The sequence below is a fragment of the Bacilliculturomica massiliensis genome, from assembly GCF_900605495.1.
GTDB classification, from domain to species: Bacteria; Bacillota; Clostridia; order Peptostreptococcales; family Anaerovoracaceae; genus Bacilliculturomica; species Bacilliculturomica massiliensis.
On sequence record NZ_LR027603.1, the window covers coordinates 230,685 to 346,027 of the forward strand.

At 52.6% G+C, this 115,343-nt stretch carries 99 protein-coding genes and 1 riboswitch (2 of these 100 cut by a window edge); of the genes, 44 read left to right on the top strand and 55 right to left on the bottom strand.

Features of this window, described 5'->3' with window-relative positions; genetic code table 11:
- The 17 genes from E0E37_RS10720 to yabP all read right to left on the bottom strand — a co-directional run.
- Positions 1-547, bottom strand: partial view of a sugar ABC transporter ATP-binding protein gene (locus E0E37_RS10720; protein WP_330548574.1) — the 5' end (the start) only. The gene continues 953 nt to the left of window position 1, outside the view; the window shows 547 of its 1,500 coding nt (coding positions 1-547); its start codon is at positions 545-547; the stop codon falls past the left edge of the window.
- A gap of 14 nt (positions 548-561) precedes the next feature.
- Positions 562-981 (bottom strand): D-ribose pyranase, encoded by a 420-nt coding sequence (gene rbsD, locus E0E37_RS10725; protein ID WP_130863046.1) that lies wholly within the window; start codon positions 979-981, stop codon positions 562-564.
- 60 nt (positions 982-1,041) lie between these two features.
- Complete coding sequence (gene rbsK, locus E0E37_RS10730) at positions 1,042-1,962, bottom strand: ribokinase (protein ID WP_130863047.1); 921 nt, start codon at positions 1,960-1,962, stop codon at positions 1,042-1,044.
- Between the two features lie 18 nt (positions 1,963-1,980).
- Positions 1,981-3,009 carry a LacI family DNA-binding transcriptional regulator gene (locus tag E0E37_RS10735; RefSeq protein WP_130863048.1) on the bottom strand — a complete coding sequence of 343 codons (1,029 nt, stop codon included), beginning with the start codon at positions 3,007-3,009 and terminating at the stop codon, positions 1,981-1,983.
- A gap of 265 nt (positions 3,010-3,274) precedes the next feature.
- Positions 3,275-5,593 (bottom strand): FtsX-like permease family protein, encoded by a 2,319-nt coding sequence (locus E0E37_RS10740; RefSeq protein WP_130863049.1) that lies wholly within the window; start codon positions 5,591-5,593, stop codon positions 3,275-3,277.
- Positions 5,583-6,350 carry an ABC transporter ATP-binding protein gene (locus tag E0E37_RS10745; RefSeq protein WP_130863050.1) on the bottom strand — a complete coding sequence of 256 codons (768 nt, stop codon included), beginning with the start codon at positions 6,348-6,350 and terminating at the stop codon, positions 5,583-5,585. The genes E0E37_RS10740 and E0E37_RS10745 overlap by 11 nt, the downstream gene beginning before the upstream one ends.
- A 323-nt stretch (positions 6,351-6,673) precedes the next feature.
- A complete protein-coding gene (locus E0E37_RS10750; protein ID WP_130863051.1) occupies positions 6,674-7,600 on the bottom strand; it encodes a glycyl-radical enzyme activating protein in 927 nt (308 codons plus the stop codon).
- Between the two features lie 26 nt (positions 7,601-7,626).
- Positions 7,627-10,059 carry a glycyl radical protein gene (locus tag E0E37_RS10755; protein WP_130863052.1) on the bottom strand — a complete coding sequence of 811 codons (2,433 nt, stop codon included), beginning with the start codon at positions 10,057-10,059 and terminating at the stop codon, positions 7,627-7,629.
- A gap of 66 nt (positions 10,060-10,125) precedes the next feature.
- Positions 10,126-10,509, bottom strand: a complete 384-nt coding sequence (locus E0E37_RS10760) for a hypothetical protein (protein ID WP_130863053.1) — start codon at positions 10,507-10,509, stop codon at positions 10,126-10,128.
- A 79-nt stretch (positions 10,510-10,588) separates the two neighbouring features.
- Positions 10,589-11,983: a citrate/2-methylcitrate synthase gene (locus E0E37_RS10765; RefSeq protein WP_246019700.1), complete on the bottom strand. Its 1,395-nt coding sequence runs from the start codon at positions 11,981-11,983 to the stop codon at positions 10,589-10,591.
- Between the two features lie 47 nt (positions 11,984-12,030).
- Positions 12,031-12,408, bottom strand: a complete 378-nt coding sequence (locus tag E0E37_RS10770; RefSeq protein ID WP_130863054.1) for a RidA family protein — start codon at positions 12,406-12,408, stop codon at positions 12,031-12,033.
- A gap of 91 nt (positions 12,409-12,499) precedes the next feature.
- The gene (locus E0E37_RS10775; RefSeq protein WP_130863055.1) at positions 12,500-14,545 is read right to left on the bottom strand and encodes an LTA synthase family protein; all 2,046 of its coding nucleotides are present in this window, start codon (positions 14,543-14,545) and stop codon (positions 12,500-12,502) included.
- Between the two features lie 45 nt (positions 14,546-14,590).
- Positions 14,591-15,487: a 16S rRNA (adenine(1518)-N(6)/adenine(1519)-N(6))-dimethyltransferase RsmA gene (gene rsmA, locus E0E37_RS10780; protein ID WP_130863056.1), complete on the bottom strand. Its 897-nt coding sequence runs from the start codon at positions 15,485-15,487 to the stop codon at positions 14,591-14,593.
- Entirely contained in the window at positions 15,448-16,002 is a 555-nt protein-coding gene (gene rnmV, locus E0E37_RS10785) for a ribonuclease M5 (RefSeq protein ID WP_130863057.1), read from the bottom strand. The genes rsmA and rnmV overlap by 40 nt, the downstream gene beginning before the upstream one ends.
- A gap of 75 nt (positions 16,003-16,077) precedes the next feature.
- Positions 16,078-16,686 carry an FtsB family cell division protein gene (locus E0E37_RS10790; RefSeq protein WP_130863058.1) on the bottom strand — a complete coding sequence of 203 codons (609 nt, stop codon included), beginning with the start codon at positions 16,684-16,686 and terminating at the stop codon, positions 16,078-16,080.
- Positions 16,655-17,050, bottom strand: coding sequence for a spore cortex biosynthesis protein YabQ (gene yabQ / locus E0E37_RS10795; protein WP_130863059.1), 396 nt, complete (start codon positions 17,048-17,050; stop codon positions 16,655-16,657). Before yabQ ends, E0E37_RS10790 begins: the two co-directional genes overlap by 32 nt.
- Positions 17,047-17,331, bottom strand: coding sequence for a sporulation protein YabP (gene yabP / locus E0E37_RS10800; protein ID WP_130863060.1), 285 nt, complete (start codon positions 17,329-17,331; stop codon positions 17,047-17,049). The genes yabQ and yabP overlap by 4 nt, the downstream gene beginning before the upstream one ends.
- Positions 17,332-17,618: 287 nt before the next feature.
- Between yabP and E0E37_RS10805 the strand changes: the two genes are divergently transcribed.
- Complete coding sequence (locus E0E37_RS10805) at positions 17,619-19,295, top strand: formate--tetrahydrofolate ligase (protein ID WP_207302955.1); 1,677 nt, start codon at positions 17,619-17,621, stop codon at positions 19,293-19,295.
- Positions 19,296-19,577: 282 nt separating this feature from the next.
- Here E0E37_RS10805 and E0E37_RS10810 read toward each other — a convergent pair whose 3' ends face one another.
- Both E0E37_RS10810 and E0E37_RS10815 read right to left on the bottom strand, forming a co-directional pair.
- Entirely contained in the window at positions 19,578-21,407 is a 1,830-nt protein-coding gene (locus E0E37_RS10810) for a sensor histidine kinase (RefSeq protein ID WP_130863061.1), read from the bottom strand.
- A gap of 3 nt (positions 21,408-21,410) precedes the next feature.
- On the bottom strand, positions 21,411-22,109 hold the full coding sequence (locus E0E37_RS10815; RefSeq protein ID WP_130863062.1) for a winged helix-turn-helix domain-containing protein: 699 nt from the start codon (positions 22,107-22,109) through the stop codon (positions 21,411-21,413).
- Positions 22,110-22,471: 362 nt separating this feature from the next.
- On the opposite strand from E0E37_RS10815, the gene E0E37_RS10820 reads away from it, so the two are divergent.
- Positions 22,472-23,662 (top strand): S8 family peptidase, encoded by a 1,191-nt coding sequence (locus E0E37_RS10820; protein WP_130863063.1) that lies wholly within the window; start codon positions 22,472-22,474, stop codon positions 23,660-23,662.
- A gap of 186 nt (positions 23,663-23,848) precedes the next feature.
- On the opposite strand, the gene E0E37_RS10825 is transcribed toward E0E37_RS10820, so the two are convergent.
- From E0E37_RS10825 to E0E37_RS10885, 13 genes are all read right to left on the bottom strand, one after another.
- Positions 23,849-26,767 carry a peptidoglycan DD-metalloendopeptidase family protein gene (locus E0E37_RS10825; protein ID WP_130863064.1) on the bottom strand — a complete coding sequence of 973 codons (2,919 nt, stop codon included), beginning with the start codon at positions 26,765-26,767 and terminating at the stop codon, positions 23,849-23,851.
- 48 nt (positions 26,768-26,815) lie between these two features.
- Complete coding sequence (locus E0E37_RS10830; RefSeq protein ID WP_130863065.1) at positions 26,816-28,093, bottom strand: DnaD domain protein; 1,278 nt, start codon at positions 28,091-28,093, stop codon at positions 26,816-26,818.
- Between the two features lie 84 nt (positions 28,094-28,177).
- The gene (locus E0E37_RS10835; RefSeq protein ID WP_130863066.1) at positions 28,178-29,461 is read right to left on the bottom strand and encodes an adenylosuccinate synthase; all 1,284 of its coding nucleotides are present in this window, start codon (positions 29,459-29,461) and stop codon (positions 28,178-28,180) included.
- A 72-nt stretch (positions 29,462-29,533) separates the two neighbouring features.
- Positions 29,534-29,749: a DUF1858 domain-containing protein gene (locus E0E37_RS10840; protein ID WP_130863067.1), complete on the bottom strand. Its 216-nt coding sequence runs from the start codon at positions 29,747-29,749 to the stop codon at positions 29,534-29,536.
- Between the two features lie 13 nt (positions 29,750-29,762).
- Positions 29,763-31,097 carry a replicative DNA helicase gene (dnaB, locus tag E0E37_RS10845; RefSeq protein WP_130863068.1) on the bottom strand — a complete coding sequence of 445 codons (1,335 nt, stop codon included), beginning with the start codon at positions 31,095-31,097 and terminating at the stop codon, positions 29,763-29,765.
- A 9-nt stretch (positions 31,098-31,106) separates the two neighbouring features.
- Positions 31,107-31,550: a 50S ribosomal protein L9 gene (rplI, locus tag E0E37_RS10850; protein WP_130863069.1), complete on the bottom strand. Its 444-nt coding sequence runs from the start codon at positions 31,548-31,550 to the stop codon at positions 31,107-31,109.
- A gap of 27 nt (positions 31,551-31,577) precedes the next feature.
- Positions 31,578-33,545: a DHH family phosphoesterase gene (locus tag E0E37_RS10855; protein WP_130863070.1), complete on the bottom strand. Its 1,968-nt coding sequence runs from the start codon at positions 33,543-33,545 to the stop codon at positions 31,578-31,580.
- Between the two features lie 263 nt (positions 33,546-33,808).
- Entirely contained in the window at positions 33,809-34,048 is a 240-nt protein-coding gene (gene rpsR / locus E0E37_RS10860; RefSeq protein ID WP_130863071.1) for a 30S ribosomal protein S18, read from the bottom strand.
- Between the two features lie 29 nt (positions 34,049-34,077).
- On the bottom strand, positions 34,078-34,494 hold the full coding sequence (locus E0E37_RS10865; RefSeq protein WP_130863072.1) for a single-stranded DNA-binding protein: 417 nt from the start codon (positions 34,492-34,494) through the stop codon (positions 34,078-34,080).
- A 14-nt stretch (positions 34,495-34,508) separates the two neighbouring features.
- The gene (rpsF, locus tag E0E37_RS10870) at positions 34,509-34,796 is read right to left on the bottom strand and encodes a 30S ribosomal protein S6 (protein WP_130863073.1); all 288 of its coding nucleotides are present in this window, start codon (positions 34,794-34,796) and stop codon (positions 34,509-34,511) included.
- Between the two features lie 133 nt (positions 34,797-34,929).
- Positions 34,930-36,168, bottom strand: coding sequence for a tyrosine-type recombinase/integrase (locus tag E0E37_RS10875; RefSeq protein ID WP_130863074.1), 1,239 nt, complete (start codon positions 36,166-36,168; stop codon positions 34,930-34,932).
- 1,154 nt (positions 36,169-37,322) lie between these two features.
- Entirely contained in the window at positions 37,323-38,291 is a 969-nt protein-coding gene (locus tag E0E37_RS10880) for a sugar phosphate nucleotidyltransferase (RefSeq protein ID WP_130863075.1), read from the bottom strand.
- A 210-nt stretch (positions 38,292-38,501) separates the two neighbouring features.
- Positions 38,502-39,254 carry a lysophospholipid acyltransferase family protein gene (locus E0E37_RS10885; RefSeq protein ID WP_130863076.1) on the bottom strand — a complete coding sequence of 251 codons (753 nt, stop codon included), beginning with the start codon at positions 39,252-39,254 and terminating at the stop codon, positions 38,502-38,504.
- A 303-nt stretch (positions 39,255-39,557) separates the two neighbouring features.
- On the opposite strand from E0E37_RS10885, the gene E0E37_RS10890 reads away from it, so the two are divergent.
- Positions 39,558-40,241 (top strand): phosphatase PAP2 family protein, encoded by a 684-nt coding sequence (locus tag E0E37_RS10890; protein WP_130863077.1) that lies wholly within the window; start codon positions 39,558-39,560, stop codon positions 40,239-40,241.
- 107 nt (positions 40,242-40,348) lie between these two features.
- Here E0E37_RS10890 and E0E37_RS10895 read toward each other — a convergent pair whose 3' ends face one another.
- The 12 genes from E0E37_RS10895 to gyrB form a co-directional block, all read right to left on the bottom strand.
- Positions 40,349-40,915, bottom strand: a complete 567-nt coding sequence (locus E0E37_RS10895; protein WP_130863078.1) for a ferredoxin domain-containing protein — start codon at positions 40,913-40,915, stop codon at positions 40,349-40,351.
- A 127-nt stretch (positions 40,916-41,042) separates the two neighbouring features.
- A complete protein-coding gene (gene ribH / locus E0E37_RS10900; protein ID WP_130863079.1) occupies positions 41,043-41,507 on the bottom strand; it encodes a 6,7-dimethyl-8-ribityllumazine synthase in 465 nt (154 codons plus the stop codon).
- A 61-nt stretch (positions 41,508-41,568) separates the two neighbouring features.
- Positions 41,569-42,798, bottom strand: coding sequence for a bifunctional 3,4-dihydroxy-2-butanone-4-phosphate synthase/GTP cyclohydrolase II (locus E0E37_RS10905; RefSeq protein WP_456298053.1), 1,230 nt, complete (start codon positions 42,796-42,798; stop codon positions 41,569-41,571).
- Between the two features lie 174 nt (positions 42,799-42,972).
- On the bottom strand, positions 42,973-43,725 hold the full coding sequence (locus E0E37_RS10910) for a riboflavin synthase (RefSeq protein WP_130863081.1): 753 nt from the start codon (positions 43,723-43,725) through the stop codon (positions 42,973-42,975).
- On the bottom strand, positions 43,707-45,083 hold the full coding sequence (gene ribD / locus E0E37_RS18895) for a bifunctional diaminohydroxyphosphoribosylaminopyrimidine deaminase/5-amino-6-(5-phosphoribosylamino)uracil reductase RibD (protein WP_246019701.1): 1,377 nt from the start codon (positions 45,081-45,083) through the stop codon (positions 43,707-43,709). Before ribD ends, E0E37_RS10910 begins: the two co-directional genes overlap by 19 nt.
- Before the next feature lie 348 nt (positions 45,084-45,431).
- A riboswitch (FMN riboswitch) is annotated at positions 45,432-45,545 on the bottom strand.
- Between the two features lie 110 nt (positions 45,546-45,655).
- Positions 45,656-46,639, bottom strand: coding sequence for a tryptophan--tRNA ligase (gene trpS / locus E0E37_RS10925; RefSeq protein ID WP_130863082.1), 984 nt, complete (start codon positions 46,637-46,639; stop codon positions 45,656-45,658).
- Positions 46,640-46,715: 76 nt separating this feature from the next.
- Complete coding sequence (locus tag E0E37_RS10930; RefSeq protein WP_130863083.1) at positions 46,716-48,005, bottom strand: ATP-binding protein; 1,290 nt, start codon at positions 48,003-48,005, stop codon at positions 46,716-46,718.
- A gap of 219 nt (positions 48,006-48,224) precedes the next feature.
- Complete coding sequence (locus E0E37_RS10935; RefSeq protein ID WP_130863084.1) at positions 48,225-48,977, bottom strand: SigB/SigF/SigG family RNA polymerase sigma factor; 753 nt, start codon at positions 48,975-48,977, stop codon at positions 48,225-48,227.
- 9 nt (positions 48,978-48,986) lie between these two features.
- Positions 48,987-49,391: an ATP-binding protein gene (locus tag E0E37_RS10940; RefSeq protein WP_130863085.1), complete on the bottom strand. Its 405-nt coding sequence runs from the start codon at positions 49,389-49,391 to the stop codon at positions 48,987-48,989.
- A 58-nt stretch (positions 49,392-49,449) separates the two neighbouring features.
- Positions 49,450-49,776 carry an STAS domain-containing protein gene (locus tag E0E37_RS10945; protein WP_130863086.1) on the bottom strand — a complete coding sequence of 109 codons (327 nt, stop codon included), beginning with the start codon at positions 49,774-49,776 and terminating at the stop codon, positions 49,450-49,452.
- A gap of 196 nt (positions 49,777-49,972) precedes the next feature.
- Entirely contained in the window at positions 49,973-52,486 is a 2,514-nt protein-coding gene (gene gyrA, locus E0E37_RS10950) for a DNA gyrase subunit A (RefSeq protein ID WP_130863087.1), read from the bottom strand.
- An 18-nt stretch (positions 52,487-52,504) separates the two neighbouring features.
- Positions 52,505-54,433 carry a DNA topoisomerase (ATP-hydrolyzing) subunit B gene (gyrB, locus tag E0E37_RS10955; protein ID WP_207302956.1) on the bottom strand — a complete coding sequence of 643 codons (1,929 nt, stop codon included), beginning with the start codon at positions 54,431-54,433 and terminating at the stop codon, positions 52,505-52,507.
- Between the two features lie 608 nt (positions 54,434-55,041).
- On the opposite strand from gyrB, the gene dnaA reads away from it, so the two are divergent.
- From dnaA to rlmH, 24 genes are all read left to right on the top strand, one after another.
- Positions 55,042-56,373, top strand: a complete 1,332-nt coding sequence (gene dnaA / locus E0E37_RS10960) for a chromosomal replication initiator protein DnaA (RefSeq protein ID WP_130863088.1) — start codon at positions 55,042-55,044, stop codon at positions 56,371-56,373.
- Between the two features lie 151 nt (positions 56,374-56,524).
- Positions 56,525-57,634 carry a DNA polymerase III subunit beta gene (dnaN, locus tag E0E37_RS10965; RefSeq protein ID WP_130863089.1) on the top strand — a complete coding sequence of 370 codons (1,110 nt, stop codon included), beginning with the start codon at positions 56,525-56,527 and terminating at the stop codon, positions 57,632-57,634.
- Positions 57,635-57,694: 60 nt separating this feature from the next.
- Positions 57,695-58,321, top strand: coding sequence for an NAD(P)H-dependent oxidoreductase (locus E0E37_RS10970; RefSeq protein ID WP_130863090.1), 627 nt, complete (start codon positions 57,695-57,697; stop codon positions 58,319-58,321).
- Complete coding sequence (gene recF, locus E0E37_RS10975; RefSeq protein WP_130863091.1) at positions 58,312-59,424, top strand: DNA replication/repair protein RecF; 1,113 nt, start codon at positions 58,312-58,314, stop codon at positions 59,422-59,424. The genes E0E37_RS10970 and recF overlap by 10 nt, the downstream gene beginning before the upstream one ends.
- A 72-nt stretch (positions 59,425-59,496) precedes the next feature.
- The gene (gene rpmH / locus E0E37_RS10980) at positions 59,497-59,631 is read left to right on the top strand and encodes a 50S ribosomal protein L34 (RefSeq protein WP_130863092.1); all 135 of its coding nucleotides are present in this window, start codon (positions 59,497-59,499) and stop codon (positions 59,629-59,631) included.
- A gap of 54 nt (positions 59,632-59,685) precedes the next feature.
- Positions 59,686-60,072 carry a ribonuclease P protein component gene (gene rnpA / locus E0E37_RS10985; RefSeq protein WP_130863093.1) on the top strand — a complete coding sequence of 129 codons (387 nt, stop codon included), beginning with the start codon at positions 59,686-59,688 and terminating at the stop codon, positions 60,070-60,072.
- Entirely contained in the window at positions 60,069-60,284 is a 216-nt protein-coding gene (yidD, locus tag E0E37_RS10990) for a membrane protein insertion efficiency factor YidD (protein ID WP_207302957.1), read from the top strand. Before rnpA ends, yidD begins: the two co-directional genes overlap by 4 nt.
- 80 nt (positions 60,285-60,364) lie before the next feature.
- Positions 60,365-61,084: a YidC/Oxa1 family membrane protein insertase gene (locus E0E37_RS10995; RefSeq protein WP_246019702.1), complete on the top strand. Its 720-nt coding sequence runs from the start codon at positions 60,365-60,367 to the stop codon at positions 61,082-61,084.
- Between the two features lie 42 nt (positions 61,085-61,126).
- Entirely contained in the window at positions 61,127-62,023 is an 897-nt protein-coding gene (gene jag / locus E0E37_RS11000) for an RNA-binding cell elongation regulator Jag/EloR (protein ID WP_130863094.1), read from the top strand.
- 103 nt (positions 62,024-62,126) lie between these two features.
- Complete coding sequence (gene mnmE, locus E0E37_RS11005) at positions 62,127-63,566, top strand: tRNA uridine-5-carboxymethylaminomethyl(34) synthesis GTPase MnmE (RefSeq protein ID WP_130863095.1); 1,440 nt, start codon at positions 62,127-62,129, stop codon at positions 63,564-63,566.
- A 49-nt stretch (positions 63,567-63,615) separates the two neighbouring features.
- Positions 63,616-65,532, top strand: a complete 1,917-nt coding sequence (mnmG, locus tag E0E37_RS11010) for a tRNA uridine-5-carboxymethylaminomethyl(34) synthesis enzyme MnmG (RefSeq protein ID WP_130863096.1) — start codon at positions 63,616-63,618, stop codon at positions 65,530-65,532.
- Positions 65,529-66,254, top strand: coding sequence for a 16S rRNA (guanine(527)-N(7))-methyltransferase RsmG (rsmG, locus tag E0E37_RS11015; RefSeq protein ID WP_246019703.1), 726 nt, complete (start codon positions 65,529-65,531; stop codon positions 66,252-66,254). The genes mnmG and rsmG overlap by 4 nt, the downstream gene beginning before the upstream one ends.
- 85 nt (positions 66,255-66,339) lie before the next feature.
- On the top strand, positions 66,340-67,152 hold the full coding sequence (locus E0E37_RS11020; protein ID WP_130863097.1) for a ParB/RepB/Spo0J family partition protein: 813 nt from the start codon (positions 66,340-66,342) through the stop codon (positions 67,150-67,152).
- Positions 67,153-67,658: 506 nt separating this feature from the next.
- Positions 67,659-68,432 (top strand): ParA family protein, encoded by a 774-nt coding sequence (locus E0E37_RS11025; RefSeq protein ID WP_130863098.1) that lies wholly within the window; start codon positions 67,659-67,661, stop codon positions 68,430-68,432.
- Positions 68,433-68,434: 2 nt separating this feature from the next.
- The gene (locus E0E37_RS11030) at positions 68,435-69,361 is read left to right on the top strand and encodes a ParB/RepB/Spo0J family partition protein (RefSeq protein ID WP_130863099.1); all 927 of its coding nucleotides are present in this window, start codon (positions 68,435-68,437) and stop codon (positions 69,359-69,361) included.
- A 431-nt stretch (positions 69,362-69,792) separates the two neighbouring features.
- On the top strand, positions 69,793-70,989 hold the full coding sequence (locus E0E37_RS11035; RefSeq protein WP_130863100.1) for an aminotransferase class V-fold PLP-dependent enzyme: 1,197 nt from the start codon (positions 69,793-69,795) through the stop codon (positions 70,987-70,989).
- Between the two features lie 42 nt (positions 70,990-71,031).
- A complete protein-coding gene (locus E0E37_RS11040) occupies positions 71,032-72,135 on the top strand; it encodes a PP2C family protein-serine/threonine phosphatase (RefSeq protein WP_130863101.1) in 1,104 nt (367 codons plus the stop codon).
- Between the two features lie 224 nt (positions 72,136-72,359).
- Complete coding sequence (locus E0E37_RS11045; protein ID WP_130863102.1) at positions 72,360-72,911, top strand: hypothetical protein; 552 nt, start codon at positions 72,360-72,362, stop codon at positions 72,909-72,911.
- Between the two features lie 13 nt (positions 72,912-72,924).
- Entirely contained in the window at positions 72,925-74,487 is a 1,563-nt protein-coding gene (gene yycH / locus E0E37_RS11050; RefSeq protein WP_130863103.1) for a two-component system activity regulator YycH, read from the top strand.
- A 2-nt stretch (positions 74,488-74,489) separates the two neighbouring features.
- Positions 74,490-75,260, top strand: a complete 771-nt coding sequence (yycI, locus tag E0E37_RS11055) for a two-component system regulatory protein YycI (RefSeq protein ID WP_130863104.1) — start codon at positions 74,490-74,492, stop codon at positions 75,258-75,260.
- Between the two features lie 400 nt (positions 75,261-75,660).
- The gene (locus tag E0E37_RS11060) at positions 75,661-76,455 is read left to right on the top strand and encodes an MBL fold metallo-hydrolase (protein WP_130863105.1); all 795 of its coding nucleotides are present in this window, start codon (positions 75,661-75,663) and stop codon (positions 76,453-76,455) included.
- A 27-nt stretch (positions 76,456-76,482) separates the two neighbouring features.
- On the top strand, positions 76,483-78,090 hold the full coding sequence (locus E0E37_RS11065) for a S1C family serine protease (protein ID WP_130863106.1): 1,608 nt from the start codon (positions 76,483-76,485) through the stop codon (positions 78,088-78,090).
- Between the two features lie 409 nt (positions 78,091-78,499).
- Positions 78,500-78,781: a hypothetical protein gene (locus E0E37_RS11070; RefSeq protein WP_130863107.1), complete on the top strand. Its 282-nt coding sequence runs from the start codon at positions 78,500-78,502 to the stop codon at positions 78,779-78,781.
- 313 nt (positions 78,782-79,094) lie between these two features.
- Positions 79,095-79,574 (top strand): 23S rRNA (pseudouridine(1915)-N(3))-methyltransferase RlmH, encoded by a 480-nt coding sequence (rlmH, locus tag E0E37_RS11075; RefSeq protein WP_130863108.1) that lies wholly within the window; start codon positions 79,095-79,097, stop codon positions 79,572-79,574.
- Between the two features lie 149 nt (positions 79,575-79,723).
- Here the strand turns inward: rlmH and E0E37_RS11080 are convergent, their stop codons facing one another.
- On the bottom strand, positions 79,724-81,865 hold the full coding sequence (locus tag E0E37_RS11080) for a sensor histidine kinase (protein ID WP_130863109.1): 2,142 nt from the start codon (positions 81,863-81,865) through the stop codon (positions 79,724-79,726).
- 114 nt (positions 81,866-81,979) lie between these two features.
- Entirely contained in the window at positions 81,980-83,719 is a 1,740-nt protein-coding gene (locus E0E37_RS11085; RefSeq protein WP_130863110.1) for a hypothetical protein, read from the bottom strand.
- A 245-nt stretch (positions 83,720-83,964) separates the two neighbouring features.
- Here E0E37_RS11085 and E0E37_RS11090 point away from each other — a divergent pair, with 245 nt between their 5' ends.
- The 7 genes from E0E37_RS11090 (at position 83,965) to E0E37_RS11115 (ending at position 94,534) form a co-directional block, all read left to right on the top strand.
- Positions 83,965-84,702, top strand: a complete 738-nt coding sequence (locus E0E37_RS11090; protein ID WP_130863111.1) for a LytR/AlgR family response regulator transcription factor — start codon at positions 83,965-83,967, stop codon at positions 84,700-84,702.
- Positions 84,703-85,205: 503 nt separating this feature from the next.
- Positions 85,206-86,480: a tyrosine-type recombinase/integrase gene (locus tag E0E37_RS11095; RefSeq protein ID WP_130863112.1), complete on the top strand. Its 1,275-nt coding sequence runs from the start codon at positions 85,206-85,208 to the stop codon at positions 86,478-86,480.
- Between the two features lie 269 nt (positions 86,481-86,749).
- A complete protein-coding gene (locus E0E37_RS11100; RefSeq protein WP_130863113.1) occupies positions 86,750-90,031 on the top strand; it encodes a PLAT/LH2 domain-containing protein in 3,282 nt (1,093 codons plus the stop codon).
- A 15-nt stretch (positions 90,032-90,046) separates the two neighbouring features.
- A complete protein-coding gene (locus tag E0E37_RS11105; protein ID WP_130863114.1) occupies positions 90,047-91,375 on the top strand; it encodes a metallopeptidase domain-containing protein in 1,329 nt (442 codons plus the stop codon).
- 275 nt (positions 91,376-91,650) lie between these two features.
- Complete coding sequence (locus E0E37_RS18565) at positions 91,651-91,788, top strand: hypothetical protein (RefSeq protein ID WP_165445322.1); 138 nt, start codon at positions 91,651-91,653, stop codon at positions 91,786-91,788.
- A 73-nt stretch (positions 91,789-91,861) separates the two neighbouring features.
- A complete protein-coding gene (locus tag E0E37_RS11110; RefSeq protein ID WP_130863115.1) occupies positions 91,862-92,731 on the top strand; it encodes a DUF6602 domain-containing protein in 870 nt (289 codons plus the stop codon).
- Between the two features lie 195 nt (positions 92,732-92,926).
- Positions 92,927-94,534, top strand: a complete 1,608-nt coding sequence (locus tag E0E37_RS11115; protein ID WP_130863116.1) for a gamma-glutamyltransferase family protein — start codon at positions 92,927-92,929, stop codon at positions 94,532-94,534.
- Between the two features lie 46 nt (positions 94,535-94,580).
- Here E0E37_RS11115 and E0E37_RS11120 read toward each other — a convergent pair whose 3' ends face one another.
- The 8 genes from E0E37_RS11120 to E0E37_RS19305 all read right to left on the bottom strand — a co-directional run bounded on the left by E0E37_RS11120 (position 94,581) and on the right by E0E37_RS19305 (position 104,287).
- Positions 94,581-96,320, bottom strand: coding sequence for an NERD domain-containing protein (locus E0E37_RS11120; RefSeq protein ID WP_130863117.1), 1,740 nt, complete (start codon positions 96,318-96,320; stop codon positions 94,581-94,583).
- A complete protein-coding gene (locus E0E37_RS11125) occupies positions 96,320-99,904 on the bottom strand; it encodes a DEAD/DEAH box helicase (RefSeq protein ID WP_130863118.1) in 3,585 nt (1,194 codons plus the stop codon). Before E0E37_RS11125 ends, E0E37_RS11120 begins: the two co-directional genes overlap by 1 nt.
- Positions 99,905-99,935: 31 nt before the next feature.
- On the bottom strand, positions 99,936-100,391 hold the full coding sequence (locus E0E37_RS11130) for a MerR family transcriptional regulator (RefSeq protein WP_130863119.1): 456 nt from the start codon (positions 100,389-100,391) through the stop codon (positions 99,936-99,938).
- A gap of 316 nt (positions 100,392-100,707) precedes the next feature.
- Positions 100,708-102,420 carry an FtsX-like permease family protein gene (locus tag E0E37_RS11135; protein ID WP_165445323.1) on the bottom strand — a complete coding sequence of 571 codons (1,713 nt, stop codon included), beginning with the start codon at positions 102,418-102,420 and terminating at the stop codon, positions 100,708-100,710.
- Between the two features lie 5 nt (positions 102,421-102,425).
- Positions 102,426-103,121 carry an ABC transporter ATP-binding protein gene (locus tag E0E37_RS11140; protein ID WP_130863121.1) on the bottom strand — a complete coding sequence of 232 codons (696 nt, stop codon included), beginning with the start codon at positions 103,119-103,121 and terminating at the stop codon, positions 102,426-102,428.
- A gap of 8 nt (positions 103,122-103,129) precedes the next feature.
- Entirely contained in the window at positions 103,130-103,534 is a 405-nt protein-coding gene (locus E0E37_RS11145) for a DUF3021 family protein (protein WP_130863122.1), read from the bottom strand.
- Complete coding sequence (locus E0E37_RS11150; RefSeq protein WP_246019704.1) at positions 103,531-103,983, bottom strand: LytTR family DNA-binding domain-containing protein; 453 nt, start codon at positions 103,981-103,983, stop codon at positions 103,531-103,533. The genes E0E37_RS11145 and E0E37_RS11150 overlap by 4 nt, the downstream gene beginning before the upstream one ends.
- Before the next feature lie 100 nt (positions 103,984-104,083).
- Positions 104,084-104,287: a helix-turn-helix domain-containing protein gene (locus E0E37_RS19305; protein ID WP_456298051.1), complete on the bottom strand. Its 204-nt coding sequence runs from the start codon at positions 104,285-104,287 to the stop codon at positions 104,084-104,086.
- Between the two features lie 499 nt (positions 104,288-104,786).
- Here E0E37_RS19305 and E0E37_RS11160 point away from each other — a divergent pair, with 499 nt between their 5' ends.
- From E0E37_RS11160 to E0E37_RS11170, 3 genes are all read left to right on the top strand, one after another.
- The gene (locus E0E37_RS11160; protein WP_165445324.1) at positions 104,787-105,497 is read left to right on the top strand and encodes a TraX family protein; all 711 of its coding nucleotides are present in this window, start codon (positions 104,787-104,789) and stop codon (positions 105,495-105,497) included.
- Between the two features lie 91 nt (positions 105,498-105,588).
- On the top strand, positions 105,589-106,482 hold the full coding sequence (locus E0E37_RS11165; protein WP_130863124.1) for a restriction endonuclease: 894 nt from the start codon (positions 105,589-105,591) through the stop codon (positions 106,480-106,482).
- 40 nt (positions 106,483-106,522) lie between these two features.
- On the top strand, positions 106,523-106,888 hold the full coding sequence (locus tag E0E37_RS11170; protein ID WP_130863125.1) for an MmcQ/YjbR family DNA-binding protein: 366 nt from the start codon (positions 106,523-106,525) through the stop codon (positions 106,886-106,888).
- A 160-nt stretch (positions 106,889-107,048) separates the two neighbouring features.
- Here E0E37_RS11170 and hdhA read toward each other — a convergent pair whose 3' ends face one another.
- Entirely contained in the window at positions 107,049-107,852 is an 804-nt protein-coding gene (hdhA, locus tag E0E37_RS11175; RefSeq protein WP_130863126.1) for a 7alpha-hydroxysteroid dehydrogenase, read from the bottom strand.
- Between the two features lie 232 nt (positions 107,853-108,084).
- Here hdhA and ahpC point away from each other — a divergent pair, with 232 nt between their 5' ends.
- The 7 genes from ahpC to E0E37_RS11210 form a co-directional block, all read left to right on the top strand.
- Positions 108,085-108,648 (top strand): alkyl hydroperoxide reductase subunit C, encoded by a 564-nt coding sequence (gene ahpC, locus E0E37_RS11180; protein WP_130863127.1) that lies wholly within the window; start codon positions 108,085-108,087, stop codon positions 108,646-108,648.
- Positions 108,649-108,768: 120 nt separating this feature from the next.
- A complete protein-coding gene (gene trxB / locus E0E37_RS11185; RefSeq protein WP_246019706.1) occupies positions 108,769-110,514 on the top strand; it encodes a thioredoxin-disulfide reductase in 1,746 nt (581 codons plus the stop codon).
- 2 nt (positions 110,515-110,516) lie between these two features.
- Complete coding sequence (locus E0E37_RS11190; RefSeq protein WP_130863128.1) at positions 110,517-111,782, top strand: MFS transporter; 1,266 nt, start codon at positions 110,517-110,519, stop codon at positions 111,780-111,782.
- Between the two features lie 154 nt (positions 111,783-111,936).
- Entirely contained in the window at positions 111,937-112,749 is an 813-nt protein-coding gene (gene pdaA, locus E0E37_RS11195) for a delta-lactam-biosynthetic de-N-acetylase (RefSeq protein WP_130863129.1), read from the top strand.
- 223 nt (positions 112,750-112,972) lie between these two features.
- Positions 112,973-113,422, top strand: coding sequence for an acyl-CoA thioesterase (locus E0E37_RS11200; protein WP_130863130.1), 450 nt, complete (start codon positions 112,973-112,975; stop codon positions 113,420-113,422).
- Entirely contained in the window at positions 113,419-113,928 is a 510-nt protein-coding gene (locus E0E37_RS11205) for a metallophosphoesterase family protein (protein ID WP_246019707.1), read from the top strand. The genes E0E37_RS11200 and E0E37_RS11205 overlap by 4 nt, the downstream gene beginning before the upstream one ends.
- A gap of 63 nt (positions 113,929-113,991) precedes the next feature.
- Positions 113,992-115,343, top strand: the 5' portion of a protein-coding gene (locus E0E37_RS11210; protein WP_130863131.1) for a translation factor GTPase family protein. It continues 1,504 nt past the right edge of the window; 1,352 of the gene's 2,856 nt are visible here — the first part of the coding sequence; the start codon lies at positions 113,992-113,994; the stop codon falls past the right edge of the window.

Here is a 115,343-nt window from a genome sequence, read left to right on the forward strand (position 1 = left end):
CGAAAAGCTTCTCCGTCTCGCTGACGGTCAGCGCGCCGGTGGGCTCATCCATGATGATCACTTTTGCATCGAGAGACAGGGCCTTGGCGATCTCCACCAACTGCTGCTTCCCCACGCTGATGTCCCGAACCAGCGTCCTGGGATTCTCGTGAAGGCCCAGCTTTTCCAGCCACTGTTCCGCCTCTCTGTATAGCCTTTTCCAGTTTATGTTCCCCGCCGCACTGACCGGCTCCCGCCCCAGAAAAATGTTTTCACCGATGGACAGATCCCCCACCAGGTTCAGCTCCTGATGAATGATAGCGATCCCCTGCTCCTGAGAGTCGCTGATACTTTGAAAATTCACGGGCTTGCCGGACAGCAGAACCTCCCCTGAGGTCCTTGTATAAACGCCGGTCAATATTTTCATTAGGGTGGATTTCCCCGCGCCGTTTTCACCGATCAGCGCCATGATCTTTCCCTCATAGATATGGAAATTGACGTCTTTGAGAACGGTTACTCCGGAAAACTCCTTTGTTATGTTCTTCATCGCAACGATGGGTTCCGTCAATGAACTCACCTCCTTTAAAACACAACTCCTGACACGAGAATGATATTGGCATAGGACGTAAACTCCCCGGTCCGCACCGCGCCCGCGCATTCCTTCGTCTGTTCCTTGAACTGAACGTGGGGAATATATTCGATTTCCACCTGTATCTGCTCTTCCTCCTCCATGCGGGAGATCACGGAGAGAATTTCAGCGTGAAGCCCGGGACTGGCCTGCCGGATCTCCTCCCCCAGCACCGCCTTTTCCACCCGCAGTTCCGACAGAACCGCTTTCAGCACGCTGATGAAGGATGGAACCCCCGCGCTGACGGCCAGATCTGCCTTCTCCACGCCTGGGGGAACGGGAAGCCCCGCATCCCCGATCACCAGGCTGTCCTTGTGCCCCATCCCCGCGATCATCCGGGATACTTCAGAATTTAAAAGCACTGTCTTTTTCATATTCCGCCTCCAAGCTGCGGGCAAAGTATCCCGCATCTATCTCTTTACCCGCCCGTATCGTTACTGCGAACAGAGCCACTGTTCAAATGCCTCGACCTCCGCGAGAGCGGGCAGCGATGTCTGCGCGCCTTCTTTCGTCACTGTCATTGCGCCCACCTTCATGGCGAAGGCGATCGCGTCTTCCACGGACATACCCCGGTCCAGACAGACGGCCAGCGCGCCGTTGAAGCTGTCCCCCGCCGCCGTGGTGTCCACGGCCGTTACCTCATAGGCCGGATAGTGTCTCGCCCCATCCCGCGTAATATGCATACACCCGCTGCCACCCAGGGTGACGATCAGCTCCCCCACCCCCGCGAAGATCAGCTTCCTGCCGGCCTCCCGGATATTCTCCTCCGTGTCCGCCGGACATCCGCTGAGAATCTCAAGCTCTGTTTCATTGGGAGTGAGGATATCCGTACATTTCATGATTTCGACGCTCAGCGCTGAAGCGGGGGCCGGGTTTAAGATCGTCATGTTTCCCGCCTCCTTTGCAAACCTCAGCGCCTTTTCCACTGCCTGCATAGGGATTTCCAGCTGTGTCAGCAGTACATCCGCTTCCGCGATCAGCCCCCGGCTGGCTTCTATATCTCCCGCCGTCAGGGAATAATTCGCGCCCGGCGCAACGGTAATGGAATTGTCCCCCGAATCTCCCACGGCAATGGCCGCGATGCCCGTGGACGTCCCGGATACTTCCCGAACTGTCCTCACATCCACGCCGTCCCGCTCCAGAGATGCCTTCAGGACCCTGCCCATGTCGTCCTCACCGACGCAGCCGATCATTTTTACATCGCCCCCCAGCTTGGCGGCGGCCGCCGCCTGGTTGCCGCCCTTCCCGCCGGGAACCTGTTTGAAATCCCGGCCCATCACCGTCTCTCCCGGCCTGGGAATGTTCGGCGTGCTCACGACCAGATCCATGTTCAGACTTCCAACTACCGCAATCATACCGCGCCTCCTCCTAATCTATCTGGTGGATTGTCTCACAATCAGTTCAGTATCCAATATCAGACTGACGCCGCATTCCGCGGCCCCCGCGCCTTTCTTCTTTCCCTCTCCGCTCTCAATGGCGTCGATCAGGATCTTCGCAGCCTGATATCCCATATCGTAGATAGGCTGTCTCACCGTGGTCAGCGGCGGCGTAGCCGTGCCCGCCAGGTAAATGTCGTCGAAACCCATCACGCCCATATCCTCCGGCACTCTTTTTCCCATCTCCCGGAGCGCTCTCATGGCTCCGATGGCAATCAGGTCGTTTCCGCAGAACACCGCTTCATAGGAAGCTCCCTCATCCCTAAGCTCCTTTACGGCCTCATAGCCCCACTGGCTGCGGTAATCTCCCTTTTTCACCAGAGCCGGATCCCAGTCCAGATTTCCGGCGGCCAGCGCGTCCCGGTAGCCCTCAAGGCGCTCCCTAGCCGTAACCGTTGTCATAGAGCCGGCAATATACGCAATTCTGCGGTAACCCCTCTGAATGAGGTAGCTGACTCCCGAAAACGCCGCCTTTCTGTTGTCCACCAGCACCCTGCCCGCCAGGCTGGACGCTCCGGAATCCCGGTCTATGAGCACGATCGGAACGCGGCATGCGGAAAATTCCATGTCGGCCCGATCAGCCGAGTGCGCAAAAATGATGCCGTCCACGGTCTTTTCCGTCAAAATCTCAATATAGGTATCCTCCCGTATCAGCTTATCGTCCGTGTTGCAGAAAATGACGCTGTAGCCCGCCGTACTGGCCATGTCCTCCGCTCCCCGGGCGATCTCCGGAAAAAAGGGGTTGGTAATATCGGGGATGATCAGTCCAATGATTCTTGTCTTCCGGGTTTTCAGGCTCCGCGCCATCATGTTGGGTACATAGCCCCGTCTCGATGCGATTTCCCGTACCTTTTCCCTGGTGGGATCGCTGATATTTTTGTCCTTCTGATTCATGATCATGGAAACCGTTGCGATGGAAACGCCTGCCTCTTTTGCTATATCCTTAATCGTTACCTGTCGACCCATGATGCCCTCCGCTTATGTTATTCATGATTCGTATGAGGATTGCGGTAAATCCAAAATCGGGTACTGCCGCCCTGAACGCCGGTGCGTGTCCAGACCCAGTTCAGTGTGATAGCTGAAGATAAATTTGAATATTCAGTCAGTTAAACGTTTAACCAAGTTCTTGTACAATTATAATACTACACTTTCATGGGGATTTCAACCACAAAAAACCTCAATGGCTGGCCATCCCATAAGACGCCCAGCCATTGAGGAGTTGAGATCCGGTTTATTTTCCGATCTTTTTCTTCGAAATCACCTCAAGAACCATCCGCCGGCTGCTAAGATAGGTTCCCACAAAATAGGAGCCGTACAAAGCCAGCATGATCCCGCCGGAGAGGTATACGTATTTTAATTGCTCCGCCAGTGAAAGATTTGTTACGGCATTCATGGTGTGAAAGATCATGACCCCGGCATGCAGCAGCGCTAAAAAGAATGGAAGGGCAAAATAAACGACGACCTGTGTCCGCATGGCTTTCAGCATCATACGTTTTTTTGTTCCCAGCTTTTGCAGAAGAAGAAACCGCTGTTGATTGTCCGCTGCCTGAGAAAGCTGCTGCAGAGCCAAAACCGCCCCTGCAGTAATGATAAAGCAGATTCCAAGATACAGACCTACATAGGACAGAAGGATATTTGCCATAGTAACCTCTACAAAGGTATCCTGTCTGGTTGTCCATATCAGGTTGGTATTCATGGAACGTACAGCCTCTACGAATTTTGCATGCCCCCCGTCCTCATCCCTGAAATTGCCGTTCAGCATGGTGCGGTTTGCAGCAAGACCGGACACCACCTTCTGGGGCACGACCACAGTGCCATTGTTCATCAACACATTTTCAATTCCCAGCGTCCGCACATAGACGGCGCCTTCCTTTAAATTCAGCTCATATCCATTGATGCGCAGCGGCTCCTTGTGATTCTCCGCATAATACCCGTAAATATTTCTGTATTCATCCATATTATATGTAATGGCAAACTCGTCCTCCCCAAGGGAAATCTTTTCTTTCTTCTGAAGCTCCATCATTCGATTGTATTCCTCCACTCCAACAATGCCAATGGAAAAATCACCAAAGCCTTTCTCGTTATCCTTCTTTGGATAACCCTCCACTAAAAACGCCCGTTCCTTTAAGCCGTCGGAAAAATATATGGTCAGCTCTCCGTACTCTCCAAAGATATCAGAAAGGGGAAATCCCAGTCTCTGGAGATTTTCTGTCAAAGAACCTTCCCACAGGGCGCTGTTTTCAAACGGTTCACCGCCGCCGGCAGCGCCCCATTGCTGGTCAACGTCCTCCTCCCCATTCTGATTCCAGGAACCATCGTCATCCCAGCCGTCCTGACCGTCCCAGGAACCATCGTCATCCCAGCCGTCCTGACCGTCCCAGGAATCTCCATGATCCCAGCCGTCGTTATACTTTTCCGGATCATTCTGATCCCAGGAATCCGCATAACCCCAAGGATCATTTTCGCCCCCCTGGACCTGATCACTCTCCTGGTAAGTTCTTACCAGCTCAGCATCATAGGGCATAGATTTATCCGTGCCTTTCACACTGGATTCTCCCAGGATCGGTCCCGCCGCCATGGATGCAGTGGACAAAAAAAGCAGAATGCAGATGACTGCCATAGACAGCCCGGAGCTCTTGATCCTGCTGCTAAGCTGCCGCAGTACGAACATGTTCAGTCCCCTGTAATAATAGCCTTTTATGCTTCCAAAAATTTTCAGCAAAATGGTGGAAACGGAAAAAAAGAAAAGTATCGTTCCTGCGGAAATCAAAAGGATTCCAAGAACCAATGCGCTCATCATATTCTGAAGTGGATCATAAAATAGAACGTAATAACCTGCCACCATGATGAAAATGCACAGGAGAAACGATACGATTGATACAATCCCATTGGAATTAATGGCTTCATTCTGTTTTTCTGCTTTCAGCAGTTCAATCAGCTTTAATTTCCGTATTTCTTTCTTGTTGAAAAGATGTACGATGAAAAAAAGCACGAAAAAAAATAAAATGCTGCCTGCAATAGACTCCTGGGAGATGAACAGCTTTGTGTGATTCATGGGCATATCAAGCATTTGTGCGCTGAAGACCATAAGTCCCTGGGACACGAGGATTCCAATGGGTATGCCTGCCGCTAAAGCAAATATGCCGATCAGCAGCGTTTCCAGCATCAAAAGGCCGGAAATATCCCGCTCGCTCATGCCAAGCGTCATGTAAATACCGATCTCTTTTTTGCGCCGCTTTAGCAAAAAACGGTTGGCATAGACGATCAGGAACCCAATAATCACACAGACAAAAACCGATATCACTGCCATAGAAGCAACAGTAAAGGATATAAAGCTCATGGTATCTGCGATCTCCAGAACGGAAAACTGCTTTCCAATGGAATTGAAAGCGTAAAACATCGCCACTCCTAAAGCAAGGGTAAAGAAATAGATCAGGTAATCCCGGGCGCTCTTGCGCACATTCTTGAACGCCATAACGAAAAAGACAGGACCCAGGCTGCTTTTTCTTGACTTTCTGATATCCTGTGACGTTGTTTTCTTAAAGGACATGATCGTTGTCACCTCCCATATCAGATACCACCTTCATGATTTTCTGGAAAAATGCTTTTCTGTCGCTGTCTCCACGGTACAGCTCGTAAAAGATCCTTCCGTCCTGAATGAACAGGATGCGGCCGCAGTGGCTGGCCGTGAATGCATCGTGGGTCACCATTACAATGGTCGCCCCTTTTTGATCGTTCAGGTATTCTAAATTATCCAGCAGCATGAACGCTGACTTGGAATCCAGAGCGCCTGTTGGCTCATCCGCCAAAATCAGCGACGGTTCTGTTACAATGGCCCTTGCGCAAGCTACGCGCTGCTTTTGTCCGCCCGAAATCTCATACGGATATTTTTTAAGGATTTGGGTAATACCCAGCTCATTGGCGATCTCGTTCACCTTTTTGGAGATCAGTCTCGGTTTTTCTCCAAGGATAGATAGAGCCAATGCAATGTTATCCTTACAATTTAAGGTATCCAACAGATTGAAATCCTGAAAAATAAAGCCTAACTGCTCTCTCCGAAAGGCAGAGAGCTGATTCTCGCTGATCGTGGTAATATCCTTTCCGGCAATGTAAATATTGCCGGAGGTCACCTGATCAATGGTGGCAATGCAGTTCAAAAGGGTGCTCTTTCCACTGCCGGACGCCCCCATGATGCCCACATACTCCCCGCGGCAAACATCAAAACTGATTCCGTTCAATGCATTTGTGATATGACCCTTAGTGACGTATTGTTTTACTAAATCTTTTGCAATCAGTACTTTTTCCATGTTTCTTCTCCTTTTTCCTGCCGCCGCGTAATGCACCTTCTTTTTTAATAAATAAATCAAGTCAGCTTTTAATATATCTTTTTTGTAGTAATTTCCCGTCTTTTTTCCGCACTCCTACAGGAGACGGGAAGCGCACGCACGAAAAAGAACTGCCTGCGGTGACAGTTCTTTTTCTTTTAAGGAGTGTGCTATTATATGAAAAAGCATCTATTCATCAACACCGGTGCTGCCGATGGAGTTGTCGTTCACACCTTTTCCATGTATAAGAGTCTATACCCCTTTTATGATGATTTCTTGAAGGTATTTTGTAGTTTTCGTATATTCTACCGGTAGCGGACCACCCGGATCCCCTGTCCCCGGAAGAACTCCTCCGCCTGCTCCATAGACCGGCCGGAGGGAATGGAAAAGAAATGATCGCCTCCGATCCGCAGCGCTTCGTACTTTTCCTCCCCGTAAGCGTGATACGGAAGGAGCTCCAGCTCCGCCCCGGGGGTGTATTCCAGAATAAAGGACGCGGCTGCTCTGAGGTTTTCAGCGGTGAGATTCACCTCCGGGACCGCCGGTATGCGCAGCGTCACAGGTATGCCCGTTTCGTAGACGCGGCGGCAGTTTTCCAGGATCAATTCGTTTCCCTGCCCCGTCATCCGCCGATGGATCTGCGTATCCATGTGCTTCAGATCGAAAAAAATATGATCCAGCCGCAGCAGGATGTCCCGCACATTCTCAAAGGGAAAAAAACCGCACGTCTCAAGCCACATGCTGATGCCTCTGTCGCAGAAGGCCTCCGTCAGCTCCCGCAGAAATCCCTCCTGCACGGTGGCTTCGCCGCCGGAAAACGTCACCCCTCCCCCTGAGGGCCCGAAAAAGATGCTGTCCCGTTCCACCTTTTTCACGATCTCCTCCGCTGTCATGGCTGTTCCCAGCACGCGGAGCGCGCCCTGAGGGCAGCGTTCGGCGCAGAGACCGCAGGCTGTGCAGCCGGGATCCTGTCCGCCGCAAGTCCCGGCCCCTGGCTGTTCCCGCCCGCCGTCCCGGGGCAGTCCTCTCAGAAGTCCCCGGGGACATACGGAAGCGCAGAGACCGCAGCCAACGCATTTGCCGGCGAAAAAAGCCAGTTTCGGCTCCATCGTCCAGCTCTCCGGGTTGGCGCACCATCTGCAGCGCAGCGGACAGCCGGAAAAAAATATGACAGTCCGTATCCCGTCCCCGTCGTGGACGGAAAAATCCTGGACCTGAATGATATTTCCCATGGATATGCCTCCCGCTCTGCCATACCTCAATACGCCTTGTGGGCCGTCCTGGCAATGATGGCCTCCTGCATCTCCGGCGACAGATTGACAAACTGCGTGCTGTAGCCCGCTACCCGCACCAGCAGATCCCGGTAATCCTCCGGATGGGCCTGAGCCCGGCGCAGCACTTCGGTGGAGATCGTGTTGAACTGCACGTGAAACGCGCCCAGGGAGAAATACGTCCGGATCATGGCCCCCAGGTTGCTGCGTCCCCTGGGCGTATTGACCAGACTTTCATCCAGCCGCAGATTCAGAAGCGTCCCGCCTGAGTGAACGTCCTGATTCAATTTGGCCGCGGAGCGCATGGCCGACAGCGGACTGCGCACATCGCTTCCCGCGTAGGGCGACACGCCCTCAGTCAGCGGCGTTCCGGCCTTTCTGCCGCAGGGGGTAGCTCCGATGACGCGCCCCGTGGGGATGTAGTTTGAGATCCCCATAAACGCCGAATTGAACGGCGATCCGAAGATATCCTTATAGCTGTGCACCGTGCGGTAATAGAAATTGGCGATCTCCACCGCGATGCCGTCCACATAATCATCGTCGTTTCCGTATTTGGGGACCTGAAGCGCCAGACGTCTCAGTTCCTCATAGCCTTCCCAGTCGGCGGCCATAGCCCGGTCCAGTTCCTCAAGAGTGGCGACCCTGTCCTCGAAGACCAGTTTCCGGATGACCGCCAGTCCGTTGGCTGAGAGAGCCAGGCCGATGCCAGTGAGAACGGGACCGATATTATAATGAGCGCCGCCCCTGGACAGATCCAGACCCTTTTCCATACAATCCTCCACGCAGAGCGACAAATAGGGACGGGGCACGATCTGCGCGTGCAGCCGCTGGGCGGTGAGCGTGGAGATCACGGAATGCCGCACCAGATCCGCCAGCTGTTTCAGATAAGCCTGCTTTACTTCCTCAAAACTGCCGTACTCCGCCGGCGGGACCGCCGGCAGCCCCATGGTCTCCCCTGTCATGCGGCTCTTTCCCCGATTTAGAGCATACTCCAGAGCCGCGGCGAAGTTCACGTTTACCGCTGAGGTCCACTGCCCGGTCTTTCGGAAATGGGGCACCACGCAGCCGCAGTTGTTCCAGTCTCTGGCGTCCTCCGGTTCGTAGCCGGCTCCCAGAAGCATCTGCGTGCCGGCGGCGTCCCCATGGATGGCGGGAAAACCGGTGCCCTTGCTCACCAGATCGCACACGGCCGCCAGAAAGTCCGGGGGACAATCCGCGTGGATGCGCACGGACAGCCCGGGCTGGTGGGTCCTTACGCTGTCCGTCGCCCGCAGGCACAGATAGCTCAGTTCATTGACGGCGTCCAGACCGTCTCTGGTCTTTCCGCCCACCGTCAGGTTCTGAAACTGATTGTAGCCTGCAAAGAACCCCGCCGTGTTGGACGAGATGGTCCATACCCACTCGGAAAATTTGATCCAGAGAGCCTCCACCAGTTCCTGGGCCCGCTCCTCCGTAATGACTCCCTTTTCCAGATCCGCCTTATAATACGGGTACATATACTGGTCGAACCGTCCCGGATTCAGGGCCAGGGGATTCTCCGATATGATCCCGCCCAGCTGGGTAAACCATACGAACTGCACGGCCTCATGGAAGCTTGAAGGGGGATTTTCCGGCACGGTCTCACAGACCCGGGCGATCTCCAGAAGCTCTTTCCGCCGTTCCTCCAGAGCCGGACCGCCGCCGTAGATTCTGCGCTCCTCACCGGCGGTCCCGGCGCCGCAGCCGGCCTCCAGCTCCTCCGCCAGCCGCCGGGCCGCCTGCCCACAGCGCCGGGCATATGTAATGATGGCGTCCGCGGCCAGGATCTCAGAGCGGTAAAACTCGCTTTTATCCAGGTCCGACGGAAGGGAGAGATCCAACGCGGCAAGACGCTCCTCCGCCTCTCTCTTCAATCCCCCGAAGCCCTTGACAAACAGCACGTCCTGGTAATCCGGCGTGATCTCCCCCACCGCCTGCCGCCACTTGGAATCATTGTCTATGATCCCCGTATCCACAGCGATGCGAGCCGTCTGGGGCGGCAGCTGCGTCAGGAAGTGCTCCTCCAGCGACTGGCCCTTCCAATAGGGGAAGATCTCTTCCCGCACCTGTCTTCTCTGCTCCTCTGTCATCTGATAGGGATCCTGCGGACGTTTGTCGAAGGTATCCATTTCCCTGTCCACCCACTGCCAGGAATACTCAGGCGTCAAGATGGCCGTGCGGCGAAATTTTCCCGCCGTGCCCACGATCAGTTCCTCGGGAAAGATACGGATGTCAAACTGGCTGCAAAAATCGTGAAAAGCCTGCGCCCTGCGGACAGCCACGGCCTGCCCTTCCGTTTTTTTGTGTGATTCTGTAAAAATACGGGCCCGCTCGATGCAGATCGAGGGTTTTGTATTGATATAATTCTGCCTCAGATGTTCTATTCTCTCCGTAATGCTCATTGGAAACCTCCCTGACGCCATAATGCGTTCATTTATGCCCCTGCTCTCCCTTCCACCGTACCGCCGCTACCGGAAGGCCAGCGCCGTAAAGACCCCGGTCAGCGTCCAGGACAGATAGGTGAACTGGGACAGGTATTTGACGATCCAGCCGATCAGCGGCAGCGACGGCACCAGCCAGAACAGCAGCTGAGTCACGCCGATGATGACAAAGATCAGAATAGGAAACAGACAGAGAAACTTGTTTTTCGGCTTCGTAAACCGGGACGTGACCATGCTTCCCAGCGTCACGCCGATGATAAAATATACGATGTACATGGCGATAGACGCGAGAAACTTCAGATTTCCCGAGGCCGCCGCGTAGATGTTGATCTGTATGGCTAGCCAGGAGCCCGCCACCATCAAGAGAACGATGAGCAGAGTCCTGAGGATAAATTTCATGGTATTGGACATTGGTTCCTCCATTTTGCAAAAAACCGGAACGGTCAGGCCTGCGCCCGTCCTGCTCCGGTTTCCGTTTATCGTAACTGTTTTACTGCTGTTCCCCGCGCTGATCCAGGGGTACGTATTCCGTCCTGGGGCACACGTTCATATATGCGGGGCGGATGATCTTGCCCACGTTGATCAGCTCTTCGATCCGGTGCGCGCTCCATCCGGAAATACGGGCGATGGCGAAGATCGGCGTATAGAGCTCCAGCGGCAGGTCCAGCATGCTGTACACAAATCCGCTGTAAAAGTCGATATTCGCGCTGACGCCCTTGTAGATCTTGCGTTCGTCCGCGATGACCTCCTTGGCGATACGCTCCACCTTGGAATAAAGCTCGAACTCGTCCATGCGGTTCTTTTCCCTGGCCAGGCTCTCCACAAACTGACGGAAGATATTGGCCCTGGGATCGGAAACGGAGTAGATCGCGTGACCCATGCCGTAGATCAGACCTGCGCGGTCGAAGGCCTCTTTGTGCAGCAGCGCCCGCAGATACGCCTCGATCTGTCTCTCGTCCGTCCAGTCCGGAAGCACTTTTTTCATGTCGTTGAACATCTGCACCACCTTGATGTTGGCGCCTCCGTGCTTCGGCCCCTTCAGAGACCCCAGCGACGCGGCGATGGTGGAGTATGTGTCGGTTCCGGAGGAAGAAATGACGTGAGTCGTGAAGGTGGAGTTGTTTCCTCCGCCGTGCTCCGCGTGCAGCACCAGAGCGATATCCAGAATACGCGCTTCCAGCTCCGTATAGTTGGAGTCGGGACGCAGCAGGTGAAGAATGTTTTCCGCCGTGGAAAGTTCCGGCTTCGGCGTGTGGATGAACAGACTGTCGCCCTCAAAGTAGTGTCTGTAGGTCTGATACCCGTATACAGAGAGTACCGGGAACAGCGACGTCAGCAGCATGCACTGCCGGAGCACGTTGGGTATGGATATATCGTTGGCCTTGGAGTCATAAGCGTAAAGGGTCAGCACGCTTCTGGCCAGCGTATTCATCATATCAGAGCTGGGCGCTTTCATGATGATATCCCGCACAAAGCTGGTGGGCAGCGTCCGGTAATTGGACAGCATCACCCGGAAATCGGCCAGCTGCTTCTTCGAGGGCAGGCTGCCGAAAATCAGAAGATACGTGACCTCCTCAAAGCCGAAACGCTTTTCCCTCACAAACCCCCTCACGATATCGTCGATGCTGATCCCGCGGTAAAACAGACGGCCCTCACAGGGCACTTTCTTCCCATCCACTATCTTGGCGGCCTCGATCTCCGAGATCTCCGTGAGACCGGTGAGAACGCCGTTTCCGTTCAGATCGCGCAGTCCCCTGTTTACCTTGTGCTTCTGAAACAACTCCTCGTCGATCCGGTCTCTGCTCCGGCACAGATCGGCCAGCTCGATCAGCTCCGGCGTGATCTGAGCATAGGATTCATCCAATGTGTCAAATGCCTTGTACAATTCCGTCCCCCCTTTGCCCGCGGCCTGCCCGCCTGTGCGGCAGCCGCCTAAACCTCCGCAATAACTTCGATCTCAACGAGCGCATCCTTGGGCAGACGGGCAACCTCCACCGCGGAGCGGGAGGGATATGCGCCTTCCTTAAAGAAAGAACCGTACACTTCGTTCATCGCTGCAAAATCGTTCATATCCTTCAGGAATACCGTGGTCTTTACCACCTTGTCCATGCTGCTTCCCGCAGCTTCCAGGATGGCTTTCGCGTTGGTCAGAGACTGTCTGGTCTGCGCTTCGATCCCCTCGGGGAATTTGCCGGTAGCCGGATCCAGCGGGATCTGTCCGGACGCAAAGATCAGTCCGCCCACGATGTTTCCCTGAGCATAAGGGCCGATAGCGGCAGGTGCGTTAGTCGTCGCAATAGGTTTTTTCATTTTCATTTCCTCCTTGATATCATATAGCTTAATTTAACATGTATAGATGCGGGGATGATCCCCCTCATTATCAGCAGCGGCCCTTCTGTGCCTATTCCGTAACGGAAAGCACGGCCTTGTTCTTCTCCACCTGACTGATCTTCAGCTTTGACAGGTCGGAAATATCCGTCCCGTCAGGCACTCTCAGGGTGGAGGAATCGAGAAATACCGTATTCAGGATCTCTCCGTCGATGGTGATCTTGCTGTAGGGTGTGAAGTTCTGTCCTTTCACGTAGGTGTGACCGTCCAGTTCAAAGGCTCCCGTCACTTTAATATCCAGAATTCCCATCTTCATATCGGTAGGTTTATAGGGGGACACGCCGCCGTATACGTATTCTTTGCCGTACAGCATATCGTACTGCAGCGCCTGCAGGTTGGACAGATAGTCCGGTTTTCCCTGCTGGGTCTCGTGGAACTTGGTGAGGATGCCCTCCTCGATGCCAAGCCGGCCCATGAGCGTGGCGCTGAGCTGGTACGCCCGCAGATCCGTGTCTACCTTTCGCATGCGGAAATTGCTCCAGATCACATACTCCGTCTGATAAATATCGCCGCATACCACATCGCTGTTTTCCAGTCCAAGACTGGGCAGATGATCGCCGTAGAAGACCACCACCGTGTCCTCGTCGAAATTTTCCAGCGTGTCTGTGAGCTCGCCCACAAACTCATCCATCTCATTGATCTGATTCACGTAATATTCCCATGCGTACTCCTGACTTTTCGTCTCAATGCCGCCCACGGTGATCTTGGGCACACTGTAGACCTTTTTCGTCGGATATTTGCCGTGTCCCTGAACGGAGATGGTGAACACCAGGTCCTTCTGATCTTTCGTGGAATTCAGAGCCAGCATGATCTCCTCCGTGAGCACGTCGTCCTTCGCCCACTTTCTGGGGTTCATCTTGGCGTGCACCATGTACTCCAGCGAAGTAAACGTATCGTAGCCCAGGTTCTTGTAGACCTGATTTCTCCCGTAGAACACGCCTCTGTGATTGTGCACCGCGTGGGTGCCGTAACCCAGATTTTTCAGATTGTAGGCCACGCTCTCCACCGTGTGGTCCGTCAGCACCGTCTTGAAGGGATACTCACCCGGCCCGAAGAAACGGGACCGCATGCCGGTCATCACCTCAAACTCCGTGTTGGCCGTACCCGCGCCGATCACCGGCACCGCCAGATACCCGCTGCTGTAGTTTTCCTTCAGCCTGCGGAAGTTGGGCACCGGGTCCTCCGAACACTCCAGCCAGGGCACCGTCTCGGGATCGAAGAAGGACTCCAGCTGCACGAAGACGATATTGGGCGTCCGCTTCTGCGGAGAGAGCAGACCGCCCACGTTGGCGTCCGTGCTCTGCCGGATATCCGTGGTGATCCTCTTCATCATTTCCTCTGAGTAGCCTGTGGGCTGACGCACTCCTGTATTCAGCCAGGTGTTGATAAAGCAGTATGGAAAACCGTAGTCCTTGTACGCGTAGCCCAGATTGCCGAACACGGTAGAAAGCCAGTTCTGGCTCAGACCGTACTGAGTGGCTCCTGTCAGCGCCAGCGCGATGATAACTACGGAGATCACGCTCTTTTTAAAACTGTATTTTTTACACTTCGGCCCGAAGGCAAAGATCAGGACCAGCGCGATGATCAGCGCCACCACGCCCACGCCGATCAGGGCGATCTGGCTGTTGGACAGATAGTTGGGCAGAACGCCCAGACCCGTCTCAAGCAGCGTCAGGTCCGCCGTGGTGAAAGGCGTCGTCCGAAAGGACAAAATAACGCCGTTGGCCGTTCCAAGGATCAGCCAGACAGCCGAAATGATAAAGTAGACAAACAGCCGCCGCTTAAACAGCAGTCCCACGGAAAGCGTAGCCAGCAGGATCAGCCCGTCGTACAGAAAGATCTGCGGCGAATCCGCGATAAAATCCAGGCATCCTGAGATTCCGCCCCGGTTCAGGGACTCGATGATCACGTCAAGGACCAAGGCCAGCCAGATGATATTTACCACCGGATAATTCAGATATTTATTGTAAAAGCCGGTCACCGGCGAGAGAGGCGCAGCCATTTTGCCCCATGCTTTCGCAAGGGGTTTTCCCACCTGATTTCTGAAAAACTCTTTCATTTATGTTTTTTCCTCCGTTTAACCTCCGCGACCTTTCGGTCCTCCTCAATTCCCCTCTGCAGAAACCCCGCTCCGGCCTGCGATCGCATTTGCCAGATCGGCGAATTCCTGTATGGACAATGTCTCCGCTCTCCGCCGCGGATCGATCCCGGCCTGTTTAAGCGCTTCCCCTATTTCCTCCTTCGTCCTGCCCATGACTCCTGTCAGGGAATTCAAAAGAGTTTTTCTGCGCTGGCCGAAACCTCCCCTGACCGTGGCGAAAAATGCTTCCTCACTGATGAGCTCCACCGGTTTTTCTTTCCTCAGATCCAGACGGATCACCGCCGAATCCACCTTGGGCTGCGGCACGAATACCTCTTTCGGCACCTTTGCCACCAGGCTCACCGTGCAGTAATACTGCACCGCCACCGAGAGCGCGCCGTAGATCTTTGTGCCCGGTCCCGCCAGAATGCGGTCGGCCACCTCCTTCTGGAGCATGATGGTGAGGCTGTCCGCCTTCACGCCGTCCTCCAGTATCTTCATGATGATCGGAGTGGTGATGTAATACGGCAGATTGCCGATGATCTTCACCCCGGTCCTCTCGGCTCCGTTGATCTTCTCATAGTTTCCGATCACCTCCGTGAGATCCGTTTTCAGGATATCCCGGTTGATGATCTCCACATTGTCGTATTCTTTCAGTGTCTCCGCCAGCACCGGGATCAGATTGCGGTCGATCTCCACCGCCACTACCTGTCCCGCCGCAGCGGCGGCCGCCGCCGTCAGTACGCCGATACCCGGCCCGATCTCGATGATCAGGTCCGTGGGTCCCGCGGCAGCGCTTTCCACGATTTTATCAACAATATTGCCGTCTGTCAAAAAGTTTTGTCCCAGGCTCTTGGTCAGACGAAAGTTGTGACGGTCTTTTATCTGTCTGATCGTAGCCGGTGAATACAGCTTGTCCATGCGGTCTCAAATTCCTCTCTGGTTATTCCGTAATGATTCAGCCGGGCCAGAAACGTCTTTCCGTTGGCATATCCGATGCCCAGCGCGGCCCCCATGGCCGCCCGCCTCTCCGAAGCGCAGGGATGGCCCGTAAGACCGTATTCCTGCATGTCGTCCGCGGTGAACTCCCGCCGCGCCTCCTCCGCCGTACAGCGGGCTTTTTCCAGAGCGGCGCGGATATCCTCCGGCGAGGCGTTCTCAATGCCGATATCGCCGTCCTTTTCCGCTTCCCGTCTGGTGAGGTACGCGTGCTTCGCCTCCGGACAGATCCCGGAGATCCTCTTTCGTATCTGCTCCCCCGCAAAATCCGGATCGGTAAAAACGATGATTCCCTTCTCCTCATATGCTTTGCGGATCAGCTCTATGGTACTCTTTCTGATTCCATATCCGTGAGTGGCGATCGTTGCCGCGTCCACCGCCCGGCGGACCGCGCTCTCATCGTCTCTGCCCTCCACGACGATCACTTCTTTTATCATATGCAGCGCTTCCATGTTCTTATATCCCTATATTATAATAGAAAAAACGGGCTGAGCCCCTTTCTTTTTTTCTTATTATTTTCTTACTAAATCCTTAATTTGCTCAACGACGGCGCTCCAGGTATCTTTCAGTCCGGCGACCATAGAGCCGACCCAGTCATCTTCTTCCCCAAAGCCGTCCAGAGCTGATACTGTCACCTGCAGCGCTCCGTTTGACGCGGTTTTCAGGCCGGCCTCGGACACCGCCGGCGCTCCCTCTCCATCGTCGCCGGGCAGCACGTAGATCTTTTCTCCCTGGCGGATCATGTGGAGATCCCCCCGGGCCTTCTCCTCGATGTACTCGTCCGAATCCACCAGCGAGTACTCCTTTTCCATCTGTTCCTTCTGCTTCTCAAGAAGGGCCACCGCTTCCGCGGTCTCCGCCCGCTTCGCCTGCAGCGTGACGATATTGTAAACGGAATAGCCGATCACACAGACGAAAACGAGAAACACCGCACAGTAGATCAGCCGTCTTCTGACTTTCTTCCCCGTTCGACGCGGCGAAGAGGGAACTTCCGTTTCCTGACGGCTCTTTTTCTTTTCCGTGAGCTGTTTTCGCTTTTCCCTTCTTCTCTGCCGCTCCTCCTCGAAGTCGATCACCTGTTTGTTTTCTTTAAATGCGCGGCTTCTTCTTTTTTTCCCCATGCCTGCGTCCCTCTGTTACCCCTTTTCTAAAAAGTGCTTTATGTTTTATTATAGCACAAAAGGGGCCGTTTGACTGTGAAAATTTTTTCACAAAGCAAGTCTCCCACAGAGCGGCGCCAATGCAGAATGCGCCCAGCGAGTGGAAAGTGACCGACCCGTAGGCGCAGTAGTATAAAAATGAGGAAGCCAGCAGGGCCGCGAAGACCCAGAATAACAGATCTTGTACGAAGGCCACGGCCGCCGACGGCTTTCTCTTTCTCTGGTAGAGTCCCAGCAGATCGTGAAAGATCATCACGGTCATTCCGGCAGCGCACATGACGGCGATATCCCGGGACTGCGCTACGATGATCTCGCTCATCTTCATTTGAGCAGTCTCCCCAGCAGACTCTTCGACTGCTTATCTTTTTTCTCCGTGTAGACGGCGGACTGCACGAAACCGGTGATCACCACCTTGCCTTCCTCCAGATCCAGCCTCTGGATGTGCAGATTCTGCCCCTTGATGACAAGCCCTCCCTTGTCAATGGTCAGCAGAATGGTCTCCTCCGTAAAGGTGTCCACGTCGGCCACGTCTGTGACCACCATGCGGTTTCTGCTCTCTATGTATACGCTGTGAGGTCCATTTTTCTTTGTTTTTGTCTCGTCCATGCTCTTTCCTCCCGCTCTCCTGCGGCGTTTGCCGCTTTTTGCAGCGCGCAGCCGGCGCCGCGGCCTCCCGCTTGTCTGCGGATCGCCGTCCGGGGCCTGCTTTCCCCCGTTTTTAAAGATATGTGCGGCGGCGCGAAAATATGAGAACAAAAAGTGTCATAGGGTTGACAAGGACAGTGCCCTCTATGGTATTTTTAATAGGTAACCTTCCGTTCCGCCTGGACGGAGACGGTCAAGAAGACACCACAGGTCCGCAGAATCACAACTTGGATTGAAAAGGAGCAGATATGAGTATAAAAAGCGACATACAGATCGCGCAGGAGGCGGAGCTTCTCCCCATCGGCCGGATCGCGGAGACCGCAGGCATCGGAGAACGTTATCTGGAAACTTACGGCAAATATAAAGCCAAGATACACTACGATATTCTGGAAGAAAAAAAGGACAGGCCAAACGGCAGGCTGATCCTGGTGACAGCTATCACGCCCACGCCGGCCGGCGAGGGAAAGACCACCACCACGGTGGGCCTGGCCGACGGCATGAAGCGCCTGGGAAAAGACGTGCTGGTGGCGCTGCGCGAGCCCTCCCTGGGCCCTGTCTTCGGCCTGAAGGGCGGCGCCGCAGGGGGAGGACGCGCCCAAGTCGTGCCCATGGAGGAGATCAATCTCCACTTTACCGGCGACATTCACGCCATCAGCGCGGCAAACAACCTGCTGGCCGCCATGCTGGACAACCACATCTATCAGGGCAACAAGCTGGATCTGGATGTGCGGCGGATCACCTGGCGCCGTTGCGTGGACATGAACGACCGCCAGCTCAGGTCCATCGTCACCGGTCTTGGAGGCCGGACCAAAGGCGTGCCCCGGGAAGATTCCTTCGACATCACTGCCGCCAGCGAGATCATGGCCATCCTGTGCCTGGCCAGCGATATGGCGGATCTGAAGACGCGGCTGGGACGCATCATCGTGGGCTACACTACCGACAATGAACCGGTCACCGCCTCTCAGCTGCACGCCCAGGGCGCTATGGCGGCCCTGCTGGCCGACGCGCTGAAACCCAATCTGGTCCAGACCCTGGAGCACACGCCGGCCTTCATCCACGGCGGTCCCTTCGCCAACATCGCCCACGGATGCAATTCCATCATGGCCACGAAGATGGCCCTGAAGCTCTCGGATTATACCATCACCGAAGCCGGTTTCGGCGCGGATCTGGGCGCTGAAAAGTTTCTTGACATCAAGTGCCGCATGGCGGGACTGGCGCCTGACGCCTGCGTCATCGTAGCCACGGTGCGGGCTCTGAAACACCATGGAGGAGCCGCGCGGGAAATGCTGGACGAGGAGGATCTGGACGCGCTGAAGAGGGGGCTGCCCAATCTTCTGCGCCACGTGGAAAATATCACGCAGGTCTACGGACTGCCCGCGGTAGTAGCCGTCAACCGCTTCCCCGCAGACACGGAGGCGGAGCTGGCTCTCATCGAAGAGGAGTGCCGGAAGCTGGGCGTCAATGTGGCCCTCAGCGAGGTCTGGGGCAAAGGCGGCGAAGGCGGGATCGCCCTGGCCCGTGAAGTGGTCCGGCTCTGCGAGACGCCCTCCCGCTTCACCTTCTGTTACGACGATGATCTGCCCATTGTGGAAAAGATCCGCACGGTGGCAAAACGGATCTACCGGGCCGACGACGTGATCCTCTCACCCGCAGCCGAAAAAAAAGCATATCAGCTGGAAAATCTGGGATTTGGCCGTCTTCCCGTCTGCGTGGCGAAGACGCAGTACAGCTTTTCCGATAATCCCAAACTGGCCGGCGCCCCGGACCATTTCACCATCACGGTGCAGAATCTGAAAGTCTCCGCCGGAGCAGGGTTCATCGTGGTGCTCACAGGCGATATCATGACCATGCCCGGTCTTCCGCCTGTGCCGGCCGCAGAGCGCATCGACATCGACGAGAGAGGCCGGATCAGCGGTCTGTTTTAGGTTCCCCGCCGCCTTTCAGACCGCCTTTCAGACCGCCTTTTGGACCGTCCTTCAGGCGGCCTAGCCGCTGATGGGAGGAACGCGGACAAAAATAGACAGCTGCAGAATGGAAATTCAACAGGATGCGCGCCCTTCGGCGGCCCGCTCATTCTGTGAATCGACCATTTTGCAGCTGTCCTTTTTATTGCATATTTACATACGGCCGGCCCCCGGTCAGCCATAAGACCCGTCAAGCGCCCGGCGCGCAGGCTCTGTCCACAGCCTTCGTCGGTCCGCGCCGCCCTACTCGATATTGCTGATCCCCCGGCGCACGGCCAGAGGCAGCGAGATAAAGGCCTTGGTGCCCTTTCCCTCCTGGCTCTCGATCTCGATGGTCCCGCCGTGCTCCTCCACGATCTGCTTGGCGATGGCCAGTCCCAGCCCCGTTCCGCCCATGGCCCTGGAACGGGCTCTGTCCACCCGGTAAAACCGCTCGAAGATCCGTGGGATCTCGGACTCGGCCATGCCGATGCCGTTGTCCGCGACGATGATCCGGGCCAGACCGTCCTTTTCCACCACGTCGATGTCGATCCGGCCGCCTTCATTGGTATATTTGATAGAATTGCTCAAAATATTCAATATGACCTGTTCGATCCTGTCTTTGTCGATCATCACCATGACCCGTGATTCCGGATCAAACAGACAGTTCAGGTGCTGCTGTTTTTGACGGGCGGTCATCTCCACCTTGGTCACCGTCAGCTTCAGAAGGCTGATGAGATTGCTCTCCTTCATATGCCACTTCTCCTGCTGATGGTCGATCCGGGACAACTGCAGCAGATCCTTAACCAGCCGGTTCATGCGGTCCGCTTCCGAGTCCACGATGGAGAGAAAGTTTCTGGATATCTCCGCATCTTCAAGAGCGCCGTCCAGCAGCGTCTCCGTGTAGCTCTTGATCGTCGTCAGCGGCGTTTTCAGCTCGTGGGACACATTGGCCACAAAGTCCGTCTGCATATTCTCCAGCTTCTGCCGCTCTGTAATGTCCTGGATGATCATGATAATGCCCACATCCTCGTCGTCTTCATCCTTGAAGCGGTCGTAGCGGATGGCAAAGATAGAATTTCCGTGGTCAAAAATATCCTGTCCGCCTTCCTGAAGGCAGTTTTCCTTGATGGTATCCAGCTCCAGATTTTTCTTATTGCCCAGGATCTCCTGATAATTTTTAGATTCCACGTCCTCCGGCCGCAGGTTCAGCATGGCCAGCGCCGCCGGATTGGCGTGTATGATCGTCCCTTCCAGGTCGATGGCGATCAGTCCGTCGGCCATGTATTTCAGGATCGTCTCCAGTTTGCTCTTCTCATTGGAGATCTCCGACAGCGTAAAATCCAGCTTCTCTCTGAGAAGATTGAACATCTCCGCCAGCCGGCCGATCTCATCGTCAGACTTGACGCTGACCTCCTGGCTGAAATCTCCCTGAGACATGCGTTCAGCCTTCTCCGTCACATCGTTGATCGGCACGGTGATGCTGCGGGCGATGAGAAATCCCAGTACTACCGTGACGAGCAGCGCCAGCACCATAGCCCGCACAAAGATCGACTTGGCCTGTCCAAGAAAATCGTAGATAGAGTCAAGATCCGCACGAATATAGACCACGCCCGTAACGTCGTCTCCCTCTCCGATGGGGTAGGCCAGATTCTTTACGGGGATGTTCCCGGTAATGACGCCGTCCTTTTCCTCCATTTTATTTCCGCCCAGGGCTCCGGTGATAATGCCTACCTCAAGTCCGGCTCTTCCCGCAGACTGTCCGATAATATTGTCGATGGTGGAAGCCACCACGATCAGATCCTTGTCGACGATGGAGAGCTCCTCCCGGAAGCTCCGGTCCCAGCCGTCGTCGATGCTCTTCTGTATCTCTGCCTGATGTTCCATCAGATTGTCGTATTCTGCGAAGGACGTCAGCATGCCCGTGTCGTTCACCGTCTTCGTCAGATTATCTCTGGTCGAATTCAGCTGGTAAGCCTCCAGCTGATTGACGATGAATACGGAAACGATGGTCAGAGCGATGAATACCAGCAGGAAATAGATCAGCACGATCCTCCACCGCATGCTTCCAGTCCACTTTTTTTTCGCCAGCATGCGTTATGGCCTCCTGAAATAATATCCGATCCCTCTTTTTGTCATGATATACTTCGGTTCGCTGGAATCGTCCTCCAGCTTTTCTCTGAGACGCCGCACCGTCACGTCGACCGTTCGGATATCGCCGTAGTACTCGTAGCCCCAGACCTCCTCCAGCAGCTGCTCTCTGGAAAACACCTTGTTTTCCCTCTCCGCCAGATATTTCAACAGTTCAAACTCCCGAAGCGTCAGCTCCAGCGGTTTTTCGTCCTTTCTCACCTCGTAGCGGTTCATGTCGATGGCCAGATTGCCGAATTCCTTCACGTTGGAGGGCGCGTCCTGCATGCTGGACATGAGCTCCGTTCTGCGGATGTTGGCCTTGATCCGCGCCACCAGCTCTCTCATACCGAAGGGCTTTGTGATATAGTCGTCCGCCCCCAGCTCCAGACCCAGAACTTTGTCTACTTCCTCTTCCTTCGCCGTCAGCATGAGGATGGGCACCGCGCTGGTCTCCCGGACCTTTTTGCACACGGCGAAACCGTCCAGAATGGGCAGCATGACGTCGAGAAGGATCAGGTCGGGCTCCACGGACAGCGCCTTGTCCAGTCCTTCCTGTCCGTCGTAGGCCGTCTCCACAGAGAAGCCTTCTTTCACCAGGTTAAATTTAATAATATCCGATATAGACTTTTCATCTTCGATGATCAGTACCTTTTTCTGTTCCATTACTCTCCTCCTAAAATACCCGAAACCCCGACCGGCGGCTGCAGCCCGGTTCCCCACATCCCGCGTCCCGCATCCGTGCCTGAAAAGCATCCGGATCGGCGCGATCCCTCCCTTTCCCGCGCCTTCAGCCGGTCTATATTTAATTAGTATACCAAAAAATGCGCAAAAGGTCAAAGAAACTGAATCATTAATGGCGGGAAGGGTTTTTTTATCCCGCCTTCGGTCCCCACAGAGAGCCGCTCTCCCATAGGACGGCTCCGGAACCATGGACTGGAAAAACGCATATACTGTATCAGCTCTTTTCGCCCGGACCGATACCGGCGGAACCATGGAGTGAAATCTTATCAGGAGTTGATACTTATATGCAAATTGATCCCAATCTCACCGCCAAACTTTCTTACGTCAAAAAAGAAACGGTACCGGTGATCCTATATTCCAGGCAGACCATTGCCGATATCCGCGGCTGCATCAGCGAAAACTACGGACAGATCAAATACGAGCTTCCCTTCATCAACGCCGTAGCTGTGGAACTGTCCAAAGAGAAACTGCATTCTGTCTCCGGTCACCGCATGATCCAGATGATCAGCGACGACGCGCTGGTGACAAAGGTGGGCCGCTCCGGCCCGCCAAAGGACGGGGCCGGAGCGGCCCGGCCAGGCGCCCGGACCGCGGGCTACGACGTCCAGTGTCCTGCCCGGCAGGACAGGGAGCTGGACCGATGCCGCGGCATGGGCACCGGCATCGCCTTCATCGACACCGGTATCGCCCCTCACTACGATCTGATCTATCCGGAAAACCGCATCATCGCTTTCCGCGATTTCATCAACGGCAGATCCATGCCCTACGACGACGATGGTCACGGGACCCACGTGGCGGGTATCGCCGCAGGCAACGGCTTCTGCTCCGGCCGTTACGCAGGCACCGCTCCCTGCGCCAGTCTCATCGGCGTCAAAGCCCTGGATGATAAGGGAAACGGCACCACCTCCGACATCCTGGCCGCCCTTCAGTGGATCATCGACAACCGCCGGCGTTACAACATCCGTGTGGTAAATCTATCTCTGGGAGTCCCCACCGACCTCTCCTACGGCGAAGATCCGCTGATCAAGGGAGCCAACGCCGCCGTGGCCTGCGGCCTGACAGTGGTGGCCGCGGCGGGAAACAGCGGTCCGGGGCGCGGCACCATCAACTCGCCCGGCACCAGCCCTTATGTGATCACCGTGGGAGCCGCCGACGCGGCGGACGCCTCCGTGGCCGATTTCTCCAGCCGCGGTCCCACCTCCAGAGGCTTCCTCAAACCGGATCTGCTGGCCCCTGGCGTGGACATCGTCTCGCTGGACTATCGGAATCCCCGGGGCTACGCGGTGGAATCCGGCACTTCCATGGCCACTCCCTGCGTGGCCGGAGCGGCGGCCTGTCTCTATTCCATGCGGCCCTCTCTCACCCCCGCCCTGATCAAGCGCATCCTGCTGCAGTCCACCATCCCTCTGCACATGGAACCTTACAACGCTCAGGGCCGGGGCGTGCTGAACTACGAAACGTTTTTCGCCCTCTGACCGCCGTTGAAAGTAAAACATGATCCTGCCCTGCCGGCGGCCCTTCCCCCCAATGAAAAGGGTGCTGCAAATTAAATTTTTGCAGCACCCCCCGCCCGGTCCGCGGTCCGCGGGCCGCGCTGTGTCTCTTCTCTCCGGCGGTCTGCCCGAAAGTTTGCAGACATCCGTCGTTCTTCATTATCAATATTACAGATAGTTCAGGGGATTTTTGGGCACGCCGTTGACGTGTACCTCGAAATGCACGTGGGGTCCGGTGCTGTTGCCGGTGCTTCCCACCTTTGCAATGGCTTGTCCCTTATACACTTTCGCCCCTCTGCTCACCAGCAGCTTGCTGCAGTGAGCGTAATAGGTCTCCATGCCGTTGCCGTGATTGATGATGACCAGATAGCCATAAGAGCCCTTATATCCGGCAAAAGTGACGGTGCCGCCGTCGGCTGCCGAGATCGTAGTACCCTTGGCGATAGCCAGGTCGATGCCCTGGTGTTTCCGGCCCCAGCGAGCCCCGAACCGACTGGACAGCCTGGCTCCCCGCACCGGATAGGAGAAAGTTCCTGTGGCCACGGTCCTGGGCTTTTCCTTGGTTCCGACCAGAACGATCTGATTCGTGGGCTCCGACAGCACCTCTGATTTCAGTTCCGTGCGGCTGACCTCCGCCCCGTTGTTTCGGACGATCTCCGCCACCACCTGGCGCTGGCCGTTGACTCCCTTCAGCTTCACATTTTTTTCGCCTTTGTAATATGCGCTGGTATCCTCATAGACCACTTCAAATGGGATTTCTTCATTATAGGTTGCCACCTCTGTGGTCTGCACCGTCAGAACGGGCGAATCCTGGGTCAGGATCAGCTCCTGATCGATCTTCAGCTTATCCGGGTTTACGCCGGGATTGGAAGCCTGCAGCTCGGAAGGTTTCAGACCGTAGCTTTTGGCGATAGCGTTGAACGTTTGGCCCTTCTGCACCACGTGGACCTTTTTTTCCACCGCTCCAGTGAGCAGATACTCTCTCACCTCATCCACGTTTTGGATATTCCCCAGCTCCGTGTCGATCTCTTCTACCTTCACATCCTGGGCAAAGCCGACGCTTTTGTACTCCACGCCCTCTTTCTGCTGAGAAAACCGCTCAGTTATCTCATCCAGCAGTTCATCTGCCAGCTGACGGCTCTGCAGAACGCCGGTGCGCTTGCCGTCCGCCATAATAGCGTAGCCCTTGGCCTTCAGCGTCTTCATATAGGTCAAGCTGTTGAGCACGTCGTCCTTGCTGTCGATGACGTGTCCAAATCCGATCACCTTGCGGAAGGAAATGTCCTTCTCTTTATCGATCTCGATGTCGGCTTCCAGAGATTCGGATAGTTTTCCCCCGATAACGTCGATGGTTTTGTATACGACTTCCTGATCCCGCACCATCCCCAGGACCCTGCCGTTGTACATATATTCATAAGCGGTCAGATGGCCGATCACAAGCCCGGCGACCAGCGCGCAGGCCACTGCACCGGAGAAGCAGGCAAACATCTTCATCTTGTGCTTCTCCGCGTAGACCAGCATGCGGAGCCCCCGGATATAGCCGCGCTCCGCCAGGACCTTCGCTCTGGCAAAGATCAGGCTCTTCCTCACGCCCACGTCGGCCGCCCTCTCTCCGCACCAGGCGGAAAACTGCGCCTGCCTGATCCTCATCCAGTCTCCCAGGATCTGAAGCCGGCAGGTCAGCGGCCGCAGATGGGCGGCCCAGACGGCCCGGTAACGGGCCATGCGTTTCTCATGAGTCAGGTGATTTTCACCTTCCATGCCTTTGCGGGTATGATGCAGCTCTTTCGTCAGGCGGCCGGCCTCTGCAAAAAAGCCGCCCGTACTCCTGAAGAGAGCGTCCACCGCCTCATCCACCGCCCTGCTGGGCTGGTCGGCGTCTGCCGGTCGGTCTGCAGGTCCGCCGGGCGATATTTGATCGGGTCCGCCCCGGTTCGACTCTTCCTTGCCGGAGGCGCCTCCGGCCGGCTCTCCCTGGGGCCCTCCGTCGCCGGAAGCGCCATCCCCTCCCGGGGTCCCTCCGGGGCCTTTCCCGCCGCCCCGTTCCTTCTTCTTCCCTTTTTTAGAGAAAGCGGAAGCCAGCCCGCCCACAAAGGCGGACAGCTTCTGGCCAAACGTCTCGTTCTCCCCTTCCTCCGCGGCGATCTGTTCCGCCGTATCGAAGAAGCGATCTACCGCCTTGGCCACCCGCTCATCCTCCGTGGTCTGTTTCGGCTCCGGTTTGTTTTCAGCCGAAGGAGCCTTTGACGTCTCCCGCGTTTCTCCCGCGCCGGACCGCTCTCCCGGACCTTCCGCCTTCGCAGGCTGTGATGGTTCCCCGGATGTTTCCTGCGGGCTCTGCCCGGCGGCCATGACTTTCTCAGCCGTCCGCGCCGCCTCCGCCTGCGCGGCGGCTTCCTGTTCCTGCGCGATCCTGCTCTTTGCCGCCTCCGCCTCCGCTACCGCCTGGGCGGCCAGCTGTGCGATGGAGACCTTCTTTTCTTTCTTATCCTTTTTCGGCCGCTTTTCCTCCTGAGGCTCTTCCTCCCCTGCCGGGCCAGTGACCGCCTCTTTTTCCTTTTCCAGCTCCTCCCGCGTTGGGTAGATCGAAGAACGCTTCTTTGGTTTCCACGGTTTCGGCGCCGGCTTCGTCTCGCCGGCGTCCTCCGGCGAACCATGTTCTCTCCTCTGTCCCTGGTCCGTCTCAGGCTTTTTCGGGATCTCCGGCTCTCCGACGGACGCTTTCTGTTCCGCCTGCGCCCCGGAGGATAGTTCTCTGTCCTCCGCGTCCTCTTTCTTTCCTCTGGAAACAGTCCCCTTTTCAGGGACATCTTCCCTCTCCGGCTCTTTTGCGTGTTCCCGCCGGCCCGCATCTTTCTGCCGCTTCTGTCTCCGTGTGCTCCTGCTTTGTTCCAGCGCTTCCTTTTCTTTTCTGCGAAGCTCCTGGATCTCCTCCAGATGACGTTCCATCTCTTCGTCAAAGCTCTTGTTTTTCAGCTGAGAAAGCTTTTCGTCCACCTTCTTCGTGATGGCCTCCAACGTTTTTTCCTGGGAAATACGTTCGCCTTCTCTGTCGCCGTTTCCATTCTGTTTTGGGTCCATTGTCATAAAACAACCTCCGAGAAGCCCTGCAGTCCGGCGGCGGAATGATCCGCCCTATAGCTCCGCCAGTTTTCTGGCAAAACAGCCGCACCGTTCTCCCGTATCCAGCACGCCTGTGTCTCTGCACAATGCGCAGGTGTAAACAGGGTCCATGTAATCTATCTTAAAATTGTTTTCCGTCATGAGAAACGCCTTCTCTTCATTGAGACGGTCAATCCGTTTTTTCATCTCTCTTATCTTCGACTTGGCGTCGCTTCTGCCCGACAGCATGACCTTAGAGATCTGAAATCCCAGCTCCCGGACCTCCTCGTCGATCTCCCTGATCTGCGGCACGCTGCCGTACACTTCCGCACGCCTCTTCTCCACAATGGCCTCGTTTTTGGCCCGGTCTTCATCATAGGAGCGCATGACCCGGTTGATCCTGCCTCCTGCGCCGGCGGAGGAAGCTTTTTCGCTCCCGCTCCGGCCGCCCCCGCTGCCGGTGTCGCCTTTGCTCCAGGCGATCAGCACGCTGTTCACATAGTTGATATTGGGACTGGATATGCCGCTGGTCTTTGCACAGGCCTCCAGGACCTTTTCGATCCCGAAGCCCAGCCCGTCAAACCAGCTGTCCATAATACGCTTCTCCTGAGCGGTGGGATTTCTCATAAATCCCAACTCCTTCAGCACGCGCTTGTAGAGATAGTGACGGCTGTCGTTCTCCCGCAGGTAGGCTTCCGCTTCCTCCACGGTCTTCAGACCTTTTTCCGCCCACTCCTTCACCACCGCGCTCACGTATTTGTACTTGCTGTTGCCGCGGTTGGAAGTACAGTAGCTGTAGGCGTAGACCACCAGCGCCGGGCTGACGCCGTAATCCTCGATCCACGACAGAATACCCGCCGGCTCCTGACCTCCCAGCAGCCTTCCCGTGACCTCCTCGATCTGTTGATACATCTCGCTGATGGTATCGTCCTCCATGAGGTTTTTCAGGGCTTCCGGCACCTTTGCCTCACTCTTTTTCCGCCCCGTCTTCTTTCCGTAGACCAGCTCCCTCAGATTCAGAAACTCCACCTGATAATTGAACTTATCCCGCGAGTCCCTGTAGTGCTTTTTGATCAGTCCCTGCTCCTCCCAGTAGGTCCAGGCCATCAGGACCTCCTCGTCCGCCATGGAAAGCTGCTTGGCAATAATGTCGTTTTCCAGGGGTACATTAATATCCGCGTACATCAGAGCCAGCAGATAGACCTTCACATAATTCCCCGGCGCCTGGACCATGTACTCGTTGATAAACATATTCTCCACGCGGGTGTCGTGCAGATAATAGTCCTTAATGTTCTGCCTTTTAAACTTCATTCCCGAATACCCTCCGCAGCCTCCGGGGCACGGCGAAGCCGCCCGCCGCCGCGTTCCCTCTCCGTCCCCTGCCGCTGCATTCCTCTAAAAAATCGTCTCTCTCATTATGGTCTGTTCTCTCCTGGCTCCCACGGATATGCTCTTCACGGGTACGCCCGTCACCTCCTCGATGGCGGCGACATAATCCTTCGCTTCGGCAGGAAGCTCTTCCCACGTCCGGCAGCCGCTGATATCGCATTTCCAGCCGGGAAGCTCCCTGTAGACCGGCCTGCACTCCTCCAGAATATCCAGCCTGGCGGGAAAGTCGCAGACAGTCTTTCCCCTGTGGTCGTAGGCCACGCACAGCTTGACCGTGTCAAAATCGCCCAGCACGTCCAGCAGCATCAGAGCGATGCCCGTCATACCGTTGACCCGGGCGGAATACTTCACCACCACGCCGTCAAACCAGCCGCACCGTCTTGCCCGGCCTGTGGTCACCCCGTACTCGTGGCCCAGCTCTCTGATCCTGTCGCCGGTAGCGTCGGACAGCTCTGTCACGAAGGGCCCCTTGCCCACGCGGGTGGTGTAGGCCTTGGTAATGCCCAGCACCTCCTGAATGGCCCCCGCGCCTACGCCGGAGCCCGCCGTAAACCCGCCGCTGGTGGGGTGGGAACTGGTCACATAGGGATACGTTCCCAGATCAATGTCCAGCATGGTTCCCTGAGCGCCCTCAAAGAGCACCTTTTTCCCGCTCCTGACCGCTTCGTAGACCATAACGCTGGTGTCTCTGATATAGGGGGCCAGTCTCTTGGCGTATTCCACGTACTCGCTGACGACGGCCTCCCGGTCCAGAGGTTCGCCGCCGAACAGCCTGACGATGATCTCGTTCTTGTTGTCGATCTGTGCGGAAAGCTTCTCCCGGAAGCTGTCCGGATCTTCCATATCGCAGACGCGCAGTCCGCTTCTCTCGATCTTGTCCATGTAGCAGGGACCGATCCCTTTTTTCGTCGTTCCGATATCCGCCTGTCCCCTGTTCTCTTCATACAGGCTGTCCAGCACCTTGTGATAGGGCAGGACCAGATGGGCTCTGTCGCTGACATAGATCTTGTCCACATTGGCCCCGTCCTTTTTCAGGGCCTCCAGCTCCCGGAAAAATCCCGGAGCGTCAAATACCACGCCGTTTCCGATAATATTGACCGCAGTATCGTTCAGTACTCCCGAAGGGATCAGATGGAGCGCGTACTTTTTATCGCCGATGACCACGGTGTGGCCGGCGTTGCTGCCTCCCTGGCTGCGGACTACCATATCCGCTCTCATCGCCAGATAATCGATCATCTTTCCTTTTCCTTCGTCTCCCCACTGGGAGCCTACTACCGCTAACGTTGGCATGGTTATCACATCCTTTTTTATTGTATTGTATCGGACGGCAGACGGCCGAGCGCCGCGCCGCCGGATCACTCTCTATTCTTCCTCTTTTTTCATTTCCAGATACGCATTCAGATCGGAAAGCAGTTTCTCCAGATCCGCGCCGTGTCCCTCGGCGGCCTCAGCCAGGCTCTCGCTGGCCGCTCCGGGGCAGCCCAGACAGTTCAGGCCGTTTTTCTCAAACACCTCCGTAATGTCCTCATCCAGGTCAAGAATCTCGTCAATCAGCATGGTTTCATTGATCTTCCGCATGGCTAAGCCCTCCCTATTCGGAAATGCGGCTCTTGTCGGCAAACCTGGTGTACTTGCCCAGCCAGGTCAACTCTACAGTTCCTGTGGAGCCGCTTCTCTGCTTGGCGATGATGACATCGCAGACGTTTGGCCGGTCTGTGGTGTCCGGGTTGTAGTACTCGTCCCGGTACAAAAATATTACAATATCGGCGTCCTGCTCGATGGAGCCGGATTCGCGCAGGTCGGAAAGCTGAGGCGTTTTCGGCGTTCTGCTCTCAACGGCCCGGGACAGCTGGGACAGAACGATGACGGGACAGTCCATTTCCCTGGCCAGCAGTTTCAGAAAACGGGATATGGTGGAAACTTCCTGCTGCCTGCTCTCGGAACGTCCGTCGGAGGCCATGAGCTGCAGGTAGTCGATGACCACCAGATCAAGCCCTTTTTCCGCCTTCAGCCTGCGGCATTTGTTGCGGATCTCCATGACGGAGACGCCGGGCGTATCGTCGATAAAAATATTGGCCTGGGAAAGCTTGTCCAGAGCCAGATGGATGCTGTCCCAATCCTTCCGGTCCACGTTCCCCGTCTTCAGTTTCTGCATCTCCACTCTGGATTCCATGGAGAGCATACGCTGACCCAGCTGCTCTCTGGACATCTCCAGACTGAATATCAATACGGTGGCCCCTCCCTTTACCGCCGCCTGTTCCGCCACGTTCAGGGCAAAGGCCGTCTTCCCCATGGCGGGTCTGGCGGCCAGAATGATCAGATCGGATTTCTGCAGACCCGCCGTCTTCTCGTCCAGATCCATAAAGCCCGTGGTCAGTCCCGTCAGATTTCCTTCCTTCTGGGCCATCTCGTCGATCATCTGTATGTTTTTCCAGAGAACGTTTTTCAGCGGCTCAAAATCCTTCGTCTGCCGCGCCTGAGCGATCTCAAAAATGCTTTTTTCCGCCTGATCCAGAACCTCCTCCGGCTCCATTTTTTCCTGATAGCTCTTTTCGATAATATCGGAGGACGTGCTGATCAGACGGCGCAAAATGGCTTTCTCGGAAATGATCTTCGCGTACTGCCCGGCGTTGGCCGTACTGGGCACCGCGGTGGAAAGAAAGGCGATATACGCTCTGCCGCCCACCATCTCCAAGGACTTTCTCTTCCGCAGTTCCTCTGTGACGGTGAGCGTATCCACCGGCTCGTTGCGCCGGAAAATATCGGAGACGGTGGCGAAGATCTCTTTATGGGCTTCGCTGTAAAAATCGTCCTCCTTCAAAAGCTCCATCACGTCGAACAGCGCTTCTTTGTCCAGAAGGACGGCCCCCAGCACCGATTTTTCCGCATCGTCGCTGTGGGGCGGAATTCGTTCCATCTGACTCATATCAGTCTCCTAAACGATAATATTTACTTTGCACTTGGCCGTCACTTCGCTGAACAGCTTGATCTCCACTTCCATCTCGCCCACCTGCTTGATGGGACTGTCCAGAACAAACTTTTTCTTGTCCACCTCAAATCCGTACTGCTCCTGCAAAGCCTCGGACAGGTCCTTGGATGTGATGGCGCCGAACAGGCGGCCGCCCTCGCCGGCCTTGGTCTTGATGGTCACAGTGACCTTCTCTATCTTCTCAGCCATGGCTTTGGCGCTGGCCAGATCCTCTGCTCTTCTGGCCCGCAGTTCTTCCTGCTTCTTTTCCAGTTCCTTTATATTGCCGGGAGTCGCCTCCTTCGCCAGACCTCTGGGGAGAAGCATATTTCTGGCGTAGCCGTCGCTGACTTTGGCCACAGTTCCGGCCTTTCCCACTCCTTTAACGTCCTGCAATAATATTACCTGCATGTCTGTATCCTCCTTTTATTCTTTCCTCTATTTTTCTTTTGTCCTCTCGTCCATGATCTGACGGATCTGTTCGATGGCCTCCTCCGGCGGCACGTCCACCTGAGCGCCCGCGGTGGTCAGATGACCGCCGCCTCCCATCTTTTCCAGCACCGTCTGCACATTGATCTCTCCCAGGGAACGGCCGCTGATGACCGTGATGCCCTCCTTATTCAATCCCGCCACAAAGCTGACCTTGATCCCCTCGATGTCCAGAAGGGAATCCGCCGTCTGAGCGGCCAGGATCTGCATGTTTGGATCGGAATCATCCGTCCAGGAGTAGGCCGCTCCGTCTCCGCTCGTCTGAGCCGAAGCGATGAGAGCCGCCCGTTTGCGGTAAAAATCGATATCGGTCTGAAACAGCTGGCGTACGTTGGCGGTATCCGCCCCCATCCTCCGCAGCCACGTGGCGGCCTCGAAGGTCCGCACTCCGGTCTTCACCGAGAAATTCTTCGTGTCTACCGTGATCCCGGCCAGCAAAGCCTCCGCCTCCAGCTTATCGATGTCCTTTTTCTCCCCGATGTACTGAAGGATCTCCGTCACCAGCTCCGAGGTGGACGAGGCGTAAGACTCCATATAGGTCAGCGTAGGATTTTCTATGCAGTCCTCCGAACGCCGGTGGTGGTCGATGACCACGATCTTATCCGTTTTGTACAGCAGATCGGGACACTCTGTCAGCCCGGGTCTGTGGGTGTCCACCACGATGAGCACCGTCTCTTTTTCGATCATGCTCAGAGCGCCGTCGCTGCCTGCGAATTTATAGCTGCCGCTCTGCACGGCCCGGTCATAGATCTTCTGCAGCGATTCGTGGAAGGAATTGATGACGATCACCGCTTCCTTGTTTCTGTTTCTTGCGATGTGATACACTCCCAGAGCCGCGCCGAAACAGTCCATATCCGGCCCCTTATGGCCCATGATGATCACGTTGGACGCGTTGTCGATGAGCTGGCGCAGAGCGTGAGCCATGATCCTGGACTTGCCCTTGTTGCGCTTTTCCACCGTCTGCAGCGTTCCGCCGTAATACTCTACCTTGCCGACTTTTTTCACCACGGCCTGATCGCCGCCCCGGCCAAGGGCCAGGTCCAGCGCCGCGCCCGCGTATTCATCCGACTGCATGGGGTTCTTTCCCCCGGCGCCCACGCCGATGGAAAGAGACACCGGAAAGTCCGCGTCCGTCTCGATCCCGTGAACGTCGTTGAGCACGGGGAATTTATTGGCTTCCAGCCGTTCCAGCTGTTTGACTTCGAGTATCATAATATATTTGCTCTTGCTGATCTGCGTGATGGAAATACTGTTCTTCTGTCCCCACTGGCGGATGGTCCTGTCGATCTCCGCCGCGATGCTGGATTTGCGCTCCGGCGGAGAACTGGCCAGCAGATCGTCGTAATTGTCCACGTTGATATAACCCAGACAGATCCGCTCGTCCTTGTAAAGGGTCTTCAGCGTTTCCAGGCTGGTCACGTCCAGCCAGTAGAGCATGGTGTTTCCGCCGTCGTCCAGCATGGAGGACATGACGCGGAAGGTCTTTCCCCCATGGGTGACCAGAATGTGCTTTTCCACATCCTCCTCGCAGAGAAACTCCGTATGTTTCACATTGGTCACCTGCTTGATATTCGTGCTGAACATCTCCACGTCGTCAAAGATCTCCGCAAATTTCTTGTTGATCCAGAGAATTTCTCCGCTCTGATCGATCATGCACAGGGGCAGGGGATTTTTCGTGATAAAGTGACGCGTGGTGTCGTCCATCTCCTCCGTGATGCTCTTGGCGTATTCGCCCAGAGCCTTGCTCCGGTTCCCCTCCATCTTCTTGTAATACAGAGCCAGCCCGCCGACGACAGCAAAGGCGGCCAGTCCCGCGGGACGGCTGAAAAACAGCAGCGCCAGCGAAAACAGGAGAAGCACGGCCATGTTGATCCGGAGATATGGACCGATTAAACTTTTAATAAATTTTGTACCCATTTATTACTTCCCTCTCAGGCTTTTCCCGGTTTTATCGTACCTTTAATTATATCATAGACCGCGCTCTCAATTGTAGTATTTTTTGCCGTACTATATATTAATATATGTATTAGATGTATAAATTACCCTAATCATTAAATTATTCTTTACTGAATTCACTCATCTAGTGGGCTCCGCGGTTCCCCCCACAAAATCCTGTGGCCCAAACCCGAAACCCCGGGAATTTAAAAAGAAGCGAGAAAACCCCGCTTCTTTTAATTTTCTTAGTCGGCTGTGTAAGGCAGCAGAGCAACGATTCTCGCTCTCTTGATCGCCTTTGTGACTTCTCTCTGATGAACGGCACAGGTGCCCGTGATTCTCTTGGGCAGGATCTTGCCTCTCTCTGTCACATACTTCTTCAGCTTCTCGACATCTTTATAGTCGATGGTCTCTGTTTTATCGGCGCAGAACTGGCAGACTTTCTTTCTGCGCATTCCGCCGCCGCGTCTCTTATCCATCACCATGGTTTATCCTCCTTCTTTACGATATGGGTTTAGAATGGCATGTCGTCGTCCGTCAGGGCTTCAAAACCCTCCGGGATCATATCGTCGCGGTCATCGGCGCGTCCGCCGCCCATTCCGGACCCGGAACCGCCTCTGTCGCCCCATTCTAAAAACTCGACTCTGTCAGCAACAATGTCAGTGGTGTATCTCGTTTCACCGGCCTGCGTTTTGTAGCTCCCCGTCTGGATCCGCCCCTGAACGCCCACCAGGCGTCCCTTGGAGAGAAACCGCTCGCAGTTTTCCGCCTGCTTGCCGAATACTACAATGCGCAGAAAGTCGGCCACCTTTTCTTTGGAAAAGGGGCGGTCAACAGCGATGGTAAAGGTCGCGACCGCATTCTGAGTGCCCGAGGTGTAGCGCACCTCCGGATCTCTGGTCAATCTTCCGATCAAAACTACTGAATTCATAATGTCACCAACCCTTATTTCTCGTCCTTGTTGATAATGATGTGTCTCATCACGTTGTCAGAAATCCTGAGTCTTCTGTCGAGTTCCTTCGGCAGCTCTGTTTTCGCGGCAAATTCGATCACCACGTAGTATCCTTCGTTCTTCTTCTGGATCGGATACGCCAGCTTCCTCATTCCCCATACGTCTACCTTTCCGACTTCACCGTCAGCGGCAATGATCTCCTTTACGGTCTCGATCGTCGCTTCCTTTTTTTCGTCTTCCAGAATAGGATCGATGATGAACATGATCTCATACTGATTCATTTTTTTCACCTCCCTGTGGACTGAATGGCTCCGGCCGTCTGCCGGAGCAGAGAGCATTTTTCTGCACAGCAACGCTGTCTTTGCAAATCATGCCTTATTAGTATACCATAATGAATTAAGATTGCAAGAATTTTTATATCACATTGCACACATTTTCTTCGACCGAACTGCATTTTGCGGCCCCCATGCTTTCCAGCACCTGCTCCGCCATGAGGAACTCAAGCCGGTTGATGCAGCTTCTCTTGTGCTCAGAAAACGAATGCGTGTAGACCTTAAGGGTGATCACGCCGCTGCTGTGGCCCAGGCATTCACTCAGGCTCTGTACGTCCATATTGCTCTCGATGCAGCGGGTGGCGAAGGTATGCCGCAACGCATGAAAATTCGCCTCCTCCACCTGAGCGGCTTCCAGGATCCTTCCGAAGCGTTTCTGAAAGACCCGGGGCTCGATATAGCCCCCTTCCGCAGTAGAAAACACCGGGGAATCCGGCTGTCTCTGGAGCTCCGGCAGGCTGTTCCTGTACAAACTCAGCCAGGTCATCAGCTCGTCTTTCACCGGGAAGCTCCGGATCGAGCTGTTGCTTTTTGGGGGGCCCAGCTGCAGCATGGTCTTCTTCTTCGCTCCCCGGGGCGCGTCCACCCGTTGCAGCGTCCGCCGCACGAATATCCTGGATCCGCCCATATCCACGTCCTTCCACTGCAGGCCGGACAGTTCCCCCACCCGCAGACCGGTGTACAGTGCAAATAAAATGCCCAGACAGGTGCTCCTGGCGTTTTCCCTCTTCGCCCCTCTGAACAGCGTTTCCTCGATACGGCTCTGTTCTTCTGTGGAAAACACCCGTATATTTCTGGAATCCCCGTGACTGGACCGTTTCATTTTTCTCTTCGGGATCTCAAGTATGTAATGCTCTTCCAGAGCGAACTGCAGCATACTGTAGATCAGAAACATGAGAGAATCCACCGTCACCGGCGACAATCCCCCGCCCCCGTCGAGCCTGCCGTCTTTTAACTTCTGCCAGCGAAATTGATCCAGGGACTGGGCGGTGATCATATGCACCTTGCAGCTTCCCAGCAGCGGCAGGATGTGCTTTTCAACATTGCGGTCATACAGATTGAGCGTGGAAGGATGCAGATTGGGATCTGTCTTTTTCCAGCGCATCCACTCCATAAAACACCCAGCCACCGTCAATTTCTGCTTCCTGAGCTTTCCCTTGCCCTTCTCCACCTTCTGTTTGATCCGTTTCGCCTCGGTATAGCTGGACGCGTAAACGTAGCCGTACTGGATCTTTCCCGATAGAGTATCGTACCCGGATATATAACGGCCCTCCCACCGTCCGTCCAGGCGTTGATAAATATTCTCACCTTTTCTCGCCATAATAAAAACTCCTTTTCTGCCGGATGGGAGAAAACCGTATAACCGGTTTTTTTGGTGGACGATTCACGCACACAAAAAACAAAAAAACAAAACAAAGGCCGACTGCGCGCTGACCGCACGGAACACATGGCTCCGTCGGTCTTTTTGCAGGCTGCATCCCTGTTCTGTCTGTTTTCTGAACAACAAAAAGACTATCACACCCACAATGTGATCTTCCTTATGAAAAATGGCCACAATCTTGTCCTCCCACACTGAACAATCTCCGGCATGCACTTGCGTCCCCGGTTCCCCGGTTCCGCATTTTTAATATTTCATTCCCACTTCTATAGTATAATTCAACTCTGCCAGATCCTACAAGCTAAAATTTACAAAAATCTTCCCGTATCGAACTTTTCTGTACATAGATCCCGTGTTCTGCATTATTTACATAACCTACAGCAACGGCGTCTCTCCTGCATGGCTTACGCCGTGGCGGTACCGGATACTGCTATCCAGCAGGCGGAGAAACAGCATCTTTCCTGCGCGGGGCTTACGCGGCCTGCCGGGATCCTCCGGATCGTCTGGTTGTCTGGGCAGCCAGGAGTCTCATCCCGGCCATCTGATCTGTTCCGGCCGCCGGGATCCTTCCCCGGGCCGTCTGCTTTGTTCCGGCCGCCGGGATCCTTCCCCGGGCCGTCTGATCTGTTCCGGCCGCTGGGATCCTCCGATGGGTTCCTCCGGGCCGATCAATTCACGCGGGACCGCCTCATTTCCCGCTCCGCAAAATCAAAATAGGCGAAATCGCTCTTTTTTTCTTATTCTCACCTAATTCCTCATGGAAAATGGGTGAAAACAGTGAAAAAAAGAAAATTTCACCTATCAGCTTGTCTTTTTGTTCCCATTATGCACTTTTTTCGAGCCAAAATAGGTGATTATTCATTTTTTTCTGGATTTTCACCTATATCATTTATGCCAGGCGCCGCCCAGCGGCGGACCGAAGCAAAACCTCATCTCGGACACGGAATTTATGTGATCTGCCGGAACTTCCACAGCCCGCCGGAACTTCCGCGGTCCTGCCAGGTCTTGCAGCTGACCGCAGAAACTTCGCAGTCCCCCGGACTTCTGCGGTCCCCTTGACATGCAGGTCCGGCAGGGCTTGCGGCAGCCAGCCAGCGTTACGCCCAGAGATCGAAGGGATATCTGCCCTGCGCTTTCATCTCTGCCAGCGCTCTCATAACGGAATCTCTGTCCTCTCTGTAGGTCACTCCATGCCATTTGTCCGACGAAGTCAGCACCTTCACGGAAGCTCCGCCTTCCCGTATCAGCTCGTCGACCACAAAGGGCAGAAAGAATTCGCCTTTCAGAGGATTTTCCGGAAGCGTGCGGTCCAGGAAAGCCGGAAAGCGCAGGGACAATTCCTCCATCATGCCCTCGGTAAAGCCCCACAGATTCATGGAGACCAGCGTCCCCTCGGCGATATCCGTCCACCGGCCGCCCTGCAGATCGCCCTTCCAATCGCCCTTCGAATCGGTCTGCAGAGCGTCGTCTTCTTCGAAATACTGTATTTTTCCCTGATTTCTCTGGATCTTTGTCCTCTCTATGATCTCTCGCAGGAAACCGTTTTCATCAGCCGTGCACACGCCCCTGGCCACGGACCCATTTTCTGTCAGCGTATTTTCAATACGGTATCCCACCATGCAAAAACGGCGTTTTTCATCGTCCGAAGCGCTGCGCAGAAAATCATAGATATTTTGAAACGCCTCTGCCCCGTAAAAATCGTCCGCGTTGATCACAGCGAAAGGCTGGTCCACCGCCGCTCTGGCGGCCAGCACCGCGTGGCCTGTGCCCCAGGGCTTGACCCGGTCCGCGGGAACCTGATATCCCGCCGGCAGGTCCGCAAGATCCTGAAACGCGTATTCCACCTGGAGCTTTCTGCCGGCTCCCCTGTCAATAATAGCCCGGAAATCCGCCTCCATCTCCCTTTTTATCACAAAGATGACTTTCTCGAATCCCGCTTTCCATGCGTCGTAGAGAGAAAAGTCAATGATCAGCTCGCCGTTGGTCCCCACAGGGTCCATCTGTTTCAGTCCGCCGTACCGGCTGCCCATACCGGCGGCCATGACGATCAAAATCGGTTTATTCATCTTTCTGTTCCTTCCTGTTATTTCGACCCTGAGGTTCGTCGTGCTCCGCTGCGATCCCGCGGCCGCATATTTTCCCCGCTCCCCCGCTCCGTCGTTTCGCGGCTGTTTCCACCCGGACCTGCGGATCAGGCTTCTTTGGACTTCCCGGCAGCTCCGCTCTTTCCCCGCCGCTGTTCTTCCCCTTGTCTCCGGTCCTTCCGGCGGCTCCGTTTACTCGGTCTCCTGCTTTTCCTGCAGCTCCAGAAGTTTATCTCTGACGATCTTTTCCACTACCCCGGCCAGTTCCGCCGCTTCTTTCTTTTCCATTCCCGCCGTCTCGATCGCCGGGTGGATGAATACATCCACGGTGGCTGCGGTAGGCGTTCCCGGACCCTCAAAGCATTTATAACTGCCGCAGATCGTCACCGGTACCACGGGAATTCCGGGCTTTGTGGCAAGGCGCAGACTCCCGCGTTTAAATTCCCCCATCTTCGGGCCCTTGCTTCTGGTGCCCTCCGGAAAGATACCCAGCGAAAAGCCCTGCTTCAGCAGTCCGATCCCCTCCTCGATAGCCCGCAGCGACGCTCTGGCGTCATCCCGCTTGATAAATACGCTGCGCACGTCGGCGATCCATTGGCCGAACAGGGGCAGCTTGTGGAGATCTTCCTTAGCTACAAAACCCAGCTGACGATCGGATATCACATAGGTGAGGATCGCGATGTCCGTGTAGCTCTGATGATTGGCTACAATCAGCACAGGACCCTCCGGAATATTTTCTTTGCCGGTGAAACGAATGGTGACCCCCACCTTCTCGACCAGGTGACGGCTCCATGTGGTCTCTGCCTGGCAGATCTCTTTCCGCTCGGCTTCCAGATCCCCTTCCGCCCTGTATTTTCTGATCATTTTCTGGTTCCCCCGTATGGTCCGCAGATCCCAGTACATAAATATTCCAAAACCGATATTTCTCAAAAGGTGTCTTGCCATTTAAGCCCCTTTCCTTCTAATCGCGTTCTCTTTCGCCCCGCGCCGCCGGCTCCGCCTCCGCGGATACAGACCGCAGACCGCAAATCATAAAAATAGTACCATATCCCGCTTTCTTTTTCCACTGAAAACAGCGGAAAATGTTAATTTGATTACAGTATTAATACGGTTTCGTGAATTGATTGTAAATCCCGTTCAGGCGTAATAAAATAGCCTTGGAGCACTCTTTTCCGGCAGGCTTTATCGTCTGAAAAGGGACGCTTTATTGAAAGCAAAACAGAAAGAAAATACATAAAGGGTGCATGTATGATAAATACAAATATTTTAAAAGGACTGCTGACTGTCCTCTGCGCCGGCGGTTTTGCCGTGCTGGCGTACTTTGTCACGCAGGGCGCCGTGCCGGCCTTCGACACCGCTGTTCAAAGCGCGGTGTTCTCGCTGCGAAACGACTGGCTTACCGCTCTGCTGAAACCGCTGACTCTCTCCGGCAACTGGCAGCCGGTGACCGTCCTCTGCGCCGTGCTTTTGGCTGCGCCGCAGACGAGGAAGCATTACGGACTTCCCCTCTCCGCTGCAGCTCTGTCATCTGTCTTGTTCTACGAGACGCTGAAATTTGTATTTCAGCGCTCCAGGCCGGATCCTGCCTTCTACCTCATCAACGAAAGCGGATTCAGTTTTCCCAGCGGACACGCGCTGACCAGTCTTGTTCTCTGGGGCACGCTGATCATGCTGATCCGGGCGTATGCCCGGGTCCCGCGGCTGTCTTCCGAAGACGAATACGATTTCCCGCGTCTCACAAAACCTTCGGCGGTCAACCTTCTGACAGGACTTTTGTGCGTCTATATTATTCTTATGGCTTTTTCCCGGATTTATGTGGGCGTCCACTATCCCACCGACGTTCTCGGCTCCTGGTGCCTGGGCGGCTGCATGCTCATCGCTATCCACAGTTCCCTGGTCCCGGCGCTGACGCACCGGGGGAAAGACGCCTGAACAGAAAGAAATTATTTTCTGCATAATGAACAAAGCCGGCCAAAAACACCTTCTGCTCTGTGCGGATGTTTTCGGTCCGGCTTTCTTTTTTACGATCTTCAGATGATCTACTTTTTCGGCCGTTCGATGCATTTGTTGTCCCCGGAGTCCCTGTCGAAGAACGGGCTCTTTGACGAGACCGACAGCGGGATCCCGTACGCTACCCGAACTTTTTCCGAGAACAGTCCTGTCTCCACGGCCACTCTTCCGGCGGAATATATGACGCGATTGTCGATCCTGTGATCTGCCGCCACAGAAACCGCGGAACCCACGGCGATGCCCAGATCTGTGATGTTGAACGCGCAGTTGCCGCCGTTCTTCATACATGCTCCGCAATTTTTAAATCCGCACATGCCGCAGTCGGCGATGAGCATAGGATCGTTCACCGCTCCCAAAAGCAGCAGCACCGGCGAAGCGTCCACATTGCCCGCGTCCCTGACGATAAAATCGATCTGCTTTTCTCTTCCGTATGTCCGCATGGATTCAGCCAGACGGTCCTTTTCCTCCCCTGTAAGCGCGAAGGCCTCCAGATGATCGCTTCCGCAGGCCTTAGGCGCTGTCCGGGCCGCCGCAAGCATCAGATCCGCCGCCGCCATCACCGCCCTCAGTTCTGCGGCGCCACTGTCAATCTTCATATGCAATATCCTCCTTTTCCGCGTGTTCTGCATGGCGGGAATACCCTTGCCCGCCTCCCTCTGCATCCCATTATACCTTCGCGGCGAAGATTCCACAACCCAGCCGAAAAAGACGCTGATCTGGCCCCTACCCGATCTCTCTCATGAGATTTACCATCTCAATTGCGGATAAAGCCACATCGTATCCCTTATTTCCGCCCTTTGTACCGGCCCGCTCGATGGCCTGCTCGATGGTGTCCGTGGTCAGCACGCCGAAAAGCACGGGGACGCTGCTGTTCAGCGCCGTCTGCGCTACCCCTTTTGATACCTCGGCGCAGACGTAGTCGTAGTGCGACGTTGCTCCCCTGATCACCGCTCCCACGCAGATGACGGCGTCATATTTTCTCGACGCCGCCATGCGCTGAGCCACCAGGGGGATCTCAAAAGCGCCCGGCACCCACGCCGCCGTGATATCATCCTCTTCCACACCGTGTCTCACCAGTCCGTCCACGGCCCCTGCCAACAGCTTACTGACGATAAATTCATTGAATCGTGAGGCCACGATGCCTACCTTCATCCCCTGAGCTACGACTTTACCTTCCAATACTTTCATGTTCATTTTCCGCAGATCTCTCCGCGTTCTCCTTTCTTATTTTCACTGATATCCGCTTTTCTTACAGACTGGCCGTCCTGCCGGGCTCCTCTTCATGGGTGAACAGATGACCCATCTTTTCTTCTTTCGTCTTCAGATAAAAGGCGTCGTGCTCCTCCGGCCGGATCTCGATGGATACCCGCTCTTTGATCTCCACGCCGAAACCGTCCAGACCGTATATTTTGTCGGGGTTGTTGGTCAGCAGACGCAGCTCCCTGGCCCCCAGATCCTGCAGGATCTGCGCTCCGATCCAGTATTCCCTCAGGTCCGGGGCGAAACCCAGCTTCACATTGGCCTCCACCGTGTCAAAGCCCTGTTCCTGCAGCTCATACGCCTTCAGTTTGTTGATGAGCCCGATCCCCCGTCCCTCCTGACGCATATAGAGCAGTACGCCTCTGCCTTCCCTCTCGATCTGTTCCATGGCTCTGGCGAACTGCTGACCGCAGTCGCAGCGGAGAGACCCGAACACATCGCCGGTCAGACACTCGGAATGGACCCGGCAGAGCAGATTTTTTCCGTCTCCGATCTCGCCCTTTACCAGAGCTACGTGGTGTTCGCCGGTGAGATCGTTAACATAGCCGTACACTTTGAATTCCCCGTATTTGGTGGGCATATCAGCCACCGCCTCGCAGTTTACATGCTTTTCGTGACGACGGCAGTAATTCTGAAGATCCCGGATGGTTATAAATTTGATCCCGTGCTGCCGGGCCAGCTCCCACAGCTGCGGCGTGCGCATCATGGTCCCGTCCTCGGACATGATCTCACAGCACAGACCGCATTCCTTCAGTCCGGCCAGCCGCATCAGGTCCACCGTGGCCTCCGTGTGTCCGTTGCGCGCCAGTACGCCGCCTGTGCGCGCCACCAGCGGAAACATGTGACCTGGCCGGCGAAAATCCTCAGGCCTGGAAGTTTCGTCCACGCATTTCAGCGCTGTGATGGAACGCTCCGCGGCTGAGATCCCTGTGGCAGTATCCACGTGGTCTATGGAGACCGTGAAAGCCGTACAGTGGTTATCCGTGTTTTCACTGACCATCTGCGGCAGATTCAGCTTTTTCGCATAGTCCGCGCTCATGGGCATGCAGATCAGCCCCTTGCCGTGGATCGCCATAAAATTAATGTTTTCGCAGGTGGCAAACTCCGCGGCGCAGATAAAATCTCCCTCGTTTTCCCGATCCGGATCATCTGTCGCCATGATGATCTTTCCTGCCCGCAGATCCGCAAGCGCCTCCTCGATGGTATTGTAGTTCATAATTCCCCTCCATTTCCTTCCGGCCGTTTCTCTTTCAGATCTCCCGCTGAAAGATCCGCCTCCATTTCCGCTGACTGCCGTCTCGATGATGCTTTTTTATCATCTGTGATCCCTGGCTCTATGTCAGACCAATGTGAATATTCCATGTAAACATCTTATGTGGACGCCTGAGATCATTTAAAATCCGTGGATCCGCAGAAACTCTTCGGTCAGTCCCGACCTTTCTCCCCCAGGGCAGCCTTCTGCACGGCCTCCGGCGCTGTCTTTGGATCCGCGCTCCCTTTCCCCTGCATTGCTCCCGGCGGATGCATCTGCGGAGATGGTTCCGCCGCCGCTTCTGGCATAGACGCCCGTCAGTTTTTTTACGTACTTTGCTATCATATCGTTTTCCAGATTGACCACTTTCCCCGGCTTTCCGGAAAGCAGCGTGGTCTCCGCTCCCGTATGGGGAATGACGGACACCTGAAACGCGTCGTCACCGGCGCAAGCTACCGTAAGGCTGATCCCGTCGATGGCCACGGAACCCTTTTCCACGATCAGTTCCAGTATGGCGGGCGGCGCTTCCACCGTGACCCAGACCGCGTTTCCCTCCCGCCTGAGTTCCCTGATCGTCCCGGTCCCGTCGATATGTCCGGATACCATATGACCTCCAAACCGGCCGTCGGCGGCCATGGCCCGTTCCAGGTTCACCGGGTCTCCGCTCTGCAGCCTGCCCAGATTAGTACGGCGCATGGTCTCTGCCATCACGTCTGCCGTGAAACTGTCCCGGGTCTTCGACGTCACCGTCAGGCAGACGCCGTTGACAGCGATGCTGTCCCCGATCTTCGTATTTTCCAGAACTTTAGCCGCTCTGACGGTCAGGCTTCCCCACTGACTTCCCAACGAAGCCCGGCCCACCGTGCCCTTTTCCTCTACGATTCCTGTAAACAATCTTTCATCCCCCTTATCACCTCGTATTCGAGGAGCAGATCGCTTCCGAAACTGTGGATCCTGGGATCCGACAGTAAGACCGCCTGATCCGGATACTCCACTCCCTCTCCTTCCACCGGCGTCTTCGCCGTCTTTCCCCCGAACAATTTAGGCGCCACGTACACGTATACTTTATTGGCCAGCCCCTCTTTCAGCACGCTGTAATTCAGCGCGCCGCCGCCCTCCAGAAGAACGCTGTCGATATTCCGCGCGCCCAGCTCCCTCATGAGAGCTTTCAGATCCACGCCGCCGCCCGCTGCCTCCGGCAGCTCCAGCACGGTGACGCCCAAAGCTTCCAGACGGCTTTTCTTTGACGCTCGTTGGGCAGCGCCTCTTTCATCTGCTTTTATAACTGCTTTTTCATCCACTCTTTCATCTGTTTTTTCGGCAGCTCCTTCGCTCATCCCTCCATCCGTCTCATGGCTCCAGGCGGACCGGCAGGCGCCCCACGGCTCAGCTGCGCCGGAAACGGCCGCCGCTCTGGGGATCGCGGACTCACCGTTCGCACTGTTTATGCGATCCCAACTGTTCCAACCGCAAACGGCCGCCGCCACGATGGTGGGAACCTCTCCCGCTGTGCGGCATATTCTGCTGTCCTCCGGTATGCGCAGGCGGCTGTCGCAGATGATACGGACGGGATTTCTGCCCCCCTCCATACGGCAGGTCAGCAGGGGATCATCCCGCAGTACCGTACCGATCCCCGCCATGATGGCCGAATATTTATTTCGCAGCCGCTGTACATCCGCCCTCGCTTCCTCCCCTGTGATCCACTTTGACTGGCCGGATGAAGCCGCGATCTTTCCGTCCGCCGTCATAGCGTATTTCAGCGCCACATAGGGAGTCTCCGCAGTTATAAAGTGGAAAAACACCGGGTTCAGCTGGTCGCATTCCTCCCGCAGAAAATCCTGTACTACGGTGATTCCCGCCTTTTTCAAAATCTCCGCTCCCTGGCCCGCTACTCTGGGGTTTGGGTCCCGGGAACCGATCACCACTTTGCCGATGCCCGCCTCCAGGATCGCCTCCGTACAGGGCGGCGTCTTCCCGGTGTGGCAACAGGGTTCCAGGGTCACGTACATGACGGCGCCGGAGAGCAGCCCGTCCGCTTCCTCCCGGGTCCGGCCCTCCCTGACCGCCCGGACTGCCGCCAGCGCGTTTCTCTCCGCGTGAGGTCCTCCCCACACTTCATGATACCCTTCGCCCACGATCCTGCCGTCCTTGACGATGACCGCGCCCACCAGCGGGTTGGGGGAGGTCCTCCCCTCTCCCCGGCCCGCCAGTTCAATGGCCCTTCTCATATATTTTTCTTCTTCCCTGTCCATACGTCTCTTCCTCCGCATCCACAATTCAAAGATCTATCTTAATGATGGCGTCCCGCTCTGGATCGTTTCACACCTTTCACCGTTCTGTCATCTCTGCCCTGAAAACGCAGCTTTGGACATAGCGCAGATAAAAAACGCCCTGCAAAAAACATTGTTTCCTGCAGGGCGTTGTCAGATCGCGGTCTTCTCTTTTCTCTTTGCCATCCCCTCGGCCCCTGCATCGGAGCAGGCGGCCGCGGACAGATCCGCGTTCCGCCGGTTTGGCAAAGTCTTCGGAGGGATCTCCGAAAACAAAAACTCTGAAATGATAAATCATTTCAGAGCAAAAATACATAACAAAAACCGTATCGCATTCTTCTTTCATCCAGACTATACTGTCGGCTTCGGAGTTTCACCGAATCAGCCTTTCGGCTCGCGGGCTTTACCGCCGGTAGGGACTTTCACCCTGCCCTGAAGAATCTCTTATTTAATTGTTTGGACGATTTCCTGAATTGGTTACAAGTATAAACACTTTTCTCCGCGTTGTAAAGAGGAATTTATAAATTCTCTCCAACAGGTCCTTTTCTCTTCCGTTAACAGGCTCCGAATCCGATCATGTCCTTCACCCGTTTCACGGTCTTTTCGGAGATGGCGCCTGCCCGTTCCGCGCCGTCTTTCAGAATGTCCAGCAGTTCCTGGGACTGACGGATCTCTTCGTATTTCTGCTGGATGGGCGTCACGGCGTCCACGGTGATCTCCACCAGGTCCTTCTTGAAGGCGCCGTATCCGCTGCCGGCATACTGGGCGGCGATGTCCTCCACGTCCCGTCCGGAGAAGGCGCTGTAAATGTTCAGAAGATTGCTGACTCCCGGTTTGTTTTCAATGTCGAAGCGCACCTCGCCCTCGGAATCGGTGGTGGCCTTCATGATAGACTTTTTGATCTTTTCCGGCGTATCCAGAAGGGAGATACGGCTGAAAGCGTTGGGCGCGCTCTTGCTCATCTTGCTGGTGGGATCGTCCAGAGCCATGACGCGGGCTCCGCTTTTCAGGAATCTGCCGTCTGGCACCACGAACATATTTCCATACTTGCCGTTCATGCGGACCGCCAGATCCCTGGTCAGCTCGATATGCTGTTTCTGATCGTTGCCCACAGGAACCACATCCGTATCGTAGAGCAGAATGTCTGCCGCCATGAGCACCGGATAACAGAACAGGCCCGCGGGGGCGGACTCCTTATCCTTGCTCTTCTGCTTAAACTGCGTCATGCGGGACAGTTCTCCGGTGTAGGCGTTGCAGGTGAGGATCCAGGAGAGCTCCGCGTGGCCGGGCACGTCGGACTGTACGAATACGATGGATCTCTTCGGGTCGATGCCGATGGAGAGATACAGCGCCGCCACGTCCAGTATATGCTGCTTCAGTTCCTTCGGATCCTGGGGCATGGTGATGGAATGCATATCCACGATACAGTAGATACAATCGTGGTCCTCCTGCAGCTCCACGAACTGCTTCAGCGCTCCCAGATAATTTCCAATATGGATGTTTCCCGTAGGCTGTACGCCGGAAAATACTCGTTTCATAATCTGACCTCCATTTCTCGCAGTCCGAAAAGGGACCGCCGTCTTCTCATATCGATTTATGTCATATCAACCAAAGTCAAATGGTCTCCACCGCGTAAAGCGGCAGGTTCAGCAGCCATTCTTCCATTTTATAATCCGCCATGGAGGTCCGGATCGAAAGCCTGGGCGCGAACTTTTCTCTGTAAACCTTCAGGCTTTTCGCCTGGAGATTGATCTCTGCCTTGACTTCAACGGGGATTATCTCCTGGCCGTTATCCACCACAAAATCCACCTCTGCAGTTCCCCTGTCACTGGACCAGTAATAGACCTTCCGATCCTTCTTTGACTTCAACTGCTGCAAGACGTACTGCTCGGTCAACGCCCCCTTGAACTCTTTAAACAATTCATTTCCATCCAGAAGGGTCTCCTGCCGAAGTCCTGCCAGACAGCTGAGCAGACCAACATCCACAAAGAAAAGCTTAAACGCCTTCAGGTCCTCATAAGCAGCCAGAGGCAATCCCGGTGTTTTCACACGATTTACCTTGTGAACGAGCCCGCAGTCTGTAAGCCAGAGCAACGCCATCTCATATTCCTTTGCCCTGGCCCCTTCCCGCATCAGGCCGTAGACAAATTTCTTGTTTTCTTTCGCCAGCTGCCCGGGTATGCTGTTCCAGAGCATACGAATGCGTGGCACCACATCGTAGGGCGCGTGTTTGGAAAAATCCTGCTCATAGGCTTCAAGGATCCGCTTCTGGATCTCCCTCGCCTCATTGAAATCCCGATCTTCCGCAAAGCTCTGCACCACCTCCGGCATCCCGCCCACATAATAATAATACTTGAGGATATCCACATAATCCTGTCGAAAGGCGGCAGCCATGCTGAAATCTCCCTTTTTGAGAAGCTCTACGTGCTGCTGCTTTCCCATAGCAACAGCGAATTCAAAATAGGACAGCGGAAAAAGGTCCAGAAACTCTACTTTCCCCACTGGAAAGGAAGTCCCCTGATGGAGCGCGACTCCCAGCTGACTTCCCGCGCAGATGATCTGATATTGTGGAGCGTCCTCGTCAAAGTATTTCAGGCTTGCCAGCGCACGGGGAGCCTCCTGCACCTCGTCAAAGATCAGCAGCGTCCGCTGCGGATCAATTTTGTGTCCAGCGTACAGTTCCAGTCCGATTAAAATGCGTTCCACCTGCAGATCGCTTTCAAACAGGCTTCTCATCCGCTCATCGTTGTCGAAATTGATGTAGACCGTCTCGTCATAGGCCGTTCTGCCGAACTCCTTCATCAGCCAGGTTTTACCGACCTGCCGCGCACCCCGGATGATGAGAGGCTTTCGGCGGCTCTTTTTCTTCCATTCTATCAGCTGCTCCATAGCCGTTCGATACATAGGCCCACCGCCTCTCAAAAGTTATAAGGATAGTATGCCACTTTTGCACAAAAAGTCAAACGACTTTTTGCAGTAATGTCAGATAAAGCTCAGACCTCTAAAGTCAGGGCTCCGGCTGAATGGGATCACTGCTCTATATTAGATCTCAAATTCAGTTGAAAATGCAAACGCAAAAACTCAAAATGCGGACACGGGATCTTTCCCTGTCCGCTGATTCTCTTATGCTATATATGCAGCCCTGAACTTATCTTTCAGCCGCTTCTCGATGCGCGAGACCGTCATCTGCGAGATATCAAAGGCTTTCGCGATCTCCTGCTGCGTCTTGTTCTGAAGAAAGCGCATCTGAAAGATCTCCCGCTCCTGGGGAGACAGCTCTTTCATCACGCTCTGGATCAGGTCCGCGTTTTCAAAACTTTCGAAGGCTGTATCTTCTTTGCTGGCATATTTTTCATAGACGGAGCCCTCCCCGTCGTCGCCGCCCTCGTCAAAGGTCTGCTGCAGGGAATAGGTGCCGTAGGATTTCCCGCTCTCCATGGCCTCCAGTATCTGTTCTGCCGGCTCCCCCAGATATTCCGAGAGTTCTGAGATCGTAGGCGCTCTGTGAAGGCTGTGAGTCAGTTCTTCCTTTGCCTTGGGAAGTTTGGCTGAGATCTCCTTCAGCCGTCTGGGGACTTTTACCGCCCAGCCTTTATCCCTGAAATATCGTTTGATCTCACCGATGATCGTGGGTGTGGCGAAGCTGGTAAATTCATATCCCTTGGAAGCGTCGAAACGCTCGACGGCGAAAACCAGGGCCATGGAACCTACCTGATAGAGATCCTCGTACTCGACTCCCTTATTCATATATTTGCGAACCAGTATATCTACCATATACAAGTAATGCTCGACGATTTGATTGCGCAGCCCCACATCCTTTGTACGGCTGTATTCCTCAAAAAGGTCTTTTATATCGCTTTGCTTGGTTGAGGACATATTCTTCTCCTACCGGTGCGTATACTTCACCATCTGAATTCTCGTTCCACTTCCAATCTCTGAGAAAATATCCACTTCGTCCATGAGAGCCCGAATGATAAAAATACCCAGACCTCCCTCCTTGGGATGATCCGGTTCCGGCATTTTATACCCGGCCACGTCATAGCCGCCCGCGTGGTCGATGACGCAGATCACCAGTCTGTCGTCCCCCAGCTCGCAGGAAACCTCATAGCCGTTCAGCTCCTCCACGCCGTGGCGCACCACGTTGGTGCAGGCTTCCGACACGGCGACCTTGATGTCCTCAATGGCTTCGATGTCAAAACCGGCGCTGTTTGCCAGTGCGGATACGGTCATGCGCACGGTACTCACATATTCCGGTTTTCCGGGAACCGAAATTTTTAAAAAGTCTGCCATTTAAATCTCCTCGTTTCGTTGCATACTTGTAAAGTCGTTATCCTGCCGGATACAGGCGTTACTCCGTCTGTTCCGCCGCGCAGAATATCCTGTCAAGGCTGGTGATACGCAGAAGCTTCGCAATGTTTTCCCGCGGATGCTCAACGCGAATCCCGTGTCCGCTCTCCTGCATCCTGCCGTAAGCGCCGATGAGGACGCCCAGCCCTGTGCTGTCGATATAAGACAGATCACTCATATCCAGCACGATATCCGACTGCTTCTCCTGAAACAGATCCGCCAGCAGACCGCGAAGTCCGCCGGCCGTAGCTACGTCCACTTCTCCGCTCACTCTTACCTTCCATACTCCCGCCTCCTGGCTGAAGTCGTGTTTCATCTGCAATGCCATCTCTCGTATCCTCCGTTGACTGCGATAAAATCTGTATACCCCTCTGCAGAGATTTTAAACACATGAGGAGCCGCCCGCCGGCCGGCCGGGCGGAATCCATGACCCGCCGGCCGAAGTTACGGGCCCGGTCCCTCCGCGGGAAGCCCCTCTGTGGTTTTTATTGTCTCTGGATCCTTCCGCTGTGCCTGATGTGGCTCTACTCTACGTCGAAGGTGATCTGTCCCGCATCGTTTTTGTTTCCGCCGTCGTCCCCGCCGGAAAGATCGCCGTCTTCTACGTCTTCTTCCCGGATCAGCTTAGCCATAGCGATGATGTTGGCGTCTTCTTCGACCCGCATGATCTTGACGCCCTGGGTCGCTCTTCCCAGACGGGATACTTCCCCGGCCTTGATGCGGATGATGATGCCGTCGGAATTGATCAGCATTACTTCGTCGGACTCGGCGACCACCATGGCTCCGATCAGCACGCCCGTCTTGCTGAATTTGGTCTTGTCGTAAGTCAGCAGACCCTTGCCGCCTCTGGCCTGGATCTTATAATCCTTCACCGACGTTCTCTTTCCATAGCCCGCTGAAGTGACTACCAGCAGTTCCTCGTTCTTTTCAGCCAGTTCCATGGCTACCACTTCGTCGTCTTTTTCCAGGGTGATGGCACGCACGCCGCCGGCCAGACGGCCCATAGGCCGCACATCCTCTTCGCTGAAGCAGATGCACTTGCCGTATTTGGTTACGATGATCACATTGCTGGTTCCGGTGGTCTCCTTTATGCCGATCAGCTCGTCGCCGTCCTTGAGATTGATGGCGATGAGACCCGTCTTCCGGTTGGTGTTAAACTGGCTCAGATCCATCTTCTTGATGGTTCCCTTCTTCGTGACGGCGATGAGATAGCGTTCCTCCTCAAAACTGGAGATGGGGATGACCGCGGTGATCCGCTCACGCTGCATGAGATTCAGGAAGTTTACGGCAGGGGTCCCCTTGGCCGTTCTCTGCGCCTCCGGGATCTCGTATGCCTTGATCCTGTGGGCCTTTCCCAGACTGGTAAAGAACATGAGATAATCGTGAGTCGAAGTAATGATCATGTTCTTCACGAAGTCGTTGTCCCTGGTAGTCAAGCCTGTTATCCCTTTTCCGCCTCTCTTCTGGGTCTTGTAAGTGTCCGCAGAAACGCGCTTCAGGTAGCCCAGGTGGGTCAGCGTTACCGCCACGTTCTGCTCCTGGATCAGGTCCTCTTCGTCGATCTCATCCACGTCGGCCACGATCTGTGTCCGGCGCTCGTCGCCGTATTTTTGCTTGATCTCAAGAAGCTCGTCTTTTATGACTCCCATCAGCATTTTTTCGTCCGCCAGCAGCTGTTTGTAGTAGGCGATGCGCTGCATGAGCTCGGCGTACTCTGCCTCGATCTTCTCCCGTTCCAGACCCTGCAGTCTGGCCAGTCTCATATCGAGGATAGCCTGAGCCTGTATCTCGGAAAGGCCGAAGCTCTCCATCAGTTTTTCTTTGGCGTCGTTGTAGCTGCTTCTGATGATGCGGATGATCTCGTCGATATTGTCCAGGGCGATGCGCAGACCTTCCAATATGTGGGCTCTGGCTTCGGCCTTTTTTAAATCAAACTGTGTCCGTCTGGTGACGACGTCCTTCTGATGCTTCAGATACTCGGTGAGGATCTCCTTGATATTGAGGACCCGGGGCTCGCCGTTCACCAGAGCCAGCATGATCATGCTGTAGCTCTCCTGAAGCTGGGTATGCTTGTACAGCCGGTTCAGCGTGATCTGCGGATTGGCGTCCCGTTTCAGCTCAATGACGATACGCATGCCGTGCCGGTTGGATTCGTCGCGGATGTCGGAGATCCCGTCGATCCGCTTGTCCTTTACCAGCTCCGCGATCTTTTCGATCAGACGCGCCTTGTTGACCTGATAGGGGATCTCCGTGACGACGATCTGCTGTCTGCCCTTGTTGGTCTCCTCGATCTCCGCCTTTGAGCGGACCAGCACCTTGCCCATTCCCGTACGGTAGGCTTCTCTGGCGCTGTTTTTTCCCATGATGATGGCTCCCGTGGGAAAGTCCGGCGCTTTTATGATCCGGATCAGATCCTCCACCGTGGCTTCCTCATCGTCGATGAGCTTCACCGCGCCGTCGATGACTTCTCCCAGATTGTGGGGAGGAATGGAGGTGGCCATGCCGACGGCGATACCGTTCGAACCGTTTACCAGAAGCTGTGGAAAACGGGCGGGCAGCACCGTGGGTTCTTTTTCTTCTCCGTCGTAGTTGGGGATGAAATCCACCGTCTCCTTATCGATGTCCCGCAGCATCTGCAGGGCAAAGGGCGCCATTCTGGCCTCTGTGTAACGCTGGGCCGCCGCGCCGTCGCCGTCCACAGATCCAAAGTTTCCGTGACCGTCAACCAGGGGATAGCGGATGGAAAAAGGCTGGGCCATACGCACCATGGCGTCGTAGATCGAACTGTCGCCGTGGGGGTGGAACTTACCCATAACTTCTCCCACGATACGGGCTGATTTTTTATACGGCTTGTCCGGGGTCACTCCCAGTTCGCTCATGCCGTAAAGGATCCTCCTGTGTACGGGCTTCAGTCCGTCCCGCACGTCCGGAAGGGCACGTCCTACGATCACGCTCATGGCGTAGTCGATGTAGGAATTTTTCATCTCGTCGTGTATCTCGTGCTGTATGATCTTTGTGTCTTCAATTAAATTACTCATGGTTCCGCCCCTCCTTCCTTAAATATCCAGCAGCGCGTCTTTGGCGTGCTCTTCGATAAACTTCTTGCGGGGCGGTACTTTATCTCCCATGAGAGTGGTAAAGATCTCGTCCGCAGCGGCTACATCCTCTATTGTGATCTGGACCAGGGTGCGATTGCTGGGATCCATGGTGGTCTCCCAGAGCTGAATGGCGTCCATTTCTCCCAGACCCTTGTATCTCTGGATATCTACCTTGCCCGGCTTATCCGCCAGACTGGCAAGCAGCTTTTCCTGCTCTCTGTCCGAGTAAGTGTAATATATGTCTTTTCCCTTTTTCACCTGGAACAGAGGCGGCTGAGCCGCGTAGACATAACCTCCCTCGATGAGAGGCGTCATGTAGCGGTAGAAGAAGGTCAGGAGCAGCGTCCGGATATGGGCGCCGTCCACGTCCGCATCGGTCATGATGATGATCTTGTGATATCTGAGTTTCTCGATGTTGAAATCAGACCCGATATTGCAGCCGAAGGCCGTGATCATGTTCTTGATCTCGTCGGAATTGAGGATGCGGTCCAGACGGGCCTTCTCCACATTGAGGATCTTTCCGCGCAGAGGAAGGATCGCCTGCCGCATGCGGTCTCTTCCCTCCTTGGCGGAGCCGCCGGCGGAATCTCCCTCCACGAGGAATATCTCCGAGACGGACGGATCTTTTTCCGAACAGTCCGCCAGTTTTCCGGGTAGGGACGTGCTGTCAAGTACGCTCTTTCTTCTCGTCAGCTCTCTGGCCTTTCTCGCCGCTTCTCTGGCCCGGGAAGCCTGAAGGCATTTTTCCAGAATGATCTTTGCCTGCTGGGGATTTTCCTCGAGAAACGCGGTCAGGTTCTCGTTGGTGGCTGTTTCAACAAATCCTCTCATCTCGCTGTTTCCCAGTTTTGTCTTGGTCTGCCCTTCAAACTGGGGTTCCGTCAGCTTTACGGAGATGATGGCCGTCAGCCCTTCCCGCACGTCCTCTCCCGCAAGTCCGTCCTCATTTTCCTTGATGAACTTGTTCTTTCTGGCATAATCGTTGAACACGCGCGTCAGGGCCGAACGGAATCCCACCATGTGAGAACCGCCCTCCGTGGTGTTGATATTGTTGGCGTAGGAGAGCACCGTCTCGTTGTAGCTGCTGGTGTACTGCATGGCGATCTCCACTTCCTGCTCCTTTTTCTGGACCTCGAAGTAGATGATATCCTGATGGATGCTTTCCTTATTCTTATTCTGATGTTTTACAAATTCCTTGATCCCGCCTTCATAATGGAAGACTTCGTTTCTCTTCTTGCCTTCCCTCTCGTCCTTGATGCTGATCTTGATCCCCTTGTTCAGGAATGCCATCTCTCTCAGACGGTGCTCCAGTTTGTCGAATACGAATTCCGTTTCCTCAAATATCTCAGGATCGGGGCGGAAAATAGTACGCGATCCTGTCTTTTTGCCGCACTCGCCGATCACAGTCAATTCGCTGGTCACTTTTCCTCTCGAGTAAGTCTGGCGATAGATCTTTCCGTCCCGCTTGATCTCTACTTCCATGGATTCGGAAAGAGCGTTTACGACAGAAGCGCCTACGCCGTGCAGACCTCCGGAAACCTTATATCCTCCTCCGCCGAACTTTCCGCCGGCGTGCAGAACTGTGTGGATCACTTCCACCGCAGGTTTTTTCAGTTTGGGATGGAGATCCACGGGCATTCCCCGGCCGTCGTCTTCCACCATGATGGAATTATCAGGCAGGATCGCCACGCTGATGGACTTGCAGTATCCGGCCAGCGCCTCGTCGATACTGTTGTCCACGATCTCATAGACCAGATGATGCAATCCGTTGGGTCCGGTCGTACCAATGTACATTCCAGGCCGCTTTCGGACAGGTTCCAGTCCCTCCAGCACCTGGATCTGTTCCGCATTATAATCCTGCTGCTGCTTCACTTCTTCAAATGACATTTGCTCCTCCGTTTCTCGGTCGTTTTATCGAGCGTTCTTTTCCCGGTCCGGAAACTTCTGATCCGTCCCTTTCCGGCTTTGATCTTATTATTATATGTACTCTTCTGTCGGGGCTTAATTTTGCCATAGTCCATTCTACCCTAGATTCACGTTTTTTTCAATCTTTTTACCGAAAAGATTATAAAATGCAGAACATGCGATTTTCGCTCTTTAAACCGGCGATTTTCGCTCCTGACAAGGACGTAAATTTCAGACATATATACTATGTTTGACTTCTTTTTATTTTTCTATATCCCCTGCTGTTTTCCATCCTTCGACCTCTTCCGCAGATATTCCTGCGTATTCTCTTTTTTCTGCAATATTTTTTAAGGATTTTCTTTTCCTCTCGCTCTGCTTCTCCACAACATATATGGGTTGTGAACATTTTTAATAAAGTTACCCACAAATTGTGCATAACTTTTCTTTCCGGCCACCGTATGGTATTTTTTCGATATTTATTTTTTGCTCTTCCTGTGGATAACTTTTTTTGTTATGATAAGACATACGGGGAATAGCGGTATGCTATTTCCTTTGTTCTGAATCTGATTTTAGTTAGAAGGTATCTATTGATGAACACACAAGAATTGAAGAGTCTCTGGGACGAGGTTCTGGAACTTCTGCAGCCGGAACTGACTCCCATCAGCTATGAGACGTGGATCGCGCCCCTGTCTCCTACGGGAATGGACGAGCGTGAGGGAAAACTTTATCTTTCCTCATATAATGATTTTTCCAGATCGATCCTCACCAACCGATATAAGCCGGTGATCGAGAACGCCGTCCGCACCGCTTTCGGCAAGGATGTAAAGGTGGCTTTTATCGCACCGGAGGAGATCCCCGCCGACGGCAGCGATCCCGGTCCTTTTACGGACGAGCTCTATCTGAATCCGAAGTACATTTTCGATACGTTTGTAGTGGGCGGCAACAACCGCTTTGCCCACGCCGCGTCCCTGGCCGTGGCGGAGGCGCCGGCCAAAGCCTACAATCCGCTTTTTATCTACGGCGGAGCCGGGCTGGGGAAAACTCATCTGATGCACGCCATCGGACACTACATCCTTCGCGGAAATCCTTCCTCCAAAGTGCTCTACGTTTCCTCCGAAATGTTTACCAACGAGCTGATCAAGGCCATCCGGGAAAAGCAGACGGTGGAATTTCGAAATAAATACCGCAATATCGACGTTCTCATGATCGACGATATTCAGTTTATCGAGAAAAAAGAGAGTACGCAGGAAGAAATCTTCCACACCTTTAATACACTGTACGAGGCGAATAAGCAGATCATTATCTCCAGCGACCGGCCTCCCAAGGAGATCGCCACGCTGGAAGAACGTCTGCGCTCCCGCTTCGAATGGGGATTGGTGGCGGACATTCAGGCTCCCGACTACGAGACCAGAGTGGCCATCCTCATTAAGAAAGCGGAGCTGGACGACGTGGAGATCAGCGACAGTCTCATGGACGTCATCTCTGTCATCGCGGAAAAGATCCAGTCCAATATCCGTGAGCTGGAAGGCGCGTTCAACCGTGTAGTGGCTTACGCAAACCTGACCAACGCCAAGATAAACAAAGATCTGGCCAGGGAAGTTCTTCTGGACGTTTTTTCCTCGAAAGACAGGGAGGTGACGCCAGCCCTGATCAAGAAACACGTTTGCAAATACTTCAACATCAAACTGACGGACATTGAATCTTCCAAGAGATCCCGCAATCTGGCCTATCCCCGGCAGATCGCCATGTACATATGCAGAAATCTCACCGACCTGTCCCTGCCCAAGATCGGCGAACACTTCGGCAACAGAGACCATACGACGGTGCTTCACGCCTGCGATAAGATCTCGGCCGAACTTCCCGGCAACGGGGACCTCAAAAACATAATCGAGACCATTGAAAATGAGATAAAAGAAGATTAATGCACAAAACCACGGATAAGTTTTCTGAGTTATCCACAAGTTATACACAGGCTCAAAGCCTGTAAACAGCTTGTTTAGAGAAGTTATTCACAAATTCACAGACCCTAATACTACTGTTACTAATTTGTTATAAAAAGAAGGAGGCAGTCCCATGAAGTTCACCTGTTCTCAGCAGAGCTTATCGAAAGCCCTGAACACTGTTTCAAAGGCTGTTACCACGAGAACAACGATTCCCATACTCAAAGGTATATTACTCGAGACAGAAGGAAGCCAGCTGAAGCTGGCCGCTTCCGATCTGGATCTCAGTATTGAAAAAAGGATCGACGTCGAGGTACAGGAGGAAGGATCCCTGGTAGTATCCTCGAGACTGTTCAGTGATATTATAAGAAAACTGCCCGGCGCCGATGTAGAGATCGAGGAAATGGAAAACAATACAGTGATCATCCGCTGTCTGGCTTCGGAATTCACTATCGTAGGCCAGCCTGCCGACGAATTTCCAAATATCGGAGATGTAGGAGAGGATCAGAGACTCCTTTTCAATAAAGAACTATTTAAGGATATGGTAAAGAAAACATCCTTCGCCGCCAGCATCGACGAGTCGAAGGGAATCATCGTCGGCGTTCTCATCGATATGACAGCAGACGGACTGACCATGGTAGCTCTTGACGGTTTCCGCATGGCCATTACCAGAGAAGCTGTGAAAAATGAAGAAGAAAAGAAGATCGTCATCTCCGCGCGTATTCTCAATGAGATCTGCAAGATCATCTCAGATTCCGACGAGAGCGACGATATCTCCCTGATCCTGGACGAGAAGAGAGCGGTGGTCCTGGCGGACCAGACGAAGATCGTGCTCCGGCTGCTGGAAGGGGAATTCATTAAATACAGAGATATTCTTCCAAAAGAGCATCGCACCAGAGTTACGGTGGGCAAGAGCGACCTGCTGTCCAGCATCGAGCGCGCTTCGCTTCTCGCTAAGGAAGGGAAAAACAATCTCATCAAGATATCTGTAGGAGATGGAACGCTGACTATCACCTCCCGTTCGGAAGAAGGCAATGTAAAAGAGGAAGTGGCCATCGTCAGAGACGGAGAGGATCTGGAGATCGGCTTTAACTCGAAGTACGTGCTTGACGTGCTCAAGGTGGTGTCGGACGATGAGGTCGCCATGGAGTTCAACAACAGCGTCAGCCCCTGTCTGGTCAAGCCGGTGGAAGGGGACGCCTACGAGTATCTGATCCTGCCTGTCAGGATCTCGGGCAATTAGGAAACATGCGGAAGTATTAACCAACCATATTTCCTGAGTTATAAAAAGCGAGGAAGTAAATTGCATATATTATTTGTAAACGGCTGCATGAGAGAAGAGGGCCGTTCCAGAACAGAGCGGATCGCACGGGTCTTTCTCGAGGAACTGAAAAAACAGGGAACCTTTTCTCTCGAGGAAGTCGATCTCAGAAGGGAAGAAATAAGGCCCGTCCGGGGTGAGGATCTCCTTCTCAGGGACAGGGCTTCGGCGGCAGGAGACTTCAGCGGTCCTCTGTTTGAACGGGCCAGACGCTTTGCGGCCGCAGACCGGATCGTGATCGCAGCTCCACTTTGGGATCTGAGTTTTCCTTCCATGCTGAAGGTATATCTGGAAAATATCTGCGTTACGGGACTGACATTCCGCTATACGGAAGACGGCGTCCAGGGATTGTGCCGGGCGGACCGCCTGATGTATATTACCACCAGAGGAGGAGATTTCAGTCTCCCCTATATGAGAGAACTGGAACAGGCGGCGCCTTATCTGCGTTCGCTCTGTTTTATGCTGGGAATCGGCAGTATGGACACGGTGGCCGCCGACGGACTGGATATCATCGGCCATGACGTGGAGGCCATCGTTAAAAGAGCGGAGAAGGAAGCGGCTGAAAAGGCGGCGGACTTTCTGAGAGATCAGGATGAAACATGTATCTAAAAGAGATCGATCTGAAGAATTTCAGAAACTATAAAGAGCAGTCTGTCTCATTCCATGAAAAGGTCAATATCATCACGGGAAACAATGCTCAGGGAAAGACGAATCTGTTGGAGAGCCTTTACATTATGAGTCTTGGGAAGTCCTTCCGCACGGGAAGGGACAGCGAGATGATCGGATTCGGAGAGGATTTCTGCCGGGCCCGCAGCAAAACGGTGAAGGACGACGGCGAGATCGATATAGAGATCATCATTTCCAGAGAAGGAAAATCTGTCAAGATCGACGGAGTGAGAGCAAAAAAGACGGCGGATCTTCTGGAACACGTTTACATGGTGGTTTTTTCTCCGGAGGATCTGAAGATCGTGAAAGATGAGCCGGAGAAGAGAAGAAAATTTTTAGACAGGGAACTTTGTCAGCTGAAGCCCGTGTATTTTAAAAATCTGGGCCGTTATAAAAAGATCCTGCTGAATCGAAACGTGCTGCTGCGTCAGGGAGAGGCCAACAGGGATCTTTTCTCCGTGTACGACGAGGAACTTGCAGACTACGGAGCGCGTATCGTGGCGGAACGCAGGCGGTTTGTGGAAAAACTTGCGCAGATCAGCAGGGAACTTCACGAAAAGATAACCGATGGAAAAGAGACGCTTTCTGTCTCCTACGAGTGCGATCTGCCGGAGGCCGGTGATCTGAGCGCCTTAAAACAGCAGTTTATGGACCGGCTTCAGAAGAATTTCAGAAGAGATCTGTACCGGGGAACTACGGGAACAGGTCCCCACAGAGACGATCTGAAGCTGGAGATCGACGGAGTGGATATCCGTCACTATGGATCCCAGGGGCAGCAGAGGACGGCGGCGCTGTCGCTGAAGCTGGCGGAGATCTATCTGATCCGTCAGGAGACAGGGGAAGACGCCATTCTTCTGCTGGACGATGTGCTGTCGGAACTGGATACGCAGAGACAGACGTTTCTGCTGAACCGCCTTTCGGAAGTACAGATATTTATCACTGCAGCGGAGCTGTCCGACCCACTGTTTTCCAATCTGCCCGACAGCTTTATTTTTCGGGTGGAAAAGGGTGAGGTTTTCAGAATGGATCTCGGCGAAAATAGTTGACATAAATCGCAGAAAACTGTATAATAACAGGGCGATTGTGTATAAAAACTTTTATATAAGGAGGTGGGAAGGATGAAACAGACTTATCAGCCCAAGAAAAGACAGAGAAAAAGAGAGCACGGCTTCAGAAAGAGAATGAGCACCAAGAATGGCAGAAACGTTCTCAAGAGAAGAAGAGCGAGAGGAAGAAAGTCCCTTACAGCATAGAGACCGCATTTCGTGGTCTTTTTGTTTAGAGTACTTTTGTAAAAAGGACAAAGTATGCTTAGACCTGACGTTTTACGAAAGAAAACGGACTTTTCTTCCATCTATAAGCGCGGAAAATCCGTAGGGGGAAAGTGCGTCGTTTTGTTCTACAGAAAAAATGGTCTTGCTTACAGCCGCAGGGCGTTTCTGGCCAGCAAAAAAGTAGGAAAAAGCGTGGTTCGTAACAGAGCCAGACGGCTCATGAAGGAAAGCTACAGAGCTTTGGAGGGATCGATCCCTCCGGGGTATGATATGATCCTCATCGCGAGGCATACCATACGTGATCTGAAATGTGCGGATGTGAAAAAATCAATTGAAGCCGCAATGAGGAGAGCAGGCATACTGCCGGGCTTTCCGCCAAAATCAAAACAGAAAAAAGAAAACAGATCGCAGGGTGAATGAAATTGAAGAAACTGTTGATTGCCCTGATCCGGGGATATCAGACGTTGATTTCACCGATGTTTCCGCCTACCTGCAGATTTTACCCCACTTGTTCCGCTTATTTTATACAAGCTGTGGAAAAATACGGGGCTTTAAAAGGCAGCTGGCTGGGAATCCGAAGGATATTGAAATGCCACCCGTTTCACAAAGGTGGCTACGATCCTTTGAAATGACGGGACGGGTGTCGCTCGTTCAAAGAAGAAAACGGAAAGAAATTTACATATTCATGTAAATTCAGGAGGTACCAGATACTGTGCAATTCATAACAGGAATATTTGCAAGCCCCATGGGATTTCTGCTGTCGTTTTTGTACAATTTCATCGACAATTACGGGATCGCGATCATCGTGTTCACCGTTCTCGTGAGGTTGTGCCTGTTTCCGCTGTATTCTTCACAGGTGAAGCACACCGCGAAGATGGCGGATCTTCAGCCGAAAATGCAGGCTCTGCAGAAAAAATATGCGAATGACAAAGAAACCCTGAACATGAAGATGATGGAGCTCTATCAGGAAGAAAAGTTCAATCCCATGCGGGGATGCCTTCCCATGATCATTCAGATGCCGATCATTTTCGGTCTGTTTGCACTGCTCCGCAATCCGCTGGTCTATATGGCGGACAATACGTCCATGATCATGGCCGTTCATGAATCTTTTCTCTGGATATCAGACCTGAGTCAGCCCGACGATTGGGCGCTGCCTATACTGGCAGGTCTGGCGACCTTTGTCTCATTTTCGCAGACGCAGGCACAGCAGACCTCTCCGGACGGTTCCAATCCCGCTCAGGGAATGATGAACGCCATGAAGTATTTCTTCCCGGTGATGATCTTTCTCATGGGACGATCTTTTCCGGCAGGACTTGCCCTCTACTGGTTTATCGGCAACTTGATCCAGATCGGGCAGAACCGCTATCTGAACTATATGAGAAAGAAACTCAAAGAAAAGACGGAAGCGGAGAAGAAAAAAAAGAAGAAATAGGATACTGTTTTGTATTTCAACAGGACAGCTGGAGGACAGAGGATGGATTTTTCAGAAAAATGGGGGACCAGTATCGACGAAGCCGTCAGACTGGCTCTCGAAGATTTGAAACTTACGCGTGACGAGGTTAATGTAACGGTACTGGAGGAACCATCGAGAGGATTTTTCGGCATCGGACAGAAGCTCGCTAAAGTAAGGGTTGAAAAGATCACAGTAGTAAAGGCTCCCGAGCCGGAAGAAATAAAAGAAAAAACGGCGGCGAAGCCGGCGTCTGCAGAACGCTCTGCAGAAAGAACGGCGCCGTCTGGCGAAAAGAAAACGGAACGTCCTCAGCGGGACCGGTCCGAGCGTCCTGAAAGAAGGGACGACCGCAGGCCGGAGCGCGGCGAACGCAGCGACCGGAGAGAAAGAGGGCGCAGGGACAAAGATAGGGAACGTCCTCAGCGGTCGGAGAGCAAGCTGGCTCTCAGGGTGAGACCCGACGATCTGCAGGAGATGACCGAACATCCGGCGCTTACTTTTCTGAATGAAGTCTCTGAGAAAATGGGACTGGTTCTGGAAGTCAAGTGTTATGTGAACGAAGAGAACGTGTTCATCGACATTGAGGGCAAAGATTCCGGGACGATCATCGGAAAGAGGGGACAGACTCTGGACGCGATCCAGTATTTGACCAGTCTTGTGGTGAACAAGGATTCGGAAAAGTACATCCGCGTGGTCATCGACGCGGAGAATTACCGCGCGAAGAGGGAACGGACCCTGGAACAGCTGGCGAACCGTCTGGCCGACAAGGTGAAGAGATCGGGAAAAAGCGTGCGTCTGGAACCGATGAATCCCTATGAGAGAAAGGTAATTCACGCAACGCTGCAGGGCCGTCCTGAAGTGACGACCAGAAGCGAAGGGGAAGAGCCCTACAGGCGTGTTATCATTGAAAGAAAGTAACGAAATCAAGGGGGCTGCTTATTTTTAAGTCGGCCCCTTTTTCAATTTACGGGTCAGTATCTGAGTTTGAAATATTTTCGTCAAGATGAGAGGGAACAGGATTATGGAAGATACCATTGCGGCCATCGCCACCGCTTACGGCGAGGGAGGGATAGGGATCGTCCGCGTCAGCGGTCCGAAAGCCAGAAGCGTTCTGGAAAGCATCTTTATTTCTGTGCGCAGGCACAGAACTGAAGGGGAGGGCCAGAGAGAAAGGTTTTTTTTGCCTGAAGCCACGGGTGAGACCATCAATGAACCGATCGTTAATAGGCGATTGACGTACGGAAATGTGGTGGATCCCAGAGACGGCAGTCTGGTGGATGAAGCGATGGCTGTATTTATGAAGGCTCCATACACTTATACGGCTGAGGATGTGGCGGAGATCCAGTGCCACGGCAGCGTAGTGTCGCTTCGAAGGGTGCTGTCTCTGTGTCTGGAAAACGGGGCGCGGCTGGCTGAACCGGGAGAGTTTACGAAGAGGGCTTTTCTGAACGGCCGTTTAGATCTCTCGCAGGCGGAGGCGGTCATAGACGTGGTGCGCGCCAAGACAGATCAGGGTTTTGATGTGGCTCTCGGACAGATGGAAGGATCCCTTTCCCGTGAGATCAGGGAACTGAGGAATGATCTGATGGATCTTTTAGTGCTGGTGACAGTGAATCTGGATTATCCGGATGAGGATATTGAAGAGATCAACTATGAAAAGCTGGATGAAAGTTTATCGCAGATAGACGATAAACTTCAGGCTCTGATCGCCGGCGCGGGCACGGGAAGAATGATAAGAGAGGGACTGGCGGTCACCATCGCCGGGAGGCCCAATGTAGGAAAGTCTTCGCTGATGAACGCCCTTCTGCGGGAATCCCGGGCGATCGTCACCGATGTGCCCGGCACCACAAGAGACACCATAGAAGAGGGATTGAGTATTTCAGGAATTCCGGTGCGGCTAACAGATACGGCAGGGATCAGACGGACGGAGGACAGAGTAGAACAGATCGGAATTGAGAAAAGCAAGGAGGCTGTGAACAGAGCGGACCTGATCCTTTTTATGGTTTCCGGCAACGAGGGTTTTACACCGGAAGATCTGGAGATCATACCCTATCTGGATGAGAAAAAAACGGTGGTTCTGCTCAATAAGATCGATCTGGGATCTGTGTTGACAGAAGAGATGATCCTTGAGAAAATGCCCGGGGCGGCTGTGATCGAAACATCTATGAAGGAGGGACATGGCATGGACCTTCTGCAGGAGAAGATAAGGGATATGGTGTTCGGCGGACAGGCGGCCCAGAGGGAGAGCATGATCGTGACCAACGTGCGCCATGAGGAATTGATCCGCAGAGCTTCTGAGGAGATCCACTGCGCACAGCTCATGTCTTCATCGCGGGAAGCTCTGGATTTTATAGAAGTCAATATCAGACAGGCGTTTGACGATCTGGGCGAGATCATCGGCGAGACGGCAAATGATCAGATCATCAACGAGGTATTTTCGCGTTTTTGTCTGGGAAAGTAGGGGAACGGTCTGTCAGAGATAAAAGAAAGGATAGTAGGGTGAGCCGCAGATGAGTTATTTAATGGGAGAATACGATGTGATAGTCATCGGCGCCGGTCACGCAGGCTGCGAGGCAGGGCTGGCGGCAGCGCGCATGGGAAAAAAGACGCTGATGCTGTCCATCAATCTGGAGGCGGTGGCCATGATGGCCTGCAATCCTTCCATCGGAGGAACGGGAAAAGGTCATCTGGTCAGGGAGATCGACGCGTTGGGCGGCGAGATGGGCGTCAATATCGACAAGACTTTTATTCAGAGCCGTATGCTGAATACGGCAAAGGGGCCAGCCGTCCATTCTCTGAGAGCTCAGGCGGACAAACAGCGGTATCACGAGGAGATGAAGAAGACGCTGGAGGCCCAGGAAAATCTTGATCTGAAGCAGGGTGAGGCTGTGGATATCGTTACGGAGGACCAGGGCGACGGGGGAAAGCGGGTCTGCGGCATAGTTATGAAAACAGGGGCCATTTATCGGGCGAAAGCGGTGGTTCTGGCTACGGGCACTTTTCTCAGAGGTAAAATATTTATCGGTGAATCGGCGTATCAGAGCGGACCAAACGGTCTGGCTCCCTCTGTGGAACTGGCGGACAATTTAAAGAAACATGGTATGAAGCTTCGCCGGTTCAAGACGGGAACCCCTGCCCGGGCCTTGGGAAAAAGTCTGAATTTTGACCGGATGGAGGAACAGAAAGGCGATGAGAAGATCGTTCCCTTTTCTTTTTTGAACGATCGGCTGGAAAGGGAACAGGTATCCTGCTGGCTGACTTACACCAATGAGACGACTCATGAGATCATCCGGAAAAATTTTCACAGGTCCGCTCTGTTCGGAGGACAGATCGAGGGGGTAGGACCCCGGTACTGTCCCTCCATCGAGGATAAAGTGAATCGCTTCGCCGATAAAAAACGGCATCAGCTGTTTATCGAACCGGAGGGATCCGCAACCGATGAAATGTATATTCAGGGTATGTCCAGCAGCCTTCCGGAAGATGTTCAGGTGGAGTTTTACCGTTCTATTCCTGGTCTTGAAGAGCTGGAAGTAGTGAGACCGGCTTACGCCATCGAGTACGACTGCATCGATCCGCTGGAGCTTAAGACAAATCTGGAGTATCGGAAGATATCCCGGCTCTTCTGCGCCGGACAGTTTAACGGAAGTTCCGGATATGAGGAGGCGGCGGCTCAGGGGCTTATGGCAGGGGTAAACGCCTGCCTGTCAATAGATGGAAAACAACCGTTTGTTCTGGACAGATCCGAGGCTTATATTGGCGTTCTGATCGACGATCTGGTGACAAAAGGTACTAATGAACCTTACAGAATTATGACGTCCAGAGCGGAATATAGGCTGCTTCTCAGGCAGGACAACGCCGACCGGCGTCTGACGAGGCGGTCATTTGAGATTGGATTGGCTGATAAATCTAGATATGACAGATTTTTAAAGAGAGAGGAAGAGACGGAACGGGAGATGGACCGTCTGAGAAAAACAGAAGTTTTACCCTCTCAAGTGAATTCCATTTTGGAAAAATGGGGAAGCTCGCCCCTGCAGAATAAAATGACTCTGGCTGAACTTCTCAAAAGGCCGGAGATCAATTATGAAATGCTGGCTGAGATCGATCCACAGAGAGATCCTCTCTCCTGGCACAGCATGACACAGGTAGAGGTCCAGATCAAATACGATGGATATATCGGAAAGCAGCTGACACAGGTGGAGCGTTTCAAGAGACTGGAGACCAGAAGGCTTCCGGAAGATCTGGATTACGGACGGATCGACGGACTGCGCATCGAGGCGAGACAGAAGCTGGATCAGTTCCGGCCGGTATCGGTGGGACAGGCTTCGCGTATCTCCGGCGTATCTCCAGCCGATATCAACGTGCTGCTGATCTGGCTGGAAAAAGAGAGAAGAGGGAAGAAAGACGAAAAAGGCGGTGAAAACCAGTGAATTATCTCAAGTCTATGCTCACAAATCTCGGACTGCCCTGCGGCGGGGACGTGATGGAACAGTTTGAACAATACAGACGAAGCATACTGAAATGGAATGAGTCGGTGAATCTGACGGCTGTCAGGGACGAGGAATCGTTCGAGATCAGGCACTTTGCCGATTCTCTCATGATATGCAGGAGCCCTCGCATGGGGCAGGCCCGCAGAGTGATAGATGTGGGAACAGGAGCCGGATTTCCCGGCATACCTCTGGCTATCGTTTTTCCGGAAAAACAATTCACGTTGATGGATTCCCTGGGAAAACGCATGAAGATCGTCGAACAGACGGCCCATGAGATCGGTCTTCAGAATGTGGAGGTGATCCACGCCCGGGCCGAGGAGCTGGGAAAAAAGAAAGAGTACAGAGAGCAGTATGATCTCTGCGTGTCGAGAGCGGTGGCAAATCTTTCGGTGCTGTCGGAATATTGTCTGCCTTTCGTAAAGGTAGGGGGCTGGTTCGCACCCTATAAAACGGCGGCTGCGGAAGAAGAGATCAGAGAAGGCAGAAAAGCGGTGGAAATATTGGGCGGAAGGCTTCTTGAGGATCGGATCCACTTTGATCTGAAGGAGATCCGTGATGAAGAAAAGCTGGAACATACGATCTTGTGGATCGAAAAAATAACGAATACATTGACGAAATATCCGAGAAAAGCGGGAACGCCCGCAAAAGATCCCCTGAAATGATGATTTCAGGGGATTTTTGTTGAACGCTTCCCCCTTTCTGTAGGACAAGCTTCGGGTTATGATATAGAAAAGGGAGGGATTCATCATGTTTGGTTTTAAGAAAAGTCCGCAGCTGGAATTGCCCATAGAAAGTATACATACCAATCCGGATCAGCCGCGGAGGGTTTTTGATAAGTCGGATCTTGAGGAGTTATGCTGTTCGATCAGAGAGTTCGGGGTGATCCAGCCGCTGATCGTCAAAAGAGACAGTGAAGGAAGATACATTCTCATCGCAGGGGAGAGGAGATTGAGAGCTTCCGCAATGGCCGGACTGACCAGAGTTCCGGTAGTCATAAGGGAAGCAGACGATAAGGATACGGCGCTCATCGCTCTGGTGGAAAACGTGCAGCGGGCCGATCTGAATTACATTGAGGAGGCGGCAGCGTACAAAAGTCTGATGGAGGATTATGGGCTGACACAGTCCGAGATCGCCAGGAGGATGGGAAAACAGCAGTCTACGATATCGAATAAGATACGACTGCTGGTGCTTCCTGTGGATATACAGCTGATCCTGGCTAAACATCAGCTGTCTGAGCGGCATGCCAGGGCTCTTCTGAGAATAGAAGACAATGAACTCAGAAAGTCCGTGCTCAACAAGATCATAGATCACAATTTAAATGTAAAGCAGACGGAAAAACTGATCGAAGACGTTCTGGTCAGAAAAGAGGAAGAAGCGAGAAAAAGTGAGAAACTCCGGTTCATCAATTATAAAATATATTTAAATACCCTGAAAAAAGCATTTTCGACTATTTCAGATGTGGAAAAGGATGCGGAGTATTATCAGGAGGATAAGGGGGACTTCCTTGAAGTCCGCATCGTAATACCGAAAAAAGAGGCGAGGCGCAGAATTGCGCAGTAAAGGCGGTTCTTAAAAGGGCAGATCGTGTTTTAGGAATGTTTCACGTGAAACATTCCTTTTTTATTATGTAGGAAATATCCCAAAAATCCAGCCTTGTGAAAGTGGACCGCAGGGCGAATAAGTCTCTGAAGGCGGCTTTTTTATGTGAAAGACATTGAAAAAGTCTGCTGTCAAATAAGCTCACATAAAAAATCATGACACTAGACGAGAGTAAATATTGTCCGCAGATATTTCCGTATGTTTCAAAAAAGTTCACCTTGTGAAGGTAAGCCCGCAGGGCGAATATCTTTCCGAAGGAAACTTTTTTATTATTTCCAGTCAATAAGAAAACGAGGTAATTTGGCCGTTTGCAACACAGGACGGAATCTTATGAAAAGCAGCAGGTCAAAAAATCTATGGTGTAAATTCTTATACTGTTATATAATAGAATCACTGAGTCTGAAAAAGTCAAAAAGCGCCGCTTCGTAAAGATAAATGAAGCTGTGATGAAGCAAGGGGTGAATCATTTGGGTAAAGCAATTGCAATATTTAATCAGAAGGGCGGGGTAGGCAAGACGACGACTAACATAAACCTGGCCGCCTGTCTGGCTCTGAGAGATAAAAGAGTTCTCGTCCTGGATATCGATCCGCAGGGAAATACGACCAGCGGCATGGGTATCGCTAAAAAAGGTCTGGAGGAGACATCCTACGAAGTCCTGATCAATGAAAAGATGGACCCGCGGGAAGCAATAAAAAATACGGGGATCAGGAATCTGGATATCATACCGGCCAGCGTGGATCTTGCAGGGGCGGAGATCGAACTGGTCCAGCTGGAGGGCAGGGAAAAACGGCTGAAGAAAGCCCTGGACAAAATAAAAAGAGAATATGATTATATTTTTATCGACTGTCCCCCGTCATTGGGACTGCTCACGATCAATTCCCTGACTGCCGTGGACAGCGTACTGATCCCCATACAGTGCGAATTCTACGCGCTGGAAGGCGTCAGTCAGCTGATGAGCACCATTGAACTGGTAAAGAAAAGTCTGAACTCCAAGCTGGAGATAGAAGGCGTTATACTCAGCATGTTCGATGGGAGGACCAATCTGTCCATCCAGGTGGTGGAGGAAGTGAAGAAGTACTTTGGTTCCAAGGTCTACACAACTGTGATCCCAAGAAATGTGCGGCTGGCGGAGGCCCCCAGTTATGGGCTTCCGATCACGGAATACGATCCGAAGTCAAAGGGAGCGGAAGCATACTTTGCTTTTGCCGACGAATTTCTGGAAACGGAAAGCGAGGAGTAGTCATGGCAAAACCGAAGACAAGAGGATTGGGGAGAGGACTGGAATCCCTGTTCAGCGATACGGAGATCATTTCCAACGAAGTCAAGCTCGCGGACGAAAGCGCTGCAGATACAAGAGAAGAGGAAAGAGCCGGCGAGATCGTGTTTATAGATATCAACGATATTAAGCCTAATTCCAAACAGCCGAGGAAGACTTTTGACGATGAGAAGATAGAGGAACTGGCGTCATCCATTCAGTCACACGGCGTTATACAGCCGATCATGGTGAGAAACGCTGAGAAAGGCTATGAACTGGTAGCCGGAGAGCGGCGCTGGAGGGCGGCCCGCAGGGCGGGTCTGAAAAAGATACCCGCCATTGTACGGGAGCTGGACGAACAGCAGAATATGTTTTTCGCCATCATCGAGAATATGCAGCGGGAAGACCTCAACGCTATAGAAGAAGCTCTGGCTCTGGATGAGATGATCCGGACCTTTGGCCTGACTCAGGAAGAAGTATCCCGCAGCGTGGGAAAGAGCAGACCGTACATAACCAACTCTCTGAGACTTCTGAAGCTGCCCGATCCGGTTCAGGAGCTGGTATCGCAGGGATCCCTGTCAGGAGGTCATGCGAGGGCCATAGCGGGAATGAAGGGTGAAGAACAGCAGATCAAAGCGGCAAAAAAAGCGGTGGAGGAAGGCTGGTCTGTCCGTGAGATGGAACAGTATGCGGGGGAGAGCTCAGCCTCCAGAACACAGAAGAGAAAAGCGGCGTCCAGAACGAAACGAAAAGACGTACAGGATGTGGAATCCCACCTGAAGGATGTTCTTGGAACAAAAGTTTCCATCCAATACGGCAGCAGAAAAGGCAGGATCGAGATAGAGTACTACAGCAGAGAGGAACTGGAGCGGCTGATCAGTCTCCTTCTCACCGTCAATCCGGAGAGGGTCTGATGCAAAAACAGATAAAGAAATTAAAAAAACGTTGAATTCATTGGGTTTTAAGAGAATGTTTCACATGAAACATTCTCTTTTTTAATCATGTAGGAAATATCGTCTTTTTTTTTTGGCGATATTGACGGAATAACAATAAAGGCTGCATTGTGAAGGTGAGTCAGCAGAGCGAATAAGACTCTGAGGGAGGTTTATTTATAACACAGGGAATAGCGTCCGCTGATATTTCCGTATAGTTCAAAAAAGTTTACCTTGTAAAAGTGAGCTGTAGGGGGAATATGTTTCCGAAAAAACTTTTTTACATCAGGCATAACCGGGATCATGATCAAATGTAACTGTAGCAAAAAAACCTTCGTTTTCATATACTGATAACCTATATTATAAAAAAACCGGAAAAGCGCGATCTGCCGCATCCGGAACGGAGGTAAAGTATGATTTATCTGGACAATGCCGCCACCACATTTCCAAAGCCTCTCTGCATGATCAGAGAGATGGAGGAATGTATGATGAAATACTGTGGAAATCCCGGGAGATCGGGACATAACATGTCGATGAAGACGGGAGAAAAAGTCTATGAAGCGCGAAAAGAGACGGCGGATTTTTTTGGGATCAAAGACAGTTCCCACGTGATATTTACTTACAACGCCACGGACGGCCTGAATATGGCCATAAAAGGCGTGTTGAAGGAGGGGGATCACGTCATCACCACAGCAATGGAACACAACTCCGTACTGCGTCCTCTGAAAGCGCTGGAGAGCAGAGGAGTAAACACCACTATCGTACGCTGTACCAGAAACGGTTACGTCCACCCGCAGATGATCGAAAGGGAAATACGGGAAAACACGAAGCTGATCGTATGTACTCACGCATCCAATGTAACGGGAAGTATCCAGCCGGCGTCGCAGATCGGGAGAATGGCAAGGGAAAGAGACATACTGTTTCTGCTGGACGGTTCGCAGAGCGCCGGCAGCGTACCCATCGACGTGGAAGAAATGAATATCGATATGCTGGCGCTGCCTGGGCATAAGGGGCTTCTGGGTCCTCTTGGAACAGGGGTGCTCTATCTTCGTCCAGGAATCGAACCTGTTATGCTGAAAGAAGGAGGGACTGGAACAAATTCCCGGGATCTGAGACAGCCCGCAGAGTTTCCGGAAGGCTTCGAGTCAGGCACTGTCAACGCTCCCGGGATCATCGGTCTGGGCGAGTCGATCCGCTATGTAAAGAAGAAAGGTATCGATCAGATCAGGATCCATGAAGAAAATCTGGTATCTAGACTGGAAGATCACATCTGCAACATCAACGAACTTCCCGGGTGCAGGGACAGGATCATCATGTATGGTCCCCGGATGTCTGAATGCCGGTGCGATGGCAATAAACTGGAAAACGTATATGGGAAAACAGGAATTATCTGTCTCAACATCAAAGATACAGACTGCGAAGAAGTGTCGGAAAAACTGAATCAGTACGGTATTGCTGTGCGGGCGGGTTTCCACTGCGCAGGCATTGCACATAAGACCATCGGAACGGTAGAAACAGGAGCCGTCCGGTTCAGCGTGGGTCCTTTCAATACCATGAGACAAATGGATTATACGGGAGAAGTGCTGTACCGCATTGCAAGAAACTGCTGAGAGTGTTAAAATACAATTGTGAAAAAGGACGGAGGAAATACGATGAATCAGACAAACGGCAACAGTCTCATGTATGATGTGATCGAACGCATGGATTATATGGTCCGCGTTATGGATGAAGAAAGCAACATAATATACATGAACCGCAAGATGCGCGGAGAGTTCGGCGACAAGACGGGAAAGAAATGTTTCGAGCTGCTGTCTTCGGAAGGAAAATGTATCAACTGTGTTTCCATGGGCTGCAAAATGTCCCAGAACGCGGAGACAAAGGATGTGAGGATCGGAACCAAGGTCTATCGGATCATCGCATCTCCGGTGAGCATAGCCAAAAAAGAAAAATTTTCCGTGGAGATCTTTGAAGACGTCACGGAACAGACCAGGATCATGGAGGAAAACCTCCGGAACTATGAAAAGCTGAAAAAAGACGTAGACTTTGCGAAACAGATACAGATCAGAGCTCTTCCTGCCGACGGCGCCTACTGGGACGCGCTGGAGATCCAGTCCTGCTACAGACCCAGCGAAGCCCTGGGCGGAGATATTTTTGATCTGGTCAGGATCGACGATAACAGAAGTCTGTTTTACATAGCGGATGTTTCAGGACACGGGATCCGGTCTTCTCTGCTCACGATCTTTCTGAGACAGATCATTCGGGGCATGAAGGTGGAAGCCGGCGATCTGAACAACATTCTGAAAGAACTTCTGAGCAATTATAATGATCTGAAGATGGGAAACGAACAGTATTTCTCCATCCTGATCGGCCTGTACGACAGGGAAGCGTCGGAAGTGACCTTTATCAATGCGGGGCACAACTGTCTGCCTCTCATTATCCGCAGAGACGGGACCAAAGAAGAGATATCCGTGGGAGGTATGCCGGTCTGCGGGCTGATGAAAAAGGCGGAGCATGAACAGGTTCAGGTGAAGGTGAGCGCAGGAGACAGGATCTTCCTCTACACCGATGGGATCACAGAAGCCTACAGCGAAGAAAAAAAGCAGGCTTTCGGGTTTTCAGGAGTGATGGATATCATCGATTCGGAGGAAGAAATAAACAGCGGCAAAATAACGGAAAAAATTGTGCGGCAGGCATGCGAGTTTGTATCGGGAGAAATGCTTGACGACATGGCCGTTGTTATGATAAAAATACTGTAGAGACCTTTGATTTTTTAAGGCTGAGGCATTTGTAAAAGGATCTTAAACCCGGTGTAACACGTCTGTAATAATGGTAATATATACTTTGATGTATTAAATGAGATAGTATGCGGCGGTATGCCCGCGGTTACATAATCATTTTGAAGAGCCGGAGGCTGTGTTCAGACAGGAAAAAATGGACCGGCGCCGGCGCAATACATGAAAGAAAGGAGGAGATCTCGACAATGAAAAAATTGATAACCATACTCGTGGTTATTTTGACTATGTTTTGCACGACCGCTTTTGCAAGCGCCGCGACAGACCCTGCCGTAACGATTGTCAACCCGGCCAATGAGAGCATGGTCTATTCTGACAGCCTGCTCGTTTCCGTCAAGGTAACGCAGCCTAAGACCATTCGGGTGTCCGTTTCTGAGAAACGGCAGACCGTCGACGGCGTCGACGTCTCAATAGACGTGAATAAACTGACATCTGAATCGGCAGAGATCGGGGCAAATATACTGAAAAATGCCAAGAACGTACAGATTTGTGATTCAGAGAAATTTACATGCTCCAATAATTTGTCCTTTTATACAAAACAGATCAACAATCTGAATCCTGGCGTCTATCAAATTCAGGTGGATACGCTGAACAGCGCCGGAGAATCCGTCAATTCTTCCACCTCGCTGGTTGCCATGATGGGCAAGCAGTCCGCCGAAGATCAGTCGAAAATTATCGACGCGACACAGAACAATGGAATTGGGAAGCTGTTCGAGCTGATAAAGGGGCTGTTTAAGTAGACGGGAATAAGGTATGAAAAAACCGAACACGAAAACAATTGAATTTTTTAAGACTGTTTTAATAGTAGTACTGTTTTTCATAACGGTACTACTATTATATTTTTTCTGGGAAAATGCGACAAAAGATGCTTTTCGATTTACGGAAATGATCTATACCGCTGAGGAAGAAGAGGCTCCGGAAGTGATCGACACGGTGATACCGACGGAGATCACCGTGGGCTTTGGAAACGGAGTCTATACGGTCATATCAGACGGAGGAGACCTTCTCTGGAAAGAGGCCCTGAAGGAGCTGAAAAAATTCAGTGCGGACGGAGCCAAGCAGTCAGCCGGCCTTCTGGTCAGCGAGATATCGGAGGAGACCTTCAGAGAGGCTGTAAGCGTCAAATATTCTTCGATCCAGTTCCAATTCCACTATGATATTCCCTTCCAGGAGTTCTGCAAATTCTATGATCTTTCTCAGAATCAGAGCTTTGAAAAGATCGAGGGAGCGGCTACGGTGGCCTGGTCCGGCATGGGGACGGAAAGTATTCTGATCTGGCAGAAGACCGGAAACAAGTACTACGCCATTATAGCGGATCAGAACTATACGAACTTTGAAGATATGATCTCCCGCATTGAGACAGGAGACCATGTGAGCTATTATCCGGCCAACACGTTTTTTGGAAGCAGCGTGAAAAGTACGGCCCTGCTGCCTCTCTCTCTGCAGAGCGATCTTCTGGAAGTAGAGTGCGGCAGAGAAGGCGCAGATTCCTCCGACGGCAAGGTGAAGGATCTGGCGGAAAGTTTCTTTGGAGAAAGCTTTGATTTTATCAGAAAGATCACGGATACAAAAGGAAACATCACATACATGTACGGTTACGGGCAGAAGATATTCAACGTAAATGTGGATGGGACCTTTGAATATAAAGAAGAGGCCTCAGGAAGCTCCGGTTCCTCGCCGAAGTTTTTCGAGTCGCTGGACATAGCCCTGAGTTTCGTGGCCTCCCACGGCAGCTGGAATTCGCTGGACGGAACGGACATGTCCGTCTATTTGAAAACGGTGCTCCCGGTGGGGGAAGACAAGAAAAAAGGATATAAATTCTTCTTCGGCATGAAGATCGGTTCGCAGAACGTATACTTTGAAAAAAGCGCGCCCATCGTGGTGGAAGTGGTGAACGGACAGGTGACTTACTATAAAAGGGATATGATCGATTTCGATCAGGACACCGCCGCAAACTACAGAAGCGGCATGCCTGAGAATACCTTTGATCCAGTTACAGTCCTCACAGAAAATTTCGATTATATTTACGATAAACTCAGCGAGGCAGGCGTCGCGCTGGCGCCCAGGGAAAACAGGGAGGCGGCTTTCGACGGCATCGCGGACAGCATCAAAGCCATGGAGATCGGTTATGTAAGGCCCCTGCCTACGGCTGAAAACAGCGGGATGGTGCTGAAGCCCTGCTATAGGATCACGTTCGGTAAAAAAGTGATCCTGTATTTCGATCTGTTCAACAAGGCGGAGCCCATCGGTTCCGACCGTGAGGAAACAGCGGGCCAGAGCGGAAATACGGCCGATGCGCCGGGAAGCGGAGCGTAGCGATGGATTGGACAAAAGCCAAAAACATATTGATCGTCGCGCTTCTGCTGACAGACTTCATCCTGGGAGGATTGTTCTATTTCCAGCACACCGGAGACGAGGGGACCCAGGAGTCGGTGATCGAGGCGACCATTGAAGTACTGGAAAATCACAATATCTTTGTGGATACGGAGATACCGGAGAAGACCAGGAGGATGCCCGTTCTTTTCGTGAAGTACGATGAAGAGGACGAGGATCTGGTGAGATCCGTGCTCTCCCGTCAGGCGAAGAACGATTCTTTTACCATGACCGAACAAAACCTGAAGACACTGTGCGACAGGATCCTGAGGGAATGCGGCTTCACAGAGGAAACGCTGGTCTACGATTCCTGGCGGATGGATGGGGACGGCGCGGAGGTAGTCTACAAAAATATATACAACGGGATCCCTGTGGAAGAAAGCGGGATACGGTGCAGAGTGGAAAAGGGCGAAGTAGTCCGGCTGGACAGACTTTGGCTCACTCCCACGGGGTACGGAAAGACGAAACAGAGGGTCATTCAATCCAGCGAAGCGCTGATTCAGTTTATGAGCGAACGGGTAAAAGAGAATGAGAACATCGGGGAGGACGAAATCCCGGAAGAGATACACATAACGAAAATAGATCTGGTCTACTGGCTGGATCTGTCCGTAGGTCCCAGCGACGGCGTGACGGAGGATACCGCCGTTCCAGCCTGGAGATTTACCTATAACGACGGAAAAGTGACTTTCATCGACGCTTATGATCAGCAGCAGTAAAAGACGCACGGCCCGGTCTTTTATCGAAAGAAACGGCAGGGGGACGCTGGCTGCCGGGAAGTCAGCGCCGGGGAGTCAATGCCGGGAAGTCAACGCCGGGGAGTCAGGGCTGAGGAGTCAGCGCTGGGAACTGAGAACGGACAAAAGTCGGAAGCTGTCATATGATAAATCTGGAAGTGCGATCGAGAAGCTATGCGCGCCGGCGGGACCGCCTGTTTGCATAGCTTTTCTCTGATCTCTCTGCCTGCCGCGCCGGCCGGCTGAAGGACAGGACGGGCCAAAGCAGGGGAGGACACGCGGGCAATATATACTTTACAAGAAATTAACTTTAGAACATCAAAAAAATGACACGAGTTCTACACATTATTTGGGAATAATAGTACAAGGAGAAACAAAGAAGATGACATTAGGGTTTTGTTCCTTTTCCAGCGGCAGCAGCGGCAACTGTTATATGGTCAGATCCAACACTACCGCGCTGCTGGTAGACGCGGGCATCAGCGGAAAAAAGATCTGGGAGGGTCTGGAGAGGACTCAGACGCCCAGAGAAATGGTAACGGCGCTGCTGATCACTCACGAACACAGCGATCACACGAAAAGCGTGGGAACCGTGTCAAAAAAACAAAAAGACCTGTGCGTCTATGCCAGCGAAGGAACGTGGGATAAGATCACAGCTCCTGTAGCTGAACATCAGCGCCGCTGTTTTCAGGCCGGGGACGTCTTTGAGATCGGCGATATTCAGGTAAAGACCTTCCGCGTTTCTCACGATGCGGCAGATCCCGTTGGATATTCCTTCTATTCCGGAGACCGTCAGATCAGTATCGTGACAGACACCGGATATGTGAGGGAAGAAACCATGGAGGAAATGACCGGAGCGGATATTCTGGTACTGGAGGCCAACCACGATGTGGATATGCTCAGAATCGGAAAATATCCCTGGTTTCTGAAACAGCGGGTGCTGTCTGACGAGGGACATCTGTCCAACGAAGCGGCGGGGAATGCACTGGTGGACCTCATCTCCCGCAGGGAAAAGGAGCGCTGCGTACTTCTGGCGCATCTGAGCCGGGAAAACAATTTCCCTGAAATGGCCTACCAAACTGTAAAAAACATTCTCGAGGAAGCGAATTACTACATAGGGAAGCATGTGTTTCTGGATACACTCCTGAGAGATACGGTAAGCAGTCTTTATGAAATATGAGAACTATTTTGATTGGGGGAGAGAACAATGGATGAAGAAAAGAGAGAATTCGGACAGGAAGAACAATCGGGCGGGCAGCGGATGAATCAGCAGCCGGCGCAGCCTTACACATCACAGCCTTCCGCATCAGAGCAGATGGGACAGGGGCAGGCAGACCGACAGCAGATAGATCGACAGCAGGCAGGCCAGGAGCAGGGCTTTAGGGACTTTAATCCGGCGCTGCAGGGTCAGGAACCCTGGAGAGATCCACAGCAGAGAAGGGAGACCGATCCACGGGAGACCGGTTCATGGCAGAATAGAGAAGGAGCTGGTCAAGCCAGAGAAGCGGCTGGATACAGCGGCGCTCAGGCAGGAGAAAACGGCGGATATTACCGGGAGCCGGGAGCCGGCGGCGACCGCGGCGACTACGCGCAGGGCGGGCAGCAGTATTCCCAGCAATATTCCAAGCAGGATGTTTATCAGTCTCAGCCCCCCAGAAAAAAGAGGGGCGGAGCCGGCCAGCTGGTGGCGATCATTCTGGTGATCGTCCTGGCCGCGGGCTGCGGCTTCGGAGGCGGGATAGCGGCTGTCAAGCTGGCTCCGGATATGTTCGGCTACAGCGGCGCCGGCGCCGGAGGGACCTTCACCATCAACCCGGACAGCAAAGTGGACACGGCGGAAGCCATCGCGGCTAAAGTAATGCCCTCTGTGGTGGGAATCAGCACCCAGTCGGTGAGAGAGATCAGCGACCCCTTCATGCAGATGTTCGGCATGGGAGGACAGAGCCAGATCACAGAAGGCGTAGGAACAGGCGTCATCGTGGATCCCAACGGTTATATCCTCACCAACTCCCATGTGGTAAACGACGGGGATACCAAATCCATCAAGGTGCAGTTATACGATGGAAGAGAGCTGGACGGAAGCGTGCTCTGGAACGATAAGACGCTGGATTTGGCTATCGTAAAAGTGGACGCCACAGGGTTGACCGCCGCGGAACTGGGCGATTCCGACGACATGAAGATCGGTTCCTACACGGCGGCCATCGGAAATCCTCTGGGCCTCGAGTTCCAGAGAAGTATGTCCCAGGGGATCATAAGCGGACTGGACCGCTCCATCACAGTCACAGACGGAAGCAGCAGGGTGACAATGGACGGACTGATGCAGACCGACGCTTCCATCAATTCCGGAAACAGCGGCGGACCGCTGCTGAACAGCAAGGGCGAAGTGATCGGCATCAACAGCGCCAAAGTCCAGAGCGGAGAAGGCATGGGATTTGCAATTCCCATCAATGTGGCAAAGCCCATCATTAAGGAGATCAAAGATAAAGGAGAGTTCACCAGAGCCTACATCGGCATCGAAGCTTTTGGACTGGGCGATTACTCCTCCGCATATCCCAGCGTAAATCTGAAAGAAAAACTGGGCACGGATCAGGGGATCTTCGTTCAGAACGTCACCGCAGGCGGCGGAGCCGAAGCGGCGGGCGTCAAGGATGGAGATATCATTACGGAGCTCAACGGTGAAAAGGTATCGTCCATGAACGGACTGAACACCAAGCTGATCCAGTACCGTCCCGGCGAAAAAGTGACGCTGACCATTCTGAGAGACAAGAAAGAGATGAAGCTGGATGTGACGCTGAAAGCTGGAACTACTGTGTAGACAAATCCGGAATCGTTAAACTCCAAACTCCGATCAGGCTCTGAGAGGAATTCGCCGGGGCTCTGATCGGAGTTTAAACAGATCGCAAAAGGAATGCAGGCGGTGTGCAGATAGAATGGAGATCGCGTGCAGCCAGCACCACGCAGACTATGTGATCAGCCTGCAGGCACTGTGGGGTCAGATCGGAATAGAGGCTGTGCATCGTGGATTAAATCGTTAATCGCTAATAATAGATCTAATAGTGATTTAGATAGTGTAAAAAGGCCGGGGAGGTTCAGTTCCCCGGTTTTTTTAGTCTTTGAGGGCGGCAATAGCAGGAGCGAGGGATTCGGTTTTGGCTGCGGAGGATGGTGGTAGCGCCGGGCGTGGGTGAATGGGATGGTCGGAATGTCGGGCGTGGGGGAATAGGATGGCCGAAGTGTCGGGCGTAGGTGAATATGAAGAAAAAATCGAGATCTCACCTAAATTTGTTGGAAAAATAGGTGAGAATCACAATTTATTTTTAGTATTGCTCATTTTATGGAAAATTAATACAGAAAAACAGGCCAAAAGTCCTTTATTTATGCAAAACCGCGATTTTTTTGCGATTTTCACCTACGCGATCGGTCGAGGGGCAGGAGATCGGGCCGCCGGCCAATGCAGAGACGCTGGACCGCCAGATGAATACAGAGACGTCCGAGTCTCCGGCTGAATGAAGAGACCGCCGGGCTGCCTCCTGAACGAATAGAACGCCCGGCCGCCAGCTGAACGGAAAGACCACTGAGATGCCGGCCAATGTAGAGACGTCCGATTTTCAAGCTGAATGCAGAGACCGCCGGATGCCGCCGCTGAACCGTGACACGAGACTGGGATTATCCTAGGAGGAAAAGGCTATTATATGTTATACTAGTTGAGATAAAAGTGGAGAGACATGGATCTTTCCGCCTTTCCTCCATACGAAATGACACAGGATGGGGGAGGGAGGACAAGGAAGACTCATAAAAGAAGAGGGAAAGCAGGGAAATATGAATATTACAGTGGTGTGCATCGGCAAGTTAAAGGAAGGATACTGGCGGGAGGCCATCGCAGAGTATGGAAAGCGTCTCAATAAATATTGTACATTAGTAATAGACGAACTAAAAGAAGAACGACTGCCGGACAACGCTTCTGCAGCGGAGGAGGCGGGGGTCAAGGAGTCTGAGGGAAAGAATATTTTAAAGCGCATAAAGCCAGGCGGCTATGTCATAGCCCTCGATGTGAAGGGAAAGGCACTTTCCTCGGAGGGACTGGCGGAGAAGCTGGATTCCCTGGGGATAGAGGGAAAAAGCGATGTGACGTTTATCATCGGGGGATCTCTGGGACTTTCGCCGGAGGTGCTTGCCCGGGCGGATCTCAGGCTGTCCTTCTCTTCCATGACGTTTCCGCACCAGATGATGCGTGTCATTCTCCTCGAACAGATCTACCGCGCCTTCAAGATCAATAAGAATGAGACGTACCACAAATAAATTTCGCGCTGCATGAGAGGCGTATGACCAGCCGTACGCCGCGCCGCCGCAACCCACGCGTACCATCTGTAAAGGATCAGCACGCCGGATTGGCGGCCTGCTGATATGCAGTGACATAACAGCCGCACACTGCCGGAATGGCGATGGGGTCATCCTTGCAGCGGCAGAAGGATCCGGGCTTCAAAAAGCTTTAGATCCCCGTTGTAACGGACGCTGAACAGACCTTCATACTTGTCTGTGATCTTCCGGATCAGGGGTATGCCGAATCCGTGGGCGCATCTGTCTTTTTTCGTGGTGGGCAGATCCTCGCCGACGGAAGGAGCGCTGTTGACACAATGAACAGAAAGATAGGAATCATCGATCCTCATCGAAAAAGTCAGATGGGGATCTTTCTTTTCCGCTGCGGCCGCTCCTGCGCTCACTGCCCCTTCAATGGCGTTATCCAGAAGATTGACCAGCAGGGTGCAGAGATCTCCCTCGTCAAATGGAAGAGAAGGAGGTAGTGAGGAAACGTCGAAGTCGACGGCGACGCCCCAGTCATTTGCCCGGAAGAGCTGAGCGGAGAGGATCGAGTTGACCAGCTCGTTTGCACAGAAGAAACGACCTTCCGGTATGGAGTCCAACTCTTTGTCGATGGCTGTCATGAGCTTTTCGTTCTGTCCGGTCCGGCACAGGTGGCGAAAGCGCAGCAGGCCGCTTCTTGTCTCGTGTTTGATCCGGCGCAGATCTCTGCTGTAATTAGTCAGCTCTTCGCAGCGTTCTGTTCTGACGCGGGCCAGATACAGGGCGATCTGCTCCCGTTCCATGGCCTGTACGCTGTTATGATACACTTCCACGGTGTCTGAGATGAGAACCGCGAAGCAGAGGAAGGTCTGTATGTATATGGCTGTCTCTGCGGGCCAGGTAAGTATAATGGGTTCGTACATAGTGAATGAACGATCGATCAGCAGAGCCATGCAAAAAACCAGTGAACCGCTCATCAGGATCGTTATTTTCCAGGGGTTTAAACGATCGGAGGAATCGGGAGAGAAATATGATCCCTCCACTGGTAATCTTCTGCGCTTCGGCCAGAGCAGATCAGGAGACCCGGGGGGCTGAGATGTTTGGGGAGGCGAAAAAGGGAATAGGGTCTTAAGCGCCCTGCAGGGTCTGAGCACCCAGAGGGGCCCGAGAAAAAGAGCGGCGCAGACAGCCCATTTGTACAGAGTAAACGTGCGGCTGAACAGGATCATGGAGGAAAGGTCGTCACCCATGAAAAAGCGCGGGAACAGGAAGCTCCACAGACACATGGAGACGCCCACGGAGAGGGTCAGCCTGCAGATGACGGAAGGCAGGCCGCATAGTCTCTGCTGGAGGATCAGAATCAGCGAGAGAGCGCCATAAAGGCCGATCCGCTCGATCTCCTGGGTCTCAAGAGCATGGCCAAGAAGGAGTGAAACAGGCAGGGAGGCCCGGGTCAGAATACAGCACAGGCAAAGCATCCCGTAAAGGCAGGCAGACTTTCCCAGTCCGACCCGCAGTCCCACAGTCAGGTAGAGAAGAGATGTGAGCAATGCACCGGCACAGAGAAAAGCCGCGATGAAGAGCCGCAGCTTCTGCAGTCCTATAACCGCTTGCGGAGCGCCCAGGGCCGGAGGGTATGTGAAACCACTGTAAAAATGCGTGTCGTCCCTGGCGGCGACAACGATCTCGATCATATCGGCGGCCTGAAATACCACAATAGAGCCGCGCTTCGCATCAATGAACGGCCGGACCAGATCGGCGCCGCCGTGGGAAGACGCCGGAAGATCCCGGGGATCTCGAAGATCCCCGGGATCTGGGGAGAAAGCCTTACCGGCGGATCTGACCATCAGTTTTCCGTTGATCCAGAGACAAAAATCCGAAGGGATCTCTGTCATGTCCAGAGCATAAAGCTTCGGAGACTCAGCCGTCCCATCGATCCGGATCCGCTTACGCCACGTACCGCATCCGTGGGGAGAAGAACCGGCTCCTTCAAGCTCAAAACCGCCGTACTGACCGATAAAAACCGTGGCGTCCGGCTGAATACCGCCTTCGTCCAGTTCCTGGGGAGAAAGAAATTTGTATTGATAATACTCCCAGCCGTCAATGAGAAAGTACAGGGGCTGCCGGTTCAAATCCGCGGCGGTTAGGGAGGGCTGACCGCTTCGGATGGGAAGGGAGGGAAGGGTATATTTATTATCGTATATTACCTTTAGACAAAGCAAAGCGCCGCAGACACAAAGGATTACTAAAAAAAGGAAGGCGCAGGCAATTCGCTTATGATTGTTCAAGTAGTAGCCTCCTTGTATAATGAGAAATACAGATAAATGAGGACGTTGGGGAAGAAGCAGCCAGGACAGCTCCTGGCCCCCCTATCCCGGCAGAGCGTGCAGTTTTAACACATCTTACTTCTTTCCATGAAGGCGGCTTAAAAGGGTAAGAAGGAGAAAAACCGCCGCGGCCATGGCTGCGGGTATGAATACAAGTTTCCCGAGAGGGGCGTTGGACTCCCCTGCGGACGATCCGGTTCCAGAATCAGGAGAAGGGCTTTGGGATCCGGTATTTTCGCCGGACGGCGAGGAAGCCATAGGGCCGGACGGCAGGGTCTGCTCAGGGATACGCGGGGCATGGTGCGCAGGTCCGGAAGCGTCGGAAGGCGAAATCAAGGGCGGAAGGGTGCCGGGATCCCGTATCGCCGGGACTGGTTTCCCTTCAAAGCCCGGAGCGCCGGAGTCGCCGAATGGGGGCCCGCTGAGACTGTCAGGATCGCTGAAGCCGGGAGCGTCAGGACTGGGTTCCAGTTCAGTTTCAGATCCGGAACCGCTGTCGGGGAGCGGGACTGGGGCAGGTTCGGAGGCAGAGCTTCCGCCGCCGTCCCCTTTTCCATGATCAGGACGGGAAGAGACCGGCGGCTGAGGATCTCTGTCGCTGAGATCCCGGTCGCCCTCTATGGGCTTTGATTCCGCCCTGCCATTTGAAAAAGAGATCTCCAGAATATTGGAGTTGACGCCGTCCTCCCTTTCCAGCTGAAAGCGTATCTTTTCAGACAGGATGAATTTTTTCTCCACAGCCAGCTGATTTCCAGCATAATCCACCGGTTCGGTCCACTCCTTCCATTCTTGCCAGGTATCGCCCTCTCCGGCGCTGCACCAGAGCCGGTACTTCTCCTTCGGTGAGATATTCCTGCCTTTCAGCGTGATCCTGGCCTGAGTGGGAAGCGGGTTGGCATGGGTGAGAACAGGCGAATCCCTGGGATATAACCATGCGGGCGCCTCCAGAGGCCGTCCCCCCGTCAGGGGCACCTGCGGCAGCCAGTGCGTATAAGGGATGGTAAGGGTGTGGAAGCCCGGGCGATCCGGTATAGATACGGAATTCCAGATCGGTTCCACTTCGATCATATCCGATCCGTATTTCAGTTCATGATTCAGAACGATCCGGCAGAGGTCCCCGTCGATATCCGGATCAAAGGGGATCGGCACAAACATGGTGGAGATATGAGGATAGGTCACGGTAAACGCAGTGGTCGTAACGGCAGCCTGATCCACTGCGGGGGATACGCGGCAGGTATCGAGAAAGACAGGAACAGCGTCGTCTGCAGTCCAGATAGCAGAACCGTCGGCTGACAGGTCGCTGTAAAACAGGGAAACAGGACCGCAGGTGCGAAGGGCCGCGCTGCCCGGTCCGGAGGCGCTGAGCCAGAGAATGGATGTGGAGATCCCGTCCGGAGCCTCCAGAGCCACGGAGTCCGCACCGATGGCGGATATTGAGGAGTTGCCGGTTCTTAAACCGTCCGGGTTTCGCAGAAGCACCGCTCTCGCGCCCGGGCCCCGAGCGATAACAGACGTATAATTGAGTCCGAGAACTCCATTCATTCCCACGTCAAAGATCGGCTGAGAGCTGCCTTCTGTAAAAAAAGTAAAGTCTCCGGTGAAGATCAGAACAAGGTCGTCAGGGATCCACAAAGTAAATCCATTCATGTCGATGGAAACAGGATTTCTGATCGTTATGAGCTGACTCTTATCGCAGACAAGGTCGGAGGCCGCCTGAACAGAACCGCCTTCTGGATGAGAGGACAGCCAAGCGGTCAGTTCCGAAAAACTATAGACCAGATCTGTCTGCTCCGATTCCGCATCGTCATCCAGCATACCGCTGTCTTCGCCGGTTTCACCGGTCATGGCAGGATATTGAGCAGCAATGGACAAGGTGGGAGTGAGACACAAAATCAGAGAAAGAAGGAAAGAAAAATACGGTACAGCCATGGAATTTTTTGCAAAAAAAATGAAACGCATCGTTTATGTACTCCTTTCGATAAAAGGGTATCATAGGAAGGCAAAGGGAACAACGCGGAAATGTTTGGTAATTCTAGAGCGACGAAGGGGGTGAGCGAGCCATGTATCAGATCGCGGTGTGCGACGACGAAGAACATTGGGGCGGGGAAATAAGCGAAATGGTCGCAGGGATTTTAAATGATCTGCATATAGAAGAAGGAAACGTGGACGTTTTTCTGACGGGTGACGCGCTGCTGAGCTCCCTGAGAAAGGATCCGCAACAGTATTCGCTGCTGATCCTCGATATTATTCTGGAGCAGGAAAGAAACGGTCAGGGAGCCAGTGTGGAGAATAATGGAGTCGCGCTGGCAAAGAAGATGCGCGCGGAAGGAATCGGCACAGATATCATCTTTCTGACCTCCTGCGGGGATTACGCGCTGGAGGGTTACGAGGTACAGGCTCTGCGCTATGTAATGAAGCCGCCGCGCAGAGAAAAGCTGGCGGAGGCGATACGGTACCATTATGAGAAGCATTTTGAGAACCAATTCATTAAACTGCGCTTTAACTCGGAAACAAGACAGATACGATGGATGGATATCGTTTATCTGGAAGTCTTGCATAACAGGGTCACCGTGCATACGGCGGAAGACAGTATTTCTGTTTCAGGCGGACTCACGGAGTGGAGCCGGCTTCTGCCCGATACCCGCTTCCTGCGATGCCACAAGAGTTTCTGCGTCAATACTGCACATATCAAGAGATTCAAGCGCTATGAAATACTGCTGAAAGACGGCAGGATCATTCCCATTGGCAAGACTATGTATAATCAGTTTAAGGAAGCGTATCTGTGGAGCAGAATATGATGTTTATTTGGAAGAAGAACCTGATATAAGGCAGATCGTAGAGAGTTGATCGTAATATATAATATGAATTGGCGGCCTGCAGACTATCCTGTTCAGGCCAATATCTTCCCGTTCAGCCCGCCCCCCTTCCCAGGAAAGGGGGGCGGGTTTTATAATTGTCTAAAACGAATTAATTTCTAAAAAAACTCTAAAACAGATAAAAAATCTCGTTAAATATAGGATTTAACGAGAATAATTTTTGTGTTTTTTCTGTGATCCTAGTCACATTATAGTCACAAAAACCACTTTTGTAAATAGAAACCGGTCGAATTTTGTAGACTGATATCAGAAAAAATCAGTTAAATTATTTAAATTTAATATTTATGGAAATATTGTACAGCCTATTTTTGCTTATTCGCCGTCAAAATTGCCGTCAGACGCCGGGCGCTTCTTTAGGAGTTCTCAGAGCGCCATGGTACACTGATTGCCATACCTTAAAGAGGAAATAAAAGGAGGTCAAAAATATGTCAAGAAAAGGTGAAAACATCTATCATCGGAGCGACGGGCGCTGGGAGGCCCGCTATATCAGCGGATACGACGAGATCACAGGCAAGGCGCGGTATGCGTCCGTTTACGCCGCCACCTACCGGGAAGCCAGGGAACGGCGGGCCGTGGCTGCAGTCCGCGGAAGGAAGGCAGAAGGGCGGCAAAGCACAATCACAGTGGAGGAATGCTTTGTCAGATGGCTGCGCTGGCGGGCTTCCGACCCGGATATGAGAGTTTCCACGCTGGAGCAGTATCGCAGACACATCGAAAAGCATATCGATCCCATTCTTGGCGGCGTGCCGCTGCGCCGGCTGACCATGGGCATGCTGGATGAATTTCGTGCGGAGAAACTGCGCAGCGGCAGGCTGGACGGCAGAGGCGGGCTGTCGGCGTCGGTAGTGGAGACGATCATGCTGATCTGCTTTCATATGCTTCGTTACGCTGCGGAAGAAGGCTACATCGCCGAGCCGCCCCGCCGCAGAACGGCCAAGTCCCACAGGGCGGGGAAACGGGAGGCCCGCGTACTGTCCGTGGACGAGCAGCGCAGTCTGGAGGAACAGCTGTGCGAAGGCTTTGAGACAGATCCATGCAGCGGGCTGTACATGGGAATTTTCTTTGCGCTGTACACAGGTCTTCGCGTGGGGGAGCTGTCCGGCCTGCAGTGGCGGGACGTGGACTTCCACACAGGGCGGATCAATGTAAGGAGGACAGTCCAGAGACTGAATCCCTGCGGGAGCGGGTCCGGTTCCCGGGGGCTACACGTGGGACCGCCGAAAAGCAAGAAATCCCAGCGTACAATTCCCATCAAGAGTGAATTGATGCTGATCCTGAAGCGATATTATGAGCAGCTGCCCCGATGCAGGAAAGGGGAAACAGAGCCTGTCTTTGTCCACAGGGGAAAACTGATCGAACCCCGCACCTATCAATACCACTTCAAAAAACTGTTGGAAAAGGCCAGGATCCAGGACGCCAATTTCCACTGCCTGCGGCACACTTTCGCCACCCGGTGCATCGAGAACAACATGGACGTGCAGAGTCTCAGCGAATATCTGGGCCACAGCAGCGGGAGCATCACCATGCAGATCTATGTACACTCTTTTGCAGAGCATAAAAAAGCCTGTGTCAACCGCCTGAACTTTCTCTGCGCAGCTCCGCAGATCTCTTCAATACGCCGTCAGATTTTCTGGTCAAAGGAGAAAGGAACGTTGGAAAACAAGGATTCCGAGGACGATCTCGTTAAATCCTATATTTAACGATAAGAAAGGAAACGCATAGAATCAGTATGCCCCAAAAGCGGGCCGTCCATGCAAAGCAACGCGTTACCATCAGCGGAAAACCCACATTTTCCGCCGGATATCAAGATAGAAACCGCAGTATAAAAGAGAGATCGGCCGGAAGAAAGGCCGACAGGTGTACCGGCGCGGTTCGTTCAACCTGACCGGAGCGACATGGTATCGCCCGGACAGGCAGAGACGGAACGGGAATACGGCGGGGCACAGGGTGAGTGAAAAGGAGTGAACACATGAAAGGGAAAGAAGCAGGCAGTTGGAAAAGGCGACTGCTTCCGATCTGTCTGGCGCTGGTTCTGGTTTTCGGTTCCGCGGCGCCGGCAGGGCTGTTCTCGCAGGCAGAAGCGGGGACAGCGGTCTATGGCGCGGAAACCATGCCGGTCCCGGTGCTGGACTGGAATTTTGACCAGGCGTCAAACGGTACGGTGCCAGACGCCAGCGGAAACGGACGGGCGGGGACCATCGTAAACGGAACGCTGACACAGGACGGGCAGCGGGGACAGGTGCTGGATCTGAACGGAACCAGCGCCTACGTGTCTGGAAAAGGCCCCGACGGTCTGGAACAGGCCACCATCGCCATGTGGGTGAAGGAACGGTCCTATCCTGCCGGTGGAAGCTTGAGGTCTCTGTTTTCCTGCAACGGCTGGACGCAGAGACTGGTCCACATCCATCGCTCGGGAAAGGGACTGAACTGGGACCTGAACGGGGCGTCTCCGGCGGCGGAATCCGCCATGCCGGCCAGCAGCGAAGACCTGAACCAGTGGGTCCACTACGCCTTTACCTATGACAAAAACGCAAAGAAGCTGCTGGCATACAAAAATGGAGAACTTGTCAAAACCATCGATTTATCAGCCGTGCAGACTTTGAATCTGGATGGCGGTTTCAGCCTTGGGGCGTGGAGAAACGGCAGTAACATGGAACGGTTCTCCGACATGCAGGTGGATGAGGTGGCCCTATATGACCGCGCCCTGACTCAGGAGCAGCTGCGGCAGCTGTACAGCAGCGCCGGGGCAGGAAACGCCAATTCCAATAGCAGCGTCAACAGCACGTCCGGGGCTTCCTCCGCGGAAGCCAGGCTGCAGAACGGGGAGTATCTCAGACTGGGGGGCATGATCTGGAGAGTGATCGACGCCTCCAGCCAGAATGAGACCATGCTGCTGGCGGAAAACTGTCCGGCGGCCATGCTGTACGCAGATACCAACAACATCTGGGACACCTCCCGGGTGTGCGCATATCTCAACGGCGAGTTCCTGAAGCGGTTTGGCGAGCAGGAACAGCAGGTGCTGATCAACGGTCAGTGGAACACCTATGTGGACGGCGGCGCAAGTCCCACGGAGACAGGCCGCTACACGGTGGGCGTGCCCTCGAAGACAGAGCTGGAGGCCGCCGCGGCCGCGGTGGGAGCGGACGTCAAAAAGTGCAGCCAGAACTACTGGATCCGCACCAGAGTCAGCGGAGACAACTCCAAAGGCATGCTGGCCCTGGCGGACGGCAGCGGCTATGAGACGCTGAAAACCAACACCCAGGGCTCCCGCTGGTCCGACGCGGGGGTGCGGCCCATGATCTGCGTCAACGCAGCGCGGATGCTGCTTGGGGGAAGCGGGACCAGCGCCGATCCGTACACCATGACGGGAGTGGGCGAGGCGCCTCAGCTTCAGACCCCCAATTACCGAATTATCGTGAAAACGGGAGCCGAGCTCTTCGGAGCCCGGGCCACCGACAGGTATACAAAAGAAGCCTTTGATCTGAAGCTGAAGCTGATCGGAAGCAAGGGAGAGGGCGACTGGTTCACCATTAACCCCTTCGGAGAAAAAGGCGAAAAGCCGGCGGCGGGAAGTGAGACCGCCTACGCCATCGCCACCAGAGACGTGGGAGCGGTGGAACGGATCCAGTACAGGGCGGCGGGAAGCGCCAGCACGGCGGACTGGTACATCACCAGCATCACCGTGGGGCAGCAGGACGCCAAAGGAGCGGTCACAAACGAGGCGTCCTTCCAGGTACACCAGTGGGCGCTGAACTCCTACGAGAGCACCATCAGCCTGGGCAGCGAATACACCATGACGGTGAAGACCGGAAACGTGGCGCTGGCGGGGACGGACTCCAACATCTACGTGCGCCTGATCGGCGACTACGGAACGACGGACGAGGTAAAGATCAATCCCAGCTTCTCCGGAAACGCCTTTGAAAAGGGAAAGACGGATCAGGCCGACGTGCTGTTCAACTGCGACGTGGGCAAGGTGAAGGAGATCCAGGTGCGCTCCGACATGAGATGGGCGGGTGCGGACTGGTATCCCGACTGGATCAAAGTGAAGCAGAAGGGAGGAAGCCAGGAGACCACCTTCCAGATCGGGGAGTGGATCGCGGACAAGAACACGCGGATCTTCACCACAGTGCCCAGAAACAGCACCCAGTACAAGCTGACGGTGACCACGGGAAGCGATCTGGGAGCGGGAACGGACTCTGATATCTACGTGAAGCTGATCGGAACCAACGGAGAGACGGCGGAGCGGGAGATCAGCGAGCTCTATGCTGGCAACGCCTTCGAGAGAGATACGACCCATGAGGTCATCGTCAACTTCGACAAGAACATCGGAACGATGCAGAAGATCATGGTGCGTTCGGATATGAGCTGGGTGGGAGCGGACTGGAAGCTCTCGAAGATCAAGGCGGAACCCATCGTCAACGGCGAGGTGATGCCGGGGACCGAATTCATCGCCGACGAGTGGATCAACGACACCCAGTGGAGGACCTACGCCGGAGAACCCAGGGATGCGTCGGAGAGCAGGGAATACCGTCTGACGGTGAAGACCTCCAACTCGGACACCTTTGCAGGAACGGACGCGGATATCTATGTGAAGCTCATCGGAAGCAGCGGAACCACGGAGGAGAGGGAGCTGACGGGTCTGTACAGCGGAAACGCCTTCGAGAAGGGGACGACCCACACGGTGACCGCCAAATTCGATAAGAACATCGGAACGATCAGGCAGCTGCAGCTGCGCTCGGATATGAGCGGAGTGGGGCCGGACTGGCTGGTGGAAAGCATTCAGGTGGATCCGATCTTCCAGAATCAGGTGCAGAGCGGGGGAACGACCTTCGTGATGAAGGAATGGATCACGGACAAGAACTGGCACACCTTCTCGGTGGACGCCAGCGCCATTACCCAGTATCAGTTCACCATCAAGACCACGGACAAGTTCCTTGCGGGAACGGATTCCAACATCTACGTGCAGCTGGTGGGGGACAAGGGAATCACCAACGAGCGGGAATTCAACGAGCTGATCAGCGGAAACGCCTTTGAGCGGGGAGACACGGATCAGGTGACGATCACCTTCAACAACGCCATCGGAACGCTGCAGAAGATCCGGATCCGTTCGGATATGAAATGGGCGGGAGCGGACTGGCACCTGAGCTGGATCAAGGTGCAGCCCATGCTGAACGGCTCGCCCTATGGAGCGTCGAAGACGTTTCAGTTTAACCAGTGGATCGATACGACAAATGTCTATGAAAAGCAGTAGGGAGAGGAGAAACACATGAAGCAAAGAACAACGATCGCCATGCGAATGAAACGAAGACTGGCCCTGCTCCTCTGCGCCTGCCTGCTGTTGACCGCAGCGCCGCAGATGTTCCCGGCAGCCTGGGACAGCGCGGCCTACGGGACCACGGAGAGCTCGGCGCTGCGCAAGAGAGCGGAGCTGGTGGTGTTCATCCGGTTCAAGGGGGAGAAGGAGTTCGTCTCCGGCACGACCGCCAATCCGGTGGTGACGCTGCTGGACGGAAGCCAGATCAACTTAAACGAGTGGTACAACGCCCAGAACGCGGGGGATTACGCGGAGGACCCGTCTCTGAACCAGTTCGTGCAGAAGGTGAGCTACAACGGTATATTAGCCAAGCCCATCTATACCTCGGCCTCGTCGGACAATACAAAAATGGTGTCCTATGAATGCGACACGAAGGCCGGCGACGCGGACTTCAGCGATAACATCTGGTTTAAGGATGTGCAGGCCAAGGCGCTGCAGGCGGTGGAGGCCAGCATACCCGAGGACGCTATTCTGGACTACGACAACAACGGGCGTATCGACAACTGTATGTTCCTGTGGGGTCCGACAAAGTCCAACGCCTTTTTCTACTACATGAGCTCTGGAGACGGCTCTCAGGCCCACCAGTGGTCCATGTGGAACAAGAATGTGCGGATTCGCGGAAAGCGGGCCGACAGCTATGTGCGCAACTTCATCTATTCCAAAGCGAACATTAACGTCATAGGGGCCGCGTTCGACAAATCCGCCATGGTGCATGAATTCATGCACACCCTGGGGCTGCCGGACCTGTACAGCAATGACCAGTGGTACAGCTGGCTGGTGGGAAGCTCCTATCTGCCGGTGGGAGACTGGGACATTCAGTCGGACCACAGCGAATACGGCAGTACCTTCCTGGCTCAGCGGATCCGCTATTTCAATACGGGCACCTTCGGGGAGATCACGAAAAGCGGGACGTACACCCTCTACGATGTAAACGAACCGAATCCGGCCAACGGGATCAACGGCTACAAGATCCCCACCAGCCGCAGCAACGAGTACTTTGCCATCGAGTACCGCAGAGGCGTTACAGACGGAGCGGCGGCGGAGCACGGGGACGGCATTCTGGTCTACCGGGTGAAGACAGATAAGAGCGGAAACGTGGAAGGGGATGAAGAGATCCATCTGTACGGCAGGGTGGCGGGCTTCAACAGTACGGCAAGCATGGCAGACAGCAAGGACGGCATCGGCGATCTGCCGGGCACCGTCGTCTCCACGCGAAACGATCTGGAGTTTACCGACGGGACATGTGGAGACGGTGATAATGATGCGGCATTGTGGTTTTGAGAAAAAATAGAGACTTGAACCAGAAGATATAGTGGTTTTGGGCGCGAGTCGAGCGAAAAACAGGGCAAAAAATTGTCGGTTTTAACCCTTTCACAGATGAAGAAAGATATTTATGATATGGAAAGATTCAAGGTTAGCAGACGAAAAATGACTGTATTGAGATATAAATGAAAATGAGTGTAAGTGATATAAAACAGATCGTAGTGCAAAATAATAGCTGCTATTCTTTACACCTTCAATACACTGTAATGTTATGATATAGGTAGCGTCTCCAGATGGAAAAGCTACAATATATTATTGAAGAAGGTAAAGATTCAAGAAGAATACTAGCGGGTTCTAAGGGTATTGGTAGATTTGCCAGAGCACGTTTAGGGGCAACTGCCGAAGTGTATTTGAAAATGAAGAAGGAATAGACTGTTTTATAGAGTAGAAGTAAAAAATTAGATAAATAGGTATATGGATTAAAATTTAAATGAGTGTATGAAAATGGCAAATGTAATTTATAGTACAATAATTAAGAGAAGGATTGATAACTTTTACAATACATTCGGAATAGATGCGGATACTATTTTTAAAAATAATAGAAATCTTATACATCCTGGCGAGTTTGGTAAATATAGAGAAGAAACATTAAAAGAACTGTTAAGGTTAGTGTTGAATCGAAGTTTTTCAATAGCAGAAGGTTTTATCATAACTTCAAATGATAAAATAAGTACACAGTGCGATATATTAGTCTATAACACTAACGCTAGTCCTGTAATAAACGATAGCTTTGTTAAATTTTTTCCGATAGAAGAGGTAAATGCTATTATAGAAGTCAAATCAGATCTCTCTATGTCTGATTTTAAAAACGCTCTTATAAAATTAGCACAGAATAAGATGTTAACCGATGAACGAATAGGAAGGCCGTATTCCCAAAAAGTATTTGCTGGGGAAATGGATCTGTTAGGGACATATCTTGTTTGTAAGAAACTAAATTTTTCAATAGAAAATATAGATATGAGTAATATTTATAATGATATACCACAAAAATATTGGCATAATGGAATATTAAGTTTAGAAGATGGATATTTAGGCTATAGAATGCAATATGATGATTTACCCGATTCAATGGATGTGACGAGAGGAAAATTACTAACTTCTAATTATAAAAGAGCAGAGGATACTGAATATTCGGTACACATTGAAGGAAATTGCATTTATAATTGTAAACCTAACTATTATAAAAAATCATTCAAAAATAAATATATTGATATAGAAGAGTTTCTTATTTGCATTGACAAAGTATTAAAGCTTATGAATAGATATGAAGCTGATCCAATATGTTATTTGGGTTTTAATACGAGCGATTTTTAGTAATACATTTCAAGCTTCCGCTGGAAGGTATGACCACATTGGTGAGTTCAAGGTTAAAGACTATGTGGAGCGTCCACATGTGTATGTGAAAGATAAGTAAATGCGTAACAGTGTAAGGCTAAGTGACAGATCAGTTATTATGATAATCTGGACAACACGAAATGACAATAAAGTAACAAAAATAGGAGTGAACGCATGAGATTTGATTCGTTATATTCAGAATATCCCACGAGACGTAGCGCTGTGTTCGGCAAAAAAGGGATGGTGTGCACGTCCCAGCCGCTGGCGGCCCAGGCGGGACTGGATATCTTGAAACGCGGCGGGAATGCCGTGGACGCGGCGGTGGCTGCCGCAGCGTGTCTGACGGTGGTGGAGCCCACCAGCAACGGGATCGGCGGCGACGCTTTTGCGCTGGTATGGATGAAGGAGCGGCTTCACGGTTTAAACGCCAGCGGGCCGGCGCCGGCGGGAATAGACGCGGAAGCCCTGCGCGCCATGGGATATTCCAATGTTCCGCAGTATGGCTGGATCCCCGTTACCGTGCCGGGCGCGCCTTCGGCCTGGGCGGCGTTGTCAAAGCGGTTCGGGAGACTGCCTTTTGAAGAATTATTGAAGCCGGCCATCGGATACGCAGAGGAGGGCTTTCCTGTTTCACCTGTCGTTTCGCGGCTGTGGGACAGGGCCTTTGGGGAAAGCTGCGAGCATATGAAGGATGATTTTTTCCGCCATTGGTTTGAGACATTCGCGCCGGAAGGAAGAGCGCCCCGGGCGGGAGAAGTGTGGAGCAGCGCAGACCACGGAAGAACGCTTCGCAGGATCGCGGAGAGCGGCGGGGAGGACTTTTATCGGGGCGGGCTGGCGGAAGAGATCGACAGCTTTTCCAGAGCCGCCGGAGGTTTTATCAGAAAAGAAGATCTGGCCCAATATCAACCTCAGTGGACGGATCCGATCTCTGTAAATTACAGGGGCTACGACGTCTGGGAGCTGCCGCCCAACGGCCATGGGATGGTGGCGCTGATGGCCCTGAATATTCTGAACGGATATGATTTTACGGGCAGAGAACGGGAGGATACATATCATTATCAGATCGAGGCCCTGAAGTCGGCTTTTGCTGACGGACTGGCGCACATCGCCGATCCCGGTTATATGGAAGCTGACGTAGCGGCCATGCTCTCGGAAACATATGCTGATCAGCGCAGATCGCTGATTTCAGACAGGGCGGCGGAACCCTGTCCGGGAAAACCCGAGCAGGGCGGCACCGTATATTTATGTACGGCGGACGGGGATGGAAACATGGTTTCCTATATCCAGAGCAATTATATGGGCTTTGGATCGGGTCTTGTGGTGCCAGGTACAGGCATCGCGCTGCACAACCGGGGATGTAATTTTTCACTTAAGGAGGGTCATCCCAACTGCCTGGCACCGGGAAAAAGGCCGTATCACACCATCATTCCAGGCTTCATGACCAGGGATGGGAAGGCGGTAGGCCCCTTTGGCGTGATGGGCGGATTTATGCAGCCCCAGGGGCATGTGCAAATGGTGATGAACGCGGTGGATTTCCACATGGATCCGCAGGAGGCTCTTTCTGCTCCCCGCTGGCAGTGGACGGAGGGAAGGCGCGTGGCCATCGAACGGGAGGTCTCGCCTGCAATCGTCGAGGGACTGATCCGCAGAGGTCACCAGGTGACGATCCCCACGGATTTTACGGACTTCGGCCGCGGACAGATCATCTGGCGAACGGAAAACGGAGTGCTGGTGGGAGGAAGCGAACCGAGGACCGACGGCGTTGTCGCCGCGTGGTAGGAAAACAGGGAACAACGCAAAAGGCGGACATCTTGGATATGTCCGCCTACACCTTTAACGCCATTGTTTTAGTCTTTAGTATGATCTTTCCCTTTCCGGAGAATCCTGCGCCGGGAATTGCCGCTGCGATCCGGTCGATCTGCTGGGGGCCGCCGCTTATCATTAACGACAATCGCTGTGTTGCTCTAGAGCATGCCACGTAGAATACCTTTTTCATTGCGGGATCTGCAAAACACCCTTCGTCGATATCGGTGATAATGATGACCTTGTTTTCAAGCCCCTTGAATTTTCTTGCTGTTGTAAATAACACGCCGGCATCTTCGGGAGCGTTTACGAAAGCGATCCCTCCCAGTCTTTTTACGCCCTTCAAGATTGATCTGTCCTCAGTTTTCATAGTCAGGACAGCGATCTCTTCCTGTTTGAATCCACGATCCAGATAAAACTGTACGATCGCGCCCAGCTTGTGCACGGCGTCTTTTTCTGCAAATACAATCGTCGGCGGCTCACCCGAAATATGATTCATTTTTTGCAGGACGTCGTAATCGATGACGCTATAGGCGGTCTTTGCTATTTCCATGGTGTTCCTGCAATTTTTAGACAGAAGGAGCCGGCATTCCGACTGAGCGATCCAGGTCAGATCTTCTTTACTGTCTTTGCCCGTGGATCTGTCGTATGTGACGATCTGATTCTTGTCATAAAAGACAAAACAATGACTGTCGCGAAGTTCACACAGATCTTTAAAGAACAGGATCTCTTTATCGCCCAGATCCTGCGCTTCGTCGATGATGATATCGTCATACGGGAAGTGGTCGATATCGATTTGTTCATAAGCACGCAGCCGTTTTTCTGCGTTTCCGGCTTCGCCCCGGCAAAATTCTGCGGCAAAGGTATCTGCGTTGTAGTAATCTACATTTTCTTTCGGGCAATTATTTTTCAGATAGCGGTATAAAAAAGAATTGTAACACAGGAACAAAACTCTGCGGCCCTGTCTGCCAAATCGTTCTGCCGCCATCTGTGCGATCATCGTTTTGCCTGTGCCGGCAGCTCCCTGAATTGCGGCATACCGCTGTTCTTCTATGTAATCCAGCAATACGGACTGCTCGTTGGTCAATCGGATAAAAGCATTGTCGATCTCGGTCTTTAATATGCTGGGAGACGGCGTGAGATCGAAATCAGGAGCGATGATATTCTTGATCGATTCCACCTGCTGATCGGTGAGAACTGTTTTCTGCCGCGCTCCGTAACCGAGATAGACGGCTTTAAGCCGCTGTTCCAGCGAAGGGCCGGGCTCAGAAGAAAACACGCTGGAATCCAGAATGGCAAATGAAACATCGTGATAGTTTGCAGGCAGGTTCTGGTGCGGATCAAATTGACAGGCAGGAAACCAGATCAGCGGCTCTATGCATATGCGTCCTTCCCATTTTAAAGCGGTCTTTTCGATGACCCTCCTGAAATGCTGGATGCCCCGCTGGGCCTGACTAAGCGGGTCGTTCCCCTCGTCCAATACGATTTCTTTTTTTGTTACAGAGTTTTGCTGATGCATGAGTCCGTCCTGAAAGTAGCAGTGTCCGCCTTTGACTTCTAACAGCAGAATGCCGTAATCTTTATGGAGGATCAGATAGTCGTTCTCATACCAGGTAAAGTTCCGATTGATGTTTTTTCTTACCCACTGGACCGAATGAAATATGATAAAATCATTGGGCAGTCTGCTCAGTTCATCATAAGCAAGCTGCTCGGAATTGGGAGCGTTGATTTTTTCACGCAGACGGGGATACATATACGCCATTATCGCAGCGCCTCCTTCAGCCGTGCGGCATCCAGCGACAGCAATTCAAAGGCGGTCCAGCCTTTTTTTTCACAGATGGCGGCGGTTTCTTCGCTGATGGATTCAGCAAATACGATGACGCCCCTGTCTTCCCAGGACATAACGATATCTCCACTTAAGAGAGCGTGTTTGATCACTGTCGTCAGATAATCGGGAAGAGGAACATTCTGCTCGTCCAGGGCCGTGATGATGGATTGGACATTTTTATCAAAGAAAGAGAGCATTTCCTTCCAGGACCGAAAGCCGCTGGTCTGATACGACTGCTCTTTTTCTATGAATCTGCGCAGCTCGACTTTTTCTTCAACCACGGTCTCCGCTTCGCACAGCACATCGTCGCCCAGGAAATATCGCTCTATATAGTCCCATCGCTGCGCGTTGTCAAGTGTTTCTGTAAAGAATCTGCGTAGTATCTTTACTTCGCGTTCGTGTTTCTGTTTTGCCTTGGTAACGTAGCTGTTGGAGTACTTTATCTCACCGAACACAATGCGGCGGATCTTTTCCGGATCGTTTAAACGAATGAATATTTCCGGCTCCTCGCCGCCCATTACTTCGTAAGTGGCATAGTCGAAGATAGACAGCATTTTCAGGGCCACAGAATCGTTCCCGTCGGACAGAGGGGGCATAAATTTTGAGATCGAGGTATTCGTATTTCCTTTCAGATTTCTGATGAAGGGAGAACGTGTTACCGTGCGATTGAGCATTTCTTTGAAGGTACCGTTGGACAGCGTGTACGCCGAGACCGTGTGATCGCTGTAGGAACGATACTTCACGCATTTTCCCTCGGGATCAGCCAGATGAAAAATAGAATTCACAATGATCCGCGCTTTTGTGATCCCAAATCTTGGGCTGATCGCTTTTGCAAAATCCTCTAATGTAAAATAGCTTCTTTTAAAGTCAGAATACAGAGTATCCGCGATGTAGGCGAAATCTTCCAGCAGACGATCTCTCAGATCGCAGAGCAGAAGGTCATCTTTGGTTTCGACCGTAACCCTCTGCCGTACATAAAACATTTCACAGATCTCCGGCATAATGGCTATCTTATCTTTGCCCTTCTGATTCTTGTTGAAATACCAGTATTTAAATTGGGGGAAAGACAAGTTGGGATAATGGTTCTCCCAGACAGACTTCAGATCCAGAGAGTAGATATCACCGATATCGGATATGAAAATGGAATCAGTCTGCTCATCTTTTTTACGCCCAGGGGCAATATAGGAGAAATACTTCCCGTATTCCGAACGGAGAACAGTCTCCTTGTATTCTTCCTGTATTACCACGTATGCTTTGGTAAAAATCCCCTGCGGCCGGGAGATCAGGACTTTGAAATTGAACTTGTCATACAGGTCTTTTTCCAGCATCAAAAGGCAGGTCTTCAGCTTTCCGATCTGGTTATCGCTGTTGTTAGCCGTATCCTTACCTGTGAAAATATAGGTAAAGGATTCGGGAGAGATCAAAAAGCTCCGATTCTCTTTCTTGTTTTTATAGGTGTTATAGATACCGGAAAGGACAAGATTGATCTGGTACTGTTTAATTTGTGACATACCAAACAGCTTTTGCATGAAGCTGATGTCGTTGTAATAGTAATCTGTGACGGCATGGCCTGTAAGGCCGGACTTACGCGCGGCCCTGCCGATCTCCTGCACATAATCGCTGAGATTTCCGGTTACTGCGTAGTGATAAACGTTGACGATATCATTCACGTCCACACCCATACCAAAGGCCTTCGTGGCCAGCATGACCGGCTTCACGCCGCTGCGGAATGCTTCAAAGGCTCTGCGCTTACTGTCTGCAAGCGCGGCGGCGCTCTGATCGTTAAGATTTCTGCCGGTGTAGACCGCTACTTTATCCCGGTCGAAATCTTTTCCTGAAAAACTTTTGATCCCTTTGTAAGCGTCGCCTGCATAAGAAGCATAGGGGAAATATACGATCGTTTTTGTTTGAGAACTGATCCAATCGTTCATTCTGCACGCCAGATCGCCGGCTTTTCTGTCTTCATAATCGGGATTGTGCAATTTGTCGAGGGACTTTATGTGAATATCAAACTTGATATCATCCCGTTTTACATAACCGATATATTTGATGGGGTTTTCCATGTAAAGACTGATGATCGTTTCGCTTACTGAATCATCCAGGCCGCCGTTCACTGCAGTGGCAGTAAAAGCGCAGATCGGGAAATGCATCACTTTTTTATTTTTGTTATGCTGCGTTTGGATCTGGCTGCGCAGCCGGCTGATGTATCCTCCCAGATACCAGTAATCCGGGCGGAATCCCACGCCCCAGGTGGTTACGATGTGGGCTTCGTCGATGATGATCAAGCCGATCTCCCGATCGCCGATGAGCGTTTCAATGGAGTAGGAGAGCAGGGTCTCCGGGCTGAGGTACAACAGATCAGTTTCACCATTTTTCACTTTCTCCAGGACCGCTTCTTTTTCAGCCTGTGAGATCAGATCGGAATTGAAGGTCTCAGCTTTAAAATAACCTCTTGCATTCAGCTGCTCTTTTTGATCCTGCATCAGGGCCTTGACCGGTTCGATCACGATCGTGAGTTTCCTGTGCTTCTTTGCAAGATAAACCGCGGGGATCTGGAACATCACAGATTTTCCCGCGCCGGTAGACGCAGTGATAAAAATATCCCTGTAGTCGTGATCTTCAGAAATTGCCCTTTCCGCCTGGGTCAAAATATCTCCAATGATCTGAGCCTGGCTGATTTCGACCACTTCGTTGCTGATGTCGGGATTTTTATAGAAGCGAAGTTTGCGAAATGATTCGAAGTTGGGGATCCGGATATGGTTCTTTGCAATATCCATCAGCTCGCTTTCTTTAAAATGGAGAGCTGCCAGAGGATCGGCATTTCTTGAGACCGCGATTCCATTATGCTGGCAATATGCGCACAGGGAGACGATATTGCGATCGCTGATCGCGCCTTTTGTCATACTGAAGCTGATGGATCTCGGGGAATTCTTCCGGATCTTCACCAGTTCTTTCAAATACAGCGCAATATCATTGGTAATGTGAATGTGAAGATCATACGTCTCCAAATAATTGACCGGATCGGCGGCGGGGTAAAACTGCTTCGTCGTAACGGTCAGGTTCTTTTCGAGTTCATAGTTATAAAAGCTGACGTAGATCTCCCCGTCGATGATTTCAAGGGCATCATATACAGCAAGGAAATTCCTGCATTCCTTTGTGGGCTCAGATGTGATCTCATGTCCGAGATTGCGCTGTATCTCGTCCACCAGATCTACCCCCATGGGAAACTCAATGGGGTAATACTCCGGGAAGAGATTGTTTATGTAAATGATCACTTCAAGTCCATAATCTTTTGCCGCTAATTCAACACGGTCTTTAATCAATGAATACTCTTCGTAAGTCACCCAACGATCGTCATCGTCGTCCATAGAAAGCAGGGCACGGTCCAGCAGGCGGCGAACTTTCACATCAAACTGCAAAACATTTTTCTTATCGATGATCTCGGAATCCGTGAGGGGGATCGCTGTCAACTGAGATAAGAATCCCAGATCAAATCCCTTGTAGACAAAGAGTTTCATAGTGACCTTCTTTCTGTTTCAGTAGTTTTTCTTACTTCGTTTTCAGGCCGTGCGCCTTTTCCCAGGCAGGGCGCAGCTCTACGGGAACGTCCTCCCTGCTCAGATCTTCCAGACCTGCGCAGGTGCCCGCCAGCTTGGCCTGATTGTAATACCAGCATTTATAATCCAGAAGAGACAGCGTTTCCTGCATCTGCGCGATCTGTTCCCTGACGGATTCCCGCTGGCGTTCCATCAACGCGGCCCGCTGCTCGATGGTGTCGTCGCCCTCCTGGCACCAGTCCATAAACGCTTTGATCTCCCGAATGGACAGGCCTGTCCGTTTCAGGCATTCGATGACAGCCAGTGCGGCGCGGTCTTTGTCCTGAAACACCCGAATTCCGCCGCCGGAGCGCTCTACAAAGGGCAGCAGCCCCTCCTTGTCGTAATAGCGCAGCGTAGAGGCGGGCACGCCCATCTGCTTTGCCATCTCGCCTACTGTACAGAGCATAAAAAATCCTCTCTCTTTCTTTTTTTCTTGACTTAAAGTTCACTTCAAGTTGTAAGATACCCTTGAACTATTAAAGCCACTATATCAGCCGGCAAAAAATAAGTCAAGCGCCGTTCCTCCATTTCGATTTGGGTTTGCCCGAATCGAAAAAGGGGCGGTGGGGAGCGTAATTCCAAAGGCTACTACACAAAACGCAGAACCAGAAACCCTGAGAAAACTCAATAGGTTATCGGCTCTGCGTCTTAGCGTCTGGCTCTTTGATAACTGATATATTCATAATAGCCATTCAATCACTCTATCCATGTTTTTCCTTATGCTAATCAACATAGATGATGTCCGTAATTTCTCTTTTCGTTATAACTCTCTTTATTCCTGAATTAAAAGTTATTTGCACTCCCCAATAAATTAAGCTGATCAAACAAAAGTCTACTAAAAAAACGATTATATTCGTGCCAAAGGGCATATAGTCATTTGTAGAAATGGAAAGAGATCTTTGTATCGTTTTTGCTATAAAAATACTGGGGACAAGTGTTACAATAAACGCAGTCCACAAAATAGGCAAATAAACGTCGATTAATATTTTACGAATATACTTAATTCGATGCCCTATCATATTAAGTATTACGATATCATGAGTGTTGTCTTGGAAATTGATAAATAGAGCGAGAAAAATCAAAACAGCCCCTATAAGAATTCCCGTAGTTTGATTAATTACAGCGCTTGTGTTATTAGAAACTGCATTTCGACGTAAATAATCAATTCGCTGCGTTTTAGTTATTACATCCACACCTGGTATTTCCTTTGAGCTTAGCATGCCATTATAAGCACCTGCCGGAATATCAAGAATATCGGTTAGTTGTCGCCCATTTATATAAATACTTTTTGATTTTGCATTAACAGCCATATCTTTTACAATAAATGTATGTTGGCTGCCCTTTATAACGATCGGCATAGTGTCGCCAATTTCAACGCCGTAAATTTCTGAAAGTTCGGGATTGATGTAAATCGTGCCTGCTTCCGGGGTCGCAAGTAATTCGTTATTTCGGTTTTTCAATTCATATAGTTTGTTGGAATGATAAAGACCGGTTACGGTTCGCTCTAACTTATAATTACCAATGGAAAAGGTTGCCGGACTTTCAAGATAAGTCATTGTGTTTTCGTTTATATCCGTTACTTGATATTCTGAGTAATGCGTATCATATTCATAGTTATGGCCTATGGTTTGAGCGCTGAATACTTTTTCGCTGCTTATGTTCAATGACTGCCCTAATATGATACATACGCTAAATGACGTAACTGCTACAAATATTAACAGTATGGAAATCGGCTTGCGCAAAGCAATTCGTAATGAAAGCCTGTTTTCCGCAGGTGCAATTTTGCTGATTTTATTAGCCCACAATAGTGCGGCAGAAAAGCGGATTTGTTCATTATTTCCTGCCAATAAGAAACCTGCTTCTTTGTTTCTTACAAAACCATAGCATAAAAAAGCTACGATAGAAAAAATAGCAGTGGAAACGACAACACCAATGAGTACGCTAATAATCCCTACATTTTTTGTCAAGTCTGTTACCGCATAAGTTTGCGAATTGGCGTTAATCAAAACATCAGACAAAAAATATCCTCCAATCATTCCAAATATCGCGCCCCCAAAAGACAAGATTGCAGTAAAAGCAATAAAATAGATTTGCAGTATGCTATCTTTAAAGCCAAGTGCCTTGATACAACCAATCTGTTTTTTGTTGGCTCTGAAAAATCTATAAAAAAACATTACGAACACAAAAGCAGATAGTCCCATGAGTGATATGAAAAATGTATAAGCTAGGGTCGTATTGGAGTTTAACGCATTTTTATATAGCTGTTGGTTTTCTGTAAGTCCATCAAGAGTGTTCAATACTGCCATGTTTCCATCTATGGAAAACATTACAAAGAAAAAGGAGAGTGAGGTTAGAATGGTAAGAAGAAATAATAGTGACAGTAAAATTTTGTCTTTTACGATTTGCTTTGATAACTGTTTATACACAAGTCCCATATTCATTACCTCCATACCATATCATTAGCTCCTATGGGATTTTTGTTTGTAACATCATTATAAATTAATCCATCTTTAATCGTCAGTACACGTTCCGCTGTGCGGGCGATCTGCTCGTTGTGAGTTGTGAATAGAATGGTTACACCAAAAGTAGATTTCAGATTATGTAATAGTTCTACGACTTTTTTACTATTAGCCTCGTCCAGTGATCCAGTGGCTTCATCACAAAATAGTAAGTGTGGATTTTTTATAACTGCCCTCGCAATCGCAACTCTCTGTTGTTGACCGCCGGATAATTGTGCTGGAAATTTGTCTAAAAAATTGTTAATTTCAAGTATTCGAGTCAATCTATCAAACGCCAGTGATGACATTCCCGGACAAATACCCACCTTAATATTTTCTGCTGCTGTGAGGTTATTTAAAAGCAGATAATTTTGAAATACATTTCCTACATTAGCTCGTTTCCAATCGGCAAGCTGCGCCTGTGTAAAATTTGTTACAGTCTTGTCCCCATGTCGGACGCAGCCAGTAGTGGGCTGTATCATGCCGGAAAGAATATTTAAAAGGGTTGATTTCCCAGAACCACTTGGACCGAGGATTGCAGTAAAAGTATCTTTATAGACTGAGAGTGTAATTCCTTTGAGTATCTTTTCTTTTCCATAATCTTTAGTTATATTCTCCGCGCTCATAATTGGTTTCATTTTTGTTTCTACCTTGAAATGGCTTTGTAATTTCGTTTTTGTAGTAGCTCGTTTATTTCTTCAATATCTCGTCGCATCTGTAATATGCTAAGTAAAACACCGATAAAGTAAATTGTTACTGCCATAATAATGAGCGTCCATATCGGTGTACTGCTGTACCATTTGAACAGCGTACTACAAACAATTACAATCCCAACTGTATAACCAATATCAAGCATAATCTCAAAGATAGCGTAATTGCTTTCAAATTTATGTGTAAACAGCAGCCCAATATGAATGATGATATTAGCAATAAACGATTGAAAGACGCTACTAATAAATAGAAATTTTGCTCCGAATATTGTACCTAAGACAGCTAATATAAGTAAAGTGATTCCTGTACTGCATAAGATATTGACTATCATTTTTCTCATATATTTATCCCTCCCTGCAACGCCTGTTTAATGTCCTTTAAATATTTGCGGGTAATATGGAGTTTTTCTCCATTTTTTAGTGTTGCTTCCATACGGCTATTGGTAAGGGATTTTATACTTTCCAAAGTGTTGATATTTAAAATGCAGGATTTGCTGATTTGGACAAAACCCAAATGCTCTAAATACTCAACTAATTGATATAGTCGAAGATCTGTGCGATACACATTTTCTTCAAGATAAACAAAAGTTTTCTTATCAACACTTTCTATGTAAAAAATGTCCGAGGTATTTATCAGACGCTCACTGTTTTCACTATTACACTTGAGTTGTGTATCAACTGATTGCATTAAGGTAATCAGCTTTTCGACGCGCCCATTCATTTCTGCATATCGAATTAAAACTTCAATATCGTTGCAAGTCAAATCTTGTTCTGTTTTTAGAATCATCATATCACCTGTTTCTAACGAGTATATCTTGAAATTCCAGTATTGCAACATGTTCAATACTGAAATACGATTATTATCGACCAATATACAAGTCTGTTCAAAATTAAGCCTCATTTTGTTGTCTTTCGTTATCTGGCACCAGCTCGATTATATCAGTAATATCACAATTAAGCGTTTCACAAATTTTAATCAATGTTGCCATAGAAATGTGCTCCCTTTCCCCATGTTGGCGATATGGCTTGTCGTGAGGTGGGCTTGCAAGCGTAGCTGCCGCTTGCTCAATTCCCTGTCTGGCGGTATTTTCCAAAGCGGTTTATAGCTTATTTTTATGATGTTATACTACCTTTCCAGCCTGGTAAATCGGCTTCGGCACTTTATATTTTCAACCATTATACCGCTGTGCTTGATAAAACACAATTTCAATTCCATATTGCAGTTATACTCCTAAAACTGCGGCATACACAGCTGTTTTATTTGTGTTTCTCTTGTACCTCTATTTGGGGATCAAGCGTTTGATATCCTGCGGCGTGAGGGCATTTATCTCTGGTACTATATCAGCGTTCAGCTGGAGCAGATCCTGAAGTTTTTGGCGGCGGGGAGGAAAATGTGGTATAATGTCCGCATAGCGGACATTATATGATTCTGTGCACGGCGGACGCCGTGTGCGGATTATACCATGATGGCCTGCGGCCAGTCATGGTATAATAGTTCCAACCATTGACCTGCGGCGCTGCCGCGATGGCCCTGTATAAAACGTTTTGTATCCTGGCGCTGAGATCAGCTATTTAGCCATAGCGGAGACTATGATGGAATTTGGACTGACGAAAAATGAATTGAAACTTCTGGCTGCTGCCGCCATGCTTGTGGATCACATCGGCGCGGTCCTGCTTCCTCAGTTCCTTGTCCTTCGGATCATTGGCCGGCTTGCCTTTCCCATCTTCTCTTATTCGATCTATGAGGGATGCAGATACACGCATGACCGGAAAACTTATTTGCTCCAGATCTTTGGTCTGGGGCTGATCTGCATGGCCGGGTATTACATATATGAAGGAACAGTGTTTGGAAATGTGCTGATCACGTTTTCGCTGTCCATATGTATTTTGTACAGCTTCCGGCTGTTGGAGGATAAGCTGCGCTGCGGGGAAAAGGGTTCGCCCATTCCCTTTATGGCTGTTTTAACAGGAGCGGCGCTGGTCTGCCGTGTGATCGAGGTAGATTATGGATTTGTGGGAGTGATACTGCCCCTATGGGCGGAAGTATTCGCCTTTGCCGGGGAGCGGGCGGGCCGGTCAGATCCGGCATTTCAAAAACGCTTCTCGCTGACCGGTTTTGCGGTAGGCTTGCTTGTCCTCTCCTGTGCAGTGGGCAGCGTACAGATATTTTGTCTGTCAGCGCTGATCCCTCTGGCTCTGTCCAGCGGGCGGAAGGGGAGGCTTGACCTGAAGTATTTCTTTTACTTTTTCTATCCGGCGCATCTGATGGCTGTCAGCGCTGCCGCTGTATTGATGGAGATATGAGACAAACTGTAGATGAAATGAAAAGGTCAAAATTTTACGTATATCTGATCAGGGTCATTGGGTCGATGCTGAAAAAACCGGGGAGGTCAATATGTCGCTGCCGAAATACTACGAACTATATGTACCATTTCTAACAGCTATCAAGGATGGGAAAGTTCACACAATGAAAGAAGTGAAGTCAAGGGCCGCCGACTTCCTGGAGCTTTCTGAGGACGAGCGTTCAGAGCGGCTCCCCAGCGGAAATCAATCCGTTTATGATAATCGGATCGGATGGGCGAGGACATATTTAAAAAAGGCGGGTCTCATTGAAGCGCCTCAGAGAGCACATTTTGTGATCACGGCTGAGGGCAAGCGCCTGCTTGAAAGCAGTATACCGATCACAGACGATCTGCTGGCGGAAAAATACCCGTCGTTTGCTGAATTCAAAGGAAAGAAGCCGGCTGGATCCAACGGAACAACGGTAACGCAGGACACGGCGGAAACGCCGCAGGAAACATTAGAACGCGTATTTAAAGTGATCAATGAGCAGCTGGCAGACGATCTGCTCACGGAGATCATGAATCAGCCGGCGGCATTTTTTGAAGCGCTCGTTGTGGATCTGATGAGCGCTATGTCTTACGGAGATGGATTTGTCACAAAGGTCAGCAGAGACGGCGGGATCGACGGCATCATCCATGAGGACAAACTGGGGTTCAATTTAATCTACATACAGGCAAAGCGATGGGAGCCGAATACGACGGTCGGCAAGCCGGAAATTCAAAAATTCGCAGGTGCGATGATGGGACCGCCCAAAATAGAAAAAGGCTTATTCATCACGACAGCGAAATTTTCTCAGGGCGCCAGGGAATTTGCGGAAGCACAGCACATCATTCTTGTTGACGGGCAGAAGCTTACCGAGCTGATGATCGAATATGGACTTGGAGTGTCCACCCTGAAGACCTATTGCTCAAAACGCATTGACAGCGATTACTTTTCAGACAACTGACCGACTGGGATCAAATAAAGAGAGGCGGGACATTTGCGCGATGGACAGACAGGCGATCTTTGACTGGGTAAAACGACGGTACGGCAGCCAACCGGATTATCCGTGGTTTGATAACAATGCTGTGCTGCGGCATGAGGACAATAGGAAATGGTACGGCGTTATCCTGGAGGTGGAACGTAAAAAACTGGGATTGAACGGCGAGGGCTTTGCAGACGTGATCAATGTAAAAGCCGACCCATTTCTCATCGGTTCTCTGCGGATGCGGGAGGGATTCCTCCCTGCTTACCATATGAATAAAGAGCGGTGGATCAGTATTCTTCTCGACGGGACTGTGCCGGAGGAGGAGATCAGAGATCTCATTGACCTGAGTTATGGGCTGACTCAGTCTAAGAAAAAGAAGAGATGAACTGGAGATCTGATCTTCATCAATACGGGCAGGCAAGTCGCGGCATAAGTGAAAATAAGAACCCCGCCGGTGGGCGGGGTTTTTTCGTGCAGATCAATGATCAGAACGGCGAGGGGCGGAGCCGCCGTGGTCAACAGCGTCAGGCATCGGGCAGGAATGCCTAAAGCGGGGTCTGCGCGCTCCGCATCATATCCGCATACTGCGGCGTGCCCAGTCCGTAACCGCCGGCTACGTCCAGTATATGTCCGGTGATGTAACTGGAGTCGCTTCCGGCGAAGAAGGCTACAGCATTGGCAATATCCTCCGGTTCGGCCATGCGGTTCAGCGGTACGTGGGAGAGGAAGGAGCGGAGGAAGGATTCGGGCATATTTTTCATGGCGGCGTCGGTAGCGGTGAGCCCGGGAAGCACGGCGTTGCAGCGGATGCCGCTGCGGGCGTACTGCAGGGCGATCTGTTTCGTAATATTGTTGATAGAAGCCTTGGAAACGCCGTAACCGATCCGGGTGACGTCTGGGATCAGTCCGCCCACGGAAGAGATATTGACGATGCTGCCCCCGCCCTGTTTCTGCATGTGGGGTATGACCAGCTTTGCGATGCGATAGACGCTGCCCAGATTCATGTCAAGTATATTCCAGAAAGCCTCTTCGCTTCCGCCCACCAGGTCCAGGTCCTCCGCGGGTTTTCCGATGCCGAAATTATTCACCAGAATGTCGATGCGGCCGGCCTGTCGGATCGTCTCCGCCACCATGGGCTCGTAGCTGTCTTTCTGCAGGGCGTCGAAGAACACAGGGGCCATGCGGTATCCGTCCGCCTCATAGCGCTCACAGATCTCATGGGCTGCGTCTACCCGCCGGACGCCCATGTAGACGAAGGCTCCACGCTCAGCCAGCTTCAGGGCGCAGGCCAGACCGATCCCTTTGGTGGCCGATGTGATCAGCGCCGTTTTATTTTCTAAATTTCTCATGTATATTCCTCCTGGATTGGTATTTTTATCTGGTCGGTCGTTCTGTTTCTCCAGCTGCGCGGGCCGCGGTCTTTGCAGGAGTCGCAGTGCGGGCCGTTCTTTTTTAGTATGAAACGAACAGGCCGTTTTATTCGTTTTCGCCCTCATTTAAGAGCCTTTTTAAAGCCGCATAAAAAATCCCGCATCGCAGATACTGATTCTGAAACTATGTAGAAATAAGGAGGATTACAGTATGTCGTTGATTAACAAAAAGTTGGAGGATTTCAAGGTCCAGGCATATCAGGAGGGTCAGTTCAAGGAAGTGACGAGAGATTGTCTCGAAGGGCACTGGTCGGTCTTTGTCTTCTATCCGGCGGATTTTACATTTGTCTGCCCCACAGAACTGGGCGATCTGGCGGATAATTACGAGCGTTTTAAAGAGATCGGGTGCGAGATCTATTCCGTTTCCACGGACACGCATTTCGTTCACAAGGCCTGGGCGGATACGTCCGATACCATCGGAAAGATCAAGTACCCCATGCTGGCGGACCCCACGACGGCGCTGGCTCGTATGTTCGACGTGCTGATCGAGGAAGAAGGGCTGGCTCTGCGCGGCACGTTTATCGTAAATCCGGAGGGTGTGATCAAAGCTTACGAAGTGAATGACAACAGTATCGGACGCGATGCGGACGAGCTGCTGCGCAAGGTCCAGGCAGCTCAGTTTGTGGCGGCCCACGGCGATCAGGTCTGCCCGGCGAAGTGGAAGCCGGGCGCGGATACACTGGCGCCCAGCATGGATCTGATCGGAAAGATCTGATGAGCCGTATTCGTTAAAAGAATACAGATATGCATTTATTTTCATTCAGCTGCCAAGCGGCCGTCACCGCGCGCCGCTTGGCAGCTGATGATGGAAAGGAAACCGCAGGAGATGATGGAAATGGAAACTATGCAGCAAATATATGACCTGATCATTCTGGGCGGCGGATGCGCGGGTCTGACCGCCGGCATCTACGCCGGCCGCGCAAAGATGCGCACGGTCATATTGGAGAACAAACAGGCGGGAGGTCAGGCGGCCACCACCGATGAGATCGCCAATTATCCAGGCTTCTCCAGTATCGCAGGACCGGAACTTGCAGATCGCATGCTGGAGCAGGCCAGGTCCTTTGGAGCAGAGTATATTACGTGCGACGTGCAGAGCGTCAGATTGACGGGGGAGATCAAAGAAGTCGCCACAGCCACGGGCGTCTATCGCAGCAGAGCCATTATACTTGCCACAGGGGCGAACCCGAAAAAGCTGGGATTTGAGGGTGAAGATGAATTTCGGGGCCGCGGTGTGGGCTACTGCGCCACCTGTGACGGATTTTTCTTTGAGGACAAGGACATTTTCGTGATCGGCGGCGGATACAGCGCGGCAGAGGAAGCGCTCTATCTGACCCGGTTTGGGAAAAAAGTCACCATACTGGTGCGGAAAGACCGTTTTCGGTGCGCGCAGTCCATTGTGGATAAGGTCATGTCTCATCCGAAGATCGAGGTCCGGTTCAACACGGAGATCGAGAAAGCATTTGGCGGAGATCTGCTTCAGGGAGCCGTATTCAAGAATAATAAGACCGGCGAGACTACGGAATATCGGGTGTCCGAGCAGGACGGCACTTTCGGCATCTTCGTCTTTGTGGGGTATGAACCGGCGTCTTCACTCTTTGCGGGTCAGGTGGATCTGGACGGGCAGGGCTATGTAAAAACGGGAGAGAATATGGAGACCGGCGTGCCGGGCGTATTTGCCGCAGGCGATCTGAGACCCAAGCTGCTCAGGCAGCTGGTGACGGCCACTGCGGACGGAGCGGTGGCGGCTGTGCAGGCGGAAAGATACGTGGCAGAGCAGAAGGAAAAATACGGGATAAGGGATGGAGCGGCCGGTGGGGATGGCGCTCCGTACAGCTCCGGCGCCACGGCCGGCGGGAGCCGTGCAGGAGACGGCAGCAGTATGGACGTCACAGACCGTACCGCCGGAGAGATCAGCGGGAAGAAGTCTGACGACCGGACGGGAGAACACCTGACTGCGGAGATCCGCAGGGAGGTCGCCGCCGTGTTTGAAAAGTTGGAACGGGATGCAGTACTGATCTGCATGGTGGACGACAAAGTGGAAAAGTCAAAGGAACTGGCGGCTTTTCTCAAGGAAGTCTGCTCTCTGAGCAGTCATCTTAAGTTGGAGATCTACAGCGTTGGACAAAGACCTGAGGTGGAGGAACAGATCCGTCTGGAGCGGCTGCCGGCCGCGGCGCTGCTGGATGAACACCGAAATTATACAGGAGTGAAGTTCAGCGGTATTCCGGGGGGACACGAATTCAATTCCTTTATCCTGGCCATCTACAATCTGGCCGGACCGGGGCAGGAAGTGGGCGAAGCTCTCCGCTCCAGAGCAGAAAAGATCGAAAAACAGGCTCGACTGCAGATCGCCGTGTCTCTGTCCTGTCACTTCTGTCCCGAGACAGTGGCTGCAGCGCAGCGTCTGGCGATCCTGAATCCGTGCATCGAGGCGGAAATGATCGACATGGGCCTTTTCCCGGAACTGAGGAAGAAGTATAACATCATGAGCGTGCCCGCCGTCATCCTCAACGGCGGAAAGATCGCGTTCGGCGCACAGAATATGGAAGCGATACTTGGAATGATCGAGAAGGACGCGTGATTATGGGAAAAAAGAAATTACATTACGCCTGGATCATTCTGCTGAGCGTCATCCTGATCCGCGGTTTTGCCGGAGGAGGGATCAACATGACCTCCGGACTTTTCCTGTCGCCGGTCTCTCAGGATATCGGCGTGGGGATCGGCAGCCTGTCCATCTATCTGAGCATCACATCCTTTGTGATGGTACTGTGGTTCCCCATAGCGGGAAAACTGATCAACAAGTATGACGTCCGTCTGATGGCGGTGGCGGGGGCCGTATTTCAGGCGCTTTCCTTCGCCGCCTTCGGCCTGATGGATTCCGTGTTTGGATGGTATCTGCTGGCGATCCCTCACGCCATGGGTGCGGCTGTCCTGGTCAATCTGCTGGGGCCGATCATGATCAACCGCTGGTTTTCCAGAAACGCCGGTACCATGATGGGTATATTGATGGCTTTCGTGGGACTGTTCGGAGCCGTGCTGCAGCCGCTCACATCCAATATCATCGCTGACGACGGCTGGCGGACCGCTTACTTTTTCGTGGGCGGCGTCACTTTTGCGGTGGTGGTTCTCACGGCGCTGCTGCTGATGAAAAACCGGCCGGAGGATCTCGGCCTTGCGCCCTTTGGCGCGGAGAGGGGGGGCCGGGAGAAACGCCGAACAAATACGGAAGACGACGGGATAGAGATCGCGGAGAAGGACGCGGTGCGTTCCGCTTCCTTCTATCTTCTCATTCTGTTTATGATCGCCATCACAGGGACGGGGATCTTTACCCAGCATATTCCGACCTACGGAGCGCTGCTGGGCTACCGGCTGCAGGATGTGGGGAATGCCCTGGCCTTTGCATCCATCGGCAACGCTTTGGGCTCCGTGGTGATCGGGATGATCAGCGACCGGATCGGCAGTCTGCGGACGTGCTATGGCATGATCGGACTGGGGATCCTGGCGGTTACCGGCTTCTTTTTCAGCGGAAGCAGCTTTCTGATATTCAGCCTTTCCACTTTTTTGCACGGACTGGTCAGCGCCGGTATTATGGTTCTGGCGCCCATTTTGACGCTGAAATTTTACGGCCGCAGGGATTATGAAAAGATCTTTGCCAAAGTGTCCATGGGCGCGCCTATCGCGTCCATCATACTGATACCGGCTTACGGATTTGTGTACGATTTCATGAACGATTATTCGCTGGTCCTTTTTGGAATGCTGGGTCTGTTTATCGCGGCGCTGTTCTGTATTGCCGCAGGCTGGCGCAGACGATGTACTGCAGAGGGTTGTCCCGGCTGGCGGAACGGCTGAGATGCTTGGACCCATTTCGCATCTTTTCACATATCGCGGAATGGTACCCAATATACTGGAAACAGGAGAGACGTCCGCGCCGTGCGCGCATACCGGCGCGCGGCGTTTCATTTTCTCTGAATTCAGGAATATGGGGTGATGAAATTTGATTATAATGATCCGAAAGAGAACATTGAAGGTAGTTTTGCCCTGTCTGCTGGCGGTCTGTGTGGCCGCGGGAGGAGCGGCCGCCTGGTCAAAGCTGGCCGGCGGGGCGCAGACGGCGGAGACCGCGGCGGACGGCAACTGGGGCCTGAGTTTTCAGCAGGAAGGTCAGACGCCTGTGGGAAACGCTGCGGCAGATTACCTGAAGCAGTACGACGCTTACTATGCAGGTCCCATGGATAAAAAGGTGATCTATCTGACCTTTGACGCCGGTTATGAAAACGGTTATACGCCGGCGATCCTGGACGCTCTGAAAAAACACAACGCCAAGGCTGCGTTCTTTGTCGTGGGCAATTACATAGAGACCAGCCCGGACCTGGTGAAGAGGATGGTGGAGGAAGGACATATAGTGGGAAACCATACTTTTTCTCATCCCGACATGTCTAAGATCGCAGATCAGGCCGCTTTCCACAACGAGATACAGTCGCTGGAGCAGCTTTACAAAGAGACTACGGGACAGGATATGAAAAAATACTACAGGCCGCCCCAGGGGAAGTACAGTGAGAGCAATCTGAAGATGGCCCACGAGATGGGGTACAAAACGATCTTTTGGAGTCTGGCTTACGTGGACTGGTATGTCGATAAGCAGCCTTCAGCCCAGGAGGCTTTTGACAAGCTGATCCCCCGTATCCATCCGGGAGCGGTAGTGCTTTTACACAGCACTTCCAAGACCAATTCTGAGATCCTCGACGAACTGCTTACCAAATGGGAGCAGGAGGGCTACACCTTTGGGACGCTGGACGATCTGTGCGGCGCGTCCTGATCTACTTCGCCGGGCTTTGCGGCAGACACTGAGAAAACAGGATGCTTTTGCGGATGACGGCCTGGGAGGCAGGCTGTGGTCCGGAAATGCGTCCTGTTTTTTTGTGACACGAAATAACAAAAAAGTTTACCCTGTGAAAGTGAGCCTGCAGGAAACTTTTTTACTTTGCCGAAAATGTGATACAATAGTCTACAGATAATAGAAGAAAAAGGAGAAAGAGAACATGATCGAATGGAGAAATGATATCCGCGTGCCATACGCAGACACGGACGCAATGGGCGTGGTCTACCACATGAATTACATCAAATATTTTGAGGTGGGCAGAGGAGAGATGATGCGCGGTCTGGGATTTCCCTACCGTGAGATGGAAAAAGAAGGAATGATGCTGCCTGTCATCGAGTGCGCATGCAAATATAAGACGCCGGCGGTCTACGACGATGTGCTGGAGATCAGGAGCATTCTGACGGAGGTAAAGAGCGCGTCCATCAGGGTGGATTACGAGATCCGCAGAAAAGAAGACGGCGTGCTGCTGGTGACGGGAATGACCCGCCACGCAGTGACGGACAAGTCGATGAAGCCGGTCCGGCTGAAGACCCATTTCCCTGCGTTTTACGCAAGTATGACGGGGGAGACGGAAGCAGAGGATACGGAAAAGAACAGGAATGGAAGATGAAACCGGACATAAAGCTGGAGATGCCGCAGGGGCAGGAAGTGTTTCGAGTGGGTATCGTCTCGGATACTCACGATCTGCTGCGGCCGGCAGCGGCGGAGACCCTTCGCACCTGCGGCTGTATTCTGCACGGCGGAGACGTGAGCGGCGAGAAAACGCTGAACGCTCTGCGTGAGATCGCGCCGGTGTATGCGGTGCGCGGAAACAACGACAGGGGACCGTGGGCCGGTCAACTGCCGGAAAGGCTGAGGATCACGGTGGCCGGCGTGAGATTTTACATGATCCACAACAAGAAGGATCTGCCGGAAGGACTGGGAAAAGCGGATGCGGACGTGATTCTGTACGGGCATTCTCACAGGTACTTCTGCCAGGAAAAGGACGGCGTGCTCTGGCTGAACCCGGGAAGCTGCGGCAGGCGGAGATTCGGCCTGCCCATTACCATGGCGGTGATGGAAATTTGCGGAGATGGGTTCAAAGTTGAGGCGCTTCAGTTTGCACAGGAAAAGTGAAGGGGCAGACTGCGCCTATGCGCAGCTGTCAGATAAAAATCGATCACGGGATGGGAATATACTATGAAGGCAGAAAGTATCACTGTGGGCATTCTGGCCCATGTGGACGCGGGAAAGACCACGCTGTCGGAGAGCGTGCTCTATCTGGCTGGGAGTATTCGAAAAGCTGGGCGGGTGGATCACGGCAGCGCTTTTTTGGATACGGAGGAGCTGGAACGTGCCAGGGGCATCACGATTTTTTCCAAGCAGGCGCAGCTCGCTCTGGGCGGCAGAAATATCACGCTTCTGGACACGCCGGGCCACGTGGATTTTGCGGCGGAGATGGAGCGGACGCTGTCGGTGCTGGATTACGGCATTCTGGTGATAAATGGAGCGGACGGAGTACAGAGCCACACGGACACTCTGTGGAAGCTGCTGGAACACTATGGGATCCCTGTGTTTTTGTTTGTCAATAAGATGGACCAGCCCGGGACGGACCGGGAACGTCTGCTGTCGGAACTGCAGAAACATCTGGATGAGAAGTGCGTGGACTTTGGAGACATGGCCGGGGACGAAGCATCGGCCGGAAAGGCCGGACTGCCGGCCATGGGCGGCAGTCCGGCAGAGCAGAGTGCAGAGACCATGGACGGCAGGACGGCTGCCGGCGGCTCCCAGGGCGTCGGCGGGAGCGAAAGTGCGGAGGCGTTCTGGGACAGTCTGGCCATGTGCAGCGAGGAACTCATGGAGGAGTATCTGGAATGCGGAGAGATCGGCGGGGAGACCATCGCCCGGGCGGTACGGCGCCGTCAGGTGTTTCCCTGCTATTTCGGTTCGGCGTTGAAGATGGTCGGGGTGCAGGAGCTCCTGAAGGGGCTGGAGCAGTACAGTCTCTATCCCGATTATCCGGAGGAGTTCGGCGCGAGGGTCTACAAAATATCGCGGGACACTCAGGGAAACCGTCTGACACACATGAAGATCACAGGGGGGCGGCTGAAGGTGAAAGACCTTCTGAGCGGTGGAGCGGAAGAAGAACCGGAGAAGGCGGATCAGATCCGCATCTACTCCGGCGCGCAGTTCAGGGCGGTAAACGAGGCCGGACCTGGAACGGTATGCGCGGTGACGGGACTGTTTCGGACCCGGGCCGGCACAGGTCTGGGGACTGACGCTCTGAAAAATAAGCCGGTGCTGGCGCCCATACTGACATATCAGATCATTCTTCCGTCCGGCTGCGATGTGCACGGAATGCTGCAGAAGCTGCGGGAACTGGAGGAGGAGCAGCCACAGCTGCACATTGTGTGGGACGGCCAGAAAAGCGAGATCCACGCGCAGGTGATGGGAGAGATCGAGATGGAGATCCTGAGAAGCCTGGTCCGGGAGCGCTATGGAGTGGAGATCGAGTTCGGCGCGGGCAGCGTCGTTTACAAGGAGACCATCGC

What these genes read in the sequence shown, in the direction of transcription:
- E0E37_RS10755 (WP_130863052.1), bottom strand. Translation starts at nt 10,059, where the DNA reads ATGAGCATTACGGAGAGAATAGAACATCTGAGGCAGAATTATATCAAT.
- E0E37_RS11115 (WP_130863116.1), top strand. Translation starts at nt 92,927, where the DNA reads ATGAGATTTGATTCGTTATATTCAGAATATCCCACGAGACGTAGCGCT.
- E0E37_RS11045 (WP_130863102.1), top strand. Translation starts at nt 72,360, where the DNA reads ATGAAAAAATTGATAACCATACTCGTGGTTATTTTGACTATGTTTTGC.
- E0E37_RS11150 (WP_246019704.1), bottom strand. Translation starts at nt 103,983, where the DNA reads ATGATGATTCTAAAAACAGAACAAGATTTGACTTGCAACGATATTGAA.
- yycH (WP_130863103.1), top strand. Translation starts at nt 72,925, where the DNA reads ATGAAAAAACCGAACACGAAAACAATTGAATTTTTTAAGACTGTTTTA.
- E0E37_RS11130 (WP_130863119.1), bottom strand. Translation starts at nt 100,391, where the DNA reads ATGCTCTGTACAGTAGGCGAGATGGCAAAGCAGATGGGCGTGCCCGCC.
- E0E37_RS10820 (WP_130863063.1), top strand. Translation starts at nt 22,472, where the DNA reads ATGCAAATTGATCCCAATCTCACCGCCAAACTTTCTTACGTCAAAAAA.
- E0E37_RS10775 (WP_130863055.1), bottom strand. Translation starts at nt 14,545, where the DNA reads ATGAAAGAGTTTTTCAGAAATCAGGTGGGAAAACCCCTTGCGAAAGCA.
- E0E37_RS11110 (WP_130863115.1), top strand. Translation starts at nt 91,862, where the DNA reads ATGGCAAATGTAATTTATAGTACAATAATTAAGAGAAGGATTGATAAC.
- rsmA (WP_130863056.1), bottom strand. Translation starts at nt 15,487, where the DNA reads ATGGACAAGCTGTATTCACCGGCTACGATCAGACAGATAAAAGACCGT.
- E0E37_RS11125 (WP_130863118.1), bottom strand. Translation starts at nt 99,904, where the DNA reads ATGAAACTCTTTGTCTACAAGGGATTTGATCTGGGATTCTTATCTCAG.
- E0E37_RS10895 (WP_130863078.1), bottom strand. Translation starts at nt 40,915, where the DNA reads ATGAAGATTGACAGTGGCGCCGCAGAACTGAGGGCGGTGATGGCGGCG.
- rlmH (WP_130863108.1), top strand. Translation starts at nt 79,095, where the DNA reads ATGAATATTACAGTGGTGTGCATCGGCAAGTTAAAGGAAGGATACTGG.
- E0E37_RS10940 (WP_130863085.1), bottom strand. Translation starts at nt 49,391, where the DNA reads ATGGCAGACTTTTTAAAAATTTCGGTTCCCGGAAAACCGGAATATGTG.
- E0E37_RS10945 (WP_130863086.1), bottom strand. Translation starts at nt 49,776, where the DNA reads ATGGCATTGCAGATGAAACACGACTTCAGCCAGGAGGCGGGAGTATGG.
- E0E37_RS11165 (WP_130863124.1), top strand. Translation starts at nt 105,589, where the DNA reads ATGTCGCTGCCGAAATACTACGAACTATATGTACCATTTCTAACAGCT.
- E0E37_RS10875 (WP_130863074.1), bottom strand. Translation starts at nt 36,168, where the DNA reads ATGGCGAGAAAAGGTGAGAATATTTATCAACGCCTGGACGGACGGTGG.
- E0E37_RS11135 (WP_165445323.1), bottom strand. Translation starts at nt 102,420, where the DNA reads ATGGGACTTGTGTATAAACAGTTATCAAAGCAAATCGTAAAAGACAAA.
- E0E37_RS10735 (WP_130863048.1), bottom strand. Translation starts at nt 3,009, where the DNA reads ATGGGTCGACAGGTAACGATTAAGGATATAGCAAAAGAGGCAGGCGTT.
- ahpC (WP_130863127.1), top strand. Translation starts at nt 108,085, where the DNA reads ATGTCGTTGATTAACAAAAAGTTGGAGGATTTCAAGGTCCAGGCATAT.
- E0E37_RS11060 (WP_130863105.1), top strand. Translation starts at nt 75,661, where the DNA reads ATGACATTAGGGTTTTGTTCCTTTTCCAGCGGCAGCAGCGGCAACTGT.
- E0E37_RS11100 (WP_130863113.1), top strand. Translation starts at nt 86,750, where the DNA reads ATGAAAGGGAAAGAAGCAGGCAGTTGGAAAAGGCGACTGCTTCCGATC.
- E0E37_RS10855 (WP_130863070.1), bottom strand. Translation starts at nt 33,545, where the DNA reads ATGGGTACAAAATTTATTAAAAGTTTAATCGGTCCATATCTCCGGATC.
- yabP (WP_130863060.1), bottom strand. Translation starts at nt 17,331, where the DNA reads ATGGACGAGACAAAAACAAAGAAAAATGGACCTCACAGCGTATACATA.
- E0E37_RS10885 (WP_130863076.1), bottom strand. Translation starts at nt 39,254, where the DNA reads ATGGCAAGACACCTTTTGAGAAATATCGGTTTTGGAATATTTATGTAC.
- E0E37_RS10805 (WP_207302955.1), top strand. Translation starts at nt 17,619, where the DNA reads ATGAGTATAAAAAGCGACATACAGATCGCGCAGGAGGCGGAGCTTCTC.
- E0E37_RS11095 (WP_130863112.1), top strand. Translation starts at nt 85,206, where the DNA reads ATGTCAAGAAAAGGTGAAAACATCTATCATCGGAGCGACGGGCGCTGG.
- E0E37_RS10865 (WP_130863072.1), bottom strand. Translation starts at nt 34,494, where the DNA reads ATGAATTCAGTAGTTTTGATCGGAAGATTGACCAGAGATCCGGAGGTG.
- E0E37_RS11090 (WP_130863111.1), top strand. Translation starts at nt 83,965, where the DNA reads ATGTATCAGATCGCGGTGTGCGACGACGAAGAACATTGGGGCGGGGAA.
- E0E37_RS11190 (WP_130863128.1), top strand. Translation starts at nt 110,517, where the DNA reads ATGGGAAAAAAGAAATTACATTACGCCTGGATCATTCTGCTGAGCGTC.
- E0E37_RS10825 (WP_130863064.1), bottom strand. Translation starts at nt 26,767, where the DNA reads ATGACAATGGACCCAAAACAGAATGGAAACGGCGACAGAGAAGGCGAA.
- mnmG (WP_130863096.1), top strand. Translation starts at nt 63,616, where the DNA reads ATGAGTTATTTAATGGGAGAATACGATGTGATAGTCATCGGCGCCGGT.
- E0E37_RS10790 (WP_130863058.1), bottom strand. Translation starts at nt 16,686, where the DNA reads ATGGGGAAAAAAAGAAGAAGCCGCGCATTTAAAGAAAACAAACAGGTG.
- jag (WP_130863094.1), top strand. Translation starts at nt 61,127, where the DNA reads ATGGATTTTTCAGAAAAATGGGGGACCAGTATCGACGAAGCCGTCAGA.
- trpS (WP_130863082.1), bottom strand. Translation starts at nt 46,639, where the DNA reads ATGAAACGAGTATTTTCCGGCGTACAGCCTACGGGAAACATCCATATT.
- E0E37_RS11160 (WP_165445324.1), top strand. Translation starts at nt 104,787, where the DNA reads ATGGAATTTGGACTGACGAAAAATGAATTGAAACTTCTGGCTGCTGCC.
- E0E37_RS11035 (WP_130863100.1), top strand. Translation starts at nt 69,793, where the DNA reads ATGATTTATCTGGACAATGCCGCCACCACATTTCCAAAGCCTCTCTGC.
- E0E37_RS11205 (WP_246019707.1), top strand. Translation starts at nt 113,419, where the DNA reads ATGAAACCGGACATAAAGCTGGAGATGCCGCAGGGGCAGGAAGTGTTT.
- trxB (WP_246019706.1), top strand. Translation starts at nt 108,769, where the DNA reads ATGGAAACTATGCAGCAAATATATGACCTGATCATTCTGGGCGGCGGA.
- E0E37_RS11105 (WP_130863114.1), top strand. Translation starts at nt 90,047, where the DNA reads ATGAAGCAAAGAACAACGATCGCCATGCGAATGAAACGAAGACTGGCC.
- rbsK (WP_130863047.1), bottom strand. Translation starts at nt 1,962, where the DNA reads ATGATTGCGGTAGTTGGAAGTCTGAACATGGATCTGGTCGTGAGCACG.
- rnpA (WP_130863093.1), top strand. Translation starts at nt 59,686, where the DNA reads ATGCTTAGACCTGACGTTTTACGAAAGAAAACGGACTTTTCTTCCATC.
- dnaB (WP_130863068.1), bottom strand. Translation starts at nt 31,097, where the DNA reads ATGAGTCAGATGGAACGAATTCCGCCCCACAGCGACGATGCGGAAAAA.
- gyrA (WP_130863087.1), bottom strand. Translation starts at nt 52,486, where the DNA reads ATGAGTAATTTAATTGAAGACACAAAGATCATACAGCACGAGATACAC.
- E0E37_RS10930 (WP_130863083.1), bottom strand. Translation starts at nt 48,005, where the DNA reads ATGTATCGAACGGCTATGGAGCAGCTGATAGAATGGAAGAAAAAGAGC.
- rnmV (WP_130863057.1), bottom strand. Translation starts at nt 16,002, where the DNA reads ATGATAAAAGAAGTGATCGTCGTGGAGGGCAGAGACGATGAGAGCGCG.
- E0E37_RS10840 (WP_130863067.1), bottom strand. Translation starts at nt 29,749, where the DNA reads ATGCGGAAGATCAATGAAACCATGCTGATTGACGAGATTCTTGACCTG.
- E0E37_RS10815 (WP_130863062.1), bottom strand. Translation starts at nt 22,109, where the DNA reads ATGGAACAGAAAAAGGTACTGATCATCGAAGATGAAAAGTCTATATCG.
- E0E37_RS10770 (WP_130863054.1), bottom strand. Translation starts at nt 12,408, where the DNA reads ATGAAAAAACCTATTGCGACGACTAACGCACCTGCCGCTATCGGCCCT.
- E0E37_RS10745 (WP_130863050.1), bottom strand. Translation starts at nt 6,350, where the DNA reads ATGGAAAAAGTACTGATTGCAAAAGATTTAGTAAAACAATACGTCACT.
- E0E37_RS11120 (WP_130863117.1), bottom strand. Translation starts at nt 96,320, where the DNA reads ATGGCGTATATGTATCCCCGTCTGCGTGAAAAAATCAACGCTCCCAAT.
- ribH (WP_130863079.1), bottom strand. Translation starts at nt 41,507, where the DNA reads ATGAAAGTATTGGAAGGTAAAGTCGTAGCTCAGGGGATGAAGGTAGGC.
- pdaA (WP_130863129.1), top strand. Translation starts at nt 111,937, where the DNA reads ATGATCCGAAAGAGAACATTGAAGGTAGTTTTGCCCTGTCTGCTGGCG.
- E0E37_RS11070 (WP_130863107.1), top strand. Translation starts at nt 78,500, where the DNA reads ATGGCCGAAGTGTCGGGCGTAGGTGAATATGAAGAAAAAATCGAGATC.
- rplI (WP_130863069.1), bottom strand. Translation starts at nt 31,550, where the DNA reads ATGCAGGTAATATTATTGCAGGACGTTAAAGGAGTGGGAAAGGCCGGA.
- rbsD (WP_130863046.1), bottom strand. Translation starts at nt 981, where the DNA reads ATGAAAAAGACAGTGCTTTTAAATTCTGAAGTATCCCGGATGATCGCG.
- E0E37_RS11145 (WP_130863122.1), bottom strand. Translation starts at nt 103,534, where the DNA reads ATGAGAAAAATGATAGTCAATATCTTATGCAGTACAGGAATCACTTTA.
- yycI (WP_130863104.1), top strand. Translation starts at nt 74,490, where the DNA reads ATGGATTGGACAAAAGCCAAAAACATATTGATCGTCGCGCTTCTGCTG.
- E0E37_RS10740 (WP_130863049.1), bottom strand. Translation starts at nt 5,593, where the DNA reads ATGTCCTTTAAGAAAACAACGTCACAGGATATCAGAAAGTCAAGAAAA.
- hdhA (WP_130863126.1), bottom strand. Translation starts at nt 107,852, where the DNA reads ATGAGAAATTTAGAAAATAAAACGGCGCTGATCACATCGGCCACCAAA.
- E0E37_RS11140 (WP_130863121.1), bottom strand. Translation starts at nt 103,121, where the DNA reads ATGAAACCAATTATGAGCGCGGAGAATATAACTAAAGATTATGGAAAA.
- rpmH (WP_130863092.1), top strand. Translation starts at nt 59,497, where the DNA reads ATGAAACAGACTTATCAGCCCAAGAAAAGACAGAGAAAAAGAGAGCAC.
- dnaA (WP_130863088.1), top strand. Translation starts at nt 55,042, where the DNA reads ATGAACACACAAGAATTGAAGAGTCTCTGGGACGAGGTTCTGGAACTT.
- yabQ (WP_130863059.1), bottom strand. Translation starts at nt 17,050, where the DNA reads ATGAAGATGAGCGAGATCATCGTAGCGCAGTCCCGGGATATCGCCGTC.
- recF (WP_130863091.1), top strand. Translation starts at nt 58,312, where the DNA reads ATGTATCTAAAAGAGATCGATCTGAAGAATTTCAGAAACTATAAAGAG.
- E0E37_RS10750 (WP_130863051.1), bottom strand. Translation starts at nt 7,600, where the DNA reads ATGGGAAATATCATTCAGGTCCAGGATTTTTCCGTCCACGACGGGGAC.
- E0E37_RS11200 (WP_130863130.1), top strand. Translation starts at nt 112,973, where the DNA reads ATGATCGAATGGAGAAATGATATCCGCGTGCCATACGCAGACACGGAC.
- E0E37_RS11030 (WP_130863099.1), top strand. Translation starts at nt 68,435, where the DNA reads ATGGCAAAACCGAAGACAAGAGGATTGGGGAGAGGACTGGAATCCCTG.
- E0E37_RS11170 (WP_130863125.1), top strand. Translation starts at nt 106,523, where the DNA reads ATGGACAGACAGGCGATCTTTGACTGGGTAAAACGACGGTACGGCAGC.
- E0E37_RS18565 (WP_165445322.1), top strand. Translation starts at nt 91,651, where the DNA reads ATGGAAAAGCTACAATATATTATTGAAGAAGGTAAAGATTCAAGAAGA.
- E0E37_RS10935 (WP_130863084.1), bottom strand. Translation starts at nt 48,977, where the DNA reads ATGTCCTCAACCAAGCAAAGCGATATAAAAGACCTTTTTGAGGAATAC.
- E0E37_RS11085 (WP_130863110.1), bottom strand. Translation starts at nt 83,719, where the DNA reads ATGCTGGATGACGATGCGGAATCGGAGCAGACAGATCTGGTCTATAGT.
- E0E37_RS10760 (WP_130863053.1), bottom strand. Translation starts at nt 10,509, where the DNA reads ATGTCCAATACCATGAAATTTATCCTCAGGACTCTGCTCATCGTTCTC.
- ribD (WP_246019701.1), bottom strand. Translation starts at nt 45,083, where the DNA reads ATGGACAGGGAAGAAGAAAAATATATGAGAAGGGCCATTGAACTGGCG.
- rpsF (WP_130863073.1), bottom strand. Translation starts at nt 34,796, where the DNA reads ATGAATCAGTATGAGATCATGTTCATCATCGATCCTATTCTGGAAGAC.
- E0E37_RS10890 (WP_130863077.1), top strand. Translation starts at nt 39,558, where the DNA reads ATGATAAATACAAATATTTTAAAAGGACTGCTGACTGTCCTCTGCGCC.
- E0E37_RS11020 (WP_130863097.1), top strand. Translation starts at nt 66,340, where the DNA reads ATGTTTGGTTTTAAGAAAAGTCCGCAGCTGGAATTGCCCATAGAAAGT.
- E0E37_RS10880 (WP_130863075.1), bottom strand. Translation starts at nt 38,291, where the DNA reads ATGAATAAACCGATTTTGATCGTCATGGCCGCCGGTATGGGCAGCCGG.
- E0E37_RS11040 (WP_130863101.1), top strand. Translation starts at nt 71,032, where the DNA reads ATGAATCAGACAAACGGCAACAGTCTCATGTATGATGTGATCGAACGC.
- E0E37_RS10835 (WP_130863066.1), bottom strand. Translation starts at nt 29,461, where the DNA reads ATGCCAACGTTAGCGGTAGTAGGCTCCCAGTGGGGAGACGAAGGAAAA.
- rpsR (WP_130863071.1), bottom strand. Translation starts at nt 34,048, where the DNA reads ATGGTGATGGATAAGAGACGCGGCGGCGGAATGCGCAGAAAGAAAGTC.
- yidD (WP_207302957.1), top strand. Translation starts at nt 60,069, where the DNA reads ATGAAATTGAAGAAACTGTTGATTGCCCTGATCCGGGGATATCAGACG.
- E0E37_RS10810 (WP_130863061.1), bottom strand. Translation starts at nt 21,407, where the DNA reads ATGCTGGCGAAAAAAAAGTGGACTGGAAGCATGCGGTGGAGGATCGTG.
- gyrB (WP_207302956.1), bottom strand. Translation starts at nt 54,433, where the DNA reads ATGTCATTTGAAGAAGTGAAGCAGCAGCAGGATTATAATGCGGAACAG.
- dnaN (WP_130863089.1), top strand. Translation starts at nt 56,525, where the DNA reads ATGAAGTTCACCTGTTCTCAGCAGAGCTTATCGAAAGCCCTGAACACT.
- E0E37_RS11065 (WP_130863106.1), top strand. Translation starts at nt 76,483, where the DNA reads ATGGATGAAGAAAAGAGAGAATTCGGACAGGAAGAACAATCGGGCGGG.
- E0E37_RS10830 (WP_130863065.1), bottom strand. Translation starts at nt 28,093, where the DNA reads ATGAAGTTTAAAAGGCAGAACATTAAGGACTATTATCTGCACGACACC.
- mnmE (WP_130863095.1), top strand. Translation starts at nt 62,127, where the DNA reads ATGGAAGATACCATTGCGGCCATCGCCACCGCTTACGGCGAGGGAGGG.